87 protein-coding genes and 3 tRNA genes (2 of these 90 cut by a window edge) are annotated in these 115,343 nt (G+C 58.5%); 73 read left to right on the forward strand and 17 right to left on the reverse strand.

Translation table 11 applies throughout. From position 1 onward, the window contains the following. The 5 genes in view from ACYU0X_RS07500 to ACYU0X_RS07520 are tightly spaced (at most 39 nt apart) and all read left to right on the forward strand, a layout consistent with a single transcriptional unit that may run on beyond the window. Positions 1 to 290, forward strand: partial view of a hypothetical protein gene (locus ACYU0X_RS07500; protein WP_461902617.1) — the final stretch only. The gene continues 1,051 nt to the left of window position 1, outside the view; only the last 290 of its 1,341 coding nucleotides appear in the window; its start codon lies off the left edge, out of view; the stop codon is at positions 288 to 290. Beyond that, a complete protein-coding gene (locus ACYU0X_RS07505; RefSeq protein WP_418909088.1) occupies positions 287 to 1,408 on the forward strand; it encodes a glycosyltransferase family 4 protein in 1,122 nt (373 codons plus the stop codon). Before ACYU0X_RS07500 ends, ACYU0X_RS07505 begins: the two co-directional genes overlap by 4 nt. Positions 1,409 to 1,447: 39 nt before the next feature. Further along, positions 1,448 to 2,182, forward strand: coding sequence for a CDP-alcohol phosphatidyltransferase family protein (locus ACYU0X_RS07510; RefSeq protein WP_418909089.1), 735 nt, complete (start codon positions 1,448 to 1,450; stop codon positions 2,180 to 2,182). After that, positions 2,175 to 3,560: a Wzz/FepE/Etk N-terminal domain-containing protein gene (locus ACYU0X_RS07515; protein WP_461902618.1), complete on the forward strand. Its 1,386-nt coding sequence runs from the start codon at positions 2,175 to 2,177 to the stop codon at positions 3,558 to 3,560. The genes ACYU0X_RS07510 and ACYU0X_RS07515 overlap by 8 nt, the downstream gene beginning before the upstream one ends. Positions 3,561 to 3,563: 3 nt before the next feature. Further along, complete coding sequence (locus tag ACYU0X_RS07520; RefSeq protein ID WP_418909091.1) at positions 3,564 to 4,859, forward strand: O-antigen ligase family protein; 1,296 nt, start codon at positions 3,564 to 3,566, stop codon at positions 4,857 to 4,859. Here ACYU0X_RS07520 and ACYU0X_RS07525 read toward each other — a convergent pair. Next, positions 4,840 to 5,391: a uracil-DNA glycosylase family protein gene (locus tag ACYU0X_RS07525; protein WP_461902619.1), complete on the reverse strand. Its 552-nt coding sequence runs from the start codon at positions 5,389 to 5,391 to the stop codon at positions 4,840 to 4,842. The two genes, ACYU0X_RS07520 and ACYU0X_RS07525, sit on opposite strands and share 20 nt — an antisense overlap. Positions 5,392 to 5,598: 207 nt before the next feature. Here ACYU0X_RS07525 and ACYU0X_RS07530 point away from each other — a divergent pair, with 207 nt between their 5' ends. Then, positions 5,599 to 6,135 carry a hypothetical protein gene (locus tag ACYU0X_RS07530; RefSeq protein WP_418909093.1) on the forward strand — a complete coding sequence of 179 codons (537 nt, stop codon included), beginning with the start codon at positions 5,599 to 5,601 and terminating at the stop codon, positions 6,133 to 6,135. A 169-nt stretch (positions 6,136 to 6,304) separates the two neighbouring features. Continuing rightward, positions 6,305 to 7,477 (forward strand): low temperature requirement protein A, encoded by a 1,173-nt coding sequence (locus ACYU0X_RS07535; protein ID WP_418909094.1) that lies wholly within the window; start codon positions 6,305 to 6,307, stop codon positions 7,475 to 7,477. Between the two features lie 82 nt (positions 7,478 to 7,559). Here the strand turns inward: ACYU0X_RS07535 and ACYU0X_RS07540 are convergent, their stop codons facing one another. Beyond that, positions 7,560 to 10,037 (reverse strand): right-handed parallel beta-helix repeat-containing protein, encoded by a 2,478-nt coding sequence (locus ACYU0X_RS07540; RefSeq protein ID WP_461902620.1) that lies wholly within the window; start codon positions 10,035 to 10,037, stop codon positions 7,560 to 7,562. A gap of 390 nt (positions 10,038 to 10,427) precedes the next feature. On the opposite strand from ACYU0X_RS07540, the gene ACYU0X_RS07545 reads away from it, so the two are divergent. The 5 genes from ACYU0X_RS07545 to ACYU0X_RS07565 all read left to right on the forward strand — a co-directional run bounded on the left by ACYU0X_RS07545 (position 10,428) and on the right by ACYU0X_RS07565 (position 17,910). Next, positions 10,428 to 11,618: a DUF1972 domain-containing protein gene (locus tag ACYU0X_RS07545; protein ID WP_461902621.1), complete on the forward strand. Its 1,191-nt coding sequence runs from the start codon at positions 10,428 to 10,430 to the stop codon at positions 11,616 to 11,618. Positions 11,619 to 11,680: 62 nt separating this feature from the next. Continuing rightward, positions 11,681 to 12,121 carry an adenylyltransferase/cytidyltransferase family protein gene (locus ACYU0X_RS07550; RefSeq protein ID WP_461902622.1) on the forward strand — a complete coding sequence of 147 codons (441 nt, stop codon included), beginning with the start codon at positions 11,681 to 11,683 and terminating at the stop codon, positions 12,119 to 12,121. Between the two features lie 25 nt (positions 12,122 to 12,146). Next, a complete protein-coding gene (locus tag ACYU0X_RS07555; protein WP_461902623.1) occupies positions 12,147 to 12,956 on the forward strand; it encodes a hypothetical protein in 810 nt (269 codons plus the stop codon). A gap of 11 nt (positions 12,957 to 12,967) precedes the next feature. Further along, positions 12,968 to 16,462, forward strand: a complete 3,495-nt coding sequence (locus ACYU0X_RS07560) for a PKD domain-containing protein (protein WP_461902624.1) — start codon at positions 12,968 to 12,970, stop codon at positions 16,460 to 16,462. A gap of 23 nt (positions 16,463 to 16,485) precedes the next feature. Next, entirely contained in the window at positions 16,486 to 17,910 is a 1,425-nt protein-coding gene (locus ACYU0X_RS07565; protein ID WP_461902625.1) for a glycerophosphodiester phosphodiesterase, read from the forward strand. Positions 17,911 to 18,178: 268 nt separating this feature from the next. Here the strand turns inward: ACYU0X_RS07565 and ACYU0X_RS07570 are convergent, their stop codons facing one another. Further along, a complete protein-coding gene (locus ACYU0X_RS07570) occupies positions 18,179 to 18,685 on the reverse strand; it encodes a DinB family protein (protein WP_461902626.1) in 507 nt (168 codons plus the stop codon). 1,053 nt (positions 18,686 to 19,738) lie between these two features. On the opposite strand from ACYU0X_RS07570, the gene ACYU0X_RS07575 reads away from it, so the two are divergent. The 16 genes from ACYU0X_RS07575 (at position 19,739) to metG (ending at position 45,614) form a co-directional block, all read left to right on the forward strand. Next, positions 19,739 to 22,243, forward strand: a complete 2,505-nt coding sequence (locus tag ACYU0X_RS07575; protein WP_461902627.1) for a helix-turn-helix transcriptional regulator — start codon at positions 19,739 to 19,741, stop codon at positions 22,241 to 22,243. Between the two features lie 5 nt (positions 22,244 to 22,248). Beyond that, positions 22,249 to 24,876, forward strand: coding sequence for a helix-turn-helix transcriptional regulator (locus ACYU0X_RS07580; RefSeq protein ID WP_461902628.1), 2,628 nt, complete (start codon positions 22,249 to 22,251; stop codon positions 24,874 to 24,876). Positions 24,877 to 25,208: 332 nt separating this feature from the next. Next, entirely contained in the window at positions 25,209 to 26,567 is a 1,359-nt protein-coding gene (locus ACYU0X_RS07585; protein WP_461902629.1) for a sugar transferase, read from the forward strand. Positions 26,568 to 26,775: 208 nt separating this feature from the next. Beyond that, complete coding sequence (serA, locus tag ACYU0X_RS07590) at positions 26,776 to 28,371, forward strand: phosphoglycerate dehydrogenase (protein ID WP_461902630.1); 1,596 nt, start codon at positions 26,776 to 26,778, stop codon at positions 28,369 to 28,371. Between the two features lie 199 nt (positions 28,372 to 28,570). Further along, the gene (locus ACYU0X_RS07595; RefSeq protein ID WP_461902631.1) at positions 28,571 to 30,556 is read left to right on the forward strand and encodes a hypothetical protein; all 1,986 of its coding nucleotides are present in this window, start codon (positions 28,571 to 28,573) and stop codon (positions 30,554 to 30,556) included. A gap of 7 nt (positions 30,557 to 30,563) precedes the next feature. Beyond that, complete coding sequence (locus tag ACYU0X_RS07600; protein WP_461902632.1) at positions 30,564 to 31,382, forward strand: hypothetical protein; 819 nt, start codon at positions 30,564 to 30,566, stop codon at positions 31,380 to 31,382. A gap of 20 nt (positions 31,383 to 31,402) precedes the next feature. Further along, the gene (locus ACYU0X_RS07605; protein ID WP_461902633.1) at positions 31,403 to 31,738 is read left to right on the forward strand and encodes a hypothetical protein; all 336 of its coding nucleotides are present in this window, start codon (positions 31,403 to 31,405) and stop codon (positions 31,736 to 31,738) included. Continuing rightward, on the forward strand, positions 31,739 to 34,348 hold the full coding sequence (locus ACYU0X_RS07610; RefSeq protein WP_461902634.1) for a glycosyltransferase: 2,610 nt from the start codon (positions 31,739 to 31,741) through the stop codon (positions 34,346 to 34,348). A 59-nt stretch (positions 34,349 to 34,407) separates the two neighbouring features. Continuing rightward, complete coding sequence (locus ACYU0X_RS07615) at positions 34,408 to 35,205, forward strand: hypothetical protein (RefSeq protein WP_461902635.1); 798 nt, start codon at positions 34,408 to 34,410, stop codon at positions 35,203 to 35,205. Between the two features lie 66 nt (positions 35,206 to 35,271). Beyond that, positions 35,272 to 37,188 carry a glycosyltransferase family protein gene (locus ACYU0X_RS07620; protein WP_461902636.1) on the forward strand — a complete coding sequence of 639 codons (1,917 nt, stop codon included), beginning with the start codon at positions 35,272 to 35,274 and terminating at the stop codon, positions 37,186 to 37,188. 59 nt (positions 37,189 to 37,247) lie between these two features. Then, positions 37,248 to 38,426 carry a glycosyltransferase family 4 protein gene (locus ACYU0X_RS07625; RefSeq protein ID WP_461902637.1) on the forward strand — a complete coding sequence of 393 codons (1,179 nt, stop codon included), beginning with the start codon at positions 37,248 to 37,250 and terminating at the stop codon, positions 38,424 to 38,426. Between the two features lie 28 nt (positions 38,427 to 38,454). Beyond that, positions 38,455 to 40,179, forward strand: coding sequence for a glycosyltransferase family 4 protein (locus ACYU0X_RS07630; RefSeq protein WP_461902638.1), 1,725 nt, complete (start codon positions 38,455 to 38,457; stop codon positions 40,177 to 40,179). A 119-nt stretch (positions 40,180 to 40,298) separates the two neighbouring features. Continuing rightward, positions 40,299 to 41,531 (forward strand): UDP-N-acetyl-D-mannosamine dehydrogenase, encoded by a 1,233-nt coding sequence (wecC, locus tag ACYU0X_RS07635; protein ID WP_461902639.1) that lies wholly within the window; start codon positions 40,299 to 40,301, stop codon positions 41,529 to 41,531. 25 nt (positions 41,532 to 41,556) lie between these two features. Beyond that, on the forward strand, positions 41,557 to 42,741 hold the full coding sequence (gene wecB / locus ACYU0X_RS07640; protein WP_461902640.1) for a non-hydrolyzing UDP-N-acetylglucosamine 2-epimerase: 1,185 nt from the start codon (positions 41,557 to 41,559) through the stop codon (positions 42,739 to 42,741). A gap of 265 nt (positions 42,742 to 43,006) precedes the next feature. After that, positions 43,007 to 43,999 carry an NYN domain-containing protein gene (locus ACYU0X_RS07645; protein WP_309407504.1) on the forward strand — a complete coding sequence of 331 codons (993 nt, stop codon included), beginning with the start codon at positions 43,007 to 43,009 and terminating at the stop codon, positions 43,997 to 43,999. 55 nt (positions 44,000 to 44,054) lie between these two features. Continuing rightward, positions 44,055 to 45,614: a methionine--tRNA ligase gene (gene metG / locus ACYU0X_RS07650; RefSeq protein WP_461902641.1), complete on the forward strand. Its 1,560-nt coding sequence runs from the start codon at positions 44,055 to 44,057 to the stop codon at positions 45,612 to 45,614. 71 nt (positions 45,615 to 45,685) lie between these two features. Here metG and ACYU0X_RS07655 read toward each other — a convergent pair whose 3' ends face one another. Both ACYU0X_RS07655 and ACYU0X_RS07660 read right to left on the reverse strand, forming a co-directional pair. After that, positions 45,686 to 46,372 (reverse strand): response regulator, encoded by a 687-nt coding sequence (locus ACYU0X_RS07655; protein WP_461902642.1) that lies wholly within the window; start codon positions 46,370 to 46,372, stop codon positions 45,686 to 45,688. A 6-nt stretch (positions 46,373 to 46,378) separates the two neighbouring features. After that, entirely contained in the window at positions 46,379 to 47,587 is a 1,209-nt protein-coding gene (locus tag ACYU0X_RS07660; protein WP_461902643.1) for a sensor histidine kinase, read from the reverse strand. Positions 47,588 to 47,752: 165 nt separating this feature from the next. Here ACYU0X_RS07660 and ACYU0X_RS07665 point away from each other — a divergent pair, with 165 nt between their 5' ends. The 11 genes from ACYU0X_RS07665 to thiL all read left to right on the forward strand — a co-directional run bounded on the left by ACYU0X_RS07665 (position 47,753) and on the right by thiL (position 58,255). Next, entirely contained in the window at positions 47,753 to 48,811 is a 1,059-nt protein-coding gene (locus ACYU0X_RS07665; RefSeq protein WP_461902644.1) for a 3-isopropylmalate dehydrogenase, read from the forward strand. 116 nt (positions 48,812 to 48,927) lie between these two features. Further along, positions 48,928 to 50,022, forward strand: coding sequence for a branched-chain amino acid aminotransferase (locus tag ACYU0X_RS07670; protein ID WP_309407494.1), 1,095 nt, complete (start codon positions 48,928 to 48,930; stop codon positions 50,020 to 50,022). Positions 50,023 to 50,157: 135 nt separating this feature from the next. Then, positions 50,158 to 50,922, forward strand: coding sequence for a fumarylacetoacetate hydrolase family protein (locus ACYU0X_RS07675; RefSeq protein WP_461902645.1), 765 nt, complete (start codon positions 50,158 to 50,160; stop codon positions 50,920 to 50,922). A 121-nt stretch (positions 50,923 to 51,043) separates the two neighbouring features. Beyond that, entirely contained in the window at positions 51,044 to 52,549 is a 1,506-nt protein-coding gene (gltX, locus tag ACYU0X_RS07680) for a glutamate--tRNA ligase (protein ID WP_461902646.1), read from the forward strand. A 16-nt stretch (positions 52,550 to 52,565) separates the two neighbouring features. After that, entirely contained in the window at positions 52,566 to 53,312 is a 747-nt protein-coding gene (locus tag ACYU0X_RS07685) for an HAD family hydrolase (RefSeq protein ID WP_461902647.1), read from the forward strand. Between the two features lie 114 nt (positions 53,313 to 53,426). Beyond that, positions 53,427 to 53,498: transfer RNA gene (locus tag ACYU0X_RS07690), tRNA-Gln, on the forward strand. A gap of 48 nt (positions 53,499 to 53,546) precedes the next feature. After that, positions 53,547 to 53,622 (forward strand) — tRNA-Glu (locus ACYU0X_RS07695). 36 nt (positions 53,623 to 53,658) lie between these two features. After that, positions 53,659 to 53,734 (forward strand) — tRNA-Glu (locus ACYU0X_RS07700). 89 nt (positions 53,735 to 53,823) lie between these two features. Beyond that, on the forward strand, positions 53,824 to 55,581 hold the full coding sequence (locus ACYU0X_RS07705) for a dynamin family protein (RefSeq protein ID WP_461902648.1): 1,758 nt from the start codon (positions 53,824 to 53,826) through the stop codon (positions 55,579 to 55,581). Between the two features lies 1 nt (position 55,582). Further along, positions 55,583 to 57,214 carry a GTPase family protein gene (locus ACYU0X_RS07710; protein WP_461902649.1) on the forward strand — a complete coding sequence of 544 codons (1,632 nt, stop codon included), beginning with the start codon at positions 55,583 to 55,585 and terminating at the stop codon, positions 57,212 to 57,214. Between the two features lie 6 nt (positions 57,215 to 57,220). Continuing rightward, a complete protein-coding gene (thiL, locus tag ACYU0X_RS07715) occupies positions 57,221 to 58,255 on the forward strand; it encodes a thiamine-phosphate kinase (RefSeq protein WP_461902650.1) in 1,035 nt (344 codons plus the stop codon). Between the two features lie 19 nt (positions 58,256 to 58,274). Here the strand turns inward: thiL and ACYU0X_RS07720 are convergent, their stop codons facing one another. After that, the gene (locus ACYU0X_RS07720) at positions 58,275 to 58,997 is read right to left on the reverse strand and encodes an IclR family transcriptional regulator (RefSeq protein WP_309407481.1); all 723 of its coding nucleotides are present in this window, start codon (positions 58,995 to 58,997) and stop codon (positions 58,275 to 58,277) included. Between the two features lie 114 nt (positions 58,998 to 59,111). On the opposite strand from ACYU0X_RS07720, the gene leuC reads away from it, so the two are divergent. From leuC to ACYU0X_RS07750, 6 genes are all read left to right on the forward strand, one after another. Beyond that, complete coding sequence (gene leuC / locus ACYU0X_RS07725) at positions 59,112 to 60,560, forward strand: 3-isopropylmalate dehydratase large subunit (protein WP_461902651.1); 1,449 nt, start codon at positions 59,112 to 59,114, stop codon at positions 60,558 to 60,560. Positions 60,561 to 60,575: 15 nt separating this feature from the next. Further along, positions 60,576 to 61,178: a 3-isopropylmalate dehydratase small subunit gene (gene leuD, locus ACYU0X_RS07730; protein ID WP_459275555.1), complete on the forward strand. Its 603-nt coding sequence runs from the start codon at positions 60,576 to 60,578 to the stop codon at positions 61,176 to 61,178. Positions 61,179 to 61,434: 256 nt separating this feature from the next. Further along, positions 61,435 to 62,754, forward strand: coding sequence for a UDP-N-acetylglucosamine 1-carboxyvinyltransferase (murA, locus tag ACYU0X_RS07735; protein ID WP_461902652.1), 1,320 nt, complete (start codon positions 61,435 to 61,437; stop codon positions 62,752 to 62,754). A 15-nt stretch (positions 62,755 to 62,769) separates the two neighbouring features. Beyond that, positions 62,770 to 63,543 carry a lysophospholipid acyltransferase family protein gene (locus ACYU0X_RS07740; RefSeq protein ID WP_461902653.1) on the forward strand — a complete coding sequence of 258 codons (774 nt, stop codon included), beginning with the start codon at positions 62,770 to 62,772 and terminating at the stop codon, positions 63,541 to 63,543. Positions 63,544 to 63,567: 24 nt separating this feature from the next. Continuing rightward, entirely contained in the window at positions 63,568 to 64,602 is a 1,035-nt protein-coding gene (locus tag ACYU0X_RS07745; RefSeq protein ID WP_461902654.1) for an NAD(P)H-dependent glycerol-3-phosphate dehydrogenase, read from the forward strand. Then, a complete protein-coding gene (locus ACYU0X_RS07750) occupies positions 64,603 to 65,715 on the forward strand; it encodes a D-alanine--D-alanine ligase family protein (RefSeq protein ID WP_461902655.1) in 1,113 nt (370 codons plus the stop codon). 69 nt (positions 65,716 to 65,784) lie between these two features. Here ACYU0X_RS07750 and ACYU0X_RS07755 read toward each other — a convergent pair whose 3' ends face one another. Next, positions 65,785 to 66,261: a DUF3515 domain-containing protein gene (locus tag ACYU0X_RS07755; protein WP_461902788.1), complete on the reverse strand. Its 477-nt coding sequence runs from the start codon at positions 66,259 to 66,261 to the stop codon at positions 65,785 to 65,787. A gap of 116 nt (positions 66,262 to 66,377) precedes the next feature. Here ACYU0X_RS07755 and ACYU0X_RS07760 point away from each other — a divergent pair, with 116 nt between their 5' ends. From ACYU0X_RS07760 to rsmD, 4 genes are all read left to right on the forward strand, one after another. Beyond that, positions 66,378 to 67,439: an LCP family protein gene (locus ACYU0X_RS07760; RefSeq protein WP_461902656.1), complete on the forward strand. Its 1,062-nt coding sequence runs from the start codon at positions 66,378 to 66,380 to the stop codon at positions 67,437 to 67,439. Between the two features lie 92 nt (positions 67,440 to 67,531). After that, positions 67,532 to 68,434 carry a DAK2 domain-containing protein gene (locus ACYU0X_RS07765; RefSeq protein WP_461902657.1) on the forward strand — a complete coding sequence of 301 codons (903 nt, stop codon included), beginning with the start codon at positions 67,532 to 67,534 and terminating at the stop codon, positions 68,432 to 68,434. Further along, entirely contained in the window at positions 68,424 to 70,607 is a 2,184-nt protein-coding gene (recG, locus tag ACYU0X_RS07770) for an ATP-dependent DNA helicase RecG (RefSeq protein ID WP_461902658.1), read from the forward strand. Before ACYU0X_RS07765 ends, recG begins: the two co-directional genes overlap by 11 nt. 48 nt (positions 70,608 to 70,655) lie before the next feature. Continuing rightward, positions 70,656 to 71,249 carry a 16S rRNA (guanine(966)-N(2))-methyltransferase RsmD gene (gene rsmD, locus ACYU0X_RS07775; protein ID WP_461902659.1) on the forward strand — a complete coding sequence of 198 codons (594 nt, stop codon included), beginning with the start codon at positions 70,656 to 70,658 and terminating at the stop codon, positions 71,247 to 71,249. Here the strand turns inward: rsmD and ACYU0X_RS07780 are convergent. Together ACYU0X_RS07780 and ACYU0X_RS07785 are read right to left on the reverse strand one after the other, a co-directional pair. Further along, on the reverse strand, positions 71,217 to 71,999 hold the full coding sequence (locus ACYU0X_RS07780; protein ID WP_461902660.1) for a spermidine synthase: 783 nt from the start codon (positions 71,997 to 71,999) through the stop codon (positions 71,217 to 71,219). The two genes, rsmD and ACYU0X_RS07780, sit on opposite strands and share 33 nt — an antisense overlap. After that, on the reverse strand, positions 71,996 to 73,210 hold the full coding sequence (locus ACYU0X_RS07785) for an aminotransferase class I/II-fold pyridoxal phosphate-dependent enzyme (RefSeq protein WP_461902661.1): 1,215 nt from the start codon (positions 73,208 to 73,210) through the stop codon (positions 71,996 to 71,998). The genes ACYU0X_RS07780 and ACYU0X_RS07785 overlap by 4 nt, the downstream gene beginning before the upstream one ends. Positions 73,211 to 73,324: 114 nt before the next feature. Here ACYU0X_RS07785 and coaD point away from each other — a divergent pair, with 114 nt between their 5' ends. From coaD to ACYU0X_RS07845, 12 genes are all read left to right on the forward strand, one after another. Then, complete coding sequence (coaD, locus tag ACYU0X_RS07790) at positions 73,325 to 73,792, forward strand: pantetheine-phosphate adenylyltransferase (RefSeq protein WP_309407458.1); 468 nt, start codon at positions 73,325 to 73,327, stop codon at positions 73,790 to 73,792. A 112-nt stretch (positions 73,793 to 73,904) separates the two neighbouring features. Then, on the forward strand, positions 73,905 to 74,786 hold the full coding sequence (galU, locus tag ACYU0X_RS07795; protein ID WP_461902662.1) for a UTP--glucose-1-phosphate uridylyltransferase GalU: 882 nt from the start codon (positions 73,905 to 73,907) through the stop codon (positions 74,784 to 74,786). Positions 74,787 to 74,913: 127 nt separating this feature from the next. Next, positions 74,914 to 75,975, forward strand: coding sequence for an LCP family protein (locus ACYU0X_RS07800; protein ID WP_461902663.1), 1,062 nt, complete (start codon positions 74,914 to 74,916; stop codon positions 75,973 to 75,975). A 141-nt stretch (positions 75,976 to 76,116) separates the two neighbouring features. Beyond that, positions 76,117 to 76,965: an ABC transporter permease gene (locus tag ACYU0X_RS07805; protein WP_461902664.1), complete on the forward strand. Its 849-nt coding sequence runs from the start codon at positions 76,117 to 76,119 to the stop codon at positions 76,963 to 76,965. Next, the gene (locus ACYU0X_RS07810; protein WP_461902665.1) at positions 76,955 to 77,833 is read left to right on the forward strand and encodes an ABC transporter ATP-binding protein; all 879 of its coding nucleotides are present in this window, start codon (positions 76,955 to 76,957) and stop codon (positions 77,831 to 77,833) included. Before ACYU0X_RS07805 ends, ACYU0X_RS07810 begins: the two co-directional genes overlap by 11 nt. A 3-nt stretch (positions 77,834 to 77,836) precedes the next feature. Next, entirely contained in the window at positions 77,837 to 78,871 is a 1,035-nt protein-coding gene (locus ACYU0X_RS07815; protein WP_461902666.1) for a glycosyltransferase family 2 protein, read from the forward strand. Continuing rightward, positions 78,868 to 79,686 (forward strand): CDP-alcohol phosphatidyltransferase family protein, encoded by an 819-nt coding sequence (locus tag ACYU0X_RS07820; protein ID WP_461902667.1) that lies wholly within the window; start codon positions 78,868 to 78,870, stop codon positions 79,684 to 79,686. The genes ACYU0X_RS07815 and ACYU0X_RS07820 overlap by 4 nt, the downstream gene beginning before the upstream one ends. Before the next feature lie 9 nt (positions 79,687 to 79,695). After that, positions 79,696 to 80,604 carry a glycosyltransferase family 2 protein gene (locus ACYU0X_RS07825; protein WP_461902668.1) on the forward strand — a complete coding sequence of 303 codons (909 nt, stop codon included), beginning with the start codon at positions 79,696 to 79,698 and terminating at the stop codon, positions 80,602 to 80,604. A 68-nt stretch (positions 80,605 to 80,672) separates the two neighbouring features. Then, complete coding sequence (locus ACYU0X_RS07830) at positions 80,673 to 81,134, forward strand: adenylyltransferase/cytidyltransferase family protein (protein ID WP_309407443.1); 462 nt, start codon at positions 80,673 to 80,675, stop codon at positions 81,132 to 81,134. A gap of 57 nt (positions 81,135 to 81,191) precedes the next feature. Next, on the forward strand, positions 81,192 to 82,529 hold the full coding sequence (locus ACYU0X_RS07835; protein ID WP_461902669.1) for a stealth family protein: 1,338 nt from the start codon (positions 81,192 to 81,194) through the stop codon (positions 82,527 to 82,529). Continuing rightward, complete coding sequence (locus ACYU0X_RS07840; RefSeq protein ID WP_461902670.1) at positions 82,519 to 86,091, forward strand: CDP-glycerol glycerophosphotransferase family protein; 3,573 nt, start codon at positions 82,519 to 82,521, stop codon at positions 86,089 to 86,091. The genes ACYU0X_RS07835 and ACYU0X_RS07840 overlap by 11 nt, the downstream gene beginning before the upstream one ends. 300 nt (positions 86,092 to 86,391) lie before the next feature. Next, positions 86,392 to 89,868, forward strand: coding sequence for a bifunctional glycosyltransferase/CDP-glycerol:glycerophosphate glycerophosphotransferase (locus ACYU0X_RS07845; RefSeq protein ID WP_461902789.1), 3,477 nt, complete (start codon positions 86,392 to 86,394; stop codon positions 89,866 to 89,868). 98 nt (positions 89,869 to 89,966) lie between these two features. On the opposite strand, the gene ACYU0X_RS07850 is transcribed toward ACYU0X_RS07845, so the two are convergent. After that, positions 89,967 to 91,202 carry a CDP-glycerol glycerophosphotransferase family protein gene (locus ACYU0X_RS07850; RefSeq protein ID WP_461902671.1) on the reverse strand — a complete coding sequence of 412 codons (1,236 nt, stop codon included), beginning with the start codon at positions 91,200 to 91,202 and terminating at the stop codon, positions 89,967 to 89,969. 313 nt (positions 91,203 to 91,515) lie between these two features. On the opposite strand from ACYU0X_RS07850, the gene ACYU0X_RS07855 reads away from it, so the two are divergent. From ACYU0X_RS07855 to mutM, 4 genes are read left to right on the forward strand one after another with little or no spacing between them, the layout of a single operon-like run. Then, positions 91,516 to 92,037 (forward strand): YceD family protein, encoded by a 522-nt coding sequence (locus tag ACYU0X_RS07855; protein WP_309407437.1) that lies wholly within the window; start codon positions 91,516 to 91,518, stop codon positions 92,035 to 92,037. Positions 92,038 to 92,039: 2 nt separating this feature from the next. Continuing rightward, the gene (rpmF, locus tag ACYU0X_RS07860) at positions 92,040 to 92,243 is read left to right on the forward strand and encodes a 50S ribosomal protein L32 (protein ID WP_013348816.1); all 204 of its coding nucleotides are present in this window, start codon (positions 92,040 to 92,042) and stop codon (positions 92,241 to 92,243) included. A gap of 3 nt (positions 92,244 to 92,246) precedes the next feature. Further along, on the forward strand, positions 92,247 to 92,945 hold the full coding sequence (gene rnc, locus ACYU0X_RS07865; RefSeq protein ID WP_418909150.1) for a ribonuclease III: 699 nt from the start codon (positions 92,247 to 92,249) through the stop codon (positions 92,943 to 92,945). A gap of 6 nt (positions 92,946 to 92,951) precedes the next feature. Next, positions 92,952 to 93,878, forward strand: coding sequence for a bifunctional DNA-formamidopyrimidine glycosylase/DNA-(apurinic or apyrimidinic site) lyase (gene mutM, locus ACYU0X_RS07870; RefSeq protein ID WP_461902672.1), 927 nt, complete (start codon positions 92,952 to 92,954; stop codon positions 93,876 to 93,878). Between the two features lie 282 nt (positions 93,879 to 94,160). On the opposite strand, the gene ACYU0X_RS07875 is transcribed toward mutM, so the two are convergent. Continuing rightward, positions 94,161 to 94,754: a TetR/AcrR family transcriptional regulator gene (locus ACYU0X_RS07875; RefSeq protein WP_461902673.1), complete on the reverse strand. Its 594-nt coding sequence runs from the start codon at positions 94,752 to 94,754 to the stop codon at positions 94,161 to 94,163. A gap of 117 nt (positions 94,755 to 94,871) precedes the next feature. On the opposite strand from ACYU0X_RS07875, the gene ACYU0X_RS07880 reads away from it, so the two are divergent. Then, positions 94,872 to 95,897: an aldo/keto reductase gene (locus ACYU0X_RS07880; protein WP_461902674.1), complete on the forward strand. Its 1,026-nt coding sequence runs from the start codon at positions 94,872 to 94,874 to the stop codon at positions 95,895 to 95,897. A 954-nt stretch (positions 95,898 to 96,851) separates the two neighbouring features. Here ACYU0X_RS07880 and ACYU0X_RS07885 read toward each other — a convergent pair. Then, positions 96,852 to 97,283 (reverse strand): hypothetical protein, encoded by a 432-nt coding sequence (locus ACYU0X_RS07885; RefSeq protein ID WP_461902675.1) that lies wholly within the window; start codon positions 97,281 to 97,283, stop codon positions 96,852 to 96,854. 258 nt (positions 97,284 to 97,541) lie between these two features. Here ACYU0X_RS07885 and ACYU0X_RS07890 point away from each other — a divergent pair, with 258 nt between their 5' ends. Next, on the forward strand, positions 97,542 to 98,303 hold the full coding sequence (locus ACYU0X_RS07890; RefSeq protein ID WP_461902676.1) for a class I SAM-dependent methyltransferase: 762 nt from the start codon (positions 97,542 to 97,544) through the stop codon (positions 98,301 to 98,303). Positions 98,304 to 98,315: 12 nt separating this feature from the next. On the opposite strand, the gene ACYU0X_RS07895 is transcribed toward ACYU0X_RS07890, so the two are convergent. Continuing rightward, positions 98,316 to 99,134, reverse strand: a complete 819-nt coding sequence (locus ACYU0X_RS07895) for a serine hydrolase domain-containing protein (protein WP_461902677.1) — start codon at positions 99,132 to 99,134, stop codon at positions 98,316 to 98,318. Between the two features lie 157 nt (positions 99,135 to 99,291). Between ACYU0X_RS07895 and smc the strand changes: the two genes are divergently transcribed. Then, the gene (gene smc, locus ACYU0X_RS07900) at positions 99,292 to 102,861 is read left to right on the forward strand and encodes a chromosome segregation protein SMC (RefSeq protein WP_461902678.1); all 3,570 of its coding nucleotides are present in this window, start codon (positions 99,292 to 99,294) and stop codon (positions 102,859 to 102,861) included. Between the two features lie 9 nt (positions 102,862 to 102,870). On the opposite strand, the gene ACYU0X_RS07905 is transcribed toward smc, so the two are convergent. The 3 genes from ACYU0X_RS07905 to ACYU0X_RS07915 all read right to left on the reverse strand — a co-directional run bounded on the left by ACYU0X_RS07905 (position 102,871) and on the right by ACYU0X_RS07915 (position 107,398). After that, positions 102,871 to 103,803 carry a GT-D fold domain-containing glycosyltransferase gene (locus ACYU0X_RS07905; protein WP_461902679.1) on the reverse strand — a complete coding sequence of 311 codons (933 nt, stop codon included), beginning with the start codon at positions 103,801 to 103,803 and terminating at the stop codon, positions 102,871 to 102,873. A gap of 200 nt (positions 103,804 to 104,003) precedes the next feature. Beyond that, positions 104,004 to 106,070 (reverse strand): cell wall-binding repeat-containing protein, encoded by a 2,067-nt coding sequence (locus ACYU0X_RS07910; protein WP_461902680.1) that lies wholly within the window; start codon positions 106,068 to 106,070, stop codon positions 104,004 to 104,006. Between the two features lie 92 nt (positions 106,071 to 106,162). Then, on the reverse strand, positions 106,163 to 107,398 hold the full coding sequence (locus tag ACYU0X_RS07915) for an MFS transporter (RefSeq protein ID WP_461902790.1): 1,236 nt from the start codon (positions 107,396 to 107,398) through the stop codon (positions 106,163 to 106,165). Positions 107,399 to 107,481: 83 nt separating this feature from the next. Here ACYU0X_RS07915 and ftsY point away from each other — a divergent pair, with 83 nt between their 5' ends. From ftsY to ACYU0X_RS07940, 5 genes are all read left to right on the forward strand, one after another. Next, on the forward strand, positions 107,482 to 108,672 hold the full coding sequence (ftsY, locus tag ACYU0X_RS07920; RefSeq protein ID WP_461902791.1) for a signal recognition particle-docking protein FtsY: 1,191 nt from the start codon (positions 107,482 to 107,484) through the stop codon (positions 108,670 to 108,672). A 252-nt stretch (positions 108,673 to 108,924) separates the two neighbouring features. Beyond that, positions 108,925 to 111,051, forward strand: a complete 2,127-nt coding sequence (locus ACYU0X_RS07925; protein WP_461902681.1) for an acyltransferase family protein — start codon at positions 108,925 to 108,927, stop codon at positions 111,049 to 111,051. A 182-nt stretch (positions 111,052 to 111,233) separates the two neighbouring features. Then, on the forward strand, positions 111,234 to 112,451 hold the full coding sequence (locus tag ACYU0X_RS07930; protein WP_461902682.1) for an ammonium transporter: 1,218 nt from the start codon (positions 111,234 to 111,236) through the stop codon (positions 112,449 to 112,451). 255 nt (positions 112,452 to 112,706) lie between these two features. Continuing rightward, a complete protein-coding gene (locus tag ACYU0X_RS07935) occupies positions 112,707 to 114,251 on the forward strand; it encodes an SH3 domain-containing protein (protein WP_461902683.1) in 1,545 nt (514 codons plus the stop codon). A 37-nt stretch (positions 114,252 to 114,288) separates the two neighbouring features. Further along, on the forward strand, positions 114,289 to 114,930 hold the full coding sequence (locus ACYU0X_RS07940) for a hypothetical protein (RefSeq protein WP_461902684.1): 642 nt from the start codon (positions 114,289 to 114,291) through the stop codon (positions 114,928 to 114,930). Here the strand turns inward: ACYU0X_RS07940 and ACYU0X_RS07945 are convergent. Continuing rightward, positions 114,927 to 115,343, reverse strand: partial view of a DNA-3-methyladenine glycosylase gene (locus tag ACYU0X_RS07945; protein ID WP_461902685.1) — the 3' portion only. Its footprint extends 255 nt past the window's final position; the window shows 417 of its 672 coding nt (coding positions 256–672); its start codon lies beyond the right edge, outside the window; its stop codon occupies positions 114,927 to 114,929. The genes ACYU0X_RS07940 and ACYU0X_RS07945 overlap by 4 nt on opposite strands.

Below are 115,343 nucleotides of genomic sequence, written 5' to 3' on the forward strand. Positions count from 1 at the left end.
TTCTCGGGTGGCTCGGTTATGCCATGGCGGTGGCAGTGGCCACCCCGTACGGGCTCCTAGCGGCGGTACGGCAACGCGCCCGCGCAGTCTTCACGATTCGTGCGCTCGACAGCGCACTTTGCCTCGTACTGGTGGCCGTGGCCGCGTTCGTATTGCGCGAGGTGACTTTGGTGCCGTGGGCGGCCGCAATTGGGGCGCTAGCCGGTGGGTTGAGCATCCGCGGCTTTGTCTTAGTGCCCTTGGTGCGCGCCGAAGACACGAGCCCAGCGATGGCCGGTGACCGGCCATGAGCGTAAGGAACGGAAGCCTGCTCATCGTGCATTCTTCGGACGAGCTGTATGGCAGCGATCGGATGCTCCTTGAGGTGGTGCAGGCCTTGGGCGGCCTCTGGAAGGTGGAGGTCTGGCTTCCAGTGGATCATCAAGATGGCCGGCAGTTACTCTTCAAAGAACTCGTGCGCCGCGGTGTGGCGGTGCGCCATGTCGAGCTCCCGATTTTGCGACGCGCCTGGCTGAATCCGGCCGGTGTCCTGCGTTTTCTGCGACTGACCGTCCCGACGTGGTGGCGGCTGCGTCAAGCCGCACCGCAGCGGCTGTATTTGATGACCTCGGCCTGCTTGCTGTTGGCACCGATAGCCCGCATGGCACGGATCCGGCGGATCACCCTGCACATCCAAGAGCCATGGACCTCGCGGGAGGCACCGGTATTGCGTGCGTTGGCAAGATTAGCGGACCAGCGGATCGCGATCTCAGAGACCGTAGCACATTTCAGCGAACTATCGCCGATTGCCATACAAGTTGTGCCCAATGCCGTGCCGCACCCAACCGAGAACCAGACGGTCCCCGCTCAGATGGTGCACAGCCCAGCTCCGCACTATGTCGTGGCCAGCCGCTGGAACGGACACAAGGGGCACCGCACACTATTGCGCGCCTGGCAACAGGCCGGTTGTCCGGGCACGCTTTTTGTTCTCGGCGGACCGCCGCCCAGTGGGGCCCAGGTGTCGGTTCCCCAGCTTGTCGATCAGTTCGTTCAGCAACCGCAGACCGTGCAGGTCATTGGAGAGGTGCCCGACCCGGAACGGTGGATCGCCGCCGCAGATGGAGTCATCCTGCCCACCGACAGCATCGAGGGCTTTGGGCTCGTGGCCATCGAGGCCTTCCGCCACGGTACCCCGGCAATCGTCTCGGACTGTGGGGGACCAGCCGAGATCGTACGCCACGGGGTGACCGGATTGATCTTTCCGCCCGGCGACAGTCAGGCGCTCGCCGACCTGTTGGCCGAGACCACCACCGAGCAACTTCGTCAGATGGGCACACGCGCCCGGCAGGAGTATCTCCAGAAATATACACCCGAACACTTTCACTCCCGGATCCGGGAGCTACTTTCGGGACGCCGGGCCAGAACCTGAGCGTCGGGCACGAAAAATTCATCGAGCAGGGGGGCTGTGATGATGCAACATGCGGGAGGATACCGCTGGGCGGTGCATGAACTGCGCCAGCGACAAAAGACCGCGAAGGGGGCACCGGCCTATTCGCGCTACATCAACCGGCCGTTAGGACGGCGCTTGGCTGCAATGGCTTACCGGTGGGGGCTGAACCCGAACCAGGTGACCGGGCTCAGCGCCGTCTGCACGTTCGGCGGCATTTTCTTGATTGCCGCCTTCGCGCCGAGCTGGCCGGTAGCCGGGTTCGTTGCCGCGCTACTGGTGGCCGGCTACGCGCTGGATTCGGCCGACGGGCAACTGGCTCGCTTGCAAAATTCGGGGTCGGCGGTCGGCGAATGGCTTGATCACATCGTCGACGCGATCAAGACGGCGGTGCTGCACGCCGCGGTATTGATCTGTTGGTACCGCTTCTACGACCTGGATGTTCGGTGGTTGCTCGTACCCTTGGCGTTCCAGGCGGTGGCCAGCGTGCAGTTTTTTGCCATGATCCTCACCGACCAGCTGCGCCGGCTCAACCGGGGCATGACTGAGCACTTCATGAGCGGGCAGGGCACCTCCTCATTGGCATATTCCTTAGCGGTGCTACCGACCGACTTCGGGCTGATGTGTCTGCTCTTCGTGCTCCTAGCGTGGCCTGCCGGGTTCGTGACCGGGTACACGCTGTTGTTGCTCGCTAACGGCGGTTTCGTCGTGTTGGCCCTTGCCAAGTGGTATCGGGAGGTGCGCCGCTATGGCTAAGTCATTGGACTATCGCGAAGATCAGGTATTCCTGTCTCCCGGAGACCCACTGCCACCGATACCGGTACGTCCGCCCCAGAGTCAGGAGGCGATGGGCATGGATATCAAGGATTACTTGCGCGTTCTACGGACCCGTAAGTGGTGGATCCTCTTCGCGATTGTGTTGGGGGTCGCGGCCAGTGTCGGCATCACCTTGAGTATGACGCCTAGCTATGTGGCCAAGGCGACCATCTTCATCAACGTGCAATCGGCAGGGGATTCGGCTTTCGCGCGCGGACAGTACGCCCTGCAACGGGCCGATTCCTATCCTCAGTTGATCGGGGACCCGACGCTCTTGGCCGCCGTGGCGCGCCGCGTTGACGCAGATGTGAGCGTCAACGAGCTGCGCCGAGCGCTCAGCGCCACGAACCCGGAGGACACGGTGCTGATCGTGATCACTGCCAGCGCGCCGCAGGCGCAGCAAGCCGCCGATCTTGCCAATGCGGCGGCGCCCTTGCTCGCCGCGCGGATCGGCGAACTTGAGAATTCGGATCCGAAATCGCTACTGGTAACCGCGGAAATTTCGGTGCCGGCGAGCGCGCCCGATGATCCGGTCTCGCCACGCAAAACGGTGAACTTGGCGCTGGGGCTAGTCTCCGGGCTTAGCTTGGGCCTGGTTCTAGCGTTGTTCGTTGACAAGGTGGACCCGCGGATTTTGCGCCCGGCCGACGCCGAACGCGTCACCGGGTTGCCGGTGCTGGGGATCGTACGCGGGAGCGACGATCGCCGGGAACGCGGACGGCGCGATAACGGGTATCGGCAACTACTCTCCGGTCTCTTGCTGGCCAATGATGGAGACCTGCCGCAACGCTTATTGGTGCTCAGTGACCCGAAGGCCCCGACCGTCGACGCCGTGGAACTAGGGCAAACGCTAGCCAGCATGGGACGTAAGGCCGTGGTCATTCAGAGCCGGGAGGGGGCCATCGAACCCGGCGAAGTGGCCGAACACCCCGGACTCTGCCAGGTGTTGGCCGGCCAAGCCACACTCACCGAGGCGCTGATCGAGATGATTCATGTGCCCATGGGGTATCTCGCCGCCGGCGAGCCTGCCGCAGGGCTTCGGCGGTATGACGTCTTCCGAAGGATTTCTCCGCTGATCGAGGAACTGGAACGTAGCTACGATGTCGTGGTGATCCTTGCGGCCATGGGGGCCCAACCCATCGACGGCGCCGTGGTGGCAGCACACTGTGATGGAGTATTGCTAACTACTCGGCAGAAGAAGTCCACAGCCCGCTCCCTACGACGAACTCTTGAAGATCTGGCTGCGGTGCGCAGCGGCGCTACCGGGCTGGTGATGCTTCGTCATCCGCGCCGCCGGATCCGGCCACGGCAGGGCTGAGCAATGCGTGGCACGATCACGGCCCAGTGGCCTCGCGCCGGCATCAAAGAACCCCGGCGGGTGGCTGGCCCAAGCGAGCTGCATCTGATTCTCATTTGGTTAATGACGGTGAGTTCGGTGGTGGCTTGGCGGCAGGGCGTGTTCTATACCGGGGGAGCCGACCCAGTGGTGGTCCTCAAGGCCCTACTGCAATTCGGCGCGTTAGGTTGGGCGGCTTTACTGTGCCTGAACTGCCGCACCCATTTTCCGCTGGGTGTCCGTTCGCTGGGATTCTTGTTGCCCATTCTGGCGCTCAGCGTCGTCGGCGCCCTCGCCGAAGGAAACCTCACTGCGTCATTGGTGCTAGCAGTCCGCGTACTGCTGATGGCTCTGACCGTGATGTTCCTGGCGCGTTGCTATGCCCCGCAACGACTGCTGTGGGCTTTGGCGGTGGCACTGGCAGTTGTCGGCGGAATCAGTGCCGTCTCCGGGCTCGTTATTGGCGGCCAAGGAAGACTTTCGGGTGGAATCCCGCCGCTTAGTCCGAATGAGATTGCCTTGCTCGCCGGTTTGCCCGCACTGATGCTACTGCATGAAACGCTACGTGCTCGCGTCCACTGGTGGCACAGCGGGGGATTGCTGCTTTTAGTTGGCATTCTAATCCTCAGCGAGTCGCGCACCGCACTGATCGGTGCGGCTTGTGCCGCGGTACTCATGGTGCTGTTGATGCGGACGCTGCCGGTACAGACCCTCGTGGCGACCTTGATCGCAATACCCGTCCTGTTTTATGTCATGTTCTACACGCCAGCGGTGCGCGCGGTGCTGGAACGATCCGATAGCGCCGAGCTGTTGACCTTCAACTCACGAACCATCAGCTGGTCCGCCGTCCTGCAGCTGCCCCTTGATAGTTGGCAACGCTGGGTGGGACAAGGCCTCAGTATGAAAACCATTCCGGTGACCGGCCAATACTGGGAAGAGCAGGTATTCGACTCCTCCTGGATCTCACTCTTAGCGCAGGCCGGAGTGTTCGGTGCCGTGCTGGCACTATTGTGGGTGCTCGGCTGTCTTTGGGCTGCCCTGCGTCACCGCAAGGTCCGCTCGCTCTACCTGCCGTTGCTGGCCTTTATTCTGGTGCGCAGCCTTATGGAGAACGGGCTGATCGACGCGGGCGTGATGTTCCTGGTGTTCTTCGCGCTGTCGCTCTGCTTGGAACGGCCGAGCCGCGAGTACGGACCGGACTGGGAGCATGAGCCCCTACTGGGAACCGCTAAGAGACCAACCTACGGCATCAGTGCGCCGACTACGAGAGCGCGTCCTTGAGTTGTTCCATAGCCCTGGCGGCATCGCTCAACTTGACATAGGGGCCCGGCATGCGAAAGACACGCGCGCCCCAACGGGTCCGCTGAGTAAGCAGACCGGGGGATGACCTATTGATATTCAATAAGGCGTGGGCGGGTTGCCGGAATACACAAATAATCAGTGGCACACGTCGTGATGCCAGCGCCTCCTCAAGGATGGGCAAACCCGCCTGGATTTGCTTCATGGTGACCTGCTTTTCACCGGGAGTCGGAGTTTTGACAATGTCGGTGAAAGCGACGCCTGCGGCTACAGCTGCATCGTCTAAGAATGCAGCGCTTGAGGGGTCGAAGAGCCCCGCTTTGGCAATGCGGAGTAGCTGCCGGTGACCTGCCCGGCCTTGATAGTAATGCCCAACATTGACACTGTGCGGTGCCGGATTCAACCCGACGATGGCCGCGCGGATCGAGGAATCCGGCCATAGATCGGCGAGCGTGAGTTCAGAGCCATTATTGGAGATGAACTCCTGGTGCCCGATGAGTTTATTGGCTGTCATATGTACTCACTTCATGCGGATTGAATCAACTCGGGGGTACAGGGGGAGCTGGCATGATCTTGTGCAAGATGCACAGCCTGTAGAAGAACGTCCTAACTAACCCAAGTCTTAGATACGGGTCGATCGTTTGTACCCCTCGCGGCCGTGGTTAGTTTAGCGTTTTCCTCATCCTTTTTTATATTGGGGGCAGTGGGTAGAGTGCCGGGCATGAAGGCTAAATCATCACACGTCCTTTATGTCAGTTGTGCTAGCGCGGCCATGATTCTCACCCTCGCCGCGTGTGGCCCATCCACCCAACCAGAAGGCTCGATCGCGCCTGAAAATTCCAAGCCCACCGAACAGGCCTCCTCGACTCCAAGCCCAACGGACTCCAAGGCAGAAAACGGTACGGAATTTTCTCCACCCGATGCGTGGGAAGGAGAGATCGCACGCACCGAATACGACGGGACCAAGGTAAAAGAGGTACTAGCCGGTACGGCCGAAGACCGCGACTACGTATATGTGGGTCAATGCGGCACAACGACCGAATGGACCGCCGTCCGGACGCGGGTCACGGTGAACGGAAAGGTTGAGCCAGAATTCAGCCAGATCTACTGCGGTGCCCAGATGTCCCAAGAAACCTGGACCAGCGGTGCCGCTCGGTTTATTCCTGCAGGCGCCACCGTATCGATCAAGCTGGAAACACCCGAGGATATCGAGTGGGCGTGGGTTGCCATCGTCCCGCGCGAACACATGCCCGAGTAGTACGTAGCGACGGTGACGTTGCCACCCAGTGACGAACCTGCCGCAGACGGGCGATGCCCGTCACGGACGATGCAACTGTTTGGGTAGGGTAGGCCCAAGCGGGGTAGAACACTACGTTTTCCGCCCGGCTCAACATCATTGCCTTGCCCTCAAAGAAAGTACTCATCTCATGACGTCATTGTCTCGAATGCGGCTGACGCCGATGCGTTCGCGGGATCCGCACGAGCCTGCCAGGTCGGCCTCGCCTCTGGAACTATTTTTCGACCTCGTTTTCGTCATTGCCGTAGGTACAGCCGCAGCCCAGCTGCACCATGCACTGTCCGATGGACATGTGTTCAGCGGGATCTTCAGCTACCTCATGGTGTTCTTCGCCATCTGGTGGGCCTGGATGAACTTCACATGGTTCGCCACCTCATTCGACACCGATGACTGGTTGTATCGTGTGCTGACCATCGTGCAGATGGGTGGGGTCCTGGTTCTAGCCGCTGGAATCGGCCCAGCCTTTGAATCTCAAGACCTTTCGCTGGTGATCTACGCCTATGTGGTGATGCGAATCGCGATGGTCGCCCAGTGGTTGCGGGCCTCGCACGGTACGCAGCGCACCCGACGAACAGCCCTAGCCTATGCCGTGGGCATTAGCCTCGTGCAGGTGCTGTGGCTACTGTCGCTTCTGGTGCCCAAGGAATTCTTTGCCGTAGTTGTTATCGTGTTGATTCTTGCCGAAATTTCGGTCCCGGTGATTGCCGAGCGGATGGCCACGACACCATGGCATCCGCACCACATCACCGAACGCTATGGACTGTTCGCGCTCATCTTGTTGGGCGAAAGCCTCCTGGCGGCCTCGAATGCGATCATCGAGGCGTTGCATGAAGGTGAAGCGGTTGGCCCGCTGATCGCACTGGCGGTGTTGACCTTGATTGCGACCGCCGGATTGTGGTGGGTTTATTTCTGGCCGCCGCATCACCACGCGATTCAGGGGCTACGCGGTTCCATCGCGTATGGGTACGGGCATTACTTCATCTTCGCAGCCGCCGGGGCACTCTCGGCGGGTATTGAAGTTGAAATCGATGTCATCACGCATCACAGTAGCCTCTCGGCGCCCTTGGCTTCGTTTGCGTTTACGATCCCCATCGCGGTGTTTGTGCTGGGCGTGTGGGCCCTAGCCATCCGGCGCCAGGGAGACGCGGTCGTGAATGCTGTCGTTCCTATCGGTGGCTTACTGGTGCTCATCGACCCGCTCTTGCCGGTACCCTTCACTTTGAGCACAGTGATTTTGGTGCTCCTTGTGGCCGTGTTGGTGTGGCGTCAGGGAGCTGCTGATAATAGGGCGACATTCGGGTAACGCACCGACTGTCTAGAACTTTGAAAAGAAGCGGGTCCTGCCATCTAAGTGATGGCAGGACCCGCAGTTGTAGTGGGAGGACTTAGCGCCGGTAGGCGCCCATCTGCTTGCTGTCGGCGCTCAGGCCGGTCAGCGTTGCCAGATCGGATGGCAAGCCAAGAGCTGATCCGTTGCGTTCCGCGATGGCAGAAGTGAGGTTATGTTCGGCATCCAGCACGCTGGAGGCGGTCACCTCGGCTGATCCGGACTCTTGTCGATGTGCCGACTGGAATGCCGCCAAGTTCGTGTAGACCTGCGGATCACCGGCTCCGGCGGACCACACCGTCGACCAGCGCGGAGTCCCCGAGCTGAGGCGGTGGTAGGTGTTGTGGTCAGTGGAGATCTCCATCTCTGCGGCGCTGAACTCATGCGAGTAATCCTCTACGGCCAAGATTGCGTTCCCGCCGCCGGTGTTGGATAGCACGTTGTTATGCACCGAAATGTCCTTCACGATCCAAGTCATCGTTGGGTCCGGGAAGCTCTGGCGTGGATCATGTCCCGGATCGGAGGCATTGTCGCCCCGCCGGTTATCCTGCACGATATTCAGCGGACGGTTTGAGCCGCTAATTGTGTTGTTCCAAATCCGCACATCGCTACTGTCGTTGAGCTTGAATCCGTTACCGCCGTTGCCAACGATGCGGTTGTTCGCGACCACGGCCTTGGCAGAGATTTCCAGCGATAGGCCATGCGAGGAGTTCGAGATCATGTCGTTATTGACGAGCTTCGAATCGTAGACCGACTCATCGATCCACAAGCCCGGGCCACGGTTGGAGGTGAAGACCGAATCTTTAACCGAGATACCCCGTGAGCGGGTGATCTTCAGGCCGCCGGAAACCGGCGAGGAGTTGAACCGTTCGGTGTTATTTCCTGACGAGTTGAGGTCCTGCACCTTCAGCCCATCGGCGTAGACGGCGTTCATCCCAAGCATGCCCGACCGGCGAATATTGACGTTCGAGATGGTGTTAGTGGTCGTCGAAACGTTGATGCCAGTGGTGGCCGAGTCCTCGACGGACAGGTTCCGAAGAGCGATACCCGGCTTTTCGGCGGTGATGGCGCCCATATCCGGTACCGAAGGGGCGTAGCGGCGGACATTGATACCATCCACCGTGGAGTTGGCTCCGCGGATGCTCAAGGCTTTTACGAGGGTGCTGGCTTCGATCTTTTTGCCGTGTGGGTCTGAGCCTACGTAGAGCTTGTTGGCCGAGAAGTCGATGTAGAAGGTGCCGGCGCGCACCTGATCGAGTGATCCAACCTGAGTTTGGGGTGCACCATCGATCCAGAGTTGCTCGGGGTGCGCTGCCATCGGGTAGTCGGAGTTGATGAAGCCCCAGGCTTCCTGCTGGTTATCTTCGGCCCCGCGAGTGTAGGTCGGCGAGTGATCGAAATCTAGGTCCCATCCGGTGGCCCAGGCCCCGCCGGAGGCGGTGAACCCGGACAGCGTCGAGGCGCCATCGAGCCACACCTTTTCACCGGGATAGTTCACCAGGTGAACGGTCTTGCCGCTCGGGATCGTTATCGACTCGTGGTAGGTTCCGCCGCGGACCACGATGCTTTGCCCCGAGCTTGCTTTGGCGACGGCGGTGGCCAGCTGGCGCAGCGGTGCATCGGCCGAACCGCTCGCGCTGTCGCTGCCGCCGGGCGCCACGTAGAGGGCTCCGGCGGGAAGGGCCGGTGCCTCTTCGACGGGTTCCGGGGATGGGGTTGGCGAAGGTTCTGGTTCCGGAGTCGGAGAGGGTTCGGGCACGGGTGCCGGTTCGGCGGTGCCCGGTTCCTCGCTGAGCAGATTCTTGGGGGCTTCCTTCGCCCGGAGATTATCCACGTGCAGTCCGGAGTTCTTGCTAGCCGAGGAGGACAGGTATCCGGTGAGCCGCACATCGCCGGCGGCACTCAGTGCGGAGTCGCTGTCCGTGTGCTGCACCTGCCAGTCTGGCGCAGTGCTGCCGGCGCGGTATGCCCGGGCGCTCAGCGCGGTCTCGCTATCGCCGGAGACATTGAAATCCAAGTGGAAGCTCTCACCGGGGTGCACAGATTCGGCGATGCGAACGTGCTCGAGAACGGTTTTGGTTCCGTTGAGGTGCCGGGCGACTTCGAGGCGCAGCTCGCCGGAGGCCAGCAGACGTAAGGTGGCGTCGTAACGGCCGTTGGAACCCTGACGCGCCGCCAGCGAGGCGTAGATCGAGCCGCTGGTTGGCAAGGAATCAAAGGAGAGATCAACACCCGCCGCGACGTCGCGCTGATCGATGTCGAGAGTCGCGACACTACTCTTGCCGGGGAACAAGGCCAGCGAGCCCACGCCATTGGCTAGAGCGAATCGTTCGGGGTGGTTGAGCTCGTAGGCGGGGCCGGAATCGGGGGAGCCCCAGCCTTCGCTGACCGTGCGGTTCATTGAGTCGCTCACATAATAGGTGGCGGCGGAGGCCGCAGGTAACGCCGAAGCGAGCAGTGAGCCGGTGACGACCACGGTCATCAGGGCGCGCGGGAGCCGGGAACGGCCCCCACGTTCAACAGGGGGATGCAACAAGTTTGTGTCCTTCATGGGCGGTCCCGTGCTCCCCAGCACAACGGATCCCGGATGGATAGTGGCACCGTCGAGACGGTGTCGCGCACAACCTCACCCATGCTTCCACGACGGTAACCGTTATGCAACTGTGACCTTAGCCTCGCGGGGCGCGTCACGGCCCGGATTTGCGGTCCGGAGCAGGGGAGCGCTACGAGAGCCGAGCGAGTAGTTCACGAGCAAACTAAGTAGTGCGCTACCCGTGCCGCACAGGGGGTTGAGCCCTAGGGTCAGGGCTACCACCGACGGACCTGCACGTTGGCACGGCCGAGGCATGGGGATGCCCTCGGTTTTACGTCGTGCAGGCGCGGCGGTGAACACTCGCCGTAGTTGTTTTATTTTGGGGGAAACAACATGCAACGTCGTAGGCGTGCGGACTCTGCCGCGCCGTTGAGCATCGCGCTCATCGGTACCAGAGGTGTCCCCGCCCGCTATGGCGGATTCGAGACGGCGATCGAAGAAGTCGGGCGGCGCCTGGTAGCCAAAGGCCATCGGGTCACCGTGTACTGCCGTGGCGTCGCCCGCGATGAACGAACCGACAAATACCTGGGCATGCAATTGGTGCATCTGCCCGCGCTACGCCGACGAAGCTTAGAAACCCTGAGCCACAGCGCCTTATCGATACTCCACGCTATTCGTCATCGCCCGGATGCGGCGATCGTTTTCAACGCGGCCAATGCGCCGCTACTGCCGCTACTGAACGCCGCAGGTATTCCGGTCGCCACCCACGTGGACGGCTTGGAATCCCGGCGAGCCAAATGGGGTCCTACGGGCCGGCGCTACTACCTGATGTGTGAACGATTGGCCGTCTGGCTATCGCGTGAACTGATCGCCGATGCCCGGGGGATCGCCGACTACTACGCCACGCGATATCAGGCTGCGACACGGCAGATCGCCTACGGCGCCCCGGTTCTTCACGCACCCGGAGACGCGAAACTAGCTGAGTTGGGCATAGCACCGGGTGGCTACCACCTATTGGTGGCACGCTTTGAGCCGGAAAATCATGTCCACCTGATCGTTCAAGGTTATGCGAAGGCCGCGGCACGCTACCCCTTGGTGGTGGTCGGCTCTGCTCCCTACGCCGAGCAATACACGCAATCGGTGCATGCGGCAGCCACCGAAAATGTCCGCTTCCTCGGCGGAGTCTGGGACCAAGAGCTACTCGATCAGCTGTACGCGCAGGCGCTGGTGTATTGGCACGGGCATTCGGTGGGCGGCACTAACCCATCATTGCTGCGCGCCATTGGGGCCGGGACCGCGGTCAATGCCTTTGACGTGAATTTCAACCGCGAAGTCCTCGGAGCTGCTGGCGCCTATTTCTCCACCCCGGCGCAGGCGGCCACGCTATTCGAGGCCGCCGAAGCTCGGCCGGAACAGGTCGCGCATCGGGCAGAACTCTCGCTCCAGCGGGCCGAAGCCTATGACTGGGATCAGGTCGCCGCCGGTTATGAGGCGCTCTGCCAAGATCTCGTACGCTCGCGGCGTCACTTCATGGCTCGACCGAGCGCCCAAGACGTGCCCATTGCCCACCACGGGCCGACCTAAGTCCGTTTGCTGGGCAGGTTGGTACACATCGGCAACACGAGCACAGGGCAGGGGAGTAACTCATGATCATTGGCTACGCGGCAGGGGCTTTCGACCTCTTCCACATCGGTCACCTGAACATCTTGCGGCAGGCCAAGGCCCGCTGCGATTTTCTCGTGGCCGGCGTGGTCAGTGACGAGATGGTCGAGGCCGCCAAGGGCGCTCGGCCGGTGATCCCCACCCTGGAACGTGCCGAGATCGTGGAGCACATTTCGCTCGTGGATCAGGTGTACATCGAAACCAGTTCCGACCGGCTTCAGGCCTGGCGGGATCTTGGGTATCACGTGTTCTTCAAGGGAGATGACTGGAAGGGCACCAGCAAGGGACGCGAACTCGAACGGCGTTTCGCCACCGTCGGAGTCAGGGTTGAATACTTCCCTTACACCATGCACACCTCAAGTACTCAACTGCGCGTGGCCCTGAACGCGCTGAGTCAACCCCGGGAAAGTTTTCACCGGGCCTAGAGCACTATCACTGCGGGGGCACCACATGAAACACCTAACTCTCGCCGAAGCCTCGGCGCCTACTCTTCGCTGGACAGCATTAGCCGCAACCACTTTGCTGCTGGCCGGATGCGCGGCTTCCGCTGGACCGCCACGTGCGGCTATGCCCCCGGGTGCCAACATCCAAGAGGTGCCAGATGTGCGCGCCCCGGCAACCTCCGAAATGCCCAAGGCGGCAGCAACGAAGGACAGCGATGGCACCAGCACGCAACTGCACGGTAAGAAAGATGGAGCAACCAACGCCGCGGAGCCAGACACTGCCGACAAAGCAAGCGAAACAACACCGAGCGCGGAGCCGAAACCGAGCACCGCGCCCGAAAATAAGCCACAGGATCTGAAAGCCCGCGGCGGACTGAAAGTCGCCAAAGACGCCGATCAGGCGCGCAAGCAACCCGAAGTCGCCAAGGCGGTACCTCTTGAAGCCACGGTCGCGGTGGGTACCGCAGCCAACATGAAGATCAAGGAACTGTCCCTGACCAAGGCCGAGGCCGAAGGGATCGGGCAGGTCGCCGGGCCAGCGGTTCTGATCACCGTGACGGTGGAAAACCGTGGCACGAAGGCACTGGACCTCAGCCACACCGAGCTCCTTGCCTTTGCCGGTGTCGAGCTCACGCCGCTGACTCCGCTCACCGACCCACGCGCTGACTCGTTCGAGCCCAAACTCGCGGCCGGAGGCAACGCCACGGCTACCTATCTCTTCGCGCTGCCCGAGGCGAAACCGGGAGAAATCACCCTGCGTTTTAGCACCGGCAACGGCGAGAACATTCAACAACTCTCGGGCACTCCGAGCGCGTGAAAGGCATGAACATGCGCAAAATCTTAACCCGGTGTGGGGCAGCGGCCGGCGTCTGGGCGCTCGCTGGTGCCCTGCTACTGGCCATCCCTTCGGCGGCGCAAGCCGACGCACACCCGCAGAACCCGAGTGCGCTACCACCGACCGTGACTGCCGATGCCCTGCCCACCGTGCAGATTGACGGTGTGGTGTGGTCCCAGGTCATCATCGGTGACACCGTCTATGCCGGTGGTAATTTCGGCACCGCTCGCCCCGCCGGGGCGGCTCCCGGCACACAGACGGTGACACGCAATAACCTGCTGGCCTACAACATCAAGACCGGCGAGCTGATTACCTCCTTTGCGCCGTCCTTCAACGCACAGGTGCTATCCCTCGCGGCCTCACCCGACGGGGAGCGGCTCTACGTGGGTGGCGACTTTACGAGCCTGAATGGAGCTCCGGCCGAACGCATGGTGGCGCTGAATCCGGCCACCGGTGCCCGCATCGCCGGCTTCGACCCGCAACCATCGAATACCGTCTACTCGATCATTGCGCGCGGAGACACGGTGTTCTTTGGCGGATCCTTCTTCCGCGTCGGTGCTGCCTGGCGGGAACAGGTGGCCGCCGTACGTGCCTCGGATGCCGCGTTGCTCTCCTTCCGCCCGGTGGTCACCGGAGGACAGGTCACCTCGCTGACGCTTTCACCCGATGCCACCAAGCTGGCCATCGGTGGATACTTCGACACGGTCAACGGCACCGGCGATCAAGCCAGCGGTCTGGCCGTGGTGGAAACGGCAACCGGAGAGAAGCTAGCCTATGAGGCCTCGGCCTATGTGAGCAATGGTGTCGGTGGCGATGGCGCGATCACCTCGCTGGCCAGCGACCAGCGCACCTTCTATGCCAGTGGTTTCACCTATGGGCGGCAGGCCACCCTCGAAGGTATTGTGGCCATCGATTGGGATGATCTCGGCACGCGTTGGCTTGAAGACTGCCACGGCGATACTTACTCGGTGCACGTCAACAACGATCTGGTCTACCTCGCCGGGCACCCACACTATTGTGGCAATGTCGGGGGCTTCCCGCAGGAAGTGAACTGGAGCTATAACCGTGCGCTGGCTTTCGGGAAGGAAGCGGTGGGCACGATCGATCGCGAGATTCACGGATACACCAACTTTGAGGGGCTACCGCATCCGCAGTTGCGCAACTGGTTCCCCGCCTTGAGCACCGGTAATTTCACCGGCCAGTATCAAGGCCCCTGGTCGGTGACCGGCAACGATGAGTACATTGTCTACGGTGGCGAATTCCTCCGGGCGAACTACACGAACCAGCAGGGCCTGGTGCGCTTCAGTTACAGCTCCAAGGCTCCCAACCTGCGAGGCCCAGAACCGCAAGGCAATAACTTCGTTCCCACGCTCTCCTCCAATAAGGCAGGCGAGGTGCGCGTGCGCTGGCAGGCCGCTAGCGACATGGATGATTCCACGTTGGAGTATCGAGTGATTCGCGATGGCAATAACGGCAATCCGATTCACACCACCAGCGGCCGGTCGAACTTCTGGCTGCGCCCGGGACATTCCTATACCGACACCGGGCTGACACCCGGCAGCACGCACAGCTACCGCATCTTTGCGGTGGACCCGACCGGCAGGGAAGCCCGAAGTTCCACCGTATCGATCACCGTGGCCACCAGCGATCAACCAGTGGGCAGCTATGAGGCGGTCATTAAAGCCGACCAACCGACCGCCTACTGGCCGGTGCGAGCCACCGACGGGAACACGGTCGTTGACGCCAGCAATGCCGAAGACCTCAGCCTCACCGGTGCGGCCAGCCGAGTCAATGGTGCCACCATTCCCGGCGGCAGCGGTTCGGCGATCACCTTGGGCAGTGGGACCGCGGGCAATGAAGTCCGTGCTCAACGCACCAACAAGTTCAGCACCGAGCTCTGGTTCCGAGCCGGCGCCACACAAACCGGACGACTGATCGGATTCGCCGATGCGGTGACCGGCACGTCGCGTAATTACGACCGGGTGACCTATCTCAACTCCTTCGGACGACTGTCCTTCGGAGTCACCGAGCGCGGAACCCGGCGGACCATCACCTCATCGGCGTCCTACACGGATAACAAGTGGCATCACGTGGTCGCCACCCTAGGGAGTGACGGGATGCGACTCTACGTGGATGGTGCTCAGGTGGCCTCACGGGCCTCCACCACCACGGCTCTGGAAATGGAAGGTTACTGGAGGCTTGGCGTGGATCGGCTGAGCGGCTGGCCATCGGCACCCACCAGTGGCTTCGCCGGTCAGGTCGATGAGATCGCGATCTACCCGCGGGCGTTGAGCGCCGCCAGGATCGCCGATCACTACGCCGCCGGGCAGGGACAAAGCGTGAACCTGTCGCCGACCGCAAAGTTCAGCAGTGACACGCAGGCGCTGAAACTATCGGTGAACGGCAGCGAATCCAGCGACCCCGATGGTAACATTGCCTCCTACGCATGGGACTTTGGGGACGGGGCCACCGGCACCGGCGTTTCCGCTACCCATACCTACGCCGCGGCCGGGACCTATACGATCAAACTCACGGTCACGGATAACAAGGGCGCCACCGGTACCGCCAGCAAACAGGTGACGGTCAGCCCGCCAAACCAGGCACCGACCGCATCGTTCACCGCGAACATGGAGAACCTCGATGTGTCGGTGGACGGCAGGGGATCCACTGATCCCGAGGGCGGACAACTGTCCTACGCATGGGACTTTGGTGATGGCGAGAACGGTACCGGGGCCACGGCAACGCACCACTACGCCAGCGCCGGAAGCTACCAAATCACCCTGACCGTCACCGATCCGCAGGGAGCTTCGGATAGTGCCACACGCACGGTCGAGGCTACGATCCCGCCCGGTCCGCTGGCGGCCGACGCATTCGGTCGGAGCGAGACCGGTGGCTGGGGCACGGCCGATGTTGGCGGCAGTTGGGCGCGTACCTCGAGTGCCGCGTCGATCTTCGTCTCCTCGGGCACCGGCAAACTCGTGGCCGGTTCTCCAGGACACGGGCCCGGAGCGACGCTACCGACCCTCGCCGGAGCCGAAGTTACCGGCACGGTGAGCGTGACACTGGACAAGGTAGCCAACGGGGGAGGCAGCCATCTCTACTTCTCGCCGCGCTACCAGGATGCCGGTAACCAGTACCAGCTCAAACTACGGATCTCCGCGGACGGCTCCGGGCTACTGATCCTTGACAAGATGTTCCAAGGAAACGAAGCCTTCCTCGATTCGGTCTCGCTTCCCTCGCTGGAGTATCAGGCCGGTCAGAAGCTGTGGCTGAAAATCCAAGCCGATGGCACCTCGCCGACCGCGCTAGGGGCCAAGGTCTGGAAGGACGGAACCAATGAGCCGCCCGAATGGCAAGTGGAAGCAACGGACTCCGAAGCCGCGCTCCAAGCAGCTGGCGGGGTGCGCGCCCGCCTCTACGTCTCGGGTAGCGCCAGCAATACTCCGGTCACCGCGGCCTTCGACGACCTGATCGTCGAAGTGCCCTAACCGGTAGCGGGCAGGCGCCGGTCATGGGAACCCCATCAGGGCTCACCCGGCGACAACTTTTGTCGCTGGTGCCCATGACCGCGCTCGCCGGCTCCTTAGTTTCTTGCGCACGCTCGGCTGCCGCGCCGAGTGTGCGCTCGATGCTGAATCAGGAGCAGTTCGTTATTGCCCATCGCGGCTCGGGAGATAACTGGACCGAACATACGTTGCACTCCTACCGGCAGGCCGCCGCGCACGGGGCCATCGCGGTGGAACTTTCTGTGCACCGCACCAGCGATGGGATCTTTGTCTGCCATCATGACGCGAATCTAGAGCGGTTAACCGGCGAAGACCGGCTGATCGCACAGACTACCTTTGCTGAGCTCCAAGGGCTGCGAAACGATGCCCGCCAGTGGCTTGGCCCGGCCACGCCGTTGCGGCCGATTCCGCGGCTCGAGTCCGTGATGACAGAGTTGGCAGGCCGCTGCGTGCTGTTTATCGAAGACAAGACCGGGGCCCACGCCGCGCAACTGCTTGAGGAATTAGACCGGTGGCCGCAGGCCAAGGACGCCATCGTGTGGAAGCAGAACAGTACTGCCGCTGGTCGTGAACTGGCCGCCGAACGAGGCTACCCCACCTGGGGATATTTTGCGCCGGACACCATTGAGTTGGCCGGAACGCTGGCCAAGGACTTTGACCTACTCGGTGTTCACGACTCGGCCAGTGACGAGCAGGTCAAAACGCTCGTGGACAGCGGAAAACCGGTGATCTGCTGGGAGATCCACACCCGCTGGCAACGCGAACACTTCGCAGCCCTAGGGGTGCGCGGAATGATGTGCTCGAATCTGCTGTACGTCGCTCCGGGCAAGACCAGAACTTCCGGACTTCGTAGCGACGACTTCGCCTCGGGCCGACGTGCGGCCGGCGACCTGCCCGATGCGCTGTCCTGGTCCGCCCAGCCGGTATTCCGACGGGAAATTGGCGCCGTGGAGCTCCCGGCGGCGCGGAAAAACAGCTATACGCTCGGCTCGCTTCACGTAGCTTCCGAGAGCTTAGGATCCATTAGGTGCCAGCTACGCTGGCCGACATTATCCGGAGGAAACCCCGTGGCCGGGGTGGCTTTCGCCGTGCCGACCGATAAGCCTTACCGTGCCTTCGAAGACAGCCAGCGTACCGGATATCATCTACAGCTCTCCGCCGCGGGGGAACTGTCCCTGTGGTGTTGCACGAGCTCGGGCATGCGTCGGCTCTTCGGCGCCCAGGGCGCGCCCTTGTCGGCAGGTCAGTGGGTGGAGTTGGAGGTACACAGTAACCAGAAAGGGTTGGTGCTCCGCCGAGATGGCGAGCACATCGGCTCGGTGGCTCTGCGCGAGCCCTTGACCACGGATTATGTGTCGCTACTGTCTCTGATGCCTGAAGGGGCTCCGGTGCAGTTTCGCAAGGTCGGTATTCGTCCGAAGGCGAGCTAGCTCCAATCCATGAAGAGGAGGAGCTAGCAATGGGACCGTAGTCTCCCGGCTGGAGTTGGCTGTCTCGGGGTGCGCAGCGGGATTTCGGGTGGAGGTTATGATTCCCAAGGGCGGAGATGGAAGTGATCTCGCGCTGGAAGCGCATAGGTAGCGCTTGGCTCACGAGCCGCTTGGGTGCTGGCTCTCGGCGTTGGGGTTCAGCATTCGCATATTGGTGCAACGTCCCCTCCGAAAGCTGGAACACGGCCCGTAGACGCGCCGCGAGCCGTCAGTCGCCGGCGCTGCCGTCGATCAATTCACGCAAAATGTCCGCGTGGCCTGCGTGCCGGCCCGTCTCCAGGATCACGTGCAGGTATACCCACCGCAACGTCATCTCGCTGCCCGGCGGTGCGTAGTCGAGGCTGTGTTGAACGGCGATCTCGCGGGAGCGGGCGCACGCCGCTAAGTAGTCGTCGATGACTTCCTCGAGCGTCTCGTTCGGGTCCAGATGCAGGTCGGCCTCCGGATCATCCTCGGTCCATGGCGGCGTAGGCAATTCGTCGGCGGGGACCTGGCCGATCTGCTGGGCGAACGCGCCCAGTTCCACCCATCGCAGGTGTTTGAGCAGGCCTCCGAGGTTCGTGCCGGTCGGCACTGGGCTATTCCGGGCGTCCTCCTCGGACACTCCGCGGGCCTTGCGTACGACGGCGTCGCGCAGGTAGTCCAGGAACGTATCAAGCTGCTCGCGTTCGCTGGCGCCGACCACGGTGCCGAGGATCTCACTGGGTCTACTCATGGGCCAAACGTAGCACGCGGTCCGACCCACGAACTAGGGGTTATTGGGGCTTTTCGCAGTCGCAGTTGAGCACGTAATCCGTGCGGTACATCGATGGCCTAGTCAAGGTCGAGGACGCCCGAAGATGAAGGAGACTATGACTTCGACCTGGTGAGCTCGACATCTCTGAGGCCACCTAGGTCCGCCCTGACCGGTCCATGACCGCTCGTTTTGATGCCTTCTGTCTGGAGGTGCATGAGCAGCGGTTGGAATGCAACCGAGCGATTCTCCGGCATCGGATGGTCGAGCCCGACCGAACCCTACGCGCGGCGTGGACGCGCTCGCCTACTTCGACGGGCCAGGCCCGTCCCACGGCCCCACCGAAGAGATCGGCGACCGCCTCGAACCACTTCACGGATCAGCTCTCACCCTTCGCAAGTTGACGAACCGCATTGCCAGATCACCATTCTCCACAGGCGGCTTCAGACTTCAGTTACACCTTCAAGTGTGAGGGGCCGGATTGTCCGATACGACGGGCGTCGTCAACGTAATTCCATGTGGTGTATACGTATTCAACGGTCATCTTCAAACCTGTTCGGTCCTAGTTGTGGGCGTTTGTAGTGGTGGTTTCGTAATGACCGATGTAGTGCTCGGTGATCAAACCTGGATTATTTGATTCTAGGCGTCATTTGATTCTCCCAGCCCTTATGAAATCGGGCCTGCGGAAGCATTTTAGCGAATGGTCGCAACAAATAATCACCACCACCGCGCGGCATGGATGGTTGTATGCGCAGCCGATCGTTATGAAGTGCGGAGGCGTAAGGGCTATGCCAAGAGCATGTTGACCTCTTGCCGCTGTGGGATGTCGTTGTTCCTTTGCTGAGTAAAAATATTGGAGCCCGCGAGTCTTCTGCGGTCTCGATCGAAGAAAACCTTGCTGATTCGCGGAATGGGATTTAGCGAATGGTAGAACTTGACTTGGAATAGCGGTAGTCTGGTGACACTCGCCGCAGTTGGACGTTTTTGGGGAAACGTTCTAACAACTCCGTGTTGCTGGGGCGCCATGGGGGAAAGATGAATAGCACGACGATATTGGGGGATATCTCCGGGCACTTTTCGGCTGGAACCGATACAGAACAGCGCTGGGACAGTGCGCTGAGCCAAACAGCTATCCGGAAGATTCAAGAAACGATTGGATCCTTTGATCCAACTGCGCCCGGCAGGGGTTATGTGCTCGTCACTGGCACAGGTTCGCGATACCGAGCCTTGGCTCATGATGCCATCGCGCACCTCGTGGGCGATCGGCCACTGCTACGTATTACCTGCAGTCGCTTCTCACAGCATATTGATCTCGGGGCCTTACTCTTTTTGCTGGCTACAGAGCCGTTAGCCGAGCACGCCAGTGATGCCGAAATCATTCACGTGCTCCGCCAAAAACTCAAGCACTACGGAAATGAACGCGTTCCGGTGCTGATCGAGAACGCCAGAGCACTCGACCCACGAAGCAGCAGACTGCTGACCACGCTCGCCCAAACCGGGCATCTCTCGCTGATCCTCTTCGTGGACCGGCGCGATGGCTTAGAACCTGCCGTGGATAATCTGCTACGCCACGGCGAGCTACGCGTGGTCAATATGCCGCTACTGAACCGGACCGAACTGGAACAGTATCTCTCTGAACGACTGGAAGGTCCGCGAACTCCGGAGGTAGGTGCTCACTACTGGGCAGTGAGTAGGGGAGATCTCGATGTTCTCGACAGCGCGTTACGGGCCGACATCCGTGCGCGACATCTAATCGAACAGCACGGGTACTGGGGGCTGAAGACCCCGGTGCTTTGCCCGCAAACGTCTGCACCCGATCTGTCGGCCCTCGCCGATGCCGAAAAGAGCTTGTTTCAGCGCATCGTGCGACAGGGTGGAATCTATCTCAGCGAGTTACTACAAACGCCCGGTGACCTCGAGGCTCTGGACGGATTACTGATTATGGACCTGGTACGCCGCAAGGGGCCAGGCCGCATCGTACCCGCTGGCTTCGCAATCAAAGCGAGCCTAGCCGGCGAAGTAGAGTTGGCGGTTGAGCAGATCGCCGCCGCCTGTTACGAGGCCGCATACGAACGGCTCACCGATCTTCAGCCCCAGCTAGCCACGGCAACGGCAGAGGTCCGCCTTGCGGCAGACTTAGCCCTGCGCTCGGCCGCAGCTGGACTGACTCGGTGGGATGAAGTCACGTCCCACGACGCGCTCGAACCACACGGCCTGAGCGATGTCCAGCGTTCCACATGGCGCGAGCAGGACCAGATCTTTGGCTGGTACGCCGCCATACGCCAAGGACTCCTGCCCGCAATCAACGTGCGAGCAGGCGCGGCCGATGCACTACGCGCTGTGCTGGAGGCAACAACTTGGAGCCATGAGGCGCATCGACTTATGTCGCTTCTCTGCGTCGCCCACCGATGGGCCCATGAAGGATACGAACACAAGGCAGGAAAACTGCTTTCCTTCGCCGTTAGGGACATCCAGCGATTATCCGAACGCCGCCATGATAACCGGTTCCGCCTCTTGTTCTCACCAATGATTTTTCTGGCCGAGGCAGTTGCGGTACGGATCTACGACTGGGCAGCTGCGCAGCGTGTTGATAATCTCGCGCTTCGATCGCCGCAGGCCGATGCGGCCGCCGAAACATTCGTCACCTACTTCGCCTGTATCAGAGCCTTGCGTTTGGGCCGGCTGGAATGTGCGCAGCAGCTCGCGCACATGTTGGCTGTCCAGGAAGCGATCAACCGCAAGGAAATGATCCCGCAGATGGCCCGTTGCCTGCAGCTGGCAGCCGAGCCTCCCGAGACACGGCTAGCTCCGGCAAGTATCGATGAACTGCTGCAGCTGGCTCGGCCAACGGAACTTACACTCAATAGCTGGTCCGTGGCTCAACTAGCAGCCGTGGTACTGAGTTATCGCAGGCACCCGGAGCACGTGCAGATCCTCGAAGATCTTTCTCGCCGGGCCGTCAAGACCGGATTAGGGTTCTGCGCTGCCGAGTCACTTGGAGTTCTCCTCGCCCTGGGACGGGAAGTCACCGTTGAAGAATTCGCGGCATTGCCAGCCAGCGACGAAAGTTCGCTGATTCGCGATCTCAGAGACCTGGCGGTCGCCGAAAGTACTGGCATAACTGCTGCCGGATTTGCTCTGCGCACCAAACTGGCAAGCCGAGGTCAGCGGTATCAAATCGAGTTCTTGCTCCACGCTGAGGCCCACCCAGACGTCGCCACACGACGCCGGGTCCACCAAATCATGGGGGAACAAACCGAACGGCTACGACACTTCTTACCCGTGGCCGCCGGAGTGGATCCTTCACCACCTCGTGCCGTGGCCTCCGAAAAGCAATGGAGCAAGGTGCTCACCCCACGTGAACTGGCGATCGCCGAGCTTGCCGCAAGCGGTTTACGCAATGCTCAGATCGCCCAGTCCTGCAACATTTCGGTGCGTACGGTCGAAGGACACCTCTACCAAATTCATACCAAGCTCAACATCCGCAATCGGCGCGAGCTACGCAACCTGTTGTTGCCGGCTCGGGCACAGGAGCCCTGAGTCCCATGGAGCCCGACCATACGCAGCACGCCGGACATCACGTACAGGCGGCCCTCAAGCTGCTGAGCTCGTCGGAGCTTCACGCCGTCGGGGTGGTCTGTCCATTTGGTGCCGGCCCCAGTCAATTTGCCGATGCGTTACACGGTGCTTATATCGCCGCGGGCGGAAACAAGCAGGCAGTCCGCCTTCGGTGTCAACCCGAAGACCGGACAGAGCCCTTCGGCGCTTTTAAGCACCTGCTTGCTCAGGAGCCCACCGGCCCGGACTTTGCTTCGGCCCTGCGTCAGATCGGCAGTTATGTTGCAGGACTCGTGCAGTCCAACCAGCAACGCGTGCTCGTACTGATCGAAGACGGAGAATATCTGGATGCGGAATCGGCTTACGTGCTTACTCAACTGACACAGGGCGGCCACGTGGACCTGGCGCTATGCGCCTCACATGCGATCAACATGTTAGAGAACCTCGAACCGCTCAGCGCATTAGGCAATTTGCCAACACTTGTGCTCGGAGCACTAAGCCTCGCAGAGATCGAAGCCGAGCTGGCCGCAGCCTTTGGGCACCGACCCACCCCGGGGACTATCCACGCCGTCTATCGGGCCACCGGCGGCCTCCTCGAATTGGTCGAACTAGTAATTGAACTCATTCGCGTCCACGAGTTGCACCATGTCACCTCAGACCGACTCCTCTTGGGGCTTGAAGAGCTCTGGGACGATGCTCAGATGTATCGAAGAGTCTGGGAAACTCTGCGCGGGCTTTCCACCGAGGCACTTGATATGGTCGTGGCGCTCGCACTCTCGGGGGGAGTACCGGGTGTAAAGCTGACACATCTGGTGCCAGATGCCCTAATACTGGAAGGGCTTAATGGTCTACTCACGCAGGGCGCCGATGGATTTGTTGAACTCAGCTCACAGTGGGTGGTCGGCGCCGTCCGGAGGCTGGTGCCGCCCTCCCTCGCACGCCGGTTATATGTCGCATGGAATGAGCAGCTTCAGTTCGAAAACTCGGGGCGCTGGCAACCCATTTGGTGGGCCCTTTCGGTGGGCGAGACACCCGATATACGGCGTGTCGCCGGTGCTGCCGCGCTGGCGAATAATGATGGTGATTACCAAGGGGCACTCGGGCTCACAGAGAGAAGCGCTGGGGAACCTGAAGACTTCTATTGCGAGCTCGAACGGCTCGTAGCGCTCGCCGGTCTCAGGCGGCATGTCGAGGCTTTCCACGGACTCGAACTCTTGGCCGCCCAACCACTGAAGGACAGTCAACTCGACGCATTGTGCGAGCGGTGGATCTTCTTGCTGACGGTTGGTAGCGCCACCGACGGACCACGTATGCGTGCACTGGAGAACCTACAGAGAATCGCCGGGCACGATCGTGAGCGTGCCCGGGCAGCAATGAACCTGCGCATCGAACTGCTCGAGACTCTGACAGAGGAGATCAGCCCGCACGCACGAGCGCACGCCCTGACCCAGATTCTCGAGGCGAACCCGCCGCGTGATGTTCTAGCTCTGGCCGCGGTCGCGGGTTTAGAGATGATGCTTCTGTCGGTCTTCCACCCTGCAATTCAGGCCGTGGAAGCTCGCCTAGGCGAGATTATGAACCTCGCGGTTCGTCAACGCTTGGCCGCGGTGCTGTTCATCCGCGAAACAATGCAAGGTTCTTGCCATGACACCAGCGAAGAAACCCGGTCTCGATATCTGGAAGGAGCCAAAGACCTAGGACGCATGGCAGCCGGCCTACGGGGGCTCGAACGTGCACGAGCTCTCGAACATGAGGGAGATCTCCTCGGTACGGTGGACGGACTGGCGGCCGCCGCACTAGACGCACTGGCCGCGGATGCCCATCAGCTGGCCTGTATCTGCGTGATCAGTGCCTTCCTGCGGCAGCCGCACTTGCGGGGGCGCCATGACTGGCGGGACTTGGCCTTGAGAGTTGAAGACATTCTCGACACTGAGCCGCTGATTTACCGTGAGTACGCGCGACTCGGTGACCTAGCTATTTACCGTAAACAATCAGCAGCCCTCAGAGAGCAACTCGAGCATCTTCGGACGCAGGCTCTACCGACTATGGCGGTTGTGGGGCATTGGAGCGTGTACTGCAATTTTGAGACCCTTTCAGCGGAGGAAATGGACACCGAAATTGGGGCCTTAGCAAAGCTTGAGCCTCCGGTGGGCGACGGGGTACCTGGCGGCATGGCCGCGATCATGTTCGCTGCCCAGAACGGTGGCCCGGAGGCGGTGGCTAAACTCAAGGAGCAGGTCCACGAACAGATGGCGGGCCTTGCCGTGGTGGCGTGTAGCGCGATACTGCTCTTGAAGGACGCCACCGAGGACGATCGCGTGTGGGCGCGACGATGGCTCTACACAAGGTCTTCGTGGAAAAACGCGCCAGTCTTAGTCGCTCGGGCGCTTACTGAACACGGTCTATCCGAGCGCGAACTACAGACCGCCTCTCTTGCGGCCAACGGCGAAGGCAACCGACATATTGCAGCCGAGCTCAACCTGTCGGTGCGCACCGTGGAAGGACACCTATACCGGGCCTTTGCCAAGCTCGGACTCGGTGAACGTAGCGAACTAGGACAGTTCGTTGGTCTACGTGCCGCAGCATCGGGTAGCAGGAGCGGTAGAAGCAAGTAGAAGTAAGTAGTCCACCAGTATGGCTCCTGCCTAAAGACAGGTAGATTACGGAAAAACCTCGCGTGAATAGTCGCTTGTTCCTGCCTAAGTTGAGAACAAAGAGGGCGAGGCATGTGTAACGGGGAACGGATCAGACTCGCAATCAAGGTCCGTTGCCGAAAGAAATGGCTCGCCATGATGGCTCATTCACTGGGGGAGTGCGGCTCATGGTCAGTGGTTTTGGGGAACCACAATCAAGTCCTGTCACGGCGCTGTCTATGCCGTGGACATCGTTGGCGCGGGCGGAGCGGCGAACCGTATCGGCACCCGCCCGCACACGAAGGCGCCGCTGGGTGCGACTCATCTACGTTCTTGATGCACTGGTGATCTGTTTGTGGCTCGTTGGTGCCAGTGGAACGGCGATCGCAAATGCGAAGGTGGCGCACCTTGCGGCAGTAGCGATGGTGGCCCTGCTGTGGATTGCGGTGCTCTCGCTTAAAGGTGCGCGGCAATCGCAAATTCTTGGGGTCGGGTCTGACGAATATAAACGGGTGCTCGAGGCGAGTTTGCTGACCGCCGGGCTCGTGGCGATCTCGGTACTAGCGATCGGGGAGCCACTGCGGGCCCAACTAGTTCTGTTAGGCGTGCTCCCGGGGATGGTGACAATCTGTCTCGAGCGGTGGCTCTTGCGCCGAATCCTGCACTTCAGAGCTCGTCGAGGCGCCGTGCTTTCACGCGTTGTCGTGGTGGGTGCGGCGAACGACATCTCCTACCTGGTGCGTCAGATTAGAAACAAGTCAGCGAGTGTGTACGAGGTGGTGGCCGCCGTGGAAGACACCGGGACCTCGTTGCAGTTACCCGGTGTGTTTGTCTCCTACAACTTTGATGATTTGGATTCCCTGATCGAAGCCCACGGGGCGGATGCGGTTATGGTTGCCGGGCACCTGCAAGCAGGGAGTGCTGCGGTGCAAAATCTCGGGTGGGATCTGGAAACTACGGGTACCGAACTCATACTTGCCTCGTCGCTGACCAACGTGGCCGGTCCGCGCATCAAGTTGCGACCGGTGGAGGGGCTACCGTTAATTCACGTGGATCCTCCGTCGTTTACCGGTACGCGTTGGTGGATCAAGAGACTTATCGATGTGGTGCTTTCCACCGTTGCGTTGGTGGTGTTATGTCCGTTGTTGGGAGTCATAGCCGTGGCGGTGTATCTGGACTCTCCAGGCCCCGTGATTTTCGCGCAACGGCGAGTGGGGAAGGCCGGCGAAGATTTCGTGATGTACAAGTTCCGAACCATGGTCGCTGACGCGGAACAGCGTCTTGACGAGCTCAAGAACTTCAACGAGGGCGCCGGTCCGCTCTTCAAGTTGCATCAAGATCCGCGAGTAACGCGGGTAGGAACGTTCCTACGAAAGTTTTCGCTCGATGAGCTCCCGCAGATCTTCAATGTGTTGCGCGGTGATATGTCGCTCGTTGGACCGCGCCCGCCGCTACGCAATGAAGTGGAGTCCTACGAGTATCGGACCTTCCGACGGCTATTGATTCGTCCAGGCCTAACCGGGCTCTGGCAGGTGAACGGTCGCAGCGACCTTAGTTGGGAAGAGAGCGTGCGATTAGATCTCTACTACGTGGAGAACTGGTCGGTGCTCGGCGATGTCATCATCATGTGGCACACCTTCAAAGCCATGGTGCGACCGGCTGGTGCCTACTGAAGTCCCGGGCCGCTGAGCACACGCACAGATCAAACTATAACAGCACAGTACGGCATTAGTGAAAACTTTCACAAGCGAGGCCGTTTTTATGCGTAATATGCGATTTTTCGGCATGAACACGGGAATTTTGTGGTTAGGCTAAGAACCGAAGCCACAACACAAGTGGCTCAACCACGTTGACCTCTCTCACTGAAAAGGTGCCTCACTCGTGTCTGATAACAAGCCAATCGTTCTTCTGGCCGAACAGCTTTCGCCGGCAACTATCGCCGCGCTGGGACCCGATTTCGAAATCCGTGAAACCAACGGTGCCGACCGAGAGCAACTACTGTCCGCCATTGCCGATGTAGATGCCATTCTGGTGCGCTCGGCCACCCAGGTGGATGCCGAAGCCATTGCAGCCGCTAAAAACCTCAAGGTGATTGCCCGCGCCGGCGTTGGCCTGGACAACGTTGATATCAAAGCAGCCACCCAGGCCGGCGTCATGGTTGTGAACGCGCCGACCTCGAACATCATTTCGGCGGCCGAGCTTACCGTCGGCCACGTGCTCTCACTGGCACGCCGGATCCCGGCCGCCAACGAATCGCTCAAGGGCGGAGCCTGGAAGCGTAGCGCATTTACTGGCGTAGAGCTTTACGAAAAGAAGGCCGGCATCATTGGCCTTGGCCGCATTGGTGCCCTTGTTGCTGCCCGACTTCAGGGCTTTGGCATGGATATTATCGCCTACGACCCTTACGTGACTCCGGCGCGCGCCGCCCAGCTGGGTGTCACCCTAGTGACGCTTGACGAACTCCTCGAGCAAGCCGACTTCATTTCCATCCACATGCCAAAGACCCCTGAGACTATTGGCATGCTCGGCAAAGACGCTTTCACCAAGATGAAGAAGAGTGCCTTCGTCATCAACGTCGCCCGCGGTGGTCTGGTCGACGAAGATGCACTGTACGAGGCACTGAAGAACGAAGATATTGCCGGTGCTGGCATCGACGTATTCGTGAAGGAACCGAGCACGGACCTACCGTTCTTCGAATTCGAGAATGTCACCGTAACCCCGCACCTCGGTGCTTCGACTGAAGAAGCACAGGAGAAGGCCGGCGTATCGGTTGCAAAATCTGTTCGTTTGGCCCTGGCTGGTGAACTTGTTCCCGATGCCGTAAACGTGGCTGGTGGCGTCATCGACGAGAACGTTCGTCCGGGCATCCCGCTCATCGAGAAGCTGGGACGAATCTTCAATGCACTGTCCACCGGGTCGCTTACCAGCATCGATGTAGTCGTTGCCGGCGAAATTGCGGAACTCGACGTCAAGGCGCTGGAACTCTCCGCCTTGAAGGGTGCCTTCATGGACGTAGTGTCCGACCAGGTCTCCTACGTCAACGCGCCAGTGTTAGCGGAGCAGCGTGGCGTCGCCACTCGACTGGTGACGACTTCTGACTCGCCGGAGTACCGTAACCAGCTCACGATTAAGGGCTCCACCAACGAGGGTACCCAGCTGGCAGTTTCAGGCACCCTGACCGGTCCTAAGCAGATCGAAAAGCTGGTCGGCGTGAACGGGCATGAGATCGAAATTCCGATTACTGACCACATGATCATCGTGCGTTATTCAGATCGACCAGGCGTGGTCGGTAGCCTCGGCAACGTCCTGGGGGAGCAGGGCGTGAATATCGCAGGTATGCAGGTGTCGCGGGATGAGAAGAAGTCCGAGGCACTGGCAGTCATCAGCATCGATAGCGCTCTACCTCACGGCGTGCTCGATGTTGTGGGCGCAGCGATTGGCGCGAGCTTGGCTCGCGAAGTGAATTTGGCTGATTAGTAGTCCCAATGCGCAGGTGCTTCGCAATTGTTGCCGTCATAATATGCTGCAACTGCGAGGCACCTGCGCAATTTGCTTGCTACCCATTCTTGGCCGGGAGCGATTAGCAGGTCATTTGATAACATGATCGTGTGTATCAACTCGCCGAACAACGCTTGGACGCGGCTCGAAGCCATCTGCTGGATGTGGAGACTGTATTGTGACTATAGATAGAGAATCCGCTTCTAATACTGACATCGAGCTTTACCCTCGGGGCTTTATATTCTCATCTGCGAATGAAGTCCTGCCGGAGATATTCGGCCATTTCACTAGGCATACCACTCCTTTCGGAATGTTTGCTCATCACGCTTCTGCAGAAGTCGCTGTTCGATTGACAGAGGATTTCGGATTTTTTCTAGTAGGACATGTTGGATATGTCCCCATCGATCAGAAACCTATATTTGATTCGCAAGATATTCTGGACCGTATTATCGGATCAAATGAAGACCTCAATGATCTCCATGAGTTTCTATATAATCTTTCTGGACGTTATGCATTAATAATCGCTAGTCGATCAAGCACTCGAGTGTATAATGACGCGCATGGAATGCGGACAGTATATGTTGATAAGAATAAGAGAATAGTTTCCTCGCACTTATCAATGCATACTCAACTGAACAGACGTTCCAAGAGCGAATGTTTGCTAGGGAAGCTTCCATTAGCCCTGGCTTGGGACAAAACTGATATTCAAGACGTCGAAGCACTCATACCTAATCATTACTACGATTTGGAGAGTGGTAAACAAGTTCGATTCTTCTTGAGTGAACCGAACAGATTTAAGTCGATTCCCTATGGAGAGAAACTCAGAATTTTCAGCTCCACATGGCGATCCTTGATCGAGGGATACGCCAATTTGCATCCCCTTGCTATGTCGCTTACCGGCGGGTTGGACAGTCGCGTGTCATACGCATTGGCAAAATCCATAAGGAGCGAGCTCAATACATTTACATATACAACCAGCGCGACGGCCGGCACAGCGTGGAGCAAATCGCTCGACAAAGACAGGGTGATCGTCGAGCAGATACTTGCCACATTCCCCTCGAAACACACCTTACTTCATAAACGCAACGAACGGGCATATACTCCCGCCGAACTGAGCACCATGGATCTTAATTCTGCTGGTCAGCACGGCAGATGGATCCTTGACTTGTACATGAAGGAAATTTCTCCGATTTCGAGGATGCATTTACGCGCAAATCTTCTTGAGACAGCACGTAACTACTACGCGCGGCACTACAACCCAAATGCGCCGTATGACGGCCTGTTTACTCTGATAACTAAGTCGCTGACTGCGAGCCGGACGCAACGCGTAATCGCCGGTGAACTCGACCGTGCCATCGATGAGACGAATGCAGCAGTCGAACGACTAGATTATGGCCAGATTCATGAAGATTACTCCGCACTCGATGCCTACTATTGGGAAATTCGGATGGGACGATGGGTGGCTGAGGTTTTCAATGAAACGGACGTCGCTTTCGATACCTTTATTCCCTTCAATGTTCGTTCACTCATTGATATAGCGATTTCCGTCAGCGATGATTTTAAGAACAACAATAGGTTCTTTACTGATCTCATAAATACAACCGAGCCAGCATTGAACTTTTATGGCGTCAATGATACGAACAACCTTTATGAGCAATCTTTGCGCCCATCAGCTGTTTCTGCAAAAGAAGCGAAAAGCGCAAATTTTGACTATCTCGATACGCATGTTAACTCGAATTCTAACCTGATAAAATACGAACAAGACAAATCTGAACTTCAAGTACCCGTCAAGTATCTCCTAAAGGGCACAAAGTTCCTTAAAAGATATGTGATTACCGGTGACACAGGATTATCTCTGAGTCTATTTAATAAATACGACAATCCTAGAGGTCGAGGTTATATCCGCTTAAACGTGAACCGCAACGGGACACTACTAGCTCACGACGATATCGCAAACTGGTCCGAGCCTTTTGTGCTTAATGTACCTTTTCTCAAAGAGGGCGATGAAATCGTCATTGAGCTAGAGGTGCTAAAAAATTGTGCATCAAACTCGTGGGCCACCGCCAGTAGGACTGAGATCCAACTGGATTCTTGGCAGGCAAGGCCTGGCGCTAAAATTAGAACGGATAATCCGTACCTGACAATTGAGAATTCTGAAGAATAGAGCCGAGATGGAATCAGATCACACAGACGTGTTTGCAGCTATTCAAGAATTATTCGGCTCGGACCTTCAAGCAGAGCGAAAAGTGTCGGGAGATATCTTGCATGCGGGAAAAATGTGGCGAGTCAGGATCCACTTTAAACCTGAAGCAACCAAAGTTGTTTTTCTGCTTAACGGAGCAGTGAACCGGTCCAAGGCACCGGGACCGATACTACAACGTTCCAGCTGGACTGATGAGATCAATGGATCGTGCATAAACATTGCGGATAGGACACTTGTGGACGACCCTGAAATGAGCATCGGGTGGGCACAAGGGGATGGTGGTCGGTATCTCTATGAGCAGCATTCGTTGGCAGTAGCGATCTCAGACTACCTTGGAATGAAGGACTCAAGACGACGAATTTATTTCGGGAGCTCTGCCGGCGGATTTCAAGCACTTTCGATGGCCTCATTGGATAAAGGCAGCACAGCCATCGTGAACAATCCGCAAGTAGATTGGACTCGATACTACAAGTCAGTGGTTGATCGAGTGCGCGAGTCGTGCTTTCAGGGAGCCACTCTCTCGCAAATTCGGAATGACTCGAACATAGTTACCGACGTCGGCCGGTTCATGAAGTCGAGATCCTACGTGCCAAAAATTCAATACTACGTAAATTCAGCGAGTAGAGCTGATGTTGCAATACATCTTCATGCGCTACTCACAAACATTCGGTACGTTTCAAATCATTCGTCTTTGCGGATCAATCATTATTATGATGAAGAATCTGGGCATAATCCAATGAATAAAGAAGCGACAATTAGCGCAATTAACGAGGAAATCACCCAATAATAATGCGGGAAGGATAGACCATGAATACTGACGATAAAAGTATTATCGCGAATCATGCAAAAATAGTTTGCGAGTTGCACGAGCAACTAGACGAGCTCAAATCTGAGCTGGTGGCCGCCTATCAGAAAGAAAGTAAGATTCTCACCATTCTCGCATCCCGCGATGAAGAGATCGAGAAGCTGCGTGGTGGTGAGAAGCCTGTCGCCACAACTAGTAAAGGCAAGAAAGCCAAGTCGCCTAGTCAAGAATTTGAAACTAACGACTTGCTCCGACGCTATGAGGCTTTAAGCTCATCTAAATTAGGGAAAATCCAGCTCGGCTACTGGAAGCTCAAGAGTAAGAAGAAGGGTAAGTAAGTGGATAAGAATAGTCTGAATAAGCGAAAGAGCACTCTACGACGCAGAATCGCAGAGCTGTCTGCTAAGCCCGATGACTCAGTTGACCGTAAAAAGTTCTTTGAATCTCGGTATCACTTCGATGCCCTTCGCGGTAAGCACCCCTTTTTGCTTCCCGCTCCTTCGGCGGAGGATAGAGTTCAGCGTCAATCATATTTTCAGTCGCTTAGGCCAGACGCGAGATCACTCTATTCTGAAAAGGTCGGGCCGTCCGCCACCTCCAATCAGCTTTGGTATCCTAAAAATCAGACCAGAATCGCCATCATTGCTGATGAATTTTTGTTCAAAAGCTTTGAGAGCGCTGGAAATTTAATTCCGCTTACTCCTACAAACTATAAAGAAGTCGCTCAGTCAGCGGATTTGTTGTTAGTAACTTCAACATGGCGCGGGCTAGCACTCGAATGGGACAAGGCAGCCCAAAAGAAGTCAGCCAAGCGAAAGCTGATCGAAGATAACGTTATACCCTATTTTAAGGCACAGGGAATACCTACTGCCTTCTATTCAAAAGAAGATCCACCTAATTATTCGACTTTCTTGAGCCTTGCTGAGCACTGCGACTATATTTTTACTTCTGCAGTAGAGATGATCGAGAAGTATAAAGCCTCATGCCCTGGCGCGAAAGAAGTTAGCGTAATTCCCTTTAGCGTCGATTTCAAGCACCACAATCCTGTGGGATCACGTTCATTCCGCATTGATGACATTGTGTTCGCAGGATCATGGCATAATCATAAGTATCAGGAGCGCCGCCTAGCCGCTGAGGTGATATTCGATGGTGTAATCGATGCAGGCCGAACCCTGCGAATTATCGATCGAAATTCGAAACTGGGAAATCCTCGATACTCTTACCCAGAGCAGTATTTGCCGTATGTCGAAGACGCAGTGCCGCATGATTTTCTTTTGAACATGCATCGACACAGTGATTTTGTTATTAATCTTAATTCCGTGGTCGATAGTTCGTCGATGTACGCCAATCGTGTTGTCGAGCTCCAGGCTATGGGGTGCGCAGTAATTTCAAATTATAATGCGGGAGTTAATGATCAATTCCCAAACGTATTCATTCCAGAGGCCGCTTCTGACGTAGTTGAGTTTCTGACAAGCTTCGACGAGAGGTCACTCTATTACACGCAGATGCGTGGCCTTCGGAATGTCTACCGCGACCACGTCAACTTCGACCGAATTGGTCACATGTTAGATGTAGTAGGGATCTCATCTAACCGGCCGGCTCACGAGATTGCAGTAGTCGGCGATCAACCTCGACATGTCGAGGAATTCGTGTCGAAGCAGATTACCGAAGCTTCTTTGAATGTGTTCAGCTCGATTGAGGAAGCAAAGCAAGCCGGTGCTTCGGCTGTTGTTGATGTTGATTCTGGACTGTCGTACGGCCGGAACTATGTTCAAGATCTAGTGAATGCCACTAAGTTCGTCGATTCTCGCACGGTCCGCAAGGCGGACTCTTCTGTTCCTTTGAATAAGCAACATGACTATTCGCAAAGTTCTGGACCTGCCGGTTACAGTCTGACTTGGCTGGGCGAAAATTCGAATCAGGCGTCTTCACATGCCTACGTAATCGACGACTTTGAAATTGAAGAGGTCGCTGCTTCGTCGATCGAGGTGCAGTCGCACCGGCGCGATTATAAACTTAGTGTTGTTGTTCCCGTGTACAACAACGGAAGCCACTTGCGCTTTAAGTGCTTCGAGTCACTCCGGCGTAGCAGCATTTTCGCTGATATGGAAGTGCTTTTGATAGATGATGGGTCAACTGACTCGGACACCCGTGCCACTGTACTAGAATTGGGGCGTCAATTCGATAACGTAGTTGTCCATTTGAACCCCGTAGGTGGTTCCGGTAGCGCTTCAAGACCCCGTAACCAAGGTCTAGAGATGGCATCGGCCCCTTGGATAACCTATCTTGATCCCGATAATGAAGCGACTTCGGATGGTTTCGCTCGCTTATTGGATTTGGCGCGCTCCACCGGTGCTGAGTTTGCAATCGGTAACATGGTAAGAAATTCGGACCGCCGCAAATTGATTAATAATTGTCGGATCTTGCGCAAGCATCTCCTGCCAACGGAGACCAGCGGGTTGTACATGGTTCCCGACGACATCCTGCGAAAGATAAACTTCACCCCGATGAGTATCCAAGCGCTCGTGGCATCTACCTCGTGGCTTCGTTCGCTCGGGATCTATCAACCCGTCGGAGCCGTGGGACAAGACTCCTACTTTTTTCAGCAAATGGTCCACTACGCAAGCCGAATTGGTGTACTCAATGCACCCATTCATATTTACTACGCTGCGGTGTCTAATTCGACCGTGAACACAATCGGTCCGAAATTCTACCGCAAGTATCTCCCTTTGGAGCAAGATCGAGCTGCGTGGCTGAAGGAAGTCGGCCTGCTTGAACATTACAACTCTCGGCGACTTGAGGCGTTTGTAAAAGGCTGGTACGTCCAAAAGCTGGATCGCGTCCCCGAAAATGAACGAGACGAAGCCAAATCGATTATTCGTGAGCTAGTTGGTTTTTATGAGAAAAGCACGTGGAAAGACCCTGACCTGACGGAGTTCTTCAGCTGACTTGGGTTGACGTCGCCAATTTGCTAAATGGATCAAAAAGCCTCAACTAGGATACTCGAATGCCGATTAGACTCGAACCCGCTACAGAGACTCGATTTGAGTCTCTGTCTTCCCTACTCAACGCGCCAAGTCTTCCAAAAGGACGATTTACGGTTGAGCATAATGCCGTTCCAATAGATTTTCACTACGAGGATCTAGGCGCGGATGTTACTATAGTTTTGTTTCACGCTGCTCTCGGTCCCAAAGTGCAGAATCTTCCGGTTTTCCTAGGCAGGAATCTGGTGAAAGAGGTTAAGGCGAACCGATTGTTCGTATCAGACCCTACCCTTAACGCCTATTCGAGCTTGAAGCTCGCCTGGTATGCAGGTAGTCTCCTGCAGCCGGATTTGCAGTTCGTATTAAGCGCGATATTCCGACGTTTTTCGCGCGAAGTGAGCCGTACCATCTTTTTTGGAGCGTCCGGAGGCGGGTTTGCCAGTCTCTTTTACTCGTCTCAGATACCTGAATCTATCGCTATTCCCGTGAACCCACAGACTTCAATTGCCGAGTATAACCAACTGGCTGTTGATAACTATCTGCGCACCGCATGGAATTCCGAATTTGATGGCAGCTCCATTGATAATTCTATTTCTATAGTTTGGGATCTTGTAGATCACTACGACAATGATGTGCGTAATACAGTAATTTACGTACAGAATGATCAAGATCTAACGCACGTTGAAAGTCATTGGACTCCTTTCATGCGTCGGCATAACGGGAGCAGGTTCAAGTATGTCATTGAGAGTTTCGGGGAAGGGCATGTTGCACCGCCCAGGGAGTACTTGACTCAATTAATTATGTCGGCTGTTGCCCAATGACCGATCGGCAAAATCTCGGAACTGAAAACTTCAGCGAGAAAATTTTCAAGGACGTGATGCTCAGATATGAGTATTAATTTTTCGAATCTGCGCAAGGCTGTATGGCACCTGCGCCATGGAGGTTTTCAGCAAGTCGTTGAATGGCGACGTCGTGAGAAGTATCTAAATCGTACGAACCAGTATTCAACGGGTGCGAATGACAAAATTGAAGCGCGAACCGGCTTGTCGTTGCCAGCAGCATCCTTTCAGCATAAGAAAGATAAGGTCTTTAATGTTCGCGTCGCGGTGATTCTAGACGATTTCAGCATTAAGGCGTGGGGGCCCGAATGGGAGTGTATCTATATTACGCCCTCTAACTGGCGTAAAGAGATAGACGAAGCCCGCGTTGATTTCCTTTTTGTTGAGTCGGCTTGGGCTGGCAATTCTAGTGTTTGGCAGTTTCATTTAACTGGTCCAAGTGCGCCTCGCCCTGCGTTGGTCGAGCTGGTTTCGGAAATGCGATCACGCGGAATTCCAACGGTGTTCTGGAATAAGGAAGACCCGCCGCATTTCGAGGACTTTTTAGAGACTGCCAAGCTTTTCGACTTCGTCTTCACCTCCGATTCGGAGATGATCCCGAGATATAAATCCGCTCTTGGGCACGATAACGTAGCCAGCCTAAGCTTTGCTGCTCAACCAGCGTTCCATAATCCCGTGCGCAGAGTGGTTCAGGGACGGAAAGACGTAGCCTTTGCCGGCATGTACTTTTCACATAAGTTCCCCGAGCGTCGCGCGCAGATGGACGTTGTTCTTGCTGCTGCAGCCTCTCTAGCCGAGAAATATAGATATAGCTTTGATATCTATTCGCGGCAGTATGGGGGTGACGCTAAGTATCAGTTTCCTGCTCCGTACGACTCTTATGTGGTAGGTTCGCTACCTTACGAGAGAATGCTCTCAGCCTACAAGGGTTACAGCGTCTTTCTAAATGTCAATTCTGTTGTTGACTCGCCGAGTATGTGTGCCAGACGCATATTTGAGATCACCGCATCCGGGGCGGCTGTCGTCTCGACGCCGAGCCGGGCGATTGAAGAATTCTTCTCGGCTAATGAAGTGATCGAAGTTTCAGACTTAGATACGGCCCGTAGCTCAATTCGTAGTCTGATTCGCAGTAGCGAGCTTCGAGATCGAACGGTCCATCTGGGTCAGAGGCGCATCTGGTCCGAGCATACATATTCGCACCGTGCTCTAGAGGTGCTGGAGAAAATAGGTATGGTCGAATCGGTCTGTGTGTCAAGAGAGGCCATGCCATCACGAGCTCGGATTAGCGTTGTAGTTTCTACGATTAGGCCTGGGCAGATTGAACACATTATCGCGACTGCGAGTAAGCAGCTGAATGTAGACGTCCAGCTAGTTCTAGTGCTGCACAAAATGGATATTGACTTCGAAGATGTGCACAGAATCGCCCGCGGCTATGATTTGGATGATTTCGTTGTTTTTAGCGCTGGAGAATCGGCCACTTTGGGCGACTGTCTCAATTTGGCCGTATCAGCGTGTGATGGCGATTTTATTGCGAAAATGGATGATGACGACTTGTACGGTGAGCTGTACTTATTCGACCAAGTTTCTGCTTTAAAGTACAGTGGTGCATCGATAGTGGGAAAGCAAGCTCACTACATGTACCTCGGTTCCTCTGATGCAACTTTGCTTCGCTTTGGCGAACGGGAGCACCGATTTACTGATCTTGTGATGGGTCCCACTATCCTCGGTCATGCGGAAGTCTTTAGGAATAATCCGTTCCGAGCGCGCAATAGAGGTGAAGATACACAGTTTCTGCGCGATGTCGCTGATGGTGGGGGGCTAATATACTCCGCTGATCGCTTTAATTTCGTGCAGATGCGCTCCAAGGATGGGGCTGCCCACACTTGGAATTTAAGCGACGCCGACCTTTTGGCAACTGGTACAATTCAGTGGTTTGGTAGAAATGATCAGCACATATTTTTCTGACGTGTTGACCGACCTGTGAAGTTGGTCGAGTCTTGGGGGGTGGTTAACGGGTGCGGATTATGCTGTTGACCCATTCGTTCTGGCCGGAATTGTCGCCGCCCCAACGCAGGTGGTCTGCCTTTACTAATTTGTTTGTAGAGCGTGGACATTCTGTGACTGTGGTCGCCCCGCGCCCATTAGACGAAACGGCAGAGGCTGAACTGACTGTGAGCTCCCCGTTATGCGGGGTGGACATTTGCAATTATCCAGCGGTCAGGCCAAGCCGGACCTTAGTCGGTAAGTTGCTCAAGCATATTATTGATGCGGCCCGCAGCCTTCCGACCGCACTTCGAGCTCCTGTGCCAGAAGTGGTGATTGCAACAGTCCCGGCCATACCAACCCTTGCCATTGGATTCTTCGTTAGCAAGATACGGCGGGTTCCTTTCGTGGTTGATTTACGCGATGCCTGGCCGGATCTCCTGAAGGACTCTCAAGTTCTCCGGTTCGGTTGGCTGGAGCCATTAATAAGTGGTGTATTGCGGTATCTTGTTCGGCGTTGTGATTTGTTGGTGACTACGACTAAAGGCCTAGCCGTCAAACTTGGGGCAGATCGATCGGGTACAACGGCAGTTATATACAACGGGGTTGACACCACAAAGGAAGTTGAGCTGGCGGATAAGCGAGTTGCAGGGCAACGTCTGCGGGTTTTGTATCTCGGCAATCTTGGACGTAGTCAGGGACTCGATATGGTTATCCGGACTATCTCTGAGATGTCGGACATCGTTGAACTGCGGATCGTTGGGCGGGGTACTGAGGAAAACGCCCTGAAAAGTCTTGCTTCTGACCTAGGGGTTCCAGTTGATTTTCGTCCGTCCGTATATGGCCGTAGCGTACTCGATAATTATGAGTGGGCAGACACTTGCCTTGTATCCTTGCGACCGGATTGGAAAAGTTTTGATCACACGATCCCGTCAAAGTTATATGAGTTAATGTATCTGAATCAGCATATTACCGGGCTAGTTAAAGGTGAAGCTGCTGATATTATTTCGACTGCGAATGCAGGGTCAGTTGTACCGCAGAATCGAAAGGCCTTGAGCACTTATTTTTGGCAGCTCTACCTTGACCGTTCTTTGACGCAGACTTCAGACAGTGGGCGCAAATGGGTAGAAGATCATGCCTCACTTAGGTCTTTGGGCGACCGTTATTTGGCCGAATTATTGAAGCTAGTGGAACCAGGTCTGGGGATTCATGATAAGTAATCGGCATTTTTTGCAGCTGTCGCGAAATATGATCAATATTTCTCGGCTGGCGATTGATAACTTTCGCGATGATCCAATGTATTTCTCGCTGCAAGTTGCTCGAAAGGTAAAGACGTTCAAGCGTATACCTTCAATGAGGGTGCCGGTCGGGCTCCAGAAACTTTCCATTTCGGCAGCAGCATTGGCGTGTTTGCTGGATGACAAGTCTGACTCGTTGGACGTCGTGGTCGGTAGATGGCTTGCAAGACCTGCTGCATCGTTATTGCCAGGTTTACTCCTTGCGGACATAAGCATCGCGCTCAAGCGTTGGGAGCTCGCGCGAGCGATAATTGACTATTTGCCGCCATCTAGATCGGTAGCTCGCCGTTCGGCACGTTTGGCGTGGCAGTTGGGGGACTTGACCGAGGCGATACGGACTCTCGACGGCGAGGCTAGTCGTCAGAAGAGTCACTATTTGAGCGAGCAAAAAGTACTCGCTGGAAGTGAACCTGTTTTGCGCGGTGATGGGTGCGTTTCAGCGTCAGACCCAATTAGTTCTCGAACAGTGTTGTACTTCGCAACTAATTCATTACCTCATACTGGAAGCGGGTATGCTCAACGGACACATTCGCTTATGCAAGGACTGGCCAGTGCAGGCTGGAGGCCGGTGCCCGTTACGCGTGTTCACTATCCAGTGAGCATTGGGCAGATCTTCGCGAGAGACGTTGATCAGGTCGATTCCATTTCCTATAGGAGACTACTTCCGTTCCCGGCGCGCTATGCAATGGAGGACAGGATGCAACAGCAGGCTGAGGAACTTCTTAAAATGGCTATGGCCCAACGGCCTAGTGTTCTTCACACGACGACGGATTATACAAACGCTCTTGCAGTGAGGGTGGTCGCAAGGGCATTGGGCCTTCCGTGGGTCTATGAGGTTCGCGGGCAATTAGCAGATACGTGGGCCTCGACAAGGAACGTAGAAGCAAAAGAGTCTGAGCGTTATCGCTTGTTCACTCGGCGAGAAGCAGCGATGGCAAGGAGCGCTGACTACGTAATAACTTTGGGTGAGCAAATGAAACTGAACCTAATATCAGCCGGTGTTGCAGAAGACAGGATTGGAATTCTCCCTAACGGCGTGGGCGAGCAATTTTTGGACGCTCCGATATCCAAGTTGGCCGCTCGGCAGGCTGTGGGACTGGATCCGCAGTGTTTTTACATCGGAACGGTTAGTAGCATTGTTCCCTATGAAGGCTTAGATACTGTCATACGGGCGATTGACCTGCTGAAGGACGCTATCCCTACATTGCGCCTGTTGGTAGTCGGCGATGGTACCGAGCTGGAGAATCTTCGAGAGCTTACGCGAGAGCTTGGTTTGCAAGAGAAATGCCTATTCATGGGTCGGGTACCTCGAGACCGGGCTCACTTGTATCATGCGGCGCTCGACTTATTCGTGGTTCCGCGTCGTGACCTTGATGTAACTCGGGCTGTTACCCCATTGAAACCTGTCGAAGCGTTGGCGTGTGGAGTGCCTGTACTGGCCTCGGATCTGCCGGCTTTACGAGAATTGATTGTTGAGGGTGACAATGGTCACCTTGTCGCTCCGGAAAACGCGAGAGCGTGGGCGCTCGCTATCCAACGGGCGTTCGACCGTCCTGATCTGCTGGTTGCTATGGGGCAACGAGGCCGACAAGGTGTGTTGAGGACTCGAACATGGGAAGCTGGCGCGCGACAACTTGCGGATATCTACGATCAAGTAACTGGAGAATCTCCGTGAACTGAGGCTTAGTTTGATGTATGGTTTGAGAGGTTATTTTCGTAACCTAAACGTTATAGAACCATTTGAGATCACTGACAAGGTATCTCGTTACTTGCACCTGAGAGAAAGCGACGTTCGTGAACACCATTAAAGAAGTTGCCGTTATCGGTCTGGGCTACATCGGTCTACCGACCGCAGCAATCCTGGCCTCAAAGGGAATTGTCGTCAAAGGTGTCGACGTAACGCCGCGCACGGTCGAAGCTGTTAATAAGGGCGAGGTGCCATTCGTTGAGCCAGCCCTTGGCGAATTTGTTTCCAAGGCTGTAGCTGAAGGGACTCTGAGCGCTAGCTTTGACACTCCGGAGGCCGAGGCATACATCGTAGCCGTACCGACTCCGTTCAACGAGGACTACACCGCCGATCTTTCCTACATTGAGGCTGCCGCCGACGGTATCGCTCCCAAACTCAAGGGTGGCGAGCTGGTTATCCTCGAGTCGACCTCCCCTCCAGGCGCAACTCAGCACCTCGCCGACTACCTGCTTGCCAAGCGCCCGGATTTGACCTCCGAAAGCCTCTTGATCGCCCACTGCCCGGAGCGTGTGCTGCCAGGTTACGTAATGGAAGAACTGGTTACCAACGATCGCATCGTTGGCGGTATTACTCCGGAAGCAGCAGAGAAGGCCAAGGCGCTGTACGCAACCTTCTGCGAAGCTGACATCCTGACCACCGATGCTGTAACTGCCGAAATGGCAAAGCTGGTCGAGAACTCCTTCCGTGACGTGAACATCGCCTTTGCGAACGAGCTCTCCGTAATTTCCGACAAGTTGGGGATCGATGTTTGGGAGCTCATCGAGTTGGCTAACCGTCACCCGCGCGTGAATATCCTGCAGCCGGGTCCCGGTGTGGGCGGCCACTGCATCGCTGTGGATCCGTGGTTCATCGTGTCGGCCGTTCCTGAACAGGCGCAGATTATCCGTCAAGCCCGCGAGACTAACGACGCTAAGCCGAACTGGGTGATTAGCAAGGTGGAAGAAGCCACCAAGTCGGACAAGTTCAACGGTAAGGTCGCGCTGCTGGGGCTGGCGTTCAAGGCAAACATTGACGATATGCGCGAGTCGCCGTCGATCGCGATTGCGCGCAAGCTGGCTGAGGCGAATCCTTCCGTGGAGTTCCTCGCCGTTGAGCCGCATGTCGAGGCATTGCCGAAGTCCTTGGACGGTCTCAGCAACTTGACCTTGACTCCTACCGATGCTGCCCTCGCTGACGCAAGCGTCCTGACGCTCTTGGTTGACCACGACCAGTTCAAGACCGTGCCGGCCACCGCTCTGGCCGGTAAGGAAGTTATCGATACCCGCGGTCTGTGGCGCTAAGGCGTCGTCCGAGAGGAAGCATCTCATGAAGAAGATCATGCCGATCTATGGCACACGACCCGAGGCTATTAAGGTAGCGCCGATCGTTAAGGCGTTGAAAGAAACCGAAGGTTTCGAGTGCGTGGTGACCGTGACTGGTCAGCACCGCGAAATGCTCGATCAGGTGAACGAGCTTTTCGACATCACTCCCGACTACGACCTCGATGTCATTCAGCCGCGACAGACCCTAAACGGTCTGCTCACCAAGACGATCACCGGTCTCGACGAGATTTTCGAGAAAGAGAAGCCGGACGCCGTTCTGGTTCAGGGCGATACCACCACTTCGACCGCAGGCGCCATCGCCGCCTTCTACCGGGGTATCCCGGTGGTTCATGCGGAAGCTGGATTGCGTAGCTACGATATTTTCTCTCCCTTCCCAGAAGAGGCAAACCGTAAGCTAACGAGCCAAATAAGCTCCTTGCATTTGGCTCCGACGTCTTTGAGTCGCTCCAACCTGATGCGCGAAACCTTTAGGGGCGACGACATCGTAGTCACCGGTAACTCGGTGATTGATGCCTTGCTCACCGTGGTGGAAAAGCGCGTACCGTTCACCGACGACAAGCTTGAGGCCCTGGTGCAATCGGGCAAGCGCATTGTTCTGGTTACGACTCACCGTCGCGAAAATCAGGGCGAGCCGATGCGTGGAATCGGTCGTGCACTGGCACGCCTTTCGAAGTCGGAGCCGGATGTTGAGTTCATTCTTCCATTGCACCGCAACCCCGCAGTTCGCGAAGCTCTCCTGCCGGAGATTGAAGGACGCCCAAACATCACGCTCACCGAGCCGCTCGCCTACGGTGAATTCACGCGTATCATCAATGCTTCTTCGGTGGTATTGACCGATTCCGGTGGAGTTCAGGAAGAGGCCCCGAGCTTGGGCAAGCCGGTTCTTGTCATGCGCGAAAATACCGAGCGTCCCGAGGCCGTCGCAGCAGGAACCGTGCGGTTGATCGGCACCGCCGAGGACGTTATTTTCGATTCGGTCACCGAATTGCTACACAATGAAGCCGCCTACAAGGCAATGGCCAACGCCGTGAATCCCTACGGTGATGGCAAGGCGTCCGAGCGTACGGTGGCCGCTATTGCTCAACTGCTAGGTGTTGGGCAACGAATCGAGGACTTCGATTCTCAGTTGCCTGATGAAGAATCCTTGATTCAGGCCGCAAGCATCTAGTTCTTCGCTATTGACGAGACGGTTCCATGCCACGTGCATGGGACCGTCTCGTTTTTAATCTCAGGTCGGCCCGCATGAAGAGTTATAGAATCGTTAGCTCAGTTCGAATCGGCGCCAACCCTGCCTGATTTCCCGAGATTGTCCGCGTGATTCCGGGGATTCTCTCGCTGGGCGGAAGGTATCGCTCAATAGAGATCCGCTTTCGGGTCATCGAATCATCCTTGCGCGGGGTTCGGGCCACCGCTGATCTCAGTAGGATCGAATCATGGTGAACCAAACGGCAATATTTATCGATGCAGGATTCCTTCTATCTGTCGGCGGGCACCGGGTATCGGGTACGACCCTGCGTTCGACTTTTACTACACACTACTCAACGCTGATTAACGGCATCGTTCAGGCCGTGAAGAAAAATACGGGTTTAAATAACTTACGGGTCTACTGGTATGACGCATCTAAGGATGGTCTGTTTACCGAGCAGCACAAGCGTATTGGTCTTCTACCGGGTGTGAAGGTGCGGTTAGGCCGTATCTCTTACAACGGCGAGCAGAAAGGAGTGGACCTTAGGCTCGCTCTGGATCTCGTCGGCGTAGCAAGGACTGGCGCTGCTTCTGTTGCCTACCTGATCTCGGGTGACGATGACCTTGCCGAGGCGGTGGAGGAGGCCCAGGACTTGGGAATGAAGGTGGTCATCCTCGGCGTCAGTAAGCCGGAAGGTCGCCTGGGTGTAGCATCGGTCGCCGAGCACCTCGCACTGACTGCAGATGCGGTGGAGAAGATCCCGGACGCTGTCCTAGATAGTGCCTTCACACGGGTTGTCGAGTGGGATCAGAAACATGCCGAGTCGGCTTCGGAAATTTCGAAGGCACCGACTGTTTCTCCGGTTGCTCCTAAGTCGCCAACTCCTGCGGTAATGGCTCAAAAGAAGTCACCTCAAGTCGTAGATTCGAGCGAGCCAGCGGCTGTCGTGTATTCCAGTGGAAGCTCTGGAGCCGGCTATCAGGGTGCCGCGGCATACGAGCATCGCGAAGAGGTTACGGCCGAAGAAATCGGCATAAAGGTGGCGGAGTCATGGCTTGCAAGCACCACACAGAATGAGCTTCTTGAGATCCTTGCGGACCGACCAACCCTGCCGCCGGAAATCGATCGCACGCTGCTTAAGGATTGCGCGCAAGTTCTGGGAGAATGGAAGACGGACCAGCAGCAGATCCGTAGGATTCTGCGTAGTTCGTTCTGGAACCAGCTTGATCGTCTCACATGAGGCGGCCAGCTCCGGAGCCGAATTACTCGAAGACAACTAAGGTAAATTTGACATCGTGACCTCAGACGAAAACTCTTTCTACATCACCACTGCGATCTCCTACCCAAATGGCACTCCGCATATCGGGCATGCCTACGAAGTCGTCGCCACCGACGCCATGGCTCGATTCAAGCGACTGGACGGTTATGACGTCTTTTTCATGACCGGCACCGATGAGCATGGGCAGAAGATGATGCAGACGGCCGAGAAAGAGGGGATCACACCCGCTCAGCTCGCGCAGCGTAACTCGGATGCGTTCCAGGCCATGAACGATGAGCTGGGCACTAGCTATGATCGCTTCATCCGCACGACCGATGCCGATCATCACGCGGCCGCGCAGGAACTCTGGCGCCGCATGGAAGCCAGCGGTGACATCTACTTAGATAAGTACGCTGGCTGGTACTCGGTACGTGATGAGGCGTTCTACACCGAGGAGCAGACCGAGGTACGCGAAGATGGGGTTCGCTACTCCACCGAGACCGACACCGAAGTCACTTGGACGGAGGAGGAGTCCTACTTCTTCCGCCTGTCGAAGTACCAGGACAAGCTATTGAGCTTCTATGCGGAGAACCCTGAATTCGGCGCACCGCGTTCACGCTTCAACGAAGTTATTCGCTTCGTCGAGGGCGGGCTCAATGACCTGTCGATTTCGCGCACCACCTTTGACTGGGGAATTCCGGTACCCGGCAATGAAAAACACGTTATGTACGTGTGGGTCGACGCGCTGACCAACTATTTAACAGGTGCTGGCTTCCCGGACGTGGAATCTGAGTCGTTCAAGAAGTATTGGCCGGCGGACGTACACGTGATCGGCAAGGATATTTCGCGGTTCCATGCCATCTACTGGCCAGCCTTCTTGATGTCGGCCAAGCTTCCGCTACCGCGCCGTGTCGTGATCCACGGGTTCTTGCACAACAACGGTGTCAAGATGTCCAAGTCTCTGGGCAATACCGTTTCCCCGGATGAGTTCGCGAACCGTTATGGTCTGGACCAGATTCGCTACTTCTTCTTGCGCGAAGTGCCTTTCGGCGCCGATGGCAGTTACAACCACGAGACCATTGTTGCTCGCATCAACGGCGACTTGGCCAACAACTTCGGCAATCTCGCGCAGCGTTCGCTGTCGATGGTGGCCAAGAATTGCGGGGGAGTCGTTCCCACGCCGCAGGAACTTACCGAGGCTGACCGAGAGATTCTGGATGCCGCTGCCGGCCTGCTGGACTCCAACCGTGCGGCCTATGAACGCCAGGAGTTCAGCCGTGGTCTTGAGAGCATCTGGCAGGTCTTGGGCGACACCAATGCCTACTTCGCCGAGCAAGAGCCGTGGAAGCTGAAGAAGACCGACCCGCAGCGCATGGCGACTGTGCTGTACGTGACCATTGAAGTGGTGCGACAGGTGGCGCTATTGCTGCAACCAGTGTTGCCGCAGGCTACCACTGCCATGCTTGATCTCTTGGCTGTGGGGGAAGGCTCGGCGCGCTCCTTCGAGAACTACACCAAGGCACTTCAGCCCGGGACTGAGCTCCCGGCGCCAGCTCCGGTGTTCCCTCGTTATGAAGAGGAAAAGGCGAACGCCTAGTCATTTAGCCTAAAAGTATCGGGTGCTCGAACCAAGGTTCGAGCACCCGATACTTTTTGCGCGGACCACAACTAGGGATTGACCACACCAGCCTGGTAGGCAATGACAACGGCCTGTACGCGGTCACGGGCTCCGAGCTTCGCGAGGATATGACCCACGTGCGTTTTGACCGTGGCCTCAGACAAGAAGAGGTCGCCGGCAATCTCGGGATTTGAGCGGCCAAGGGCGATGAGCTCGAAGACTTCGCGTTCACGGCGTGTGAGCGTTTCTACCGTTTGCATGAGCTCATTGTCCGTCTGCGAGTTGCGCTTCAACATTGGCGCCATGTGGTCGAGCAATCGCCGGGTGGTTGAGGGAGCGATTACCGCATCGCCTCTATTCACGGTCCGGATGGACTCGAGCAGTTCTTCGGGCGGAGCGTCCTTGAGCAGGAAGCCGCTGGCACCTGCCTGGATCGCGTTCAGGGCGTACTCATCCATGTCGAAGGTGGTTAACACGATCACCCGCGGGGACTCTTCTTGGTCTTTGCCCTGCAACAGACGGGTGGTGGTCTCGATACCGTCCATCTCTGGCATACGTACATCCATGAGGATCACATCGGCCGATCCCAGTGCAGTGGAGGCCAGAGCCTCACGTCCATTTGAGGCTTCGGCAACGACCGTCATGTCCTGCTGTGAATTGATGAGCATGCGAAAGCCGCTGCGTACTAAGAGCTGATCGTCGACAAGCGCAACTTTGATTTCGTTGCTAGTGGTCATGGGGCATTAGTCCTCGGAGTAAGGGATAAATACGGACACGGCGAATCCGCCACCGGTTTTTGGCCCGGCGCTGGCAGTTCCATCGTATAGGGCGACACGTTCGCACATGCCCCGCAGACCTTGTCCGGTGCCTTCGTGGGTCAGGGCACCGGCGCCCCGTCCGTTGTCTTCGACCGAGATCAATAGTCCGCGCGATTGCCAGCTGAGGATGACATTCGCGTGAGCGTTCGGACCGGCGTGCTTAAGCACGTTGGTCAGCGACTCCTGAACGCAACGATAGGCCGTCAGTTCGGCGCCAGCCGGCAGGGAGCGTCGCGCCGTGCCTTCGGAGTAGGAACTGACGGACAAGCCGGAGGTTTCGTAACTGGCCACCAAATCAGGGATATCGCTCAGAGTCGGCAAGGGGCGATTCTCTGCGGCTTCATCGGTGCGCAAGACGCCGAGCAAGCGCCGCATTTCACGAAGCGAGGTGCGACCCGTATCGGAGACGGTCTTGAGAGTGTCTATGGCTATCTGCGGATCTTGAGCGGCCGCGTAACGCGCCCCATCGGCCTGAGTGATGATCACCGACAGTGAGTGCGCCACAATGTCATGCATTTCGCGTGCGATGTGGTTTCGTTCATCGGAGGCAGCGAGGTCTCGCTCGTACTGGCGTTCCTGCTCGAGTCGTTTAGCGCGATCGGCCAGTGACTGATAGGCCAGCCGTCTGGTGCGTGCGAGATCGCCGAAAGTCCACGAGACGAGGACCACCAACGATAGTCCTACGAAGGAGATCAGTGAATCGAAGGTGAGGCCCGGGCCTTGCGGCACGGCCGAGAATATCAGCCCGGTGGCCAGCACGGCTCCGAGAATACCTAATCCTAGGGTCGCGAAAGATTGCCAGCGCTTACCAAAAACGGCCATGGTGTAGATCATGATGGGAACGGAGATTTGGGAGGGCAGGAACACTCCACCAAATCCCAGCTGCAGAATGTGTGCCGCCGCAATCACCAGAGTTGCGGCCCATGGCCAACGGCGGCGAACCATAAGGGGTACGGTCTGAGCCACGCTGATGAGTGCGAGACCAAATGCGTAGGTTGTGTGGTACTGGAATCCTAGGGCCATGCCCGTGGGAACACAGAAGAGCGTGACCAATGAACCGGTGATGATATCAACACGTCCGGGGTGCGTCCGGATCCAATGATCAATTCGGCGGTGGGGGCTGTAGCGATTCAAATCTGTGGACTACCTCTTGCTGGTGGAATCTTTCACCAGCCTACGTCTCGGAGCCAAATTGCGCCTCATGCTCAGGTCTGAGTGTGTGAGGTCACCAACGGAAACACTAGTCCAGCATTTGAGATGCCTTCTCAAATGCTGGATGTAGTTCGCTAGACTGAGGGCATGGGAAATGTCGTGAATGTTGCAGTGATCCCGGGTGATGGGATTGGTCCTGAAGTCGTTGCCGAGGCAGTCAAGGTGCTGCAGGTTGTCACCAATGGGAGTGAGACCAGCATCGATTTCACCGAGTACAAGCTCGGAGCGGAGCATTGGCTGGAGACGGGGGAGACCCTGACCGAAGAAACTCTTCAGGCAATCAAGGGTCATGACGCGATCCTCTTTGGTGCCGTGGGCGCTGCCCCAGGCGACACGCGCATCCCTTCCGGCCTGATCGAACGAGAGCTGTTGCTGAAGCTTCGTTTCTCCTTGGATCACTTCGTGAATCTGCGACCTTCGAAGTTGTACCCCGGCATCGAAAGCCCACTGGCCAACCCAGGGGAGATCGACTTCTTAGTTGTGCGCGAAGGCACCGAAGGACCCTATGTCGGCAATGGCGGAGCCATCCGTACCGGCACGGCTCACGAGATCGCGACCGAGGTGTCGGTGAACACCGCCTACGGAGTGGAGCGAGTCGTACGGGATGCTTTTGACCGCGCCTCGAAGCGCGCACGTAAGCACGTGACTCTGGTACATAAGCACAACGTGCTGGTTCACGCCGGGCACCTGTGGCGTCGCACCGTCGAGGCCGTTGCCGCTGAGTATCCGGAAGTAACCCACGACTACCTGCACGTGGATGCCGCGACGATCTTCTTGACTACCAACCCCTCGCGCTTTGACGTGATCGTCACCGACAATCTGTTCGGCGACATCCTCACCGATCAGGCCGGAGCCATCACCGGTGGTATCGGACTGGCGGCTAGTGGCAACATCAATATGGAACGAACCTTCCCGTCCATGTTCGAACCGGTACATGGTTCGGCACCGGATATCGCCGGTCAGCAAAAAGCCGACCCGACCGCGGCTATCCTTTCGGCGGCATTAATGCTCGATCACCTCGGCCTGACCGAAGAAGCCGCGCGAGTTGAGCATGCTGTTGAATTGGAGATTACTTCACGCCAAGAATTGACCGATCAGCGCACCACCAGCGAGATTGGCGATGCAATCGTGGCGTTGCTGGCCTAAGCTAAAAGAAAGTTCGACCATCAGTGCAGGTGGTCGAGCTAATCCACGGACGGGTGCCCCGCCTTTGTGGTGGGCACCCGTTTTTCGTATATCGAGCAAGGAAGTCCGACAGGCAGATGGAATTCACCGAAAATCTCTCAACGAATCGTGCGAGCGATCAGGAACGCGCTCGTGTTTTGGCCAACCCGGGCTTCGGGGACTTCTTCACCGATCACACGGCGGTGATTGACTGGACCGCCAATGCCGACGGTAACGGTGGTTCGTGGCATGATGCTCGAATCGAGCCATACGGCCCCATCGCGTTGGACCCTGCGGCTTCGGTCCTGCACTACGGGCAGGAGATCTTCGAAGGACTCAAGGCCTACCAGCACGCCGATGGTAGCGTGTGGACGTTCCGCCCACACGCCAACGCCGCCCGTCTCAATCGTTCGGCTAAGCGTCTGGCGCTTCCGCAGCTGGATGAGGAGGCCTTCGTAGAGTCGCTACGTCGACTCGTGCAAGCCGACCGTGCCTGGGTACCCACCGGCGAAGGAGAGGCCCTATACCTGCGTCCGTTTATGATCGCGACCGAAGCCTTCCTCGGTGTGCGTTCGGCGCGCGAAGTTTCCTACCGCGTGATTGCTTCGCCGGCCGGAAATTACTTCGGTGGTGAGCTCAAGCCGGTATCGATCTGGGTTTCCAAAAACTATGCGCGTGCTGGGCGTGGCGGTACCGGCTCCGCTAAGTGCGGTGGAAACTACGCCGCGTCGCTGGTAGCCCAGATGGAAGCGGAAGCCAACGGTTGCAAGCAGGTTCTGTTCCTCGATGAGTTCAATGACAACGCCGTTGAAGAGCTCGGTGGAATGAACGTGTTCTTCGTCATGAAGGATGGAAGCTTGGTGACCCCGGCACTTACCGGAACCATTCTCGAAGGTGTCACTCGCTCGTCGATCATCCAGCTGGCCAAGGACCGTGGCATGCCGGTTACAGAGCGGAAGATCACGCTCGATGAGTGGCGCGATGGCATTGCCTCCGGTGACATCGCCGAAGTCTTTGCCTGCGGCACTGCTGCCGTGATCACTCCGATCGGTCTGCTGAAGAACGGTGACGAGCTAATCGGAGACGAGCAGGCCACCGCTGGTGAAGTCACCATGTCTATCCGTGAAGAATTGCTCGGTATCCAGCTGGGTACCGTCGAAGACCGTCACGGGTGGCTGGAAAAGCTGGCCTAAAAAGCCACGAAAGACGCAATGGCGCTAAGGATCCAAGCCTGATCCTTGGCGCCATTGCCATTCACGCAACGACGGTGTGCTCGGTAGAGGCCCGTCGGCAACGAAACTAGCAATAAATGGCCTAGGCTAGAAGGCATGCGCATTGCTCGATTCGTAGTTGACTCAGACCCGCTATATGGCGTGGTCGAAGACGATAAAGTTCACGTTCTGGCGGGGGATCCCTTTTTTCAAGGAATCAAGACCACCGGTGCCAGCCACGAACTGGATGATGTTCGGTTGGTGGCCCCAATTATCCCGCGCTCGAAGGTAGTCGGTTTCGGTCGAACCTACCGCGAACATGCCGCGGAACTCGGCAACGAAGTGCCGACCGAGCCATTGATGTTCCTCAAGCCCAACACCTCCGTGGTCGGGCACGGGGACCCGATCACGTTGCCAGCGTTCTCGGACGAGGTATCTTTTGAAGGCGAGCTGGCCGTGGTGATCGGCCGAATTTGCAAGGATGTTCCGGCCGAGAAAGTTCCCGAGGTTATCTTCGGATACACCGTGGCCAACGACCTCACTGCGCGTGATGCTCAGCGCACCGACCCACAGTGGGGCCGTGCCAAGGGCTTTGACGGTTCCTGCCCACTGGGACCTTGGATCGAAACATCGCCGGATAACCCAGATGATCTTGGAATCATCAGCCGGGTCAACGGGGAAGTTCGTCAGGACGGCTCAACCAGCGATCTGATCTGGTCCGTCAATGATTTGGTGGCGAAGGCTTCCGAGGCCTTTACGTTGTTGCCCGGTGACGTGATCATGACCGGAACCCCGGCCGGCGTTGGGCTCGTCTCCGAGGGCGACGTTGTGGAAATTGAGATCGAACAGATCGGAACCCTGCGTAGCGTTTTCCGTCGCTAGACACGGATATCGCGCCCAGACCTGCGAGGACAGTATTGCCGAGGCTCCCAACCTCCACGGAGGTGGGGGCCTCGGTGGCGCGTAGGATCGCTTAGCAATTAAGGCATAGAATGAAAGCATCATGACTGATCTATCGATGATTCCCGTTGTAACCGACCAGACTCCGGTGCGCGTGCGCTTCTGCCCGTCGCCGACCGGCACCCCGCACGTCGGCTTGATCCGCACCGCCCTGTTCAACTGGGCATACGCCCGCCACACCGGCGGCAAGATGATTTTCCGTATCGAGGATACCGACGCGAAGCGCGACTCCGAGGAAAGCTACAACCAGTTGCTGGACGCTCTGGATTGGTTGGGAATCACCTGGGACGAGGGAGTGAACGTAGGCGGTCCGCATGAACCGTACCGTCAGTCCCAGCGCAGTGATATCTATCAAGACGTAATTGCCAAGCTCCAGGCCAAGGGGCACATTTATGAGTCCTACTCCACTCCGGAAGAAGTGGAAGCTCGCCACCGTGCAGCCGGGCGTGATCCGAAGCTGGGTTACGACAACTTTGATCGCGACCTGACCGACGAGCAGATTGCCGCCTACAAAGCCGAGGGCCGTGAGCCGGTATGGCGCGTACGGATGCCCGACGAGGACATCACCTTCACGGACCTCGTGCGTGGCGAAATCACCTTCAAGGCCGGCAGCATTCCGGACTACGTCGTGGTGCGTGCCAACGGTCAGCCGCTCTACACCCTGGTCAACCCGGTGGATGACGCGTTGATGGGTGTGACCCACGTCTTGCGTGGCGAGGACTTGCTTTCTTCTACTCCGCGTCAGGTGGTGCTCTACGCCCTCCTTCACGACATTGGTGTGGCCAAGTACATGCCGCTCTTCGGGCATCTGCCGTACGTCATGGGCCAGGGCAACAAGAAGCTTTCCAAGCGTGATCCGGAATCTAGCCTGTTCCTGCACCGTGACCGTGGATTCATCCCGGAAGGTCTGCTGAACTACTTGGCCCTGTTGGGTTGGTCGTTGAGCGCCGATGAGGACATTTTCAGCCGGGAACAGCTTGTCGAAGCTTTTGACGTCAAGGATGTGCTGTCGAATCCAGCACGTTTCGACCTGAAAAAGGCCGAGGCTATCAACGGAACGCACGTTCGATTGCTCGAACCGGCAGACTTCCGTGAACGTCTGGTTCCGTACCTGCAGGCCGCGGGCCTGGTGGGGGAGCAGCTCAGCAACCGGGAAAATGAAATCCTGGACGCGGCCGCCCCGTTGGTGCAGGAGCGTATTGCCCTGTTGGGTGAAGCTACCGACATGCTTGAATTCCTCTTCCGCGGCGACGAGGAAATCGAGGTCGAAGACAAAGCACTCAAGGGTATGCCAGCGAATCTCGGAGAAGTTGTACAGGCTTCGATTGACGCACTGGAACCCCTGCAGGAGTGGACCGCAGAGTCGATCCAGAACGCATTGCGCGGCAAGCTCGTTGACGAGCTGGAGCTGAAGCCACGTCAGGCCTTCGGCCCGGCCCGAGTAGCCGTTTCCGGCAAGCGGGTTTCCCCTCCGTTGTTCGAGTCCATGGAGATCTTGGGCAAGGATTCGAGCCTGGCTCGTCTGCGTCGGTTCGGCGAAGGCTGCTAGAGGTTTCGCGCGTTCGATGAAAACTCTCAAAGACACCCTCGATCTACATGCGCTCGTGGCGCCGAAGATCGAGGGTGTCCTCTTTGATATTGACGATACTTTGGTGGATCTGCGGCAGGCGGCCATCGACGGCTTTATAGCCACATTAGGGCACGCTGGTGCGCATCTCGCGCCGCAGCAGCTCAGGGTGATCGCGGAGGAGTTCGCCGATGACGCCGCCGGAGCCTACGAACGCTATATGGCTGGAGAGTTGACCTTTCTCGGCCAGCGTCAAGTGCGGGTCGACCGAGCGTATCGACAGGCTGGTTTACCTGCGCCGAGCGGTACCGACTTTGAGCGCTGGGCTACCGATTACGAAACCCGTGTTCAGTCTCAATGGCGTCCATTCACCGATGTTCATGCGCACCTGAACGTGTTGTCATCATTGGGCCTCAGAATCGGGGCCGTCAGTAACAATGTTGAAAGTTATCAGCGCAACAAGTTGCTCCGTTCCGGGCTCACCGACTTTGCCGTGGTCGTGGGTTCGGATACCGCGGGGGCTCCGAAACCAGATCCGGCACCGTTCCTCGAGGGGTGCCGACAACTTGGGAGCACTCCGCAGACCACCTTATATGTTGGAGACAATCCCATAAATGATGTGGTCGGAGCCCAAACGGCCGGGCTGCGGGCGGTCTTGCTCGATCGCGCCGGAACCCATATCGGACATTGCGGTGTGGTCATTCGCGGCCTCGAAGAGCTCTCGAAAGCCTTGTGCGCGAGATGAGCATTTGACACGATTTGGCAAGAGCCGAACTTGGCCTGTATAGTTTTATCTCGTGCTGAAGCGCGCATAGCATCCGGTGATAACTCGGAAACTATGAATAGCTTCAAGTCACAGTGGGATATGGTGTAATTGGCAACACAACGGTTTCTGGTTCCGTCATTCTAGGTTCGAGTCCTGGTATCCCAGCGCTTCACCAGCTTTCGGGTTGGTGAGTCGAGAGAAATCTTGGCATACGGCCCCATCGTATAGCGGCCTAGTACTCCGCCCTCTCACGGCGGCAACGCGGGTTCGAATCCCGCTGGGGTCACCAAATTTTCTCACTTTAGGCATCCGTCAGGATATATACGGCCCCATCGTATAGCGGCCTAGTACTCCGCCCTCTCACGGCGGCAACGCGGGTTCGAATCCCGCTGGGGTCACCAACTGGAATGGTCCAAGCTTCGGCTTGGGCCATTTTTTGATTCTGCCACGTTGCCCCTTTCCTACCATCCGATAAGGCAAGATGGTGATTATGGAAGTCACTGGCGGGAAGTCGAAGGACACATCACAGCATCCGGCGGAGCCCACCTGGCTGCTTCAAGCAGTCGATGAGCTCGAGACGGCGCTGGGCCGAGTGCGCATCGTAGGTGAAGACCCAAGCGCAGTTGAGCTCAAGCGCACTATCAAGCAGGTCACTGACCAAGTCGGGGATTATGTGCGCCCACGCATCGACAGCCTTGATGCGCCGTTAGTGGTGGTACTCGGCGGATCAACTGGCGCAGGCAAATCCACCATCGCCAACTCTCTACTCCGGCAACGAGTGAGTATCTCCAGTGCCGTGCGGCCAACCACGCGCGTCCCGGTCCTTATCTGCCATCCACAGGACAAAGTGTGGTTCGAAAACCAACGCGTATTTCCCGGGCTCACCAGACTTTACGGATCGGTCAGTCAAGATTCCGTCGCCCCGGGCGGAAATCAATCCATTCAGATCGTCACCGACCGCTCAATGACCCCCGGGTTGGCCCTGGTCGATGCCCCCGATATAGATTCTGTCTCGGCGGCGAACCGGCAGCTAGCCGGGCAGCTCATGGCCGCCGCCGACATGTGGCTATTTGTCACCACCGCCAGCCGCTATGCAGATGCAGTGCCTTGGAGTGCCTTAGACGAGGCGGCGCAACGCAACATTACGATTTCGGTGGTACTCAATCGTGTGCCGCCTGGTACCGAAGCCGAAGTGCGCGAGGACCTGCAGCGGTTACTGACTGAACGCAACCTGCGACCAACCCGCTTGCATCTTGTCCTTGAGCAACCCCTCGATGACGAGGGATTCCTCCCCGGCGGCGAAGTCACGGAACTGCGGACGCAGTTGGAGGATCTGGCCAGCGATGCTCAGGAGCGTAAGCGCATTGCTCAGCAGACCCTTGCCGGCGTTCTTACCAAGCTCACCGCCACAGTGCATGAAATACAGAACGATCTGGCCGCCCAGGAACAGGAACTGCGAACCCATCACGACACGGCCCAACAGTATTTCGACCGAGCCCGAGAGCGCTCACTACAGGTCGCTGGAGATGGAAGTCTCTTGCGCGGCGAAATTCTGACCCGGTGGCAAGATTTCGTTGGTACCGGTGAGTTTTTCCGGGGCGTAGAAGGCTTTATTGGCCGATTGCGTGACAAGGTAGGCTCCTACTTCAGCGGTCGCGAGCAAAGCCCGCAGAAAGTCGAGCAGGCGATCGAAAGTGGTATCCACACGATTATTAGTCGTGAGATTGGCGAGGCTGCCAGAGACACCGAACGCCAGTGGGGCCAGACCGCGCTTGGCCGTGTACTGAACGCTGAAGCACAGAATCGATGGCGCATTGAGGACCTGGACGAGGCAACGACTCAACTGGTGCGGAACTGGCAGCGCGACATCCTCGATATGATCCGCGCCGAAGGTGCGGGAAAACGAAAGACTGCACGCTTGGCCGCCTTCGGCGTCAACGGCGTCGCCGTGGTGCTTATGGTGGTGGTCTTCGCCTCCACCGCCGGGCTCACCGGACTAGAAGTTGGAATTGCCGGCGGGTCAGCAGTGGTCGGTCAGAAGCTGTTAGAAGCCATTTTTGGGGAAGAAGCGGTGCGCCGCATGGCTGCCACGGCGCGCGCCAGTCTCGAATCGCGAATCGCAGAGGTGGTTGATCAATTCGCCACGCCTTATCTCGAGAGCTGTGAAGCACTCGAGCAGGGAGAGCTCCTGCGTGCCGTGAACACCGCCAATCAGAGCCTGATCGAAAGTCTCAGCCGTGATAACTAAGATGAAAACTCAGAAACGTCGCCAGGCCTTCCACGACCAAGTGTCCCGGCTTTCGGCCGCGCTCGAGCTGGGCTACGACTACCTCCCGTCCGAGATTCAACAACGCACCGGTGAGGTGCTTGAACGTGTACAGCAACGCCGGCAGCTCTCGGCAGAACACACCGTTATCGGCCTGTTCGGGGCTACCGGTAGCGGCAAATCCAGTCTCTTTAATGCCCTGACCGGAACCGACCTAGCTCGGCCAGGGGCTCGTCGTCCCACGACTACCCGCACATTGGCCGCGGTGTATAAAGCCGAAGGAACTCAGGAACTACTTGACTGGCTACAGGTCAATGAGCGGCAGGAACTTACAAAGGTCAAGGGACCATTAGCCAAGACCAAAGCTCGCCAAGATGCGGGTCTGATCCTCTTGGATCTTCCAGACATGGATTCAATCGAAGAATCCCATCATGAGATGGTCCGCCGACTCTCGGGACAAGCGGATTTCATGATTTGGGTGCTCGACCCACAGAAATACGCCGATGCCTCGATCCACGAGCATTTTCTGCATAGCCTGATGCCGCAACGCAATAACGTGATTGTCGTTCTGAATCAGATCGACCGGGTGGCGTCCGCCGACCGGGCTGCGGTGCTTGATTCGCTACGCAAAACTCTCGAGGCAACGGGATTCTCCGGGGTTGAAGTTCTCGCGGTCTCGGCCACGACGGGAGAAGGACTCGAGGAACTGTCTACCCGCATAAATTCGGTGGTTTCACAACACGATCAGGCGATTCGCCGGCTACGGGTCGATGTCGATCAACTCGTCCATGATCTTGATGAGCACCTGACCGTTTCGCATCAGGCATCGGTTCCGGCGGCAGAGCAGCACGTGCTCGAACGTACGGTAGCCCAAGCACACGGTACTGAGAAAATTGCGGATGCGTTGGCTGCTTCCTACCGGTTGGACGCCGCACGCAATACCGGGTGGCCACTGCTCTCCTGGATGGTCAAATTCAAACGCAACCCGTTGAAATCCTTACAGGTCCAGAAGTCCGGGCCGGAGTCCGAGTTGCGATTGTCGTCCCGCCCTGAACTTTCACCGGTGGAGCAGGCAACTGTCGATAATGCGCTCGACGCCTACACGGTCTCCTCGGTAGGTCAGCTTCCACCGCAGTGGCAACAAGCCGCGCAGACCAGCCTGCGTGAACCGCGGGAGCGTTTGAACGACGAAATCGATCGAAGTATCGTGGGCACTCCCTTGGGGGCCGATAAGGGGTCATGGTGGTGGCCAGTCTTTAAAGTGATTCAGTGGTTGTCTTTGGTTGTGGCGCTCGGCGGTGCGTTGTGGCTCGGGGCCGTGGCATTGGCTGGGTACTTCCAATTTGAGCTTCCACCCACGCCCCGGGTCGAGGGCATCGCCATTCCGACCCTCATGGTGTTAATCGGAGTCCTCTTAGGAATCGTTCTTGGCGTTTTGACGGGGCTTCTACACCGATTGGTCGCTAAGATTAAGAAGCGAACCGCTTTGAACCGACTCAACAAGGCTGTGGCCTTGGTTCTTCAACGAGTGGTGATAGCCCCCATCACTGCACACCTCACCACTTACAACGAATACGCGGCTCTTGTGCGAGAAGCAGCGCGAAAGGTCGAATAGATTTCTGTGTCAAGCAACGTTTCGGACGAATCTCCTTCCGTCGCCGATCTCGGCGAGGCAGGGATCCTCAGTAGGATCCAACCCTTGCTCGCTGCCGGGGAACCGGTGCTGGGCCCGGGTGACGATGCCGGAGCTTTGAAGGTGTCTGGGGGAGAGATCCTGGTCTCCACCGACACCATCACCGAGGACCACGACTTTCGGCTCAAGTGGCCCAGCGGCTACCGGCACAGCGCTTTCGATATCGGCTGGAAATCGGTGGCCCAGAATCTCTCGGATATCAACGCCATGGGCGGTAAGGCCACCGGCTTGGTAACTTCGCTATCCATGCCGGTCGATACCAAGTTGTCTTGGGTTGAAGACATTGCCCGTGGCATGCGTGCAGCGCTCGACGCGTTCGGTGCCAGCGAGGTCAGTATGCTAGGTGGAGATCTTGGGCGTTCGGCTCAGATTTCGGTCACCACCACCGTTCTGGGTGAAGCTCTCGAAGGCAAGGTACTTCGCAGTGGGGCTCGCACCGGCGATGTTGTCGCCTTAGCTGGGCGGGCGGGTGTCGCCCAGGGTGGGCTGAGCATTCTTGAAGGTGACGTACCGCCCAGCCAGTGGACCCGAGGAATGCGCCGTCTGGTCGATGGGCAATGCCGACCGCAGCCACCACTGACCGCCGGGCCGGCGGCAGCTCTGGCGGGAGCCACCGCCATGTTGGACGTCTCTGATGGGCTGGTCAGGGATCTGGGTCGTCTCGCCAAGGCCAGCGGAGTCAGCTTCGAATTGGATTCCGTGGCACTTCAAGATTTGTGCGCGAACCTAGCTCATCAGGCACAGCAACTAGGGCACGACCCACTGGACTGGGTGCTCTACGGCGGTGAGGATTTCGGGCTGTTGGCAACATTTGCCAGCGCCGAAGCGGTACCCGAAGAGTTCGTTGTCATTGGGCGCGGTATGCGCCCGGCAGGTCGCCGAGCCTGCGTGAGCCTCAACGGTGTGAACCTGAGCAATGGCAAAGGCTTCGACCACTTCGAGAGTGGATCGCCCAAGGCCTAGGATTCTCGGCGGAGGGGCGCTACTTTTCGGATTGTGCGCGCAGCAGTTCTGAGAGTTCGTTGGCGGTCTGCACCACTGCTTCGTGGTGAATCTTGCCGGGCTGGCGGGTTAGCCGTTCGATCGGGCCTGACATGGACAGGGCGGCGATAACGCGACCGGACTGACCGCGAACCGGAGCCGATACCGAGGCCACCCCGGGCTCGCGTTCCCCAAGGGATTGGGCCCAGCCGCGGCGGCGAACGCCAGCTAGGATCGTCGGGGTGAAGCGGGCGTGCCGAAGCCCCTCGATGAGCCGGTCATTGTCTTCCCACGCCAGGAGGACCTGGGCTGCTGATCCAGCCTTCATGGATAGTTGTGTCCCCACCGGGATGGTGTCGCGCAGACCGACAGGGCGTTCGGCGCTGGCGATGCAGACGCGGAACTCACCCTGCTTGCGGAAAACCTGCGTGCTTTCACCGGTGAGATCTCGCAGTTTGATCAAAAGTGGGCCCGCTGCCGAGACCAAACGATCTTCACCGGCGGCACTGGCCAATTCCACTAGACGACTGCCCAGTTCAAAGCGACTATGAATATCGCGACCCACGAGCCCGTGGTGGACGAGGGACTGCGCGATGCGATGCACGGTTGGGCGGGAGATTCCGGTAATCTCGACCAGCTGAGCCAAGGTGGTGGGACCGTTCTCCAGTGCATTGATAATGGCTACAGCCTTATCTAGGACACCGACGCCGCTGTTAGTAGTCATAGCTTCAGTATCATGTCTCAATATTTGAGATGCAAGTCCAGATACTGGAAAAGTCACTACGTTAAGTGTCAAGGTTGAGGTGTTGTAAATACTTGTAATTGAGGAGTGTGTCGCATGTCTGCCGAGCAGTCGCCACAGACACTGGCCGAGAAGGTTTGGAACGCCCACGTGGTGCGCCGTGGTGAAGGGGAAGGCGCCGCGCGCCAGCCCGATCTGATCTACATTGACCTGCATCTGCTACATGAAGTCACCTCGCCCCAGGCTTTCGAGGGACTGCGTTTGGCCGGCCGCAAATTGCGTCGCCCGGACCTGACCATCGCGACCGAGGATCACAACACTCCGACCTTAGATATCGACAAGCCCATTGCGGATCTGACCAGTCGCACCCAGATCAACACCTTGCGTGAAAACTGCAAGGAGTTCGGTGTCCGGTTGCATTCGCTGGGCGATAAAGAGCAAGGCATTGTGCACGTGGTTGGCCCTCAGCTGGGCCTGACCCAGCCGGGGATGACCGTGGTGTGCGGTGACTCGCACACCTCCACCCATGGCGCTTTCGGTGCATTGGCCTTCGGTATCGGCACCTCGGAAGTCGAGCACGTGATGGCTACGCAGTCCTTGAGCTTGAAGCCTTTCAAGACCATGGCAATCAACGTCGAAGGTACGTTGAAGCCCGGTGTGACCTCCAAAGACATTATTTTGGCCGTCATTGCCAAGATCGGCACCGGTGGCGGACAAGGTTACGTGCTGGAATACCGTGGGTCGGCGATTCGCTCGTTGTCCATGGACGCACGCATGACCATCTGCAACATGTCCATTGAGGCCGGCGCCCGTGCGGGAATGATCGCGCCCGATGAGACTACGTTCAACTACGTCAAGGGCCGTCCGCACGCACCTGAGGGTGAGGACTGGGATGCCGCCGTTGAGTACTGGAAGACGTTGCGTAGTGACGAGGGTGCTTCCTTCGACGCGGAGGTCTTCCTGGACGCCGATGAGCTGGAGCCCTTCGTAACCTGGGGCACCAACCCGGGCCAGGGTGTTTCGCTCTCCTCCAACGTACCGAGTCCCGAAGACTTCGAAGACGAGAACGACCGTCAGGCCTGCGCGCGCGCACTGGACTACATGGGCTTGACCGGCGGCACCAAGATGAAAGACATTCGCGTCGATACGGTCTTCCTCGGTTCCTGCACCAACTCCCGCATGGAAGACCTGCGAGCGGCGGCCGAGATCATCAAGGGGCGGGAAAAGGACCCCCAGGTTCGCATGATTGTGGTTCCCGGTTCGGCTCGAGTGCGACTTGAGGCCGAAGCCGAAGGCTTGGACCAGATCTTCAAGGACTTCGGTGCGGAATGGCGTTTTGCCGGCTGCTCGATGTGCTTGGGGATGAACCCGGACCAGCTCGCCGAGGGGGAGCGCTGCGCCTCGACCTCGAACCGCAACTTCGAGGGACGCCAGGGCAAGGGCGGCCGTACCCACCTGGTCTCTCCACTGGTGGCCGCCGCAACCGCCGTTCGCGGCACACTGTCCTCGCCCTCTGACCTGGCCAACGTGCCGGTCTCCGTCTAAGGAAGGAACACCCTCATGGAAAAGATCATTACCCACACCGGTATTGGTGTTCCGCTGCGTTCGAGCAACGTAGACACCGACCAGATCATCCCGGCCGTCTACCTCAAGCGCATCACCCGTACCGGATTTGAGGACGCCCTGTTCGCCGGCTGGCGCCGCGATGAAAACTTCATCTTGAACCAGGAAGCCTACAAGCACGGCAGTGTCTTGGTTGCCGGCCCAGATTTCGGTACCGGTTCCTCGCGCGAGCACGCGGTTTGGGCGTTGAAGGATTATGGATTCAAGGCCGTGCTTTCCTCCCGCTTCGCCGATATCTTCCGTGGGAACTCGGGCAAGCAAGGTCTGGTGGCCGCCGAAGTAGCGCAGAGCGACATCGAACTGATCTGGAAGGAGCTGGAGAACAATCCGGGAACTCAGATCACCGTGGACCTCGAATCGCGCACCGTGCAGTGCGGGTCGATTTCTGCGCCGTTCCAAATCGATGACTACACGCGGTGGCGTCTGATGGAGGGTCTGGACGATATTGGATTGACCCTGCAGCACGAAGATGCCATTGATGCCTACGAATCGCAGCGTCCAAGTTTCAAGCCGAAGACGCTGCCAGCGAAAACCGCATAGCGCGTCACTACCAACGCACCGGGACCTCACGGGTGGAATAACCACGGGGTCACGGTGCGTTGCGCTTTTTAAGCAACGATGCTCGGCGCAATCCGCATGGCATCAGTTTGCTGAAAGGCTGCTCACAAAATGGCGCCACGCCACTTCTGGTGCGGGGGCTGTTGGTCCCGGACGGTAGACTTACTTAGTCTTGCGTCATTTGCCCGTCATCGGGGCTAGGCAAGCTCAAACGAACTACGTGATGAGGTTTTCATTCATGGGTAAGATCCTGACGATCCATGGCGGCGTGCCGCTGGTAGGCACTGTACGAGTCGGTGGAGCCAAGAATTTGGTTCCGAAGGCTATGGTGGCAGCCCTGCTGGGCAACAGTCCTTCGGTGTTGCGCAATGTGCCGGAAATCAAGGACGTCGCCGTTGTTCGTAGCTTGCTCGAACTGCACGGTGTCTCCGTGACTCAGGACCCCGACTCGGGGGATCTGACCATGGACCCGGTGAACGCTAAGACGGCTTCAAATCAGGCTATTGACGCTCACGCGGGGGACTCGCGTATCCCGATCCTGCTCTGCGGCCCGCTGATCCATTCCATCGGTGAAGCATTCATTCCCGATCTGGGTGGCTGCCGCATTGGCGACAGGCCAATTGACTTCCACCTTGAGGTGTTGCGCGAGTTCGGCGCCACCGTGATCAAGGACGATACCGGTATCCGCCTACTCGCCCCGAACGGCCTGCAGGGCGCCAAGCTGGAATTGCAGTACCCGTCGGTGGGAACCACCGAACAGGTCCTCCTCTCGGCCGTTCGCGCCAAGGGCGTTACCGAGGTGCGCAACGCGGCCATCGAACCGGAAATTCTCGACCTGATTTCGTTGCTACAGAAGATGGGCGCAATCATCTCCGTGCATCGTGACCGCATCATTCGCATCCAGGGTGTCGATAAGCTCACCGGCTACGACCACAAGGCACTGCCGGACCGTAACGAGGCCGCCTCGTGGGCTTCGGCCGCGCTGGTTACCAAGGGCGACATTTTCGTCCAGGATGCACAGCAGCGTGACCTGACCGCCTTCCTGCACGTCTATCGACAGATCGGTGGCGAGTTCGAAGTGAAGACCAATGGCATCCGGTTCTACCATCCCGGGGGAGAGCTAAACCCGCTGGTGCTCGAAACCGACGTACACCCCGGGTTCATGACCGACTGGCAGCAGCCCTTGGTCGTTGCTTTGACCCAGGCCAACGGCGTTTCCATCGTTCACGAAACCGTTTATGAGAACCGTTTCGGATTCACCGATGCCCTCGTGCGCATGGGATCCACCGTTCAGGTCCACACCGATTGCCTCGGGTCCAACCCCTGCCGCTTCGGACAGCGCAACTTCAAGCACTCGGCCGTGGTGGTAGGCCCCGCCAAGCTCAAGGGTGCCGACATCGATGTTCCCGATCTGCGCGGCGGCTTCTCGCACCTGATTGCGGCCCTGGCCGCCGAAGGCACCAGCAAGGTCACCGGGATTGAAATCATTAACCGTGGTTATGAGCACTTCACGGAGAAGTTGGCCGCTCTCGGCGCCAACATCGAACTGAGCGCTTAAGGGAAACGAGCGGTAATGTCACCCAATGCGAAATCCCGCGAGCCTCGCAAGACACGCGTGCTGTTTTCGGTCATGGCCGGAATTGTCCGTCCCATTATGAACGGCCTCATCGGTCACACCTGGAAGGGCTTTGACAAGTTCCCCTCCGGCGGATTTATCCTCTGCCCGAATCATCTGACGGAGATTGACCCTCTCGTCGTTGGCCATGCGGTCTACTCCAACGGCCACATTCCACGCTGGATGGCCAAGGAGTCACTGTTCAAGCCACCGGTACTCGGTTGGGTGATGAAAACCTCCGGCCAGGTTCCAGTGGCCCGCAGTTCCTCGGGCGCTGCACGCTCGTTGCAGGCAGCCAAAGAGGTCCTCGACGCTGGCGGCGTAATCATCATTTACCCTGAGGGCACGCTAACCCGTGACCCGAACCTCTGGCCGATGGTGGGTAAGACCGGGGCGGCTCGCTTGGCCCTGCAAACCGGCGCACCCGTAGTTCCGGTGTCGCACTGGGGTGACCAAGAACTACTGCCGCGCTATTCGAAGAAGATGTTCCTCTTCCCGCGCAAACGGGTGAATGTCACCGTCGGACCCGAGGTTCAGCTCGATGACCTGCGCGGGGGTCCACGGACTCGAAAGGTGCTCCAAGAAGCCACCGATCGTATTATGGACGCCATCACCGCGATCCAAGCCGAACAGCGCGGGGAAGAACCCCCGGCCGAACGCTGGGATCCGGTAGCCCATGGGCAAGCGAGCACTGGACGTAGCTTCGAGTCCGGACCTTCTGCCGACCAATAGTCACTACTGAACAAAGGACGAGCCGTGAGCCTACCTCTGCCACGAAAGATTGCAGTAATGGGTGCCGGAAGTTGGGGTACCACCTTCGCCAAGGTATTGGCCGATGCGGTACGGCAGCACGAAATTCCGGTGCATATTTGGGCCCGCCGTGATGACGCTGCGGACGAGATCAATACCCGGCATACGAACTCTCGCTACCTCCGGGAGACCAAACTTCCGCAGAACATCAGCGCTTCGTCTTCGGCACCTGAGGTGTTGCAAGGCGCAGACCTCGTCGTGCTCGCGATCCCTGCCCAGTCGCTTCGCGAGGAACTGGGACGCTTTGTTGAATTCTTGGAGCCAAACGTCGTCCTTCTCTCCCTGATGAAGGGCCTCGAACGCGGCACCGACCTGCGCATGAGCGAGGTCATTACCGAAGTCACCGAGCTACCGGCGGACCGCATCGCCGTGCTTTCGGGACCGAACCTCGCCATGGAGATTGCCCGCGAGCAGCCGACCGCCTCCGTGGTTGCTTGCAGCGACGAAGACACCGCCAGCTGGATCGCTCAGCTGTGCTCCGCTCCGTATTTCCGTCCTTACACCAATGATGATGTTCTCGGTGTTGAACTTGGCGGCATCGTGAAGAATATTGTCGCCCTCGCCGTGGGCATGTGCGATGGCATGGGCATGGGGGATAACACCAAATCCACCGTGATTACCCGCGGGCTTGCGGAGACGACCCGCCTGGTGTTGGCCCTCGGAGGGCGCCTTGAAACGCTATCGGGTCTGTCGGGGCTCGGTGACCTGGTGGCGACGTGCTCCTCCTCGCTGTCGCGCAACAATACCGCGGGACGCTTGCTCGGTCAGGGCCTGTTCCTGAACGAGGTCAATGATCGTATGTCGCAGACCGCCGAAGGCATCAAATCTGCTCGAGCCGTCCTAGACCTGTCGCGAACACATTCGGTAGAGATGCCTATTACCGAGGCCGTGGTGATGGTCCTTGAAGGCAGCCTGAGCGTCGAGAACATGGCGGCTCGTTTGCTGTCACGCGAGCTGAAATCAGAAGGGGAATCCAACTAGATGACTGAGACTAAGCCGCGTATCCTGATCCTCTTCGGAGGGCAGTCTTCCGAACATTCGGTCTCCTGCGTGACTGCCGCCGGCGTACTAAAGGCCATCGACCGTCAGCGTTTCGACGTTGTCCCCGTCGGTATCACCCGTAGTGGGGATTGGACCTTGATCGAGGCCGACGCTCAGGACTGGACATTGACTGGTGGAAAACTGCCGGAAATTTCCTCCGTCACCACTCCGGTACAGCTGGTCCGTGAAAATGATGCAGTGGTACTGCGGACCCTGGCAGACTCTAAAGTCGAGAACTTGCACACCATTGATGCCGTGTTCCCGCTATTGCACGGTCCCTTTGGTGAAGATGGAACAATCCAAGGATTCTTTGAACTCAACGGGGTGCCCTACGTAGGTTCTGGGATCGCTGCCAGTGCGATCGGCATGGACAAGCACTTCATGAAGATCATCTTCGAAAGCGCCGGCTTCGCCGTCGGCCCGTACGAGGTTATTACGGCCAAGCAGTGGGCTCAAAATAGCGACGAATGCCTGCTGCGGTGTGCTGCCTTGCAGTTCCCACTCTTCGTGAAGCCTGCTCGCGCGGGCTCCTCGGTCGGGATTAGCAAGGTCGACTCCGCCGAAGGCCTGCGCGCGGCGATCGAAATCGCTCGCGCCGAAGACCCGAAGGTCATCGTGGAGCAGGGGATATCCGGCCGAGAAATTGAGTGCGGAGTCCTCGGTGGGCGTGGCACACAACCTTCGCGTGCCTCTTTCCCGGGCGAAATTGCCATGACGGACTCGGAGCATAGTTTCTATGATTTCGAAGCGAAGTATGTCGATGGGGCTGCGGCCCACGTTTCGTGCCCGGCGGAATTGAGTGAAACGGCCATCGACGAGGTTCGAGAGCTTGCGGTGCGTGCTTTCGACGCCATCGACGGCGAAGGTCTGTCACGTGTGGACTTCTTCTACACGCCACAAGGGCAGTGGATCATCAACGAAATCAACACCATGCCCGGGTTCACCCCCTCGAGCATGTACCCCCAAATGTGGGCTAAAACCGGGGTTGCCTACCCCGAACTGATTCAGGAACTGATCGAACTGTCCCTGGAACGGAAGACCGGGCTACGCTAAGGCACGCAAGAAGGGACCGGCGGCACAGTGCAATGAACTGTGCCGCCGGTCCCTTATTGCATAGGTCGATTAGTTCTTCAGCTCAACGTCTTTGTCCACCGACAGGCACTTTTTCTGTGCCGGAATCTTAGCGGCGGCATCAGTTAAGGTCGCCAGCACCGTGCTCGAAGGAATCTCTTGTGGATTAAGTACTACCTCGGTCGCAGGGGTGCGTCCATAGGTCGTCAGAGTCCACACCCCGTCGTCGCCTTCGCGTGCAATCCAATCCACCCCGTTTACGGTGACACACGGATCGGTGGTCGGAGGCGGCACCGGCACACCACAGCGCAAGATTACTTTGGCCGGGTCTCCCCAAGCCGAAGTAGCCTGTGAATTCGTGGTACGCCGTTCATATTCATCGATGAACTGCGGCATAACCACCATCATCTCGGCACACAGTGGGTTCGCGGCATCAGCCGCCGGTTCTACCGAGGCAATAGGAGCACACCCGCTGAGCAGGATAGAGCCCGCAAGCACGGCGCCCAGGGTTTTCCTAGATTTGTGAATTCCATGGGTGAAATTGCGTGATGCTGAACGCTTCAAGTTGAAATCGGACACTTTTACAGCGTACCGCTCGTTGGTGCCGATAAGATGAGTTGAGCTCGAAGTGTGAAAGGTAGCATATGTCTCTCGATGAGTTTGGTTCGACCGAAACTCGCCCTCGCAATTCCAAGAAGAAGGGCAAGGGCAAGGCGGTCATTATTGGCGTCATTGCCTTCGTATTAATTGCTGCATTGGCCGCCGCCGCCTACGTGTTTTACATCGGGCGCACCTTTGACACCAAGACGCAGAAAATCGCAGAGGTTTTCCCCGCCGAAGAAACGCGTCCGGAAGTCAAGGAAGAGTCCAAGGGCGCCAAGAACATCCTGTTGCTCGGTAGTGACACCCGTGCCACTCGCGACGGCGATGAAGAAGAAGGCGAGTTTGGTGAGCTTCCCAATGGTGGACGTTCGGACACCATGATGCTCGTGCACATCCCTAAAGATCATTCCAATGTCTATGTCACCTCGATCATGCGTGATACATGGTTGGACATTCCGGGAGTAGGCACCGCGAAGATCAACCGCGCCTTTGCCAGCGGCGGGGTGCCCAAGGCTGTGGAAACCCTCGAAAACCTCTTTGGCGTGCGCATCGACCATGTTGCGTCCATTGATTTCGAAGGTTTCAAGGGACTGACCAATGCGCTGGGCGGGGTTACGGTCAACAACCCGATCGCCTTCCGCCAGTCGATTACCAACGGGATGTATTTCCCGAAGGGTGAGCAGACCCTCGATGGGGAACAGGCGCTTGCCTTTGTCCGCGAGCGTAAGTCCTTCCCAGGAAGCGACTACCAGCGTGTGAAGAACCAGCAACTGTTCGTACGGGCGATGCTGGGTCAGATCATATCCAAGGAAACCCTGAGCAATCCGGTGACCATCTCCAACGTGGTCAATGAATTTGCGCCGTACATCGCCGTCGATGAGTCGCTCAACGCCGGAGCAATTGCCTCGATGGCCTCGCAGATGACTGGCGTGCGCCCGGGTGACATGGAGTTCTTCACCCTGCCTAATAAGGGCCCGGGACGTTCGCCGGATGGCAAGCAGTCGATCGTGGTTCCAGACATGGCCGTGATCGAAAAGTTCGGTGAAGCGTTGCAACAGGATAAAATGCAGGAGTTTGTGGATTCCACCGACCTGACGCGCTAGGCACTGACCAAAGGACTGTTTCGCCAATGACTCTCAAACTCGATACATCTGTGCGTGCCCTCCATACGTGGTTGACACGCAGCGTTGAGAGCTTGGCGAATCATTCCGACCGGCTAAACGCGATCAATGTCTTTCCCGTCGCTGATGGAGACACCGGAAGTAACCTGTATCTCACCGTGCGTGCCGGTCACGATGCGGTCAGCGAATTACAGACCGAAGATCTGGGCGGATTCCTTGAAGTCGCGGCACGTGCCGCCATGGAATCCGCTCGGGGAAACTCGGGCACATTGCTGGCGGTTTTCCTCAGCGGCTTGTCCGAGCCGTTGCGTGGGCAAGAACGATTGACCGCACCGTTGCTGGCGTTGGGCCTTGAGCGTGCCAAGGTTCGCTCTTGGTCGGCGCTGAGCGAGCCGGTTGAGGGCACCATGCTTTCGGTGATCAATGCCGCCGCCTTAGCTGCGACTACGAACCTCACTCACCTGAAACAGGACCCAGATAGCAAAGCAGCCGTCGATACGCTGCTCACTCAAATCTCACAGGCCGGCAAAATTGCTGTACACGGTACACAAAATGAACTGCCGAGCTTGAGTGAGGCTGGGGTCGTGGACGCCGGGGCCGTGGGCATGCTGCTCATGATTGACGAATTGCGTGCGGCGGTCCGTGGCACCGAGGCCGATCTGCATGGCTACGATGCTTTTCATGGCTATGGGGTGCAGGCAGCCCGTGTGCACTTGAACGCCGAAGGCGATGAAGGTGTCGAGGTGATGTGCACAATCACCCTGGATGCTCTTAAAGCGGCCACACTGCGAGGACAGCTCGACAGTGTGGGTGACTCGGTGATCCTCTCACCGGTCAATGAAGTATCCGAAGAAGTCTATCGGTGGCGCATTCACGTACATGTGCCCGATTCGGAGCAGGCTCTCGAGCTCATTCGTGCTCAGGGGGATCCGGTGAATGTTTCCGTAACCGACCTGTGCCACCACGATGCCAGCTGAGCAGCTCTCAGCGCTCGGGCAAGATCTGGACGCCGTACTCGGTACTCGGAACGCCCGTGAACTAGAAAAAGCTTTTGGTTACCAGACGGTTGCCGATCTACTGGGTCATTTTCCGCGGCGCTACGTCGATGTTGGTGAATTGACCAAGATCTCCGACCTTCCGCTGGGTGAACATGTCACCATCGTGGCTCGTGTGGTGAACGTGTCTCAGCGCCAAATGCATTCGCGACGCGGCTTCATTGTGGAGGTCAGCGTCAGCGATGAACTCTCCTACGCCGGTGACGAACTGCGGATGACTTTCTTCAACGGCTATCAGGCGCGCAATGATTTGCGGCCGGAAACTGTGGCGATGTTCTCGGGCAAGGTTGGCTGGTATCAGGATCATCTTCAGTTAAGCCAGCCCGACTATGCGATTCTTGAGGATCCCGAGGACGCTGAACCGCGTCCCATCCCGATCTACCCGGCCACAGCGAAGATGCCCAGCAAGAAGATTCGCGACTTCGTGCAATTACTCTTTGAGCGCTTGGACGAGTCCGATGTTCCTGAACCTCTACCCGCGGAACTGTTAAGTTCTCACGGATACCCCAGACGCTTTGCAGCGTTCCGGGATCGTCACATGCCGCGAGAATTGCCGCAGGCTTACCGAGCCCGGCAGCGGTTTGCCTTCGAGGAGGCATTTCTCCTTCAACTGTCGTTGGCCGAGCGAAGCCGCTTACTGAGTACCCAGCCGGCCAGCGCGCGCCGACCCGTGACGGGGGAGCTTGCCAGCAAGTTTGACCAACGCCTGCCCTTTACGCTCACCGACGACCAGCGGCGTGTTGGCGAAGAAATCTCCGCCGATCTCAGTTCGAATCGCCCCATGCACCGGCTATTGCAGGGTGAAGTCGGTTCCGGCAAAACTTTGGTGGCCTTGCGGGCCATCCTTCAGGTGATTGATGCCGGGGGACAGGCTGCCCTACTGGCACCGACTGAGGTCCTTGCCGCCCAGCACTTCGAAACCATCCGCCGCATGCTCGGCCCGTTGGCCGACCCGGGGCTGTTCGGGGAAGGGGAAGGCACCGGTGTGGCCCTCTTGACGGGTTCAGCCAAGACGGCGCAGCGACGCGAGGCCCTGCTGGGCATTGCCAGCGGTCAAACCGGGCTAATTATTGGGACTCACGCCCTGCTCAGCGAACACGTGAATTTCGCCGATCTTGGCTTGGTCGTCATTGACGAACAGCATAGATTCGGCGTTGAACAACGAGATGCTCTTCGTGCAAAGAACGGCCAGGCTACTCCGCACACGCTCGTCATGACCGCTACGCCCATTCCACGTACCGTGGCCATGACGGTGTTCGGCGACCTCGAAGTCTCCACCATTCGGCAATTGCCTGGTGGTCGTGCCCCGATTCGTACGCACATCGTGCCCATGCAATTACCGGCCTATCGCGACCGCCTGTTTTCACTGGTTCGTGAGGAAGCGACGAAGGGCCATCAGGTCTATGTCGTCTGTCCTCGCATTTCGGAAACCAATACGGAACAGGCCGCTCTCGTGGAGTTGCCGGAAACCTCGGCAGGCGAACCAATGAGTGTTGAGTCCATGTACGGGCTGATGACCTCGATGGAACAGTTCACCGGGGTAACGATCGAAGTACTGCATTCGCAACTTGGCGGTACCGACAAGCAGGAAGTCATGGACGAGTTTGCCGCCGGAGATATCGATGTCTTGATCTCTACCACCGTGATTGAGGTCGGCGTCGACGTTCATAACGCCACCTTGATGGTGATCATGGACGCGGAACGCTTCGGTATCTCTCAGTTGCATCAGTTACGCGGTCGTGTGGGTCGTGGCGGACTGCCGGGTACCTGCCTGCTGACTACCTGGCTGGACGCCGACCACCCCTCGGTGACCCGGCTGCGTGCCATCGAGTCCACCGTGGACGGATTCGAACTGGCCGAGGCGGACCTCGCCGAGCGCCGAGAGGGCAATATTCTCGGTGTCCAACAGTCGGGCTCGCAGTCAGCACTGCGTGAACTCAGTGTGCTCAAGGACCGTGAATTGATCGAGCGCGCCCGCGCCGACGTGGGGATACTGGCCGGTGATCGTCGTTGGCCGCAACGGTACCCGTTGCTGCGCGTTGCCGCAGACACGTGGTTGGACGAGGCCACCAGAGCCTACCTAGACAAGAATTAAGCGGACCCTGAAGGCAGAACCGCACCAATACATACGAGGAGTTACGTAGTGAGTCGAATTGTCGCCGGCGTCGCTGGGGGAACGGTACTCAAGTCCGTCCCCGGAGATGCAACCCGACCCACCACGGATCGGGTCAAGGAAGCGCTATTTTCCAAGCTGGAAAGCTGGGATGTGCTGGCCCAAGCGCGGGTGCTCGACCTCTATGCGGGATCGGGCGCTCTCGGCCTGGAAGCGGCTAGCCGGGGTGCGCGCAGTGTGGTGCTCGTTGAGAAGGCACCGAAGGCGATCGCCGTGTGCCAACAGAATGCTGGGCTCGTGAATTCCGCACTACGTGCATCCACGGTCAGCGTGCAGCGCGGATCGGTGGACAGCGTCCTTGATTCCTATTTTGACGAGCATGCCGACACCCCGAAGCGCACCTTTGACGTGTTCTTCCTCGACCCGCCTTACCCCATGGGCGAAGCCGAGCTGAATGCGACGCTCGAACGGGTGCTCCGCATCGCGGAGCATGAGGCAACAATCGTGGTGGAACGCTCGAGCCGATCGCCCGAACCTAACTGGCCAGCGGGACTGGAGCTGATCACCAGTAAGAAATATGGGGAAACCCAACTATGGTTTGCCGAACCGGTCCAAACCAACTGAGTGCCTGATCTCGGACGGGAAAGGCCCGGACTGTTCGCAGAGCTCGATGAGCTCGGGCGCGGGTCTCGTGTTCGTGGCCATCAAGACAAGGTTGCCCGGGTAGCGGCGGGTAAACATGTCAGGGGTAGAGGACAGCATCACGAAATCAAAGGTGCACCGCCCAGCGGCGACCTGCCGATCGGTGAAACGTAGTGGTGGGTCATCCCCAATATTCACAAAGAGCAACCCATCCGGGGTCAGGCTCTGCGCCAACTCGCGGTAATATTCCGGAACCGTAAGGTGCTCGGGCGCCTCGGGCCCACTGAAGATATCCACGATAATGACGTCGAATTTCTCCGAGGCCAACTGTTCGTGGAGTACTTCGCGGGCGTCGGCGGTAATGCTGTGCACTGCAGCCCCGGCAGGCAGGGGCATGTAACGCATGACGAAATCAACCAGTTCGCGTTCAATATCGACCACCACATGCGTTGAATCGCTCAAACTCACACTGGCCCACCGCGCTAACGTCAGCGCGCCAGCTCCCAGATGTAAGAACCTCAGGCCACTGCGTTGTCCGCGCAAAACACATATTTGATTCGCAATACGCGCCAGGTATTCGTAGAAAACTTCCTCTGGATGGCGCAGATTCACATGGGATTGCTCCGCGCCCCCGATGGATAGGATCTTAGCGCCCTCCACATAGGTGTCTTCTTCGATGGTGGCATGCTGCTGTACAAAGGAAAGCCATCGTTTTGGCGGTGAAACGCTCATGAGTGCGTCACCAGCTGTGGCAAACGCTGTAACCGGTGCACCGCTTCCGCGATAACGTCCTCGCGCTTGCAGAAAGCAAATCGCAACAGCGACCGGTAGGGGCCACGGTTCTCTTCATGGACGAACACGGAGAGTGGAATCGCCGCGACACCGACCTCTTGAGGCAGACGCCGCGCCAAATCTTGGGCATCGCTAAATCCTAGCTCGGCGACGTCGGCGACAAGGAAATACGTGCCGCGAGGCCGAAGGACATGCAAGCCGGCGGCTTGAAGGCCGGCAGCTAACTCTTCACAGCGTTGCCCCAACTGGTTGGCAAACTGAGTATAGAAAGTGTCTGGCAGGGCCAGAGCCTGCGCAACCGCCGGCTGAAACGCGGGGCCCGAGGAATAGCTCAGGAATTGCTTGACCGTGCGTACCGCCTCGATGAGGTTCGCCGGGCCGGTGGCCCAACCGACCTTCCAGCCGGTGAATGAAAAGGATTTGCCTGCCGAGGAAATAGTTACGGTGCGTTCGAAACCGCCTGGAAGCGTGGCGATTGGAATATGGCCGACGCCGTAGGTGAGATGCTCATAAACCTCATCGGACACGATGACGCAGTCGTGGCGATGCGCCAGTTCAACTAGTACTTCAAGAACTTCACGGTCAAAGACGGCACCGGTCGGATTATGTGGATTGTTCAGCACGATCAGCCGCGTGCGGTCCGAGACTGCGGCACGAAGCTCGTCGAGGTCGGGTGTGAAGCTGGGATAGCGTAACGAAACCGTCCGGTGAATGCCTCCTGCTAGGGAAATCATGGCCCCGTAGGAGTCATAATACGGTTCGAAGGTGACAACCTCATCGCCTGGTTCGACGAAGGCGAGGATTGACGCAGCAATAGCTTCGGTTGCACCGGTGGTGACCACCACTTCAGTGGCAGGGTCGAGCACATAGCCGTAAAAACGGTGTTGGTGGGCCGCGATTGCTTCACGTAACGGGGCGATCCCAGAACCTGGCGCGTACTGATTAGCGCCCTGCTCGATAGCTTGTACCGCAATTCTGCGGATCTCTGCCGGTCCTTCGGTATCGGGGAATCCTTGGCCGAGGTTCACCGCCTGATGTGCCGTGGCCAGGGTGGTGATTTCTTCGAAGATCGTTCCGCCGAGCTGACCCGCAGCATTGAGCAGATTGGCACCAGTTGCGGCGCGATACCAGGGAGCAGGGCTATGCGTCATGTATCCATTATGGGTGCGAAAACGAAGGCGGGGCGAATATGGCCAGTTGGGCACAGCCGAAACGATCGACGTCGTAAACCGGGATTGACGCTCACTTCTTGGTAGATTCGCCATATGCGTAGAGCTGTATGCCCAGGATCTTTTGACCCTATCCACAATGGCCATCTTGAGATTATTGCTCGAGCGGCGAGCCTCTTTGATGAGGTGATTGTGGCCGTTTCGACGAATCATTCCAAAAAGTACCGCTTCAGCGAAGACGAACGTGTGGCCATGGTCACAGAAACGGTAGGTGGGTTGCGAGGAGTCGTTGCCATGCCCATGGGCCAAGGCTTGCTGGCCGATTTCTGCAAGGATCAGGGCGCTGAGGCCATTGTGAAGGGGCTACGTAGCACCGTCGACTACGCCTACGAGATCCCAATGGCCACGATGAATCGCCATCTAACTGGAGTCGAAACGGTGTTCCTCCAAGCTGACACTCGGTTTACTCATTTATCGTCTTCACTATTGAAGGAGGTCCAGTCCTTGGGTGGCGATGTCGATGAATATTTCCCGAGGGCGGTCCTGCGCCGATTGTTGAAGTAAGGCAATCGAAAGCTCATTAGGCGCTGGCATGGAACGTCAATGACCTAAAATCATATTAATTGTCCCCTACATTTGAACGGTTGGTTTTACACCTATGGCATCTGCAAAGCGCATGACCAAAGCGGTAATCCCGGCGGCGGGTCTGGGTACGCGCTTCCTCCCTGCGACCAAGGCAATGCCCAAAGAGATGTTGCCTGTGGTGGATAGGCCCGCGATTCAGTACGTGGTATCCGAAGCGGTAAACGCTGGCCTGAATGACGTTCTGATGATCACCGGCCGGAGCAAGCGCGCACTAGAGGATCACTTCGATCGCGTGCCCGGTCTCGAGATGGCTCTCGAAGCTAAGGGAGACCAGAAGAAGCTTTCGTTGGTGCGCGAAGCTACCGGCCTGGGGGATATTCACTATGTGCGTCAGGGGGACCCTAAGGGCCTTGGCCACGCAGTATTGTGTGCCAAACAGCATGTAGGTAACGAACCTTTCGCCGTTCTGCTCGGCGATGACCTCATCGATGCTCGCGATGAGCTACTCACCATCATGATTGATGTTCAGGAGAAAACCGGCGGTTCGGTGATCGCACTGATGGAAGTTGACCCGCAACAGATTAGTGCTTACGGCTGCGCAGATGTTTCGACTGTTGAGGGTGAGGACTTTGTCAAAATCAATCACCTAGTCGAGAAGCCCAGCATTGAGGAAGCACCGAGTAACCTCGCGATTATTGGACGCTACCTACTGCATCCGCGCGTCTTTGACGTACTCGAGCAAACTAAGCCGGGGCGCGGTAACGAAATCCAGCTTACCGATGCACTTGAAGAGCTAGCCTCCGCCGAAGGCGAGGGCGCTGGAGTGCACGCCGTGGTTTTCCGTGGGCGCCGATACGATACCGGTGACAAGCTCAGCTACCTGCAGGCTAACGTGGTGCTAGCCGCGGAACATGAAGATCTTGGGGAAGACTTCAAAACCTGGGTCAAGGAGTACGCTAAGACTCTCGACTAGGTCAGTGTCAGGTCCGCTCACCTGGAGCTCCGGGTGAGCGGACCCCACCCGGGTAGTAATCACCAGCCAAGCTCACGTAGGTTGGCCGGCGGCGCACGTGTGCGTGCGTAAGGTATTGGGGAACAACTTGAATAATCAGAATACCGAGGTCTTCACCTCGCGTAGCGCACAGTTTGGGGCCGAACGCAAACGTAAACGTCGTGTTCGGTCCATCATTCTGTCGATTGTCGCGGTCGTACTGATCGCAGGTGTGGCGGCTGGGGCTTACGTCTGGTCTCTAAGTAGCAATTTCAGTCGCAAGTCGAACACCGTAGCCTTGGATTTCTCCAAGGAACAACAAGAGAATCGCCCCGTGAAGGATCCGGACGATGGGTCTATGAACATCCTCATGCTCGGCGTCGATCATAGCGACGAGGCCGACAACGGCGCGGACTCTCTCAAGGGTCCTGCTGGTCAACGAAGCGACTCGATGATGCTGGTGCATATTCCCGAAGATCGTAGCCAGGTTTACGTCATGTCAGTGGTTCGAGATCTTTGGGTTGAGATTCCCGGGCACGGGATGAACAAGTTGAACTCCGCGATTTCCTTCGGCGGTGTCCCGCTTCTGATGCAGACGCTAGAGGGAATGTTCGATACCAAAATCGATCACGTCGCGATGATTGACTTCGAAGGCTTCCGCGAACTTTCGACGGCCCTCGGTGGAATTAAAGTCGATAATGAGATTGCCTTCACGGCCAATGACACGGACTATTTCTACCCTGAAGGTGAGATCACGCTCGAAGGCGACCGTGCGCTACGCTTCGTGCGTGAGCGCAAGTCATTCATTGACGGTGACTATCAACGTGTGAAGAACCAGAGAAAGTTCATAGCAAGCGCAGCGAGCCAGTTGCTATCCCGCGAGACGTTGACGAATCCGGTCAAGCTCTATGAAATTGTCGATAAGGTGGCGCCATATCTGACACTTGACGAGGATTTCGATGCCGCCACTTTGGTCGGGTTGGGACAGCAACTCTCAGCGGTCGATCCAGAGCATATGGCCATGTTCACGATTCCAACCGCCGGTAGTTCAACCTCGCCAGACGGGCAGTCCATTGAACTAGCCAGCGAACTAGCGGTCGCGCAGATTTCCGAAGCGTTGCAGACCGACACTATGGGCGAATATTTGAAGGCACACCCACCAGCCGAGTGACGTTCGTCGCGTACTGGGTGCCGAATCGAAGTGTTTGCGGCGTGCATAAGCAGTCGTGCCACCTCGATCTATTAGACTTTGAACATCTGTGCTTGCGAATACCCGCAGTAGCGAGCAGTCGATAAGAGGACAAATTCACGTATGACAATTGCAGAGGAGGCCGAGAGTAGAGGCCTGCACCGCGTCGGTGCACGACCCACACTCGGTAATTATCTGAAGCAGACGTGGGAGCGTCGCGAGTTTATCTATGAACTTGCCAAGGCTCGCGTACAGTCGCAGAACCAGCGCAACCGTCTGGGCATGGTTTGGGTTGTACTGAAGCCTACCCTGAATGCGCTGATGTATGGATTCATCTTTGGTGTCTTACAGGGGGCTAATAAGCCACATGACTTTCCGGTATTCGTGGTCATCGGCGTCTTCCTCTTCGAGTTTTTCACCTCATCTATGAATGGTGGGGCAAAGTCCATTACGGGTAATACGGCCCTGGTACAGTCGCTCTCATTCCCGCGCCTGACTCTGCCCGTGGCTCAGGTGACGCAGAATTTTCTGACTTTGATGCCTATGGTTGCGGTCATGTTCATCTATGCGATGATTCTCGGGACCACACCCAAGTGGTCCTGGTTCATAATCATTCCGTTGATTGCTTTGTTTACGGTCTTCAACATGGGCGTCGCCTTAATATGTGCCCGCATCACGGTGCACGTTCGAGACTTCACTAACATTCTGCCGCTCGTTGGCCGAGTCTTGTTCTATACCTCGGGTGTGCTTTTTAGCGCCGAACGCCTGTTGAGCCACTGGCCATGGATGGTTACCGTCTTCGAGTACCACCCGTTGTATCAGACCCTATCGATCGCGCGTGGAGTGATCATGAATAACTCACCGTACGACCCTTCGGCTTGGTGGGTCGTGGCTGTCTGGGCGGTTTGCACTCTCGTAGTTGGTCTCCTGTACTTCTGGAAGGCAGAGGAGCGTTACGGCCGTGCCAATTAATTTTGATGATCTGATCAATCCGGACCTGCATCCGGAGTACGAACCGGAACCGGTGTTCTCGGACGACACCTCGTTTATCGATGTTGTGCCGCCTGCGGAAAAGAAAGAGTCAACTCTCGAGATTGATCCCAACCGGCAGCCGGTTGTGATCGTTGACGACCTGCATGTGAAATATCAGGTCTATTCGAGCGGTAAAGCCGTCGGAAACGCCGGAGCACGGCGGCTGCTCCAGTCCAAGGTGCGTGGCTTACGAACCGTGCACGCCTTGAAGGGTATTTCGTTCGTTGCCTACGAGAACGAATCGATCGGCATCATTGGCTCGAACGGCTCGGGCAAATCCACGCTGCTAAAGGCAATTACCGGACTAACGCCGCCAGCTGACGGTGCTGTCTACGCTACCTCGCGACCAAGCCTGTTGGGTGTCGGTGCCGCGCTGATCCCGGATCTCTCGGGTGACAAGAACATCACCCTCGGTGGATTGGCGCTCGGCTACAACCGGCAACAGGTCGAAAATATGCGCGAAGAGATCACGAAGTTCGCCGAACTTCAGGACTTTATTGACCTGCCCATGCGCACCTATTCCTCGGGTATGGGTGCTCGCCTGAAGTTTGCTATTGCGGCTTCGAAGCAGCACGACATTCTGATCGTCGATGAAGCGCTGGCCGTGGGTGACGCGAAATTCAGAAAGCGCAGTGAGGCAAAAATCAGGGAAATCAGAGAAAACGCAGGTACCGTTTTCTTGGTGTCCCACTCGATGAATTCGATTCGACAGACTTGCAATCGAGTGATCTGGATCGAGAAGGGCGTCCAGAAGATGGATGGCGACCCCGACACCGTGATCAAGGCCTACGAGAAATTTAAGAAATAGAGAATGCAGCAAACACCCGGCGTTTCCTACGTGATGCCAGTACTGAACGAGGCCGACTACCTCGCCGAAGCGGTTCGTTCGATTCTTGCCCAGGACTACGCCGGGGACAAAGAACTGGTTCTCGCACTTGGCCCCAGTACCGATGAGACGAATGACGTTGCTGAGCAGCTCGCCTTCTCGGATGAGCGCATCACGCTCGTGGACAATCCGGCAGGACGCACCCCGAGCGCTTTGAACCTAGCGATCAAGGCTTCTCGTCACCCGGTGATTATCCGAGTGGATGCACACAGTGAACTGCCCACCGACTACACCCAGCGTGGGGTCGAAACTCTTGAGCGCGTCGGCGCCCATGATGTGGGCGGGCTGATGGACGCCCGCGGTAGAACACCGGTGCAACGTGCCATCGCGGCTGCCTACCATTCGAAGTTTGGTTTCGGCGGTCCGGCCTATCATTCAGGCGCCCCGGAAGGAGAAGCCGAGTCTGCCTACCTGGGGATCTTCCGCCGGGAAATCTTTGATCTCGTCGGTTACTATGACGAGTCGTTGTGGCGTGCCCAAGACTGGGAGCTGTGCCTGCGGATCCGCAGTGCAGGTTTCAAGGTGTGGTTTGATCCGGAGCTCAAGGTTGGGTACTACCCGCGAAGCAATTTCAAGGCGCTGATTGCACAGTCCTACGCTTCGGGGACGTGGCGTGGCGAGATCGCCCGCCGATTCCCGGAGGGCAAATCTTTGCGTCACGACCTACCGCCGTTACTCGTGCTCGGTTTAGGTGCTGGCGTCGTTTCAGCCGTGGCTTACCCATTCCTCGACCAAGCGCCGGCCGTAGTGCGTGGTGCCCTCGGGCTGGCCATGGCCGTGCCGGTTAGCTACGCCGCAGCATGTCTGGTGGCGGGAGTCCGGTCGAACGCTCCGAGCTTCAAGGAAAAGCTGTTGACCGGAGCAGTGTTCCCGGCCATCCACTTGCCTTGGGCGATGGGTTACGTGAAGGGGCGTGTCCGTGGCGCCGCAGGAACCCTAGATAAGGGACGGGTGAAATGACCGAGGCACGTCCGGCTAAACCCACGCTTGAACAACTGCGTGCTATCTGCCAACCACCGGAGGTCCGTAGCCGACGGAACGCCGAACACTGGACGGCCGAACTCTACCTACGCCACATCTCCATTTACCTCACCGCCATACTGGTGCGTACCCGCATCTCCGCCAACGGAGTCACGGGGCTAATGATTTTGTCCGGCTGGTGCATGTCGTTCGCGTTGTTGATCCCGGGGATTTGGGGTCCGCTACTCGCGGTGGTGCTTTCGCAGCTGCAACTGTACTTTGATTGCTCGGATGGTGAGGTGGCCCGTTGGCGCGGCACCCAGTCGCCCAAGGGTATTTTCATAGACATGGTGGGACACCACACCACCGAGGCGCTGATCCCCATCGCTCTGGGCTATCGCGTTTTCCGGGAACTCTCGGCAAATCCGAGCACCCTTGAGCAAGCCTGGCCCACACTATTCATGTCGGCGTGCCTCGCCGTGCTGTTGGTTCTGAATCGTTCACAGTCACTGATGGTGCATGCGGCCCGTGGGATGGCAGGCCTTGGCAAGCTGCCCGATACGGCCGAAGCCAGGGCAGTATCGAACACGTCATTAGTCGGCAAGGCGCGACGCCTTGCCCGATTCTTGCCGTTCCACCGACTGTTACATGCCGTCGAGCTGAGCCTGCTGATTCTGGCCTGCTCCATCATTTCCGCCATTCTGGGTGAGCCAGGGCTCGGTGAAAAATGGATGATCTGGATCCTGCTACCGGCCACCGTGCTTGTAAACCTTGGGCACTTCTTGTCCTCGATGGCCTCGTCCCGGTTGAAGTAGGTGTCGTTCATGAACTCGAATACGTCATCAAGTAATCGCAGCGGCTTACCGACCATTGGTGTCGTGGTGCTGACCATGGGGACGCGGCCCGAGGAGTTGAACCGAGCCCTCGAGTCACTTCTCGACCAGCAGGGCGTCAGCATCGATGCCGTCGTGGTCGGGAACGGGTGGAACCCTACGGGGGTACCTGCCGGTGTACGCACTCATCACCTGCCGGAGAACTTGGGTATCCCTGCCGGACGTAATGCTGGTGCTGCGTTGGTGCGCGGAGAATACCTGTGCTTCCTCGATGACGATTCGTGGTTCCTAGACCAAGACTTTTTGGCCGAAGCCATTCAACGGTTCAAGGATCATTCAGGGTTGGGGCTCCTTCAACCACGCATCACCGATCCGCAACGCGATGATGACCCTACACGCTGGATTCCACGTCTGAATAAGCGCACCGCCGAGGAACCCAGCAAGGTTTTCCATGTGGGGGAGACCTGCTTGGTTACCACGATGGATCTCTTCCAACAGACAGGCGGCTGGGCCGGAGGCTTTTGGTACGCCCATGAAGGTATCGAACTGGCTTGGAGAATCTGGGACACCGGGCACTATGTTTGGTATGCCGGAGATATGCGCATCGGTCACCCCGTGGTCGATCCGCGACGCCACGATGAGTTTTACCGCCTTAACGCCAGAAACCGTGTGTGGTTAGCCCGCCGAAACCTACCGGCACCCTTTCGCTGGATCTATCCGACGAGTTGGTTGCTCATCGAGTGTCTGCGTCTACGGGCCAATCGCTCCGCGGTCGCACAATACCTCGCCGGGTGGAAGGCGGGCTGGAGTGGGAGCCCGTGGTATCGCGAGCCGCGCCAGAAAATTAAATGGTCAACAATTCTTCGAATGACCGTGGCCGGTCGCCCACCCATTCTTTAATCTGCGAAACTAAGGTTAGCGATCCCCAGTTTCCTATCTTTCCGATCCGAGATGGCATAGAGGTAAACATGACGAAAACAGTTCTCACCTACGGTACCTTCGATCTTTTTCACATCGGGCACCTGAACATCCTCAAGAGATTGAGCGAAAAGGGTGACCGGTTGATCGTTGGCGTCTCCACCGATGAGTTCAACGCCATCAAGGGCAAGAAGCCGGTTGTTCCGTTCGAACAACGAGCCGAGATCGTGCGGGCTATCCGCTATGTGGACGAGGTCATCCCGGAAGAGAACTGGGAACAGAAGCGTCTGGACATCAAAAAGTATGATGCCAAAGTCTTCGGGATCGGCGAGGACTGGCGTGGCAAGTTCGACGATCTGAGCGATGAGGTCGAGGTCGTCTACCTGGAACGCACCGCAGGCATCTCGACGACCGAGATGAAGCGGGTGCTCAGTGAATTCGATGAACGCCATGTCGAATCGCTCAAGAGCACGTTGGATACCCTGAGTCAGATCGTCAAGGAACTTAGCTAACAGATACACCCCAATGGAGAGGAGCCGTGTCCCATGTTTGCAGGCTGGAGAGGTGCAGTGGGACGCAGCATCCCACAAGGCGCATTGCTTCACGCACTGCAGCGGTATACGGACCGAATCATTGCCGAGGGCGATACGACGATCTGCGCGCTCCAGGAGCAGAACCGTCGAAAGACTCGACGTCTCGCCGATGAGCTGTCGATAGATTGGGTCGATGATCCCAATAGTGCCCGTTCGCTCGTCGGTGCGGCGGATTGGCCGGCACTAGCCGACAGCTTTCGTGCCAATGGTTACGAGCTTCACCGACTCTCCGGGGTGGATTCCTATGCGGCCGAGTCCGTGTATTCGGTGGGGGACAGCGCCAAGAACGGAACCCGTCACGCGCAACGGGCAGGACTCGGCGCCATCTGGCAGGTTCGTCCCGGTCAATTGCGACCTAGCGCCGATGCGCAAGACTTCGTCGGCACGATTGATGCGGTCTACACCTGGGTGGACTCTTCCGACCCTCAATGGCAGGCCAACTATCATCGGGCCGTCGCCGGGGCCAGAGGAGTCGTCAACGACAGCTCGGTCGATCCCGGGCGCTTCGAATCGCGGGACGAACTGCGTTATTCCCTGCGCTCGCTAGAATCACATCTGCCATGGGTGAACAAGGTTTATCTCGTCACCGCGGGGCAGCGTCCAGAGTGGTTGGTTGACGCCCACCCGCGCCTGGAAGTGGTTGATCACAGGGATATTTTCGCCTCGCCGGAACAGTGTTTGCCGACCTTCAATTCACATGCCATCGAGTCGCAACTCTCGAGGATCGACGGCCTGAGTGAACATTTCCTATACGTCAATGATGATGTGTTCTTCGGACGACCCTTACACCCAAATCTCTTTTTTGGGCCGGCGGGGCAAACGAAGTACGCATTGACCAGCACCCACTTCGCCCAGGCCGAAGAACGTGACTTACCGGTCAATGCCGCCGCGGCGAACAATCGGGAACTGGTGGCTACCAGATACGAGCGAACCACATCGCGCAAGTTTAAGCACGTGGCCCATCCGCAACGGCGTAGCGTGCTGCAGAAAATCTCCGAAGAATTTGCCGATGACATTGCGGCTACTGCCGCACATCGTTTCCGACACCCCGAGGATATTTCGATTCCCTCGTCCCTCGCCCACCAGGTCGCGGCGCGAATGGGCTTGGGGTTCCCTACCGACGTGGAATACTCCTATCTGGATATCGGTGCCGATGATTTTCTCTTGCAATGTCTGAGGCTTTGGCGCACATCGGCCCCGGACATGTTCTGCATTAACGAAGTGCGACAACCTCGCGAGGGTGAACTGCTGCGCAAAGTTCTACAGCAGGTATTGCACGGGATGTATCCCGTACCCTCATCGTTTGAACGATAAGTTTCGGCCGAAGATGCAAGAGACCAGTAACAAGCAGTTGAACAGGATCCGTCACGTGGAAAACCTCAAGCACAGTGTGCGCGCCGGCGTGCAGAAGCTCGTTGAACGGCGCAACAACAACCGGCTGGAGAAGCGGAACTACCGGTACTACCGGGGCTACTACACGCTAAGCATTTCTCAGCACGAGATGGGGTACGACCTGCGGGCTACAGTGGGTCACCCCGTAAGTGCCGTCAGCGTGCTCCACGGACGCCATATAGTTACCGAGATACCCGCCTTAAGCACCGAGATTGGCGAGCAACATCAAGTCACGGCGCAGTTGTCCGCTGATTCTTTGCTAGTCGCTTGGGTGGATTACCGTGAGCAGGTGTCCGATGAGCTGGATGGCGCGGAGGAATCCGAGGAAGACGGGGCGACAGACCAGCCTTCGCACGATGAGACAGATCCCCGCTCTGCCTCCGGTACAGTGCGCCTTGCGCTGCGATTCACGGCTCCTGCCCGGTCGCTACCGCGTGGTATTGCGTGGGTGCAACTGGAAGCCGACGGGCCGCTACTGCGACGAAGCGAACTTACCGAGCTACTGGAATCGGCCGATGCCGAAGTTCCGGAGCAGGTCATCGTGCACCGCATTCTGGGCCGTTTCGAGTCCACCCACATCGGAGAACTAAGCGAACTAGTCAGCGACTCCGGTGCGGTGGCCATGTATGTGAACAAGCAATTTGAAATTGCTATCGCAGTGAACCGTCCGCTGGGGCACAAGCACCGCATTCGTACCGATGCCATCTCCGTCACCAACGGCGTACTGCACTTATCTGGCGAGTTGGATGCCAAGAGCGATGTGCTCAGTGGCGCACGGTTGATCATTCGCGGACGCAAATCCGTCGAAGAATTCGTGGCCGCGACCGAGTTGCACTACAGCCCAGAACTCTCGGCCCGACGCTTTGGATTGAACCTCTATAAGTGGTCGATTGACTTCGACTTTAGAGCGGTGGACTGGTCGGCCATCGATTCGGGCGACAACTTCGATCTGTATCTGGAAGTCGAAGGGGCGACCCTGGACGAACCGCTACGGTGGCGCATCTCGCGCACTCCCTATCTGGTGCGCTCAACGACGGCTGGTGGCTCGGTGACGGTGGGGGACCGGACACTGGTCATTTCGCCGTACTATACGTTCAAAGCCAAGGCGACGTCGCTGTTGCTCGAAGTCTTTGACGCCGACGCTTACGCGGTCCTCGAAGAATCCACGGCGCGTACCTTCCCGGTGCTTCGTCCCGGCGAAGAGCCGGTGTGGCTCGTGGGCGAACTGCCGTACAAGGCCCAGGACAACGGGCTGCATCTGTTCCGCTACCTGCGCAGCCACCGACCAGATATCGAGGCTTATTACGTTATCGATCGGCAGTCGCCAGACCTGCGTAACTTCGAGAACCTAGATCACGTGGTCTTCCATGGATCTAAGGAACACTTCGAACTGGCGTTGCGTGCCACGCGTATCATTGGCACCCACCACGCCGACTTCCTCTACCCAACCCGGTACTCCGCCTTCTCCGCCCGTAGCCGCGCCACCCGCGTGTTTCTGCAGCATGGAGTGATGGGCACCAAATGGATGGTGCCGAACTACGGGAAGAATTCCCCAGGGTTCGCGACCGACTTGTTCTGCGTGTCTTCGGATCGCGAAAAGCAGTACATTGTCAACGACTTCCAATACCCTGAGTCGGACGTTAAGGTAACCGGATTGCCGCGGTTCGATGCGCTATTGGACGGTCAGACCCCGTTGCACTCCAAGATGCTGCTGATCATTCCGACCTGGCGAGACTGGTTGCAAACGGAGGAAGCCTTCCTCGAATCCGATTACTTGCAACGCTGGCGCGAGCTCCTAGCCTCACCGCAGTTGGCCGAATTGGCCCGGGAACACGACCTTGAAATCGTGTTTAGCCTGCATCCGAACATGCAGCATTTCCGTGACCACTTCGCCGATGCGCCGGCACGCCTGATCGTTCAGGGCGAGGTCGATGTTCAGCAGCTGATCAAGCAAGCAGGCATCATGATCACCGACTACTCCTCGGTGGCTTTCGACTTTAGCTTCCTGCACAAACCCGTGCACTACTACCAATTCGACCGTGCCCGTTTCCTCGGCCGTAACGGATCGCACCTTGACCTCGACGCCGAACTACCCGGCCGCATCGCCTTTGATGCCGAGCACCTCCTGGGAGATCTGCAAGACACCCTCGAGCGTGGTCGGAGCATGGAAGAGGAGTACGTGCGTCGAGCCGATGTTTTCATGACGCACCGGGATCGTCACAATGCCGAACGCGTGGTCGCGGAGATCGAGGCTGCCCCACTGCGAACCTCCGGTGACGATACTTGGCGAGCCGAACTTCCCGAGAAGCTGATGCGCCGCTTCCGGAAGCACAAGTACTATTACACGGCCATGCGAGCGATGTTCCGTGCGGTGCAAGCAACCAAGGCGGACGAAAATATTATCGTTTTCGAATCCGGCCTCGGTAAGCAATACGGTGACTCGCCACGGTATATCTATGAGGAACTGGTCCGTCGCGGGGACACCCGTACCAAGGTATGGATCTATTCGGGAAGCCACCGCTTCACCGACCCGCATACGCGCGTGGTGAAACGGCTCTCCCCGGAGTACTACTGGTACCTGGCCAAGGCCAAGTACTGGGTGTCCAACCAGAGCATGCCCTACTATCTGCGTCGACGGAAGAACGGGATCTTCCTGCAGACTTGGCATGGAACCCCGCTGAAGCACATGTTGCTGGACATTGAGGAGATTCATGGCCGGGACGAGGGGTATGTGCAACGCGTCCTACAGGCAACTTCCCAGTGGAGCCACCTGATTTCGCCTAGTCCCTACGCCACCGACGCCATGCGTTCTTCCTACGCGTATACCGGCGAAGCGGTCGAGCTTGGCTACCCGCGTAACGACATCCTCATGTCCGAGCAGTCCGAAGAACATGAACGGCGCGTACGGGAATCGCTGGGACTGGCACCTGAAGTGCGTACTGTGCTCTATGCGCCAACTTTCCGTGACGACGCCGGTAACGGCAAGGGGCGTTTCTGTTTTGAGCTTCCCTTCGATCTAGCTCAATTCAATGAACGCTTCGGTCACGACACCGTGCTGCTGCTACGCATGCACGTGCTGGTGGCCAACGCCATCAGCATCCCCGAGGAACTAGCCGAACGGGTCATCGATGTTTCGGCCTACCCGGACATCCAAGAGCTGTACTTAGCTTCGGACGTCCTGGTGACCGACTATTCCTCGGTGTTCTTCGACTATTCCATCCTGAACCGACCGATCATTTTCTACGCGTACGACCTCGTCAACTACCGCGATAACCTGCGCGGTTTCTACCTCGACTACGACAAGGACCTACCCGGACCGGTCGTGCAGAGCGAAACCGAGCTGTGGCAGTGCGTGGGCAAGGCGCTCGCTGGGGAACCACTAGAAGGTGTCGACCGGGAAGAATTCGTGGCACGGTTTGCCCCCTATGACGATGGGCACGCGTCCCGGCGCGTCGTTGACCGATTCTTCGGCGATAACGCCTAGCAACGGTAGGGGTGTGGGTCCGGCTCGGGCCCACACCCCTTGCCGGTTCGTCGTGTCAGCCAACGGGTGTTGATAAAGTATCAACGGTGGTTGATCCCTGCAGGAACGTTCAGATCTACCGATTCGAGCATCCGTGATCAGTCTGCCGGCGGTGCCGATCCGTGGCGCAGCCGATGTACCCGCATCGACAATCAGCCAAGCTGAATCGGCAATAAGTTTGTGTTGGCCCGTGAGAAGCATTAGCTCCCGCACCGAGTGGTCAAGACAATGTCTATCTAGAAGAGTGTGACCGAAATACAAATGCTGTCCCGAACGCCTCTCATCTCGATCGTTGTGCCCGTTTACAACGTGCAGCGCTACATTGGCATGACCATCGAATCCGTGCTCGAACAGGAATACGAGAACTTCGAACTCATCTTGATTGATGACGGCTCCACCGATGAGAGCGGTGCGATCTGCGACGAATATGCTGCGCGCGACGAACGCCTACGCGTCAGCCATGTGCCCAATGCCGGGGTGTCTGCCGCGCGCAATACCGGCATTGCCTTGGCCAAGGGTGAATACCTCGCCTTCATCGATGGGGACGACTTGCTCTACCCCTATTCGTTGCAGCTCATGATCGAACAAGCCCTGGCCTCGGGTGCCGATGTAGTCAGTGGCAACGTGCACCGTTTCAAGGGGCCGAAGTCTTGGCAATCGTGGCACCACCGCAGCTCGCACGCCACCGACCGACTTGATGCTTCTCTCGATGATGTCCCGGAGCTTCTCTACGACACGGTCGTGTGGAACAAGCTCTACCGGATGGATTTCTGGAAGAAACAGGGCTACAGCTTCCCGGTCGGAGTGATCTTCGAGGATATTCACCTGGCGTTCCGGGCCTACAACGAAGCAAATCACGTCGATATCCTCTCCACCCCCATCTACCAATGGCGGGTACGCGAGGAGGAAAGCTCGGCCACCCAGCAAAAGGGCAATGTCAAGAACGTGGTCGACCGCGAGCTTGCCCTGGGACTGTTGTGGAAAGATCTCCGCGCCAAAGGCAACCGGACACTGAACCAAACGTTCTTGACCAAACTCATCGAGGGCGACCTATGGTTCAACGTCTCTGGCATCTCCGAGGACAGCCAGGAATTCAACGAGGCGCTATGCCGACTGGTGAAAACCTATTGGCGCAAGGTGCCCACCTCGCTCCGCGGTCTGATCAGTCAAGAGCGCCGCTCTATTTACAACGCCCTGGCGCGCGGCAAGGCCCTCGAGGTGCTGGCGATTCGTGAATGGTACAAAGACAACAAGTACTCCCTGCCGATCACCAAGCGCGGGTCACGGGTTCTGCTGGATCGTTGGCGCGGCCCAGCCTTCGCCCGCTCCATGCGCGCCGCCGACCGCGACCTCACCAAAGAGACCTCCGTGGTCTGCGTCATCAGCGACGTGGCCTGGAGCGATGAGTCCCATTTCAAGGTCTTCGGCTGGGCCTACATCCCACTGCTGGATGTTGAGCCGCAGCAAATCGAGGTCGTTGTCACCGATGGTGAGCGTGAGGTGGCCTGCCAGGTTGAGCGTACCGCGTCGCCCATGGCCTACAGTCGAGGCAAGGATCCTTTCCGGTCCTACGCCAACGTTGGCTTCACCGCCAGCGTCGATGTCACCAGCCTTGTCCGTCAGCACCGCCGCTCACGTCGCTGGCAGTTCGTCGTGCGCGTACGCAGCGGCAAGATCAAACGCGAAACCACGATGAACCGGGTTTGGCGTGGCGGTAGCGCCGCGGTCATCGGATTCCGCGAAGTTTCCAAGGACACGCGGGTCGTGCCGGTCAGCGGCCCCGGGGTTCCCCTGCGCCTTGACGTGCGCCGGCCCAAGACCATCATGCAGTCCATCGCCATCGATGGGTTTGCGGTGTCCGGCCGTATCACCGTTCCCGACTCGGCGAAGATCAGCGCCGTCGAGCTACTCGGCCCGGCCGGTACCGAGAGCGTACCGGTGTCCTTTGACGCCAACGGCACAAAGGCCATCGATTTCACCGCACAGCTTCCGCAGATCAGCGAGCGGCTACATTCAACGTGGCGTTTCCGAGTCACCACCGGGACAAAGAGCAGCGAGGTGGCGTGGTCAGAGAACACCACGGTGGAACGCGTGCAGGGCCGCGGCCTGACCGTGGATGCAACGCCGCGCGGATGGACCGTGCTGCACGAGCGCTACGACAACGCGATTGTCGAAGACGCCACCGTGGACGAGGACCTCAATCTCTTGCTGCGCGGGACCTGGTCCGGTCCTAGCCCGGTCGGCTACGTGTCCATCGCCCTGCCGGGCAACGAAGCTAAGCAGTGGGTGCGTTTCGAGCCCGATGCACAGGGGGCCTTCGAAGTCACCGTGCCGTTACGTCAAGAGAACTGGTACGGGGATCTTCGCCCCTACCCAAGCGCTCAGTACGAATTGTTGGTGTGCACCGACCCGGAAGACCCGGAGGCCGTCGGCCAGCTGGTCATTACCGATCAGAAGTCCCTCGAGTTGCCGCTGCGTTACAGCTTCGAGCAAGCACGAGTACAGCTGGACCGCGCCAAATGGGCCCGCGTCACCGTGCGCCTGCGCCCGCCGGTGCCCGATAGTGAATCCGGAGCGTACGAGAAGGCGCAGCGCGAGTTGCGCTGGGCTAAGCCAGCTCAGGTCGAACCCGAGGACGCCGTATTCTTCCGTACCGACATGGGCGGTTCCGCTGGCGACTCCGCGCTGGCCATTCAGCAAGAGTTGCAGCGCCGGGGTGCGAAGCTCAAGTACTACTGGGCCGTGAAGGATCACTCGATCCCAATTCCTCCCGGGGGAGAGGCCGTCATCGATGGTTCGGAGAAGTGGACCGAGAAGATTGCCCGGTCGCGCTTCGTGATCAATAACTACGGTGCCATCATGGGGTACCTGGACCACGATCACCAGACCTATATTCAGACCTGGCATGGCACCCCGCTGAAGATCATCGGGCTCTCCGAGTGGAAGTTCCTCAATGGTTCCCCGGAGTGGCTCGATGAGAAGCGCGAGGCCGCGGGCTACTGGGATTATCTGGTGACTGCCAGCCCCTTCACCACCGAACTCTTCCCCACCGAGTTCCTCTATGACGGCCCGGTACGCGAACTTGGCATGCCGCGCAACGACCGGGTGGCCCTGGCTGGGCCGCAGGATCGCGCCGAGATTCTCCAGAAGTTGGGCATCGATCCCTCGCAAAAGGTGGCGTTGTATGCTCCCACCTACCGGGACTACCTGCGCAACAACTGGCGTGCGGCGGCCTATGACGGGTTGGACCTCGATGAGCTGACCGAAAAGCTTGGGCCAGAGTGGACGGTGATCACCCGCGGCCACAGCTTCAATAAGCGTGCAGGTGCGGTGATGCAGGGCAACGAGCGGGTGGTTGACGCAACCTTCCACCCAGATATTGCCGAGCTCTATATCGCCTCGGATGTCTGCATTACCGACTATTCGTCGGTGATGTTTGACTACGCGGTGTCCCGCAAACCGCTGTACTTCTTCGTGCCGGACCTCGAGGACTACCTTTCGACTCGACCCATGTATATGGACCTGGAAGAGATCGCCCCAAGTCCGCTATGCCGGGAGCTGGACGAACTGGCCGCGGAACTGCTGGATGTCGAGCGCTACCCGCAAAAGTACGGGGAAGCCTATGAGGCGTTCCGGCAACGCTTCGCCCCACACGATGATGGGTACGCGGCCCGTCGGGTGGTTGATGAATTGTTCCTGCCGGTGCTGAAGGAACACGGGATCGAAATCGATCGGTAAATGACTAATGGCCTTGCGAACGAACGTTCGCAAGGCCATTAGTTTAGGTTGTGGCGACTGCCGGGATTCTGTGGATCGTCGGTCGATGGTCGAGTCGGCTAGTTCGAGCTTGCGGCCCGGTTCTCGCGCTCGGTCTTGTTCTCTTCCAATACCGCAAGCGACGCGGCCAGGAAGCGGTCCATACTGGCACCTGGGGTGGTGTCCCCAAAATAGTGCTCGACGATCTTTTCGTAGTGCCCATTGGGGCCAGCCAGCTGTTCGGCAACAATCTCTGCCGTCCGGTGCGCCTCGCTGGCGGCAAGACCTGGAACCGAGATCAAGGCGGGGGAGTCATCGACCGTGGCGGAGGGGTCGCTGGGCGTGGCGATCATCAACGGCTTGCCGGTGGCCATGAAGTCGTAGGCCGCCGCCGAGATATCGGTGATGCAGATATCCGACACGGCCCACTGCCAGCCCCAGTCTGCGGTCTCATCGTAGAAGTAGGTGGCCGCCGAATCGGTTCCCGCGACCGCCATGGCCTGACGGATATGGCCCAGCGCCGTGCGGTAGCTCTCGCTGTTGATTCCACTGCGCGGATGCGGGCGGACGATCAAGTTGTACTGACCGCTGGCAATGATCGACTCGACCAGCGCCACACCGTGGCTGGCCACCGAGCCATAGGTCATCGACGGGCGGTCGCCCTCCCACGTCGGGGCGTAGAGCACCGTGGGCAAGTCCGGGTTCAACGGGGTTTGGCTCGGGTAGTGCACATCGATTTGCGGGCGACCGATGAGTTTGGTGCGTGTAGCAGCATCAAATCGGCTCAGATTCTTCGCGAGTCGATCACGGGCGGCTTGGCCGGCGCTAAACACATAGTCATAGGCCTTCAGCTGGTTCGACCACATATAGGCCTTTTCGCTCTCGCCATGGCTGATAAAGACGTGGGTCGGATCGTTGAACCGGATCATCTGGAAATTACGGATGTTCTGGTTGACGTAGTAGACCGCGCCGATGGACTGTCCGGCGATCATCGTTTCAATGTCACCAATGGTTTTGGCGAAATACAGCGGTAGTGGGCACTCCTGATGAAGTTGTACCGCGGTTTTGGCATTGCGCACGATGACTACTACCGGCACCTGCTCGGCGAGTTTGCGCATTGGTTCATACCACTGGCGCAACTGGTAGGCGTTGATCATTCCGTCGGCAAAGTACAGGGCCACCTGGTAGCGTCCGTCACCCTCGGGAGCTTTAGCAAAGATTGAGGGGCGTGCCTGAATGTATTGATGAGCACTCCGGCTCTGCAGGCGCTTGCGGACGAACCCCCAGAGAGTCTGGGAGGCAGTAACCAAGTTCAACAGATATCCTTTCCGCGGTGGGCCTTGCCCCTCAAGTTTACCGGCCGCCGAAGTTCACCTATGGTTCATTTTGTCGAGGCGTGAGTCGCACTCAGGCCGTGCGACCGAGAAGCGACAATAACCGCAACGGGACCGAGCTCACAGGGTAAGTTTTGGGAAGTTGGCCCTTCTCGGGATAATATGAAATGTCGGTCTATGTTCAATAGGAGTTGTCATCAGCGAGAAGCGTACTGATCGGTCGCCGCACGGCGAGCTTGATCGCACGTCGCCTTTGGTTTTCACGACCAAGGAGCTCGGGCGTTCGCCTGGCTCCATGAAGACTCTGGTTGAACAGGTTCCGGCACCCGCACATGTGGGCAACGCGCTCATCGGTGTTCGTGGAGGATCTGAGGTTGACTTAGATCTTCGCTTCGAAGCCGTACATGAGGGGATTCTGGTATCAGGCACCGCCGCGGTGGAAATCGCAGGCGAATGTGGCCGATGCCTAACCCCCATCGAATACGACTACGAGGCTGATATTCAGGAGCTCTTCTATTATGAGGGCAGCGCTGAATTCGAAGATGACGATGAGGCGGACCAGTACTGGGTCGTGGACGATTTTATCGACGTCGAGCCGGTGTTGAGGAACGCAGTGGTTACCGCCCTGCCGTTCCAGCCAGTGTGCCGGGAGGATTGTTTAGGTCTCTGCAGCGAATGCGGAAAAGACTTGAATGAGGACCCTGAGCATTTCCACGAGGTCCTAGATCCCCGTTGGGCAGCGCTTGCGCAGCTGGCCGACTTTGTCGCAGAGGATGCGACAACCAGTAAAACGTCAGACAAGAGAGAAGAGAAGTAGTCGTGGCTGTTCCAAAGCGGAAGATGTCCCGTGCGAATACTCGTGCCCGCCGTTCTCAGTGGAAGGCTACCGCACCGAACCTGGTGAAGACCGTTGAAAACGGTCGCGTAACCTACAGCCTGCCGCACCAGGCTAAGGTCGTCACCGACTCGGCCGGTACCGAGCTGTTCCTTGAGTACAAGGGTCGCAAGGTCGCAGACGTCTAAGACATGTCTTCGAGTGAAGAACTTACGAAGCGTCTCGGGGTCAGCATTGACCCTGAGACGCTTCGTCTTGCTTTAACCCATCGGTCCTACGCCTTCGAAAATGGCGGCGTGCCCACCAATGAGCGCCTAGAGTTTCTCGGCGACTCCATTTTGGGTTTCTGTGTGGCCGAATACCTCTACCAGCGTTTCCCGGACCTGCCCGAGGGTGATCTGGCCAAACGCCGCGCCGCGATTGTTTCCATGCGTGCCTTGGCCCTTGTGGCTCGCGACCTTGGGGTCGGTGAGCACATCTACCTAGGCCGTGGAGAGCAACAGTCCAACGGTGCCGATAAGGCCTCGATCCTGGCCGACACCATGGAGGCGCTCATTGGCGCCGTCTACATGAACCACGGTATGGATCGGGCGCGTGACTTCGTGCTGTCCTTCATTGCGCCGCTACTGGACGACCATCGGCTCATCGGCGCTTGGACGGACTGGAAAACGGTCATCCAAGAAGAAGTAGCCGCCAAGAAGCTTGGCGAGATGTCCTACGTGGTCACCGGCGACGGACCAGACCATAACCGCACCTACACCGCGGTGCTTACCGTGGGGGAGCAGAACTACGGTTCTGGCCGCGGTGCCTCCAAGAAGGAAGCCGAGCAGGAAGCGGCCCGGGCAACCTGGCAGCTTCTACACCCCGGCGAAACCCACCCCGAGGCCTAACTCTGTATGCCCGAACTTCCCGAAGTTGAAGTGGTGCGCGCCGGTCTCGACAAGTGGGTCAAGGGCCGCACCCTCGAAACGGTGACAGTCCGCGACCCGCGGTCGGTGCGGCGCCATATCGATGGTGTGAGCGACTTTGAAGAGACCCTGCGCGGTTGCACCGTCTCCGGGGTGGTGCGCCGCGGCAAATTCCTCTGGCTTGAACTCTCCGGGCTTGAAGTCTCGGCGGCCCTCGTTGCTCACCTGGGAATGAGTGGGCAATTACTGGTGGAAGAGCGGACCGCGCCGGATGAAAAACACCTCAAGGTGCGTTTCGGTCTGGAGCAGCGCGCCGGGATGCCGGATGAATTGCGCTTCATCGACCAGCGCATCTTTGGCGGCATGTTCCTATCACCCCTGGTCCCAACCCTCGACGCACTTCCCGGCGGGCAGGGTAGTGAGCACCCGCTCATTCCGCAGGCAGCGTCCCATATCTCCCGGGATGTGCTCGATCCGCATCGCGACGACGAGCAGCTATATCGGGCGCTTCGTCGACGCACCACCCAACTCAAACGGGCGCTACTCGATCAAGAATTAATTGCCGGCGTGGGGAACATCTACGCCGACGAGGCCCTGTGGCAAGCCAAACTCTCCGGTCTAAGGAATACCGCCACCATCCGCCGCAACGAAGTGGCCAGGCTCAACGAGGCGCTGATCGACGTGATGCGGCGTGCCTTGGAGGCCGGGGGCACGAGCTTCGACTCGCTGTACGTAAACGTCAACGGGGCCAGCGGCTACTTCTCGCGATCGCTGAACGCCTACGGGCGCGAAGGCAAAGCCTGCCCACGTTGTGCCGCTAACGGCTTGGACTCGGTCATTCGCCGCGACCCATTTATGGGGCGTTCTTCTTACACCTGCCCGACCTGTCAGCCGCGTCCGCGCCGCGTACGGTAGATCTTCGGCGGTCGGCTGAAGCCTGCCGAGACGTACATGCGGGAAAAGCATGGCCGATTCTTGTTTGTCCGACGAGTCGTTCTGTTAACTTTCTCGCCTGTCCGCGAATATGGGTGGCGTGGTGCAGAGCTTCGATTCAGCCTTCCCACGGTATAGGGTACCGACCCTTTATATTCTGTAGCGAGCCTCGAGCGTAGGTTGTATTGCCGGTTGGCTGGAACTATATCGAGAACACATTTGGGGTGTTCGTATCCTTGATTCGCAGGGTCACTATCAGCTCATTCATTTGTGGGTGCCGGCTAGGAGAAGATGGGCGAGTTTGCGGGCGTCATAGTAGTCCTCATCACCGGCGAAGAGACAGAGGTTGCCGATGCCTCGCATCAGCTCATACCCGGTGACTTCAGCAGTGACCTCGCCATTCTCGCGCGCGACCGCAAGTAATCTGTCGCAAATCGGCACCAACCGGTCAATAAAGTATTCGTGCAAGCCACTGCTTGACTCGTCACTGGTGCGGACATTCGCCAGCCCGTGCTTGGTCGCGAGAAAGTCCACGAATGCGTCGACCCACTGCACCAACGCTGCAAACGGCTCCGTTTTGCCCTGCAAGAGCATTTGTCCAAGTTCTACGCAGGCATCGACCTGATGGCGATACACAGCGGCGACCAATTCGCCGCGTGAGGGGAAGTGGCGGTAAATCGTTCCCATACCCACTCCGGCCTCGGATGCGATCAGACGCACAGGAGCGTCAAGCCCCTCGGCGGCGAATACTCGCGCTGCAGCCTCGAGTAGGGTCCGCTCATTGCGGCGAGCATCTGCGCGCCGTGTGCGCGGAGTGCTGGCCGAATCGGAGCTGTCCGTCTGGTCGGTGTGGGGCATTAAATTTCTCCTTGATTAAACGGAGCGGCGTTCCGTATAGTTAATGGAACGGTGTTCCGTTTCAATTCTGCCAGACGGGCGCTGTCTCACACCACACACGAGCACAGGAGAACAGTTATGCAGTATCGCGCACTAGGACACACTGGTATCCAGGCGAGTAGCTTGGCTCTGGGCACCATGAACTTTGGAAAGATGGGCGGCACGACGCAAGCTGACGTCGATGTCCTTGTTGGCACGGCGCTTGACGCTGGCGTCAACGTGATCGACACCGCCGACGTCTACAGCGCCGGAGAGTCCGAAGAGTTGCTCGGCAAAGCCATCTCAGGCCGGCGCGAGGAAGTCGTGCTGGCGACCAAGGCGGGCCTGCCCATGGGGCAGGGGGTCAGGCAAAAGGGTGCGTCGCGCCGCTGGTTGACCACCGCGCTCGAGGACAGCCTGCGCCGGCTGGGGGCAGATCATATTGACCTCTTCCAGATCCACCGGTGGGATCCAGCAACCAGCGATGAGGAAACCCTCGAAGCACTCACAGACTTCCAGCGGGCCGGGAAGATCCGCCACTTTGGCACGTCGACCTACCCGGCCTACCGTATCGTTCAAGCTCAATGGGCTGCCGCCCGGATCGGCTCGGGACGGTTCGTCACCGAACAGCCCAGCTATTCCATCCTGCAACGCGGTATTGAGCGTGACGTGTTACCTGCAGCACGGGACTATGGGCTGGGCGTGCTCGCGTGGAGCCCGCTAGCCTCGGGATGGCTATCTGGAGCCGTACGCCGGGACCGCGCGGTTACCACGAACAGGTCCGCGTTCATGCCGCAACGCTTCGACCTGGACGTGCCTGCCAACCAAGCGAGAATGGACGCTGTTGAGAAGCTCGTTGCCCTCGCCGAGGAGTTCGGGCTGTCGCTCATTCAGCTTGCGCTGGGCTTTGTCACCGCCCATCCGGGAGTGACCAGCGCCTTGATTGGACCGCGTACGCCCGAGCATCTTGCTTCGCAGCTCGCTGCCGCCGACACGGTGCTGAACGCAGAAGTGCTTGATGCGATTGACCAGATCGTCACCCCGGGCACTGACTTGGCGGCACACGAGAAGAACGATGCGCCTCCGGCGGTGCTCGAGGCCGCGCTACGTCGCCGCTACGCGTAGGCATTACGATCAAATATGATGCGGGTACCAGCGCGGGTGGTTTCTCGATCGGGAAAGTCGAAGTAATCCTAGGTAGGGTAAACGCCAAAAGTTGAATGCACGTCGGGGCATTCTCCGCGCTTCCGATTGGTCGTCCATGCGTCGATAAGTCGGCAATCGTTCTCGCGCGCAGTTTCGCTCCCGGACCACAACGAGTCTGCTGGTAAATGGAACTGCGCGACATTCCTGAGTGCCGCTGGACTTCGAGTTGTTTCTATTGCCGTAGACGTGTCTGAACGCAGCTGGACTTTACTGCGGGAGGGGCATCGAGCGGGTGCATGATCACACCCGAGGCATGACAGATATTCCGGTGGAGTCGGCCAAAAGAAAGGCACCTCTCGTGTCCCGAAGATTCTGGACGGATCTGGATTCGCACAACCTCGTCATGGGCTGGTTACAGGTTCCAGTGAGCTTGAGAGGTAAACTTCCGGGTCGAGCGGTGTCTGAGATTCCTGAAGACCCCGCCGTGCAGGTGCGATCCGTACCTTAGGGTAATCATCAATGTTGAGGCCATCCCTGCGGAACGAGCCCTCGGGTGTGATGACTGACCTGCAGGCACCTCGGGCCTCTCCGTTTTGCCGGAAATCGAGACCTTGCACTCAATCTAAGTGGTCAAGTGATTGGTGAACCTTAGCGGGCTACCTGACTGGGGAAGCTTCCAGAAATTCCATACCGACCGTGTGCCATCTGGGTGGCCAGCACTTATCGAGTGTATGTGATCCCTACTTGTCGCCTTCCGAATCGCCAAGGGTGGAACATGCCGTACTGCCAGTGGCTACAAGTGTGTCGCGCTCATAGGTATAAGCAGTCTTTACGCGCTTTGATTCGCTGGTTGTGTACTTGACGACCATTTTGTTTGTGGTGCCGCGCTCGGCCCCGTCGGGAAGCCGGAGTTCGGTTTGAACCAAGCCTTGCTCACCTGCTTTGATCACGGTGTTGGGGGGACAGTGATGCACCCGATTCGGGTGTCAGTGTGCCGCCAAACACGCCGGGGTCAGACGAGCCATCTGGTTGCATCGCGCCGATACCCCACGCGACTACCTCTAGGTTGCTGGCTCGGTCGGGGAGTACCTCAATGATCTGGGCATCGCGAGTACCTACGTTGATCAGGGTCTTCTGCGCGATGATGATTGTTCCGCTGGCCCCGACGGGTGCGCACAGTTGATCGCCTGGCGGTGTGCCGGGTGCCGAGAGTTTGGCCCCGAATACGCCAGCTTGATCGGCCAGTACGGCGGCGGTAATACCTAGGGCGCAGACGAGGATGGCAGCCCGGAGGCACAGTTCACGCGAAGTGCGCCCAGGTGTTCGAGCGGGCACGGGTTCAGCTTCTTGTGTGGAATGATCCATGTCCGCTGGCTCCTAAACGAGATCTTTCGATGGGCGCAGGCGACGATCCGGCGCGGGTGAGTTTAATGTATGGGAGAATGATCGATAAATCAAGAGAAACGAAAATTTCCGTGCTACCGATAGGTGGGCGGAACGATCATTGTGGATATTGCGAGTTGGCAGAAACACGAGGGGCAGGTCGAAGGGGCCAACTGCACCCGCCAACGTGAGAGCTGACAGTCGCTCCTAGATCGTAACCGAGCAGTGAAAGGACAATGAATGACCGGCAGCAACTTCGAGAACCTGATCGCCATCGGAGAGTCTGCAGATGTGTCGGGGTGGGACTTTTCCTGGCTTGAAGGACGAGCGACCGAGGAACGGCCGGCGTGGGGGTATGCCACATTGCTGGCCGACCGGCTCGCCGACGCCACCGCGTCACTCGATATCCAAACCGGAGGTGGAGAAGTCCTGGCTGAGGCACCGGTGTTTCCGCGCACCGCGGTGGCGACCGAATCGTGGCCACCGAATGTGGCTCGTGCAACGAGCTTGCTCCACCCGCGCGGGGTGGCGGTGATAGCCGATCCGGATGAGCCGCCCTTACCTTTTGGTGATCAGGCCTTCGATCTTGTCACAAGCCGGCATCCGGCCACGGTGTGGTGGCAAGAAATTCACCGGGTCCTGCGCCCCGGAGGAACCTATCTGGCCCAGCATGTAGGTCCGGCCAGTGTCTTTGAGCTCATCGAATTTTTCCTCGGGCCGCAACCCGAAGCACGTCGACAACGAGATCCCGAAACTGAATCGGCTCAGGCGCATGAGGCGGGGTTAGAGATCGTGGATTTGCGAACCGCTCGTTTGCGCATCGAAATTCATGACATAGCTGCGGTGATCTACCTACTACGCAAGGTGATCTGGTGGGTGCCTGACTTCTCGGTAACGCGGTATCGCCAGCGCCTGTGGGAGCTGCACCAACTCATCGAAAAACAAGGACCGTTCATTGCACATTCCACACGACACTTAATCGAGGCTCGGCGCAACCACTGACCGGAACTTTCCTTAGCGTCCGCGGTAGGTAGCTAGAACCCGATCGTTAAATGGCGCCCACGCCTCGACAGCCCAGGGCCCGAAATTCAAATCGGTCAGGGTTGCGCAGGCTAAACGGTCGACCGGATCGACCCAGAGGAAGGTTCCGGACTGCCCAAAGTGCCCGAAGGTCTGCGGCGGGTGTGTGCTCCCGGTCCAGTGCGGCGATTTATTCGAACGCAATTCGAAGCCCAGACCCCAGTCATTGGGGCACTGGCGGCCATAACCGGGAAGGATCCCATCGAGTCCGGGAAATTGGACGCTCGTTGCCGCCGAGAGCGTCTCACCGGCCACCAAGCGTGGATTCAAAAGTTCGGCCGCGAAGCGAGCGAGGTCGGCGCCGGTGGAGATGCCGTCTTTCGCGGGGCTGCCGTCGATGCGCGTGTCGTTCATGCCAAGCGGTGCAAAGACTGCCTCCTGGGCGTACTGGCCGATGTTGATCCCTGTTTCGGCCTGCAGGTGTTCTCCGAGCACCTCGAAGCCGGTGTTGGAGTAGCCGCGCTTGGCACCTACCGGGAAACGGATGGCCGTGCCGTCGAAGTCATAGCCGGCGGTATGGGCCAATAAATGTCGCACGGTCGCACCTTCGGGACCCGCCGGATCGTCGAGGGAGATGGCCTCTTCCTCCAACGCGACGAGGAAGGCATAAGCCGCCAGCGGTTTGGTCACCGAGGCTAGGGCAAAGCTCTTGGTTGTATCGCCATGTGCATCAATGATCTCACCGGCGCCATTGACGACTACCGAGACGGCGTGGGTTGAAGGCCACGTATCAATTTCTGCAAGCACACTCATCGCTACTCTTCTTTCCCAACAAACTGGAGGCAAAACACAGTGCCCCGACCGGCGGATCGAAGGAGCCTTCGATAGACTGATGCACGGGAGCGGGCACTGCCTGTCCTACTGTATCGACCATTTATGCCCGACACACAAAGCTTAGGAACGTCCGACCGTGCATCTGAAGACACTCACCGTCCGCGGGTTTAAGTCTTTTGCCTCGGCAACGACCTTTGAATTTGAGCCCGGAGTCACCGCCGTGGTCGGCCCCAATGGCTCGGGTAAGTCGAATGTGGTGGACGCGCTGGCGTGGGTTATGGGCGAGCAGGGTGCCAAAACGCTACGCGGCGGCAAGATGGAAGATGTCATCTTCGCCGGAACTTCGGGGCGAGCGCCGCTGGGCCGTGCCCATGTATCGCTGACCATCGACAATACCGATGGCCAACTGCCCATTGACTACGCCGAGGTCACCATCTCCCGCACACTCTTTAGAGCAGGTGGGTCCGAGTACGCCATTAACGGCACCTCCTGCCGCCTGCTGGACATCCAGGAGCTCCTGTCCGATTCCGGGCTGGGCCGAGAAATGCACGTCATTGTCGGCCAAGGCCAACTCGACCGGATTTTGCACGCCACCGCCGAGGACCGCCGTGGTTTCATTGAAGAAGCAGCCGGGGTGCTCAAGCACCGGCGGCGCAAGGAAAAAACCCTCCGCAAGCTCCAAGCGATGCAGGGCAACCTCGACCGGCTCGAAGACCTGAATGCCGAAGTGCGCCGTCAACTAGCGCCCTTGGGCCGGCAAGCGAAAATCGCGCGCCGAGCCCAAAATATCCAGATCGACCTGCGCGATGCACGGGCTCGACTGCTGGCCGATGATCTGGTGACACTGAATAACAAGCTTGCCAAGGATATCGATGATGAATCGAAAATTCAGGCGCGCCAGCAAGAACTCGAAGGCCGACTCGAGCACTCGAAGAAGCGCATGACGGAACTGACCGGCCAGCTCGAGGAACTGACTCCGCGGCTCGCCGCGGTTGATGACAGCTGGATGAAACTGAGCACGATCGCCGAACGGTATCGCTCCCTGGCTGCCTTGGCTGCGGAGCGTGGGCGCCTGCTGGCCGAAGCGCAGACTCATTTCGATGCCAGCCGTGATCCAGACCGGCTTGAGGCTCAAGCCGACCGGTTGGCCGAAGAATTGGCGGAGCTTGAAGAAGCGGTCGAAGACCGCCATGAGATTTTGGCTGAGGCCATCGAGGCTAAGGAGAACGCCGAAGAGGCCGCTCGTGCCGAACAGCAACGCATGGCCGCGTTGCTACGTGCCGCCGCCGATCGACGCGAGGGTATGGCGCGGCTTGCCGCCCAAGTAGCCTCGGCTCGCAGCCGAGTGGATGTGAGCACCGCCGAAATTGCGCGGCTACGCGACACGCTGTCCACTTTTGATGCAGACCTAGCTGCCGATGCGCATTCACTCGGTGAGGTACAGTCCGAACTCGAGGAGCGCCTAGAAGCCGAACCGAAGCTCAACGCGACCTACGAGCAGGTGGACGAGCGCTATCGTGAGCTGGCCGAGACACAACGCCAAGCCGTGACGCGTGAGCGCGAACTGTCCATGCGGCTATCCGGACTCCGCGCCCGCTGCGAGGCGTTGCGTCTGACCACCACGCGCCAAGACAGTTCGGCCGAACTACTCGAAGAACACCCCGACCTGCTCCATGGCCGACTCGGGGAACTCATTACGGTTAGCTCAGGCTACGAACAAGTGATCGCAGCGATGCTGCGCGGGGCCGAAGAATCACTCGTGGCCCTAGGCGCCACCGAGGCTTGGCACATTATTGACAGCTCCGCGGCGGAAGCCGAACGGCATATTCACCTGCTACACGGTAGCGCCAACGGTCACAAGGCTTCCGCAGAGAATATCGATGCCATTGCGGCGACCACCGTGGTGAACTGCGATGACAGCATCGCCGGATTGCTGCACGCACTGCTGGGCCGTGTCTACATCGTTGAAGATACGGACCGTGCGCGTGAGCTATCGCTCGCGTACCCGCAGCTGACTTTCGCAACCCTCGACGGGCACAGCGTGAACAGCGTGGCCAGCGTCAGCGGTCAGGGCAGCGACGCTTCGCTGATTGCCCAGCAGGCACTGCTTGAGGCCACCGAGGGCGAGCTGGCCGAGGTGCAGGACGAACTGGCGGCGGTTGAAGCCGGTATTGCACAGCGTGCGCCGGAGCTGGCCGAGCTGGAATCTCAGCGTGAACAGGCGTCCGGTGCCCTGCGTGAGTCGGATGCCGGCATCGAAGAGCTCGCCAACTACCTCGCCACTCTGGGCCAGAAGCTACGCGGGGCCACCGCCAGCAAGCGCGAGCTCGAGGCGAAGCTTGCCGCTGCGCTCGAACAGGTCGAGATCGAACGGGAGTCGCTGGAAGAGATTACCGAGCGCATGGAAATTGCCTCGGAAGACCACGATGACGATTCGGTGGATGAGGCGACCCGCGCCGCGTTGGCCGACGCCGCAGCCTCGGCACGTCAGCAGGAGCTCGAAGCCCGGCTGGCATTACGCAGTAGCGAGGAGCGGGTCAGCAACCTGCGCGGGCGAGTCGACGGTTTGCGCCGTACCGCCCAGGCCGAACGACAGCACCGCGACAGTGCCCAGCGCCAGGCCAATGAACGCAAGGCCAAGGCCGAGGCCGCGCGCCGCATCGAGGAGCAGGCGCGCAGGATCCTGGAATTTGTCGAAGCCTCACTGGGGATTGCCGGTAACGAGCGCGAGGAACTCAGCGCTCGTAAACGCACTGTGGAAGAAATGCTCCGCTCCGAACGTGGCGAGAGCGAGAAACTGGCCACGGACCTAGCCGCGCTGCAAGATGCGGTGCATCGCGATGAAATGGCCCGCGCCGAACTTCGGGTCCGTATTGAGAATCTTGAGACCAAATCCCTGGAGGAGCTGGGGTATACCCCCGACTATCTGATCGAGAACTTTGGTCCCGACCGGCTGATTCCGGCCTCGGTGGACCCGGAAGATAAGTGGGCCGAACTGCGCCAAGATGTGGACGAAGACGGAAACCCCATCGGCACCATTCCCTTCGACCGCAGCGAGCAGGAAAAACGCTTGAAGAAGGCCGAACGCGATCTGGCCGCGCTGGGCAAGGTCAACCCGCTGGCCCTCGAAGAGTTCGCGGCTCTTGAGGACCGCCACAAATACCTCTCCGGACAGCTGGATGACCTGCGAAAGTCACGGGCCGACTTGGAGCAGATCATCAAGGACGTGGATGCTCACGTGGAAATGGTGTTCACACAGGCCTACGAGGACACCGCAGTACAGTTCAAACGGATCTTCGACCGGCTCTTTCCCGGCGGCGAGGGCCAACTGGTGCTCACCGACCCCGAACATATGCTCACCACCGGTATCGAGGTGGAGGCGCGTCCGGCGGGCAAGAAGATCAAACGGCTCTCCCTGCTCTCCGGTGGAGAACGTTCACTGACCGCAGTGGCCTTGCTCGTGGCGATCTTCAAGGCCCGACCCTCGCCCTTCTATGTGATGGACGAGGTCGAGGCCGCGCTCGACGATATTAACCTAGGGCGCCTGATCACCATCTTCGAGGAACTACGCGAGTCCTCGCAGCTGATCGTGATCACCCACCAGAAAAAGACCATGGAGGTAGCCGACGCGCTCTATGGTGTCACCATGCAAGGTGACGGTGTTTCGACAGTTATCAGCCAGAAGATGGAGCGCGTCGACGCGTAGTTACGCGACCTAGGAGCTCGTTCCTCCGGCACGGCGCACCACCGGCACGCTTTCGGGACGACCGGCGCCCTCAAAAACGTTGAGATACGAATTGGGTAGGTGCCCGATGTCTAGGGCTCGCTTACCAGAAGCAGCGAGCCTATGGGCTAAAACGCTACCGGCGGGTCCCAGCGCAATGAGGACCAAATCCGAGTCGGCCTTCAAGGACAGCTGATGGAGCCGCTCAAGGTCGGAGTATGCGTTCGTGGCCTGCGAATAAATGAACTCGCTGCCGGCGAGATTGTCGAAGAGCGCCGGCACCAACTCAAAGCGTGAACCCTCGCCGGTGACGATGGAAACCTTCTTACCGTCCCAGATGCTACGCCAGAGATCGACGGCCTGCTGTCCCAGGAGGCTGAAGGTCTGGGGCCGGGTGATATGCGCATTGACGAACCGTTGGTCCTCGGTCAGCAGCTGACGCAACTCATCCCACAACTCCTGGTAGACCCCGCTCCAATGCGCGTCGCGGAACAACTGCGGGAAACCGACTAGCAGATTTTCGTCGGTGGAGGTAAAGGTGCGGCGCAGATCATCGCGCAGCGCCTCCGAATTCGTTTGGAATCGCAGATTGAAATCCGGGCGTAGCATCATCCTGAATTCGCCGTCGCCGAATCGAGCCAACGAGGCCTGCGACTGGGCGAGCCGCGTGAGCGACTCAAGTTGCGAACTGACCTGGGCCCGATGGAACGCGCCGACATCGTTCATCACCTCGCGGGTGGTGGCGAACCGGATGGTTTCAATTTCACGCCGGTAGTTGCGAAGTTCCGAATGGATTTGCTTGAGCACCTTGTCCAGATTTGCATGCTTCTCATCGAAGGAACGCACGGTCACCTCGATCGGTGTGGAGTTGGTGACCTTGACGTTGAAGACCTTGTTGAGCAGCCTGCTGATACCGTTTGGCACTTTTCCTCCATCGTTGCGCCGAAACCTAGTTCTCGTAATCTATCGCACTATGCCTTAGATATTTTCTTGCCACTCGAAGCCGGTGCTGTGAAGAGTATTACCCGGCGCCGGTCACTGGCGATGACGTACTGAATCCTTGTCCTTAAAGCGAATGCGGGGCGTCATCAACGAATTGATGACGCCCCGCATTCTGGGCTGGATTAGGAACAGGTATTGAGTCGACCGTCGGAGCGATAAGCTACCGTCTCATCGAGCACAAGCGGGCCACCGAGCATAACGTTGGTCCATCCCTGCATGGAGGTCAGCGCCTTGGCCGTGGCCGGCGGCAGGCAATTCTTCTTCGTCAGCAACATGGGTGCACCGTTATAGGCGGCGGCCACCGCGCCGGTCAGCCCGTCGGGGAATCGTGCGCCGGTGGCAATGAACTGGCGCTGGGCTCCCTTGGGCCAGAAGGTCGTGGCGATCAGGGCCGAGGTGTCATAGAGCGTACGTCCGCCATAGCGCACGACCTTGGCCCCGGGCACGGCAGCACGGATCTGCTGCTCGGCCGCCTGCGAAATAGCCAGCGGACCACCGGCCAAGTACACGGTGGAGGGGTTCAACCGCTTCAGCTGCTGCGCGGTGGTGGCAGGCAACGACTTCTGCTTGGTCAGCACCATTGGGGACTTCTGCTTCGCCGCAACGGCCGCCAGCGACATGGCGTCCTCGAAACGTTCGCCGGTCGCTACGAACACGGACTTCGATGACGACCACCGAGCGGCGATCTTTGAACTCGTGTCGTAGAGGGTATTGCCCCAGAAACGGGTGACAGAGCCATAGTTTTTCAGCGTGCTAATCGTCGAATCCGCGATGGTGAGCGGGCCGCCAAGGACGATGATCTGCTTCGGATTCAGCCGCTTCAGTTCGGTGGCTAGGCCCGCGGGAACCGAATGCTTCTTGGTGAGCAACAGTGGTGCCTGGTGCGAGGTGGCCAGCGGGGAGCCAACGAGCGCGTCCTCGAAGCGTTCCCCGGAGGCGATCACCACGGTCTTCGCCCCGGAGGGGAACATCCGCCGGGAAATTTCCACTGGAGTGTCATACAGGGTCTTGCCGTAGAGCCGGACCGGTTCCAAGCGGGTCGGCCACACATCGGCGTTCCCCAGATAGTCGGTGACCATCCGGTACGGTGTCGAGCGAGTGTTTCGCGCGAAGTCCTTCAGCGAGGTTAGATCGCCATTCCAGACATTGGCATCGACGTAGCGGTTCGATCCGATCAGATCTGAATTTGAGGTGTACTGCCACATGTTGAAGGACTTCCATCCCTCGGGCAGTTCGCGCGGATTCTTAGGTACTGCGGCGGTGGGGTAGAGCGAGACATGCAGTGGCCACGAGGCGAAGGCCGTGGAATCACCGGTGCACTGATCCCACCACGACTGGGCGGTGTAAATCATCGGCAACCGTCCGGTGGCCGACTTAATGGTGGAACCGAAGTCCTTGATCCAGGCGACCAGCTCGGCAGGGGTCATGCCATAGCAAACATCGCCGCGCCCCTGCGGGTAGCTGGTGGCTGAGTACGGGTTCCACTCGATATCCAGGAGCGGTGGGAGGGTTTTGCCATCGGCGCTCCAACCACCGCCATTGGCGAGGAATTCCTTGGCCTGCGCGGCGCCGGAGGAATGGGCGGGCAGCGCGAAGTGGTAGGCACCGCGCAAGAGGCCCGCTGCGGCTGCCCCGGTGTAGTTCTGCGTGAAGTTAGGGTCTTTGTAGAGCCCATCGGGCCACGACTGGGTGGCCTTGGCGTAGCTGAAGCGCACGCCCTTGTTCTTCGCATAGGACCAGTCCACCTGCCCCTGATGGCGGGAGACGTCAATGCCTAGCACACCGGGCGGCCGCCACGTACGCAACTCGTCGAAGGAGGCCGCGTTCCCCGGAGCACTCAGCGGCGACTGCTGAGTCGCCTGAGCCACCTGCTGTCCCAAGACCTCCAACTCGGCGACGGTCGGCACCGTCGGGTCGCCATTCTCGGCGATGCGCCGAGCGCCTTGGCCAAGTTGTGCGTCGAGGTGCTCCAGACCCAGCTCGCTGGCCGCGTCCCGTGCCAAATCAACGCGCTTGTTGGCGGGTAAACCGTTCAGGTCTCCGAAGCGCTCGAGCAGGTTTTGCGAATGTTCGGGGTCCGGTGTTTCCGTGCCGGTGGCCTGAGCCGGCGCTGCCAGCGGGGCGCACAAGAGTGTCGCGGAAAGCAGTACCGCCACGGCCCGAGACATGCGGGGTGGGGGAAAGGGCATGGGTGATCTCCTCGGCGAGGTGCGAATGACTTATCTGGCCAGTCTAATCTCAGGATCTTCCCAGACAAGGCCGAAGGCCTGCCCTCAGCGCGTCACGCCTTCTGCGCGGGCACCGGACGCGCGGGGACTAATAGCCAAGCCACCACGCCAATAAGGCAGACCGCGCCGGAGGCGCTGAGTGCCACCTGGTAGCTGAGCGCATCGGCCATGGCTCCGGCGATCAGCGGGCCGATAATCGCCCCGAGGTCGGTGAACATCTGGAATCCGGCCAACGCCTTGCCGCCGTTGCGTCCGGCACCAATCACGTCGGCGACCGCGGCCTGCTGGGCCGGGCCGAGGATGCCGCCACCGAAGCCCGCCAAGATCGACAGTGCGATGAACCACGGGAGCGAGGTGAAGTAGCCCATGGCCACGATGCCGGCCAGCAGGATCAGCATGCCCACGATCACCGGGGTGCGACGGCCGATCCTGTCGGTCAACCGACCCGAGAAGAGCAGCGCCGCACCGTTACCCAGCGCGAACACCGACAAGGAGATGCCGGCGACCTTCGGGCCCAGATCTTCGCCGAAGACCGCCAGTGCGAACAGCGGCACCATGGAGGTGCGGATTCCGAAGGCCAGCCAGCCGTAACTGAAACCGGAGGCCAACGCGGCACGGTAGGTGCCCGAGGAGAGAGCCTCACGGGTCGTAATCACCTCGACGGCCACCGGCTCCGTCGTCGTTCCTTCGGCCTCAGGTAGCGGTTCACGGCGGCGGGCCAGCATGACATAGACCACGGCCGCGGCCATGATCAGCGCGATGCCGTAAATCAAGAAGGGCAGCCGCATGCCAAAGGGGGCCAGCAACGTCCCGAGCACCGGGCCGGTGACATTGCCTAGCAGGAAGGCCCCGGCGTAGTACCCGGAAATGCGCCCGCGAGCGTTGTCGGGGGCCAGCCGGGCGATCAGCGCCATGGCCGAAATGGTAAACATGGTCGATCCGAAGCCGCCGAGACCACGCGCGATGAGCAACTGGGTGTAGTCCTGTACGGCGGCACACAGCAAGGTGGACAGCGCCACCAGGCTCACTCCGGAGACATAGACCTTGGGTTCACCCAAGCGCGCCGTGAGCGTACCGGCCACCGGGGCGAAGATCAGGCGGGTGAAGGCAAAGATGCTCACGATGACGCTGGCGGCCGCCGCCCCCACATCAAAACTGACCGCATACTGCGGCAGGATCGGGGCAATCAGACCGAAGCCCAAGGCGATGATGAATGCGGCGACGATCAACACCTGAATTTCGCGGGGGATCGGTTCACGGGTGCGCTGTCTTTCGGCGGCGGATGTCATCACGAGATGCGTGGCTTCCTATCTTGTTTGTTGCGCGGCTCAACTGCCACGGTAAGTCTAGTCTGTGAGACCATTTACCAGTGATGACCGAACAGTTATTAATTCCCATTATCATTGTTGCGGTCTTGGCGCTGCTCGGCATTGGTATCTTTGCCTTCGTTGCCAAGGGCCGTAAGCCAAAGACTCCGTACACCACCGAACGCGACGCCGATGACCAGCCCAGTGCACCGGTTGCGGTGGCCGAACCGGAAGACGAGGTCGATGCGGATCTAGCGCCGACGCTGCGTGAACCGGCCCCGGTTCCGGCCGAAACGGTCGAGGAACCGGCCAGCGTGCTGGAAACCCCGGAGCCGGTCGATGGCCGTTTGGCGCGCCTGCGCGCCCGCCTGACCAAGTCCACCAACGTCTTCTCCAAGGGCCTGCTGGCACTGCTGAGCCAGGACAAGATCGACGAGGACGTCTGGGACGAAATCGAAGAGACCCTGTTGCTGGCGGATCTGGGCACCGAACCGACCATGGAACTGGTCGACGCGCTGCGTGAGCGCGTCAAGATCGAAGGTAGCCGCGACCCGCAACGCGTTAAGGCCATGCTGCGCGAGGAACTGCTCAAGCTGGTCGACCCGAGCATGGATCGTAACCACATCCCGGCCCCGCACCCGGACCGCCCGAGCATCATCATGGTCGTTGGCGTGAACGGCGTGGGCAAAACCACCACCATCGGCAAGATGGCCCGTGTGCTGGTGGCCGAGGACAAGGACGTGCTCCTGGGCGCGGCCGATACCTTCCGTGCCGCCGCCGCCGAACAGCTGGCCACCTGGGGTGACCGGGTGGGCGTACCGACCGTCAAGTCGGATATCGATGGGGCCGACCCGGCCTCCGTGGCTTTCGAGGCGGTTACCGCCGGTATTGACCAAGAGGTCGACATCGTCATGATCGACACCGCCGGGCGCCTGCAGAACAAGGTCGGCCTGATGGACGAGCTGGGCAAGATCAAGCGTGTGGTCGAGAAGAAGGCCTCCGTGGATGAGGTCCTGCTGGTGCTCGACGCCACGACCGGCCAGAACGGCCTGAGCCAGGCCAAGGTGTTCTCCGAGGTCGTTAACGTCACCGGCATCGTGCTGACCAAGTTGGACGGCACCGCCAAGGGCGGCATCGTGGTGGCCATTCAGCGTCAGCTCGGCGTTCCGGTCAAGCTGGTCGGTCTCGGCGAGGGCCCGGACGATCTGGCTCCCTTCGACCCCGAGGCATTCGTCGACGCACTGCTGGAAGGCTAACTTTTTCGCGCGCGACCAAGCCTGCTGCGACCCCATCCGATTTCTCGGATGGGGTCGTTGTTCGTTAACCCTTCGATGGCCCTCCAACCGCCCCTAGTTCGAAGTCTCTATTCGAATATGAGGTAACTTTTCAGTTACATTTCAGATTCGTTCGGTACAAATGTACTTCGGGTAGCGTCGGGTCGGCGCCTTCCCATGCCCGCGACCGGATCGGTATTCCGGTCACAGCGACAGCGAAGGACCAACACGTAGGTGAGTTTGATCCAGCAGAAGCAGCGTCAGCCGATGACTGCCAGTACCATCCGAGGTTTCCGTGCCGATATCCAAGGGCTGCGTGCGATCGCAGTAGCCGCGGTGGTGCTTTACCATTTTTGGCCACACCGGCTCCCGGGTGGATTTATCGGTGTCGACGTCTTCTTCGTCATCTCCGGCTTCCTCATCACCGCCCACCTCATCAAGGCCCCGCCCCAAGGCCTTAAACAGGTCATCTCCTTCTGGATGCGCCGCGTCAAACGCCTGCTACCGGCGTCATTTTTGGTCATTCTGCTCAGCGTCTTGGGTATCTGGTTACTGGCCCCGGAAACCGTGTGGCAGGACTGGGGGATCCAGGCTCTAGCGGCTACCTTCTACATGCAAAACTGGTACCTTGCCACGAGCAAGGTCGACTATATGGCCGAAGCCGATGCGCCGAGTCCCTTCCAGCATTTCTGGTCACTGGCGGTGGAGGAGCAGTTCTACTTCGTCTGGCCGGTGCTCATCGGAGTCGTGGCCTTTGTTGCCCTGAAGCGCCGCATCCCGCTGCGCACCGCCGTGCTCGGTGCGGTGGGCGTCATCTTCCTCGGCTCGCTGGTCTTCAGCGTGCTGCAAACCAACGAAGACGCCGGGATTGCCTACTTCTCCACCTTCACCCGCGCGTGGGAGTTCGCCGTCGGTGCCCTCGTGGCAGCACTTGGCACGCGGGCGGTGGCCCCGAAGGCCGATGCACTGAGCGCCGTGGCCAGCTGGGTGGGCCTCGCGGCAATTTTTGGCAGCGCGCTGCTGTTCACCGGCGAACTTCCCTTCCCCGGTTACATTGCCCTGTTGCCCGTACTGGGTACCGCACTGGTGATCCTGAGCCACGGAACCCACCCATATTCACCGGCAAGGTTTCTGGCGTGGGGGCCAATGCGTGTGCTGGGCGATCATTCCTATGCGCTCTACCTCTGGCACTGGCCGCTGCTGGTCCTGGCCCCCTACCTCTTCGCGGACTTTAAAGCCGTCCAGAAGATCGGTCTGCTCCTATTGGCCTTCGTGCTTTCGGTGCTGACCCAGCGTTTGGTGGAAACCCGTTTTCGGAAGTACCTGGATTCTCCGGCATGGCTCTCGGCTCCACGCTTCCTCGCCGTGGGATCGCTGTGTCTCGCACTGACCGCCGGCGGATTCAACGCCGTGGCACAACACAACATCAGCTCGGTGCAAGATGTGCGGGCCTCGGTCACCGAGGTCAAAAAGGATCTCGGGGTTCGCTGCTTTGCCGCCAATGGGCTCAGTAGCGAAGACTGCCTGGAAGCCACCGAGGGACTGGATGAACTGGCTCCCGCGCCGGTGGTAGCTAAGAACGACAAACCGGACGCCTACGCCGATGATTGCTTCGCCAGCCAAACCACCGACTTTTCCGAGCGACCAGTATGTAACTACGGCAAGGGGAAAACGAAGGTCGCGCTGGTCGGCAACTCCCATGCCGGACATTGGTTGCCGGCGGTGCAAATTATGGCCGACCGCAATGACTGGAGCGTGGACACCTATGTGGCCAGCCGCTGCGCGGTAATGGATGAGGAGCAGGACTTCGAGTCGGAGGCGAAGACCGAAGGTTGTGCCGAGTACGAAGACTGGGTGACCAAACAGTTCCGTGAGAAGGGCTACGACCTGATCATCACCTCAAACCGCCAATCACTGCCAGTGGAAGGGCATTCGCTGGATGGCAGCGAGAAGCCGGCCGAAGAAGCCTATAAGCAGACGCTGAAGGACTGGAAGGCCACTGGCGCGAAAATCATGGTCATCCGCGACACCCCGTGGCCCGGCAAAACCATGAAGAACGTGCCCGACTGCGTTGCCGCCGCCGATGAAAAGGCGGTCAAGAAATGCAGCGCGGACCGTGACACTTGGGAACCGATGGATCCGCAGTATCAGGCGGTCGCGGCGCTGAAAGACCCCGATATTGGCCGGGTGAACCTCAACGACGCGTTCTGCACGGATGAAACCTGTTACAGCGTCATCGGTGGCGTGATCGCCTACTTTGACCACTCGCATTTGAGCGAAACGTTCTCCGCCAGCCTTTCGGGGAAACTCGAGAAACGGATGCGTGAAGAGCTACCGGATGCATCTCTCTGGGTGCGTTAGTGGCCGTGAGCAAGGCGAAACAAGGGTGTAACACTAGCTGGTGAGAAGTCACCAGAACGAAACACTTGCGCAGTTAAGGTGAAACATCGGCCCGCAATGATGGAATCACGGTTTACGGCAACGAGGACGTGAACTGTGAGACAACTTTTCATCACTGTGATCCCAAGAGGGGATAACCTGCCATGGACCTTTCAACCGCTGATTTATGGACGCTGCTGGCCGCGGCGCTCGTGCTTCTGATGACACCGGCACTCGGACTGTTCTACGGTGGCATGACTCGTTCGACAGGCGTCATCAACATGATGCTGATGAGCTTCTCAGCCGCTGCACTAAGCGCAGTGGTCTGGGTCCTCTGGGGCTACTCGTTGGTGGCCGGACAACCGGCCATTGCCGGATTCATCGGCAACCCCCTCAGTGAATTCGCGCTGGAGAACACCGACCCGGCCGACCTGCTGGCCGCCGGATTCGCTGGAACCTTCGCCATGATCGCGGTGGCTATTATCTCCGGCGCCATCGCCGACCGTACCCGCTTCAACGCCTGGCTGATCTTCGTGCCAGTGTGGGTTTCGCTGGTTTACGCACCGGTGGCCTTCTGGGTCTGGGGCGGCGGGCTGCTCAGCGCAGACGGTGCCATCGGTAGCATCTTCGGTGAAGCCATCGACTACGCCGGTGGTGCCGTGGTCCACACCAACGCCGGTATCGCCGCACTGGTTCTTGCTCTGAAGCTCGGTCAGCGTCACAACTTCCATGATCGTCCGCAGCCGCACAACACTCCGTTGGTGATGCTCGGTGCCGCACTGCTCTGGTTCGGTTGGTTCGGATTCAACGCAGGTGCTGCCACCACCGTTGAAGAAGCTGGCCTGATCTGGGTCAACACCTTGGCCGCCCCGGCCACCGCAGTTCTTGGTTGGGTTGTCATCGAACGAGTTCGCGGTTCGCGCCCCACCTCGACCGGCGTCGCCTCCGGTCTGGTCGCCGGTCTGGTCGCCATCACCCCGGCCTGTGCCAACGTTTCTCCGGGCATGGCCCTGGTACTGGGTTTCGTGGCCGGTGCCGCCTCGGGCTGGGCCGTGAACCTGAAGTGGAAGCTGGGCTACGATGACTCGCTGGACGTGGTCGGTGTGCACGTGGTTGCCGGTGTCATCGGTACCGTGGCCCTGGGCTTCATCGCACTGCCGAACGACGAAAGCGCCGGTGGCTTGTTCTACGGCGGCGGCTTCCAGTTGCTGGTCTCGCAGCTGGTGATGTGTGCAGTGGTCATCATCTTCTCGGCGGCAGCCACCTGGGTGATCGCCACCGTCATCAACAAGATCGTCCCATGGCGCATCAGCGCCGAACAGGAACAGGCTGGCATCGACAGCCACGAACACGACGAAGAAGGCTACCAGCTGCAGCGCTAACCGCCAGCTGACAGACAGATCACATAACGCACCACAAGCGGCCGAGCCGACAGGGAACAGATCCTTGTCGGCTCGGCCGCTGTTTTGTGTTGCTGGAACAAAAGATAAATTCTCGGTTGCGTCTTGGTCTCAACAATTCCAAGGTCTTGAATTAAAGGTGGGCGCGTGCCATGGTGGAGTTTCATCACTCACTACCGGCGCGTAGCTATCATCGGCGTCTATCAAGGAAGACGTGGCGCGCCCGAAAGAGGGACTATGACGTACCGTCACCCGAAATCCATACTGATGTTGCTCGCCTTCGTGGCCTCGCTGAGCTTGGTGGTGTCGCCGGCTGGAGCTAGTACGGTGGCTACACCGTCGACTGTCATAGAGGAATCCGAGGCCAACGCCGCATTCGTCGGATCGGCCACGACGACCGCAAACCTGCACCTGCGCTCGCAACCCACGAGCAGCTCGACCTCGCTCGGGGTCATGGCCTACGGCAGTAAAATCTGGCTCACCGGCAGTGTGAGCGGAGACTGGGCCAAGGCCGTCTGGGGCTCAAAAAATGGCTGGGTCCACACCAACTACATCAGGTACGGCACAGCGAGCACCAGCCAATACCGCTACGCGCAATACACCGGCGCCACCTACGATCGCGCCGATAGAGCCACCGGCCAGCGCGTGGGAACAATCCGCAAATACACCAAGGTCGAATACCGGGCCTGGGATGCTGTGAACAAGCGCGACAACATCAAACTCAACGGACGCTGGGTCTGGACCTCGGCCACCAACCGCTACCCACCGAAGATCGAGTACCGCTACGCGCAATACACCGCCACCGTCTATGACCGGGCCGACCCCGGCAGCGACAAGGCCGTTGGCACGCTCCACGTGGGGACCAAGGTGAAGTTCGCGACGTGGAATGCGACGCACCGGCGGGATGAGGTCTGGCATAACGGGCGCTGGGTGTGGGCCTCGAACACCGACCGCAGCGCACCGCGCGCCGAATACCGATACGCCCAACGCAACGGAGCCACCTACGACCGGGCCGATAAGAACACCGCACAACGGGTGGGTAGCATCGCCTGCGGCACCAGAGTGCGCTACTCACGGTGGAGTTCGGCCAACCGCGGAGACGAGGTCTGGCACAACGGGCGCTGGGTGTGGACAGACGTCACCAACCGTCCGCAACCGGACTGTGTGCCACCGACCACCTCGGTCGACCCCTATGGCCGCTTCACCGAACATCGTGTGCCGTTGCGTAAAACCCCGAAAGCCTACCCTTATGACTCCGCGATTCTTTGGATGAACCCCGGCATGAAGGTGACGGTCACCGGTACGGCGCCGGGTGGATGGGTCCGGGTGAAATACGGCAAATACACCGGCTATGTGATCGCAGCCAACGACTTGGTGCGTGCTGCGCCTTATTCGGTGGCCGTCTACGGAACCTTGCGCACCGGACAGTCGGCGTACAACGTCATGGATGGTTGGCAGCAAAAGATCATGGATCAACGTATCGCCAATACGTCGCTCTATCAGCTGTGGAACCCGAACTGGACCTTTTTGACCGATGGGCCCAAGAGCGTGGTGGCCGAGCAGTTCCAGTACTCACCCTCGCGAGGACCCGGCATGCTGCAGAAGCTCGATGTCTATGAAGGCCAGCTCAAATACGATGGCCGTCCCATGTATACCCGCCAGCGGGTGACGATGACCGATGGTTCACAATCGTGGACCTATAAGACCACCGACTTCTCGGAGCGTGTGGTCAAGGAGTCCGGTCGCTATATCGACTCCGGTGACTTCCTCAAACGCTCGTAGCCAGCGGCTACGAGACCTGAAGGGATTGACGATTCTGATGAAAACGATCCACAAAATTACCCTCGCTGCCGCAGCACTGCTCGCGGTTAGCTCCAGCAGTGTGCTCCTGGGGGATCAGGCCGATAAGGCAGTGGCCGAATCACCGGGGGAGCAGGCCCTGCGCAGCACCGCCGACGTGGCGGCCAAGGATCCACAAACCGGGGCTCAGGTGCACACCGACACAAAGGCGAATGTGCTCAAGGCCTTGGGGGAGCCGGGCAAACTCACCGTTGATGGGCAAACGGAGCCCTCCTTCGAGATCACCGTCCACAGCGTCAAGGCTCTCGAGAGTTGCGAACTGCGCGGCTATGGCACGACCATTACGCCGGAGAACGGTACCTTTCTTTTGCTGGATGTCAGCGCCCGGCTCGACGCCTCGGCCGCCAAGACGGTGAAGGAAGAGATCGCGCTCATGCCACTGGACGCCTCGGTCTTCGCGACCGCCTCGGGCCCCGATGCCGCCTTGAACAACCAGCTCGACACCGTCGCCAGCTATTCCTGTGCACTGGAGAATCCGCTGGACATTGCCGTTGGAGCCGGCAAAGAGGTGCGCGGACAACTGATGCTCGACTCTCCGTATGCCACCGGTCAAGTGATCTATGACCCGGATCAAACCGGCGGTTGGACCTGGAGTTTCTAGCGCTGCAGGAAGGACCACGGCACCACGTCACGCTCCGGCTGGAATTTCCAAGCCGGAGCGTCGCGGCCGCGACGAAAAGCGGACACACTGGGCTCGCCGGGAAGCCAGAACCGCCACGGGAACTGCGGCCCACCGGCTTCCAGCGCGACACCCACGCGCGGCCCGCGGGCGAAATGGGTGGGAGCGCTAGCTGGCGGTTCCCACTCAAAGGGGTCCTCGCCAAGATCTCGCCCGTTGTGCTCCGCGCGCGTGATTCCTAGGGCTTGGCCGAGATTGCCAGGCCCACGGGCCAACTGATGGTCGCTAATCCCGCTGGTGCGTCGCGCCCGGGCTAACTCCACACCCTCAATGACTTCTCCGGCGCGAAGCAGGACCGCCGAGGCGATGCCCGGCGGGGAGCAGACAAGATTCAG

It is taken from the genome of Glutamicibacter sp. X7 (genome assembly GCF_054889245.1).

Coding starts and splice junctions, on each gene's coding strand:
- ACYU0X_RS07880 (WP_461902674.1), top strand. CDS start 94,872: ATGCAGTATCGCGCACTAGGACACACTGGTATCCAGGCGAGTAGCTTG.
- ACYU0X_RS07895 (WP_461902677.1), bottom strand. CDS start 99,134: ATGAGTGTGCTTGCAGAAATTGATACGTGGCCTTCAACCCACGCCGTC.
- ACYU0X_RS07505 (WP_418909088.1), top strand. CDS start 287: ATGAGCGTAAGGAACGGAAGCCTGCTCATCGTGCATTCTTCGGACGAG.
- ACYU0X_RS07545 (WP_461902621.1), top strand. CDS start 10,428: ATGCAACGTCGTAGGCGTGCGGACTCTGCCGCGCCGTTGAGCATCGCG.
- ACYU0X_RS07570 (WP_461902626.1), bottom strand. CDS start 18,685: ATGAGTAGACCCAGTGAGATCCTCGGCACCGTGGTCGGCGCCAGCGAA.
- ACYU0X_RS07670 (WP_309407494.1), top strand. CDS start 48,928: ATGGAATTCACCGAAAATCTCTCAACGAATCGTGCGAGCGATCAGGAA.
- ACYU0X_RS07555 (WP_461902623.1), top strand. CDS start 12,147: ATGAAACACCTAACTCTCGCCGAAGCCTCGGCGCCTACTCTTCGCTGG.
- ACYU0X_RS07510 (WP_418909089.1), top strand. CDS start 1,448: ATGATGCAACATGCGGGAGGATACCGCTGGGCGGTGCATGAACTGCGC.
- ACYU0X_RS07740 (WP_461902653.1), top strand. CDS start 62,770: ATGTCACCCAATGCGAAATCCCGCGAGCCTCGCAAGACACGCGTGCTG.
- ACYU0X_RS07875 (WP_461902673.1), bottom strand. CDS start 94,754: ATGCCCCACACCGACCAGACGGACAGCTCCGATTCGGCCAGCACTCCG.
- ACYU0X_RS07685 (WP_461902647.1), top strand. CDS start 52,566: ATGAAAACTCTCAAAGACACCCTCGATCTACATGCGCTCGTGGCGCCG.
- ACYU0X_RS07710 (WP_461902649.1), top strand. CDS start 55,583: ATGAAAACTCAGAAACGTCGCCAGGCCTTCCACGACCAAGTGTCCCGG.
- ACYU0X_RS07675 (WP_461902645.1), top strand. CDS start 50,158: ATGCGCATTGCTCGATTCGTAGTTGACTCAGACCCGCTATATGGCGTG.
- ACYU0X_RS07820 (WP_461902667.1), top strand. CDS start 78,868: ATGACCGAGGCACGTCCGGCTAAACCCACGCTTGAACAACTGCGTGCT.
- leuD (WP_459275555.1), top strand. CDS start 60,576: ATGGAAAAGATCATTACCCACACCGGTATTGGTGTTCCGCTGCGTTCG.
- gltX (WP_461902646.1), top strand. CDS start 51,044: ATGACTGATCTATCGATGATTCCCGTTGTAACCGACCAGACTCCGGTG.
- ftsY (WP_461902791.1), top strand. CDS start 107,482: ATGACCGAACAGTTATTAATTCCCATTATCATTGTTGCGGTCTTGGCG.
- ACYU0X_RS07575 (WP_461902627.1), top strand. CDS start 19,739: ATGAATAGCACGACGATATTGGGGGATATCTCCGGGCACTTTTCGGCT.
- ACYU0X_RS07550 (WP_461902622.1), top strand. CDS start 11,681: ATGATCATTGGCTACGCGGCAGGGGCTTTCGACCTCTTCCACATCGGT.
- ACYU0X_RS07760 (WP_461902656.1), top strand. CDS start 66,378: ATGTCTCTCGATGAGTTTGGTTCGACCGAAACTCGCCCTCGCAATTCC.
- ACYU0X_RS07935 (WP_461902683.1), top strand. CDS start 112,707: ATGACGTACCGTCACCCGAAATCCATACTGATGTTGCTCGCCTTCGTG.
- ACYU0X_RS07580 (WP_461902628.1), top strand. CDS start 22,249: ATGGAGCCCGACCATACGCAGCACGCCGGACATCACGTACAGGCGGCC.
- ACYU0X_RS07930 (WP_461902682.1), top strand. CDS start 111,234: ATGGACCTTTCAACCGCTGATTTATGGACGCTGCTGGCCGCGGCGCTC.
- ACYU0X_RS07750 (WP_461902655.1), top strand. CDS start 64,603: ATGACTGAGACTAAGCCGCGTATCCTGATCCTCTTCGGAGGGCAGTCT.
- wecB (WP_461902640.1), top strand. CDS start 41,557: ATGAAGAAGATCATGCCGATCTATGGCACACGACCCGAGGCTATTAAG.
- ACYU0X_RS07605 (WP_461902633.1), top strand. CDS start 31,403: ATGAATACTGACGATAAAAGTATTATCGCGAATCATGCAAAAATAGTT.
- ACYU0X_RS07910 (WP_461902680.1), bottom strand. CDS start 106,070: ATGCCCTTTCCCCCACCCCGCATGTCTCGGGCCGTGGCGGTACTGCTT.
- ACYU0X_RS07890 (WP_461902676.1), top strand. CDS start 97,542: ATGACCGGCAGCAACTTCGAGAACCTGATCGCCATCGGAGAGTCTGCA.
- ACYU0X_RS07780 (WP_461902660.1), bottom strand. CDS start 71,999: ATGAGCGTTTCACCGCCAAAACGATGGCTTTCCTTTGTACAGCAGCAT.
- rnc (WP_418909150.1), top strand. CDS start 92,247: ATGTCTTCGAGTGAAGAACTTACGAAGCGTCTCGGGGTCAGCATTGAC.
- galU (WP_461902662.1), top strand. CDS start 73,905: ATGACCAAAGCGGTAATCCCGGCGGCGGGTCTGGGTACGCGCTTCCTC.
- ACYU0X_RS07785 (WP_461902661.1), bottom strand. CDS start 73,210: ATGACGCATAGCCCTGCTCCCTGGTATCGCGCCGCAACTGGTGCCAAT.
- ACYU0X_RS07885 (WP_461902675.1), bottom strand. CDS start 97,283: ATGGATCATTCCACACAAGAAGCTGAACCCGTGCCCGCTCGAACACCT.
- ACYU0X_RS07705 (WP_461902648.1), top strand. CDS start 53,824: ATGGAAGTCACTGGCGGGAAGTCGAAGGACACATCACAGCATCCGGCG.
- ACYU0X_RS07830 (WP_309407443.1), top strand. CDS start 80,673: ATGACGAAAACAGTTCTCACCTACGGTACCTTCGATCTTTTTCACATC.
- mutM (WP_461902672.1), top strand. CDS start 92,952: ATGCCCGAACTTCCCGAAGTTGAAGTGGTGCGCGCCGGTCTCGACAAG.
- ACYU0X_RS07940 (WP_461902684.1), top strand. CDS start 114,289: ATGAAAACGATCCACAAAATTACCCTCGCTGCCGCAGCACTGCTCGCG.
- ACYU0X_RS07825 (WP_461902668.1), top strand. CDS start 79,696: ATGAACTCGAATACGTCATCAAGTAATCGCAGCGGCTTACCGACCATT.
- recG (WP_461902658.1), top strand. CDS start 68,424: ATGCCAGCTGAGCAGCTCTCAGCGCTCGGGCAAGATCTGGACGCCGTA.
- murA (WP_461902652.1), top strand. CDS start 61,435: ATGGGTAAGATCCTGACGATCCATGGCGGCGTGCCGCTGGTAGGCACT.
- ACYU0X_RS07855 (WP_309407437.1), top strand. CDS start 91,516: ATGAAGACTCTGGTTGAACAGGTTCCGGCACCCGCACATGTGGGCAAC.
- ACYU0X_RS07620 (WP_461902636.1), top strand. CDS start 35,272: ATGAGTATTAATTTTTCGAATCTGCGCAAGGCTGTATGGCACCTGCGC.
- ACYU0X_RS07805 (WP_461902664.1), top strand. CDS start 76,117: ATGACAATTGCAGAGGAGGCCGAGAGTAGAGGCCTGCACCGCGTCGGT.
- ACYU0X_RS07815 (WP_461902666.1), top strand. CDS start 77,837: ATGCAGCAAACACCCGGCGTTTCCTACGTGATGCCAGTACTGAACGAG.
- ACYU0X_RS07530 (WP_418909093.1), top strand. CDS start 5,599: ATGAAGGCTAAATCATCACACGTCCTTTATGTCAGTTGTGCTAGCGCG.
- ACYU0X_RS07625 (WP_461902637.1), top strand. CDS start 37,248: ATGCTGTTGACCCATTCGTTCTGGCCGGAATTGTCGCCGCCCCAACGC.
- ACYU0X_RS07600 (WP_461902632.1), top strand. CDS start 30,564: ATGGAATCAGATCACACAGACGTGTTTGCAGCTATTCAAGAATTATTC.
- ACYU0X_RS07655 (WP_461902642.1), bottom strand. CDS start 46,372: ATGACCACTAGCAACGAAATCAAAGTTGCGCTTGTCGACGATCAGCTC.
- ACYU0X_RS07665 (WP_461902644.1), top strand. CDS start 47,753: ATGGGAAATGTCGTGAATGTTGCAGTGATCCCGGGTGATGGGATTGGT.
- ACYU0X_RS07560 (WP_461902624.1), top strand. CDS start 12,968: ATGCGCAAAATCTTAACCCGGTGTGGGGCAGCGGCCGGCGTCTGGGCG.
- leuC (WP_461902651.1), top strand. CDS start 59,112: ATGTCTGCCGAGCAGTCGCCACAGACACTGGCCGAGAAGGTTTGGAAC.
- ACYU0X_RS07845 (WP_461902789.1), top strand. CDS start 86,392: ATGCTGTCCCGAACGCCTCTCATCTCGATCGTTGTGCCCGTTTACAAC.
- ACYU0X_RS07515 (WP_461902618.1), top strand. CDS start 2,175: ATGGCTAAGTCATTGGACTATCGCGAAGATCAGGTATTCCTGTCTCCC.
- ACYU0X_RS07630 (WP_461902638.1), top strand. CDS start 38,455: ATGATCAATATTTCTCGGCTGGCGATTGATAACTTTCGCGATGATCCA.
- ACYU0X_RS07520 (WP_418909091.1), top strand. CDS start 3,564: ATGCGTGGCACGATCACGGCCCAGTGGCCTCGCGCCGGCATCAAAGAA.
- ACYU0X_RS07615 (WP_461902635.1), top strand. CDS start 34,408: ATGCCGATTAGACTCGAACCCGCTACAGAGACTCGATTTGAGTCTCTG.
- ACYU0X_RS07915 (WP_461902790.1), bottom strand. CDS start 107,398: ATGACATCCGCCGCCGAAAGACAGCGCACCCGTGAACCGATCCCCCGC.
- ACYU0X_RS07645 (WP_309407504.1), top strand. CDS start 43,007: ATGGTGAACCAAACGGCAATATTTATCGATGCAGGATTCCTTCTATCT.
- ACYU0X_RS07565 (WP_461902625.1), top strand. CDS start 16,486: ATGGGAACCCCATCAGGGCTCACCCGGCGACAACTTTTGTCGCTGGTG.
- ACYU0X_RS07525 (WP_461902619.1), bottom strand. CDS start 5,391: ATGACAGCCAATAAACTCATCGGGCACCAGGAGTTCATCTCCAATAAT.
- coaD (WP_309407458.1), top strand. CDS start 73,325: ATGCGTAGAGCTGTATGCCCAGGATCTTTTGACCCTATCCACAATGGC.
- ACYU0X_RS07535 (WP_418909094.1), top strand. CDS start 6,305: ATGACGTCATTGTCTCGAATGCGGCTGACGCCGATGCGTTCGCGGGAT.
- ACYU0X_RS07720 (WP_309407481.1), bottom strand. CDS start 58,997: ATGACTACTAACAGCGGCGTCGGTGTCCTAGATAAGGCTGTAGCCATT.